The organism is Agromyces neolithicus, from assembly GCF_039529735.1.
Classification (GTDB): Bacteria; Actinomycetota; Actinomycetes; order Actinomycetales; family Microbacteriaceae; genus Agromyces; species Agromyces neolithicus.
In genome coordinates this window covers 1-113548 of sequence record NZ_BAAANJ010000016.1, presented here as the reverse complement: position 1 = coordinate 113548, position 113548 = coordinate 1, and the positions used below count along the sequence as shown (strand labels likewise).

Here is a 113548-nt window from a genome sequence, read left to right as displayed (position 1 = left end):
AAGACCTGCTCTACGCACTGCCCGGGTTCATCGATCTCGAACGCCCGGGTCTTCCGAAGGCCGATGCGGGTGCGCAGCTTCGGTTCGTCGACCAGTGCCGCCGGCTCATCGTCGCGCGCGGCCTCAGCGCCCACGGCGACTACAGCTGCGCCAGCTGGGAGGTCGACGGGGCGCTGCGTCGGGCTGGGCGCGAACAGCGGCTGCGCTGAACCGGGCTTCGTCGGCCTGCTACGCAGATGTGCCGTGGTCGGCGTTGTACCGGTCGAGCACCTCGTCGATGGGTGCATCGAGCACGAGAGCGCCCTTGTCGAGGTAGAGGCCGCGGGTGCAGAACCGCCGCAGGTCGCGCTCGTTGTGCGAGACGAAGAACAGGGTTCGGCCACCCGCGAGCATCTCGTCGATGCGCCGGTAGCATTTCTCACGGAACGCCTTGTCGCCCACTGCAAGTACCTCGTCGACGAGCAGAATGGGCTCCTCGAGCTGCGAGATCACCGCGAAGGCGATGCGCACCTTCATTCCGCTCGAGAGGTGCTTGTAGGGGGTGTCGAGAAAGTCGCCGATGTCGGCGAAGCCGATGATCTCGTCGAACTTCGCGTCGATCTGCGATCGGGTCATGCCATGCAGCCCCGCCGTGAGGTACACGTTGTCGCGCACCGTGAGGTCGTCGACGAAGCCGCCGGTGATCTCGATGAGCGGTGCCACGCCGCCCGAGACCTCGACCGTGCCCTCGTCGGCCAGCATGACGCCGGCGACCAGCTTCAGCAGTGTCGACTTGCCCTGCCCGTTGCGGCCCACGACGCCGATCGCCTCGCCGGGGCGAACCTCGATCGACACGTTGCGCAGTGCCCAGAACTCGCCGGGGCGCGTGCGCCGCCTGCGGCCCGACAACAGGTCCTTGAACGAACGGCGGCCTCGGCGGTTGCGCCGGAAACGCACGCCCAGCCCCTCGGTGCGGATCGCGTGGGTTGCCGGTGAGAGCGCGGTCGAGACATCCGTCATCAGATCTCCTTCAGCACCTGGCGCTCGGCCGAACGGAACACCCAGAGCCCGATTGCGAGCAGCGCGAGCGACATCGCGGCCGAGATGGCGACGTCGAACCAGTTGAGCTCGGTCGGAAAGAAGCCGGCGCGGTAGAGGCTGAACACGCCCGACAGCGGGTTGAACGCCGCCCAGAACTGCAAGCCGGCCGGCAGGTCGCTGACGCCGTAGATGACCGGCGACGCGTAGAAGAGAAACCGCAGCACGAGCTTCACGGCCCGCTCGAGGTCGCGGAAGAACACCACGAGCGGCGCGACGATGAGTGAGACTCCCGTCGTCAGCACCGCCTGCACGATCATTGCGAGCGGGAAGAAAACGAGCTCCCACGACACGGTTGCGCCGAAGACGATCGCGAACAGGGCGAGCACGGGCAGGGCCAGCGCGAACTCGATGCCCTTCGAGAGCACGATGCGCGTGACCCAGATGGTGCGAGGGATCTTGGTCGACCGCACGAGCTTCGCGTCTTTCAGGAACGCGCGCGTCGAGTCCGAGACCGCGCCGTTGAACCACATCCACGGAAGCAGAGCCGACAGCAGGAACACGATGTAGGGGACCTGGCCGACCGTGCGGTCGAAGACCTGTGTGAACACGAACCAGTAGATGCCCGCCATGACCAGGGGATCGAGCACCGACCACAGGTACCCGAGCGCCGAGGTCGAATATCGCACCTTGAGATCGCGGGTGGTGAGCAGCCAGAGCGCATGCCGGTAGCGCAGCCACGGCGTCCGCCGCAGCGGATGCGTGTCGCCCCCGACGGAAACCGCGCTCATCACGCCCCCCATCGTAGATGCCGCGCCGGGGTAGATTTGATCGTGACGGGTGGCGACCTGCCGAGCCCAGTCGAAAGGAGCGTCGTGCGCGCCACCAGCACCCGCGTGATCCTCAGCTGCGCGGCCATCGGTGTGGGCGGTGGGCTCTTCGCCGCCGGCGCCGGTTATTTCGCCGGTCTCATCGCGGGCATCGCGCCGATGCTCTACGGCATCACCATCGGCTCGCACTTCCTGCCGAGCGCGGTCGCCCTCGCGCTCTTGAAGCGCCCGGGCGTCGGAATCCTCACGGGATTCATCGCCGGTCTCGTCGGCGCGGCGTTCGCGCCGCAGTGGATCCTGCGCTTCCTCGCCACCGGACTGCTCGTCGGTGCCCTGCTCGAGCTTCCGTTCTTCCTCACCCGCTACAAGAACTGGTCGCCCTGGCTCTACTACATCGCGGCTGCCGGGTCGGGCATCGTGCTGGCGGCAGGCACGTTCATCGCTCTCGGCGCCGAGCACTACGCGCCGTGGTTCTGGGTGCTCTACCTCGCGCTCTTCGCACTCAGCCCGGTCGTCTTCACGTGGTTGGGGCGCGTGATCGCGGGGTCGCTCAGCCGGGCGGGCGTCGCCCGCACCCTCACCTGATCGGGCTGAGAACACGAGAAGAGCGGATGCCCCGGGGCATCCGCTCTTCTCGTGATCGGTGCTGTGTCGCTGTGGTGCAGGTCACACGAAGTGATTGGCCCGCTCGAGGTCTTCGGCGAAGTCGATCTCGACCGCGTAGAGGTCGGAGATGTCCATCGGCTCGATGAGCAGGCCGTTCTTCTCGATGGCGAGCTCGAGGCCGCGCTCGAAGTAGTCTTGGTCGCCGACTCGGTTGAGGTGCGCCAGGAAGGTCGCCTTGTCGCGGCTCGAGATGTAGTTGATGCCGACGGCCTCGCCGAGCCCGCCCTTGACGGTCTTCGAGAGCTCTTTGATGTAGCCCTCGGCGCTCGTGGTGTACTTCACCTCTTCGTCTGAGACCTTCGACGTGTTGACGGTGACGAACGACTGGTCGCGCGCGATGAAGGGGAGTGCCCGGTCGAGGATGCGCGGGTCGAACACGACATCGCCGTTCATCCACAGCACTCCGCCCGACTGCGAGGCCGCGAGGGCGCGCATGAGGCTCTTCGAGGTGTTCGTCTGGTCGTATTCCTCGTTGTAGACGAACGATGCCTGCGGGAACGCCTCGATGATGTGCTCGAGCTTGTAGCCGACGACGATGGTCACGTTGGCGTTCGCGCCGAACGCGTGCTCGATGTTGTCGAACTGCTGGCGCATGATGGTGCGGCCGTCGCTGAGTTCGGTGAGCGGCTTGGGGAGGGAACGCCCGAGCCGGCTCCCCATGCCGGCTGCGAGAATCACGATCTGGGTGGTCACTGCATCTCCTTCGGTGGTGCGGATGACCCGCCGCGTCACTCCCGATTGGCGAGAGTTCGCATGCAGTTCACCCGAAAGTTCACATGTGGACACGCCGTTATGCCGGGTCTCAGGATATCGGGCGAGCCCCGCGTGCCACGAGTGGGGGGCGATGTCGTAGTGGGATCGTGATACTTCGCACAGAGAATGCCCAGTCAACCGAGCCGTTCCCCCCGTCGTGGGAGGAGCGATTCCGGGCCGGTCATTGGTAGGTTGTCTTGGGTGACTTCCGATTCGCGCCCTGATCACGACGACGAGTCTGCCGAAGGCACTGGCATGGGGGTGTCCGACCAGCGGGAATCGCCGTCAGGGCAGGCCGGCAGCTCATCGTCGAGCCCGCGCACGGCCGCGGCGAAGTCGAGCGCCGCCAAACCGGCCGCCTCGAAGACCACGGGTGCGAAGTCGGCCGCCGCGAAGTCGGGGTCGAAGACAACCGCGGCGAAGCCGGGTTCGAAGACGACCGCGGCGAAGTCGACGGCGAAGCCGCGCACCACGAAGTCGGCCGCGGCGGCGAAGACCGCGGCGGCGAGGGCCGCGGCAACGAAGTCGGCGACGGCTACGCGCAAGAGCGCCGAGGAGTCCGACACGCCCGCCCCCGACGCACCCAAGCCGGCTTCGAAGCGCACCCCCGCATCCCGTTCGGCATCGGCAGGCGCCGCTGCGACCCGCGGTGAGGCGGCGAAGGCCGCCCGCACCACGCGCACGACGACGGCGAGGAGTGCCGCGAGCACGTCGGCGGCGCGCAGCAAGGCGACGACCGAGGCAGCGGCGCAGCGTCAGCAGCGTCAGGTGCAGCAGCGCACCGCTGCGGCACTCACGACCGAGACGACTGCCGCTGAGCGCCCCTCGAGGCGCCCGGCCGACCAGACGATCGCGGCAGCGGCCAACGAGCCGCCAGTGGTCGGGGGGCGGCCGGCCGCATCAGCCGCCTCGCAGATCGACGAGGTCACCACCGAACGCACCCCGCGACGTCAGACCGAGGCGCCGGCGCCCCCGCCGGGCGAACCCGACCCGGTGATCGAGACGGCAGCGGTCGAGCCGCCCGATGAGGCCGTCGCAACCGATTCGAGCGGCGATGCCACCGTCACCGCGCTTGCCGCGGCTGCAGCTGCCGAAGCCGCGCTCGCATCATCATCGGTCGATGCAGCACCGACCGAAGACACGGCGACCCCGGTCGACGCGGCGCCGCCCGTCGACGAGGCATCCCGAAGCGCCGCGCACGCGGTCGCCGTGATTCCCGCTCCGAAGCAGGCGGCGCCGCGCAAGAAGCGCACCCTGCGCGTCGCACGAGCAGCACCGTCGGCCGATGCTCCGACGGTGCTGTCGATCACCGGGCTGGTGAAACGGTTCGGCGAGAACACCGCCGTCGACGGCATCAGCCTCGACGTGCGTGCGGGCTCGTTCTACGGCATCGTCGGCCCGAACGGTGCCGGCAAGACGACGACCCTCTCGATGGTCACCGGCCTGCTGCGCCCCGATGCTGGCAGCGTCGGCATCAACGGCATCGACGCGTGGGCCGACCCGCAGGCTGCCAAGCGCGCCACCGGGGTGCTGCCCGACCGGCTTCGACTCTTCGACCGGCTCACGGGCGCGCAGCTGCTGTACTACTCGGGCGTGCTGCGCGGCCTCGACGCCCGCACCGTGCGCGAGCGCAGCACCGACCTGATCGCCGCGTTCGGACTCGAAGACGCCATCGACCGGCTCGTCGCCGACTACTCGGCCGGCATGACCAAGAAGATCGCGCTCGCGTGCGCGATGATCCACTCGCCGCGGCTGCTCGTGCTCGACGAGCCGTTCGAGTCGGTCGACCCCGTCTCGGCGGCGAACCTCACCGAGATCCTCGAACGGTACGTCGCCGGCGGCGGAACAGTCGTGCTGTCGAGCCACGGCATGGATCTCATCGAGCGGGTCTGCGACTCTGCGGCGATCATCGTCGGCGGGCGCGTGCTCGCCTCGGGCACCCTCGACGAGGTGCGTGCGGGCCAGACGCTCGAAGACCGGTTCGTCGAGCTCGCGGGCGGGCGCAAGGCTGCGGAAGGCATGGAATGGTTGCACAGTTTCTCCGACTGAAACTGCGCCTACTGGCGAACATCTTCCGTCGCAGCACCTGGCAGGTCGTCGGCATCGTCGTCGGCCTCGTCTACGGGCTGGGCCTCGCGTCGCTGCTGTTCGTCAGCCTGGTCGGTCTACGTCTGGTCGACGAAGTCTCGGTCGTGCGCGACGTGCTGATCGTCGCGGGTTCTGCGACGGTGGTCGGGTTCATCGTGGTTCCGCTCGTGTTCGGCAGTGAAGACACCATGGACCCGCGTCGATTCGCCTTCTTCGCCCTGCCCGATCGAACGCTCTCGCTCGGGCTCGCCGTGGCCGCGCTCGTCGGTGTTCCCGCGCTCGTGCTCGCGATCGTGCTGCTCGGCACGGTCGTCACGTGGTCGCGCGGCGTTCCCGAGACGATGCTCGCGATCCTCTCGGCGGCGCTCGCGTTCGCCACGTGCCTGCTCATCGCACGGGTGGCGACCGCGCTCGCGTCGTTCGTGCTCGCGACGCGCCGCGCGCGCGAGATCATGGGTGTCATCGGCGTGCTGCTCATCGTGATGGCCGCACCGGTGGTCGTCGCCTTGACCACGCTCGACTGGGCGAACTCCGGACTCCGCCTGCTCGGCCGCTTCGCCGACGTGCTCGGCTGGACGCCGCTCGGCGCCGCGTTCGCCGTGCCGGGCGACGCCGCCGAAGGGCAGTGGGGCGCGGCCATCCTGAAACTGCTCATCGCGGCGGGCACCCTGTGGGTCATCTGGCTCGCCTGGCGGGCGCTCGTCTCGAAGATGTTGGTGACGCCCGGGCGCGAAGCATCGGCCAAGAGCTACCGCGGACTCGGGTGGTTCGATCGGATGCCCCAGAGCGTGACCGGTGCGGTCGCGGCGCGCGGCATCACCTATTGGTTCCGCGACGCGCGCTACTGGGTGTCGTTCGTCATGGTGCCGATCGCCCCGCTGCTCGTCATCATCCCGCTCGCGCTCGCGGGCATTCCGCAGTTCTACCTCTGGCTCATCCCCGTGCCCCTCGTCTGCCTGTTCCTCGGCTGGAGCCTGCACAACGACGTCGCCTACGACTCGACCGCGATCTGGCTGCACGTGGCATCGGGAGTGCGCGGAACCTCCGACCGTGTCGGCCGGCTCATCCCGGTGCTCATCGCCGGAATCCTCGTGATCGGGCTCGGCGGCGCGGTGACCGTGTTCATCCTGAACGACTGGCGACTGCTGCCGTCGCTCCTGGGCATCAGCACGGCGCTGCTGCTCGGCGGGCTCGGCATCGGCTCGATCACCTCGGCACGACTGCCGTATCCCGTCGTCAAGCCGGGCGACAGCCCGTTCCTGCAACCGCAGTCGTCGGGCACCATCACCGCCCTCGTGCAGTCGCTGGCGATGTTCGGCGCGTTGCTCATCGCGCTGCCCGCAGGCGTGTTCGGGGCCCTGGGGCTCTTCGTCGACCCGGCCTGGCACGCGGCATCGTTCGCTGCCGGCGTCGGATTCGGCGTGCTCGTGCTCGCGTTCGGGGTCTGGTATGGCGGCAAGGTGTTCGATGCGCGCGGCCCCGAGATGCTCGCGGCGGCCCTGCGCGCTTGAGTCCCGCGTAGAATCGAGCGCATGATCCAGACCGTGCGAATGAGCATCGCCGACCCCGATTCGCCCGGCGGCGGCACGTCGGTTCTCGACCGCGAGCTCGAGAAACTCCTCGAAGACGAAGCGATCGAACCCGGTGACCACGAGCGCTTCTCGCACTACGTGAAGAAAGAGAAGATCCTCGAGTCGGCCATGACCGGCAAGCCCGTCAAGGCGCTCTGCGGCAAGAAGTGGACACCCGGTCGCGACCCCGAGAAGTTCCCGGTCTGCCCGACCTGCAAAGAGATCTACGAGCGACTGAAGGCCGAGTAGGTCTCGCTCGTGCGTCGCCGGCTGCCGCGTCAGCGGTAGGTCGTCGGAATCACAGGCTCGCCGCGGCCGAGCCGGAACGCCTCGATGGGCAGTTCCTGCATGACGTCGGCGCGGTGGGCGCGCGCCGCTTCGGTGCCGGCGCGCCCGAGGAACGCGGGGTCGGCCTCGCCCTTCGACATGAGCTGCACCATCAGCGGGCGCAGCTTGTCGCCCGCCTCGAACTCGGCCACGCCGTCGGGGCCGTCGCCCACGAACACCAGCTCTTCGCGGGCGGTGCGGGTCGAGTCGAGGCGGCGGGCGGCGTTCTTGCGCCCGCCCACGCTCGCCTTCGACGTCGACGACTTCGCGACCGACACCCATTCGCCGGCGTCGTCGCGGCGGGCGACGAGCTTGAACACCATGCCGGCGGCCGGGTGGCCCGAACCCGTGACGACCGCGGTGCCGACGCCGTAGGCATCGACCGGGGCGCCTGAGAGCCCGGCGATCGTGAACTCGTCGAGGTCGCTCGTGACCGTTATTCGCGTGTCGACTGCGCCCAGCGAGTCGAGCTGGTGGCGAACGGCGGCGACGACCGTGGGCAGGTCGCCCGAGTCGATGCGCACGGCGCCGAGCTCGGGCCCCGCCACGCGCACCGCCGTCTCGACGCCCTTGGCGATGTCGTACGTGTCGACGAGCAGCGTCGTCTTGGGGCCGAACGCCTCGACCTGGGCGCGGAACGCCGCCTCTTCACTGTCGTGCAGCAGTGTGAACGCGTGCGCAGCGGTGCCCATGGTCGGGATGCCCCAGCTGCGGCCGGCCTCGAGGTTCGAGGTCGCGTCGAACCCGGCGATATAGGCCGCGCGGGCCGCCGCGATCGCCGAGCGTTCGCCAGTGCGGCGCGAGCCCATCTCGGCTATGGGCCGGCCGAGCGCGACCGACACCATGCGTGCGGCGGCGCTCGCCACCGACGAGTCGTAGTTGAGCGTCGAGAGCACGATGGTCTCGAGCATCACGGCCTGGGCGAACGTGGCCTGGATGGTCAGCAACGGAGAGCCCGGAAAGTACGCCTCACCCTCGCGGTAGCCCCAGATGTCCCCGGTGAATCGGTAGTCGGCGAGCCAGTCGATCGTGGCAGGACGCACGACCTCGTGCTCGCGAAGCCACTCGAGCTCGGCCTCGTCGAAGCGGAACTGCCGGATGAGCTCGAGCAGGCGCCCGGTGCCCGCCACGACGCCGTAGCGCCGCCCGTCGGGCAGCCGTCTGGCGAACGCCTCGAAGAGGCTCTCACGGTGGGCGGCGCCGTCGAGCAGGGCGGCATCGACCATCGTCAATTCGTATCGGTCGGTGAAGAGCGCAGCAGACCCGGTCACGCAGAAGAGCCTAGTCATGCGGGCGACGCGAGCTGGGACATCCGCCGGTCTAAACTTGGATGTCGTGACGGACGCACCGATCGGGATCTTCGACTCCGGGGTCGGCGGGCTCACCGTCGCCCGGGCGGTGAAAGACCAGCTGCCCAATGAGTCGATCCTCTACGTCGGCGACCTCGAGCACTCGCCGTACGGCCCGAAGAAGATCGCCGACGTGCGCGGCTACGCGCTCGCGGTGCTCGACGACCTCGTCGCGCAGGGTGTGAAGATGCTCGTGATCGCCTGCAACACGGCGTCGGCGGCGATGCTGCGCGACGCACGCGAACGCTACGACGTGCCCGTCGTCGAGGTGATCCAGCCGGCCGTGCGCCGGGCCGTCGCGGCCACGAAGACCGGCCGAGTGGGTGTCATCGGCACCGCGGGCACCATCGGCTCGCGCGCGTACGACGACGCGTTCGCGGCGGCACCGCATCTCGAGCTCTTCTCGCAGGCGTGCCCGCGATTCGTGGAGTTCGTCGAGGCCGGCGTCACGACCGGCGACGAGCTGCTCGCGATCGCCGAGCAGTACCTCGCGCCGCTGAAGGCCGCCGACGTCGACACGCTGGTGCTCGGCTGCACGCACTACCCGTTCCTGAAGGGCGCGATCTCGTACGTCATGGGCGACGAGGTCACCCTCGTCTCGAGCGATGTCGAGACCGCGAACGACGTGTACCGCGTGCTCGTATCGACGGGGCTCGAGCGCCGGGCGTCGACGCCGCCGACCTACCGCTACGAGGCCACCGGCGACTCGACGAGCGCGTTCCTCGACCTCGCGCACCGGCTCATCGCCCCCGAGATCCCGAGCGTCGAACTCGTGCACACCGGCGCCGTCACCATCCCCGACCGCGAACAGCTTCGACGAGAGAGCGAAACCCCATGACCGAGGCATCCGAAACCCCCACGACCATCGTGCGCGCCGACGGCCGCACGCCCGACCAACTGCGCGAAGTCACGATCGAACGCGGCTGGAGCGCGCACGCCGAGGGCAGTGCGCTGATCTCGTTCGGCAACACGAAGGTGCTGTGCACCGCGTCGTTCACGAACGGCGTGCCGCGCTGGATGACCGGCAAGGGCAAGGGCTGGGTCACGGCCGAGTACGCGATGCTGCCACGTTCGACGAACACGCGCAACGACCGCGAATCGGTGAAGGGGCGCATCGGGGGCCGCACGCACGAGATCAGCCGGCTCATCGGCCGCAGCCTTCGCGCGGTGGTCGACATGAAGGGGCTCGGCGAGAACACGATCCAGATCGACTGCGACGTGCTGCAGGCCGACGGAGGCACCCGCACGGCCGCGATCACCGGGGCCTACATCGCACTCGCCGACGCCATCGAATGGGCTCGCGCACAGAAGTTCATCGGTCAGAAGGCCGCGCCGCTCATCGACACCGTCGCGGCCGTCTCGGTCGGCATCATCGACGGCACGCCCATGCTCGACCTCGCCTACACCGAAGACGTGCGCGCCGAGACCGACATGAACGTCGTCGCCACGGGCCGCGGGCTGTTCGTCGAGGTGCAGGGCACGGCCGAGGCCGCGCCGTTCGACCGGCGCGAACTCGACGCGCTGCTCGACCTGGCGCTGGCCGGCACCAGCGAGCTCACGCGCCTGCAGGTCGCGGCGCTCGCCGCGAGCGCCGAGGCGGCCGACGATGCACCGGCGGCCGGCGCATGAGCCTCGAGTTCGTGCTCGCGAGCCACAACGCGCACAAGGTCGCCGAATTCGGGCGCATCATCGGCGAACGGATGCCCCGGGCCTCGGTGCTCGCGTACGACGGCCCTGAGCCCGTCGAAGAGGGGCTGACGTTCGCCGAGAACGCATTCATCAAGGCGCGCACGGCGGCAGCGCACACCGGTCGCATCGCGCTCGCCGACGACTCGGGCATCGTGGTCGACGTCATGGGCGGTGCACCAGGCATCTTCTCGGCCAGGTGGGCCGGCTCGGGCGCCGGCGACGACGCGAACCTGCGACTGCTGCTCGCCCAGGTCGCCGACATCCGCCGCCCGCATCGCGGGGCCGAGTTCCGCTGCACCATCGCCCTCGTCGTGCCCGATACGGTGCTGCCCGGTGGTCACGAGTTCGTCGCCGAGGGCCGCTGGCGCGGCAGCCTCTCATACGAGCCGCGCGGCTCGCACGGATTCGGGTACGACCCGATCTTCGAACCCGATGGGCTCGAGATCACGGCCGCAGAGCTGCGGCCCGAACAGAAGAACCGGCGAAGCCACCGGGCGCTCGCGTTCGAGCAGCTGCTGCCCGAGCTCGAGCGCATCGCCGCGCAGCTCCCCGGCTGACCCCAAGACGGCACGGCAGGACTCCTTCTGCGGTACCACCGCGCGCCGATCACGGCACCGGGGGCTGACGACGGCATCGACGTCCTTTCCTAACTTCGAATCACGAACTCCCGCCCGGGACATCCTGGCGGGGCATCCGATTCGAAGGGAATCGTCGATCATCATGATCGAAGTCGAACACCTCACCAAGCGCTTCGGCGCCACCACCGCGGTCGACGACCTGTCGTTCACCGTACGCCCGGGGACGGTCACGGGCTTCCTCGGCCCGAACGGAGCCGGGAAGTCCACGGCGATGCGGGCCATCGCCGGCCTCGTCCTGCCCACGTCCGGAACCACCAGGGTCAACGGCCGGCCGATCGCCGACCACGCTGCTCCAATCACCGAGATCGGCACGCTCCTCGGGCCTGGCGCCGTCCATCCCGGTCGCACCGCCCGAGCCCACCTGCTCGCCCTCGCCACAACGCACGGCTTCGGCCGGGCGCGGGTCGAGGAGGTGCTGCGCCTCACGGGGATGGAGGGTGTCGCGAAGCGACGCGTCGGCTCCTACTCGATGGGGATGGCGCAACGCATCGGCCTCGCCGCCGCGCTGCTCGGCGACCCGCAGACGATCGTGCTCGACGAGCCGATCAACGGACTCGACCCCGACGGCATCGTGTGGGTGCGCCACTTCCTGCGCGCGCTCGCCGCCGAGGGCCGCACCGTCTTCCTCTCGTCGCACCTCATGAGCGAGATGGCGCAGACAGCGGACCATCTCATCGTGATCGGACGTGGCAGGCTCATCGCCGACGCGCCCATGCAGCAGGTGCTCGGAGCAGTCGGCGCGACGCGCGTCAGCGTGAAGTCACCCGACGCCGACCGACTGGCCGCCGCCATCGCCGGACCCGACGTCACGATCACGAGCGAGGCCGCCGGCGAACTCGAGATCACCGGGCTCGACGCCGCGGCGATCGCCGCAGTGGCCCGTGACCGCGGCGTGCTCCTGCACGAACTCACGACCCGCACCGCCTCCCTCGAGGAGGCCTACCTGTCGCTCACCGACGCCGCCCTGGAGTACCAGGCGGTCCCGGCAGCGATCCGATGATGCTCCGCACACCAGCACCGGAACCACGAGAACCAAGGAGATCCACCTTCATGTCCACCTCGATCGCGCCGCGCGTCACGTTCGCGCGAGTCGTCCGCGCCGAATGGGTCAAGACCGGGACCGTTCGCTCGTCCTACTGGACGGCCGCCTTCGCCCTGGGCTTCACCCTGCTCTTCGCAGCCGGCATCCTCTACCTGGTCCTGCTCGCGCCCGCGGCGGACATCCCCGACCCCGCCGCCATCGTCACCGAGAACTACGGTGCAACGCCGAGCGTCGGCGTGCTGGGACTCGCCTTCATGTTCGCGTACGCCCTCGTCGCGATCCTCGGCGTGCTCACCGTGAGTCCCGAGCGGGCAACGGGACTGCTCGCGACAACCCTGGCCGCCGTGCCCCGTCGAACGCCCGTCTATCTGTCGAAGCTCCTCGTTTCGGCGAGCATCGGTGTTGCCATCGCCCTCGTCCTCGGAACCGCCTCCGTGCTCATCGTGCAGCCGGCGCTCGCCGGTCTCGGGCTCGACTCGTCGTTCTTCGATCCCGAGGTGCTCCAGTCGCTTGCGGGCGGCATGGTGTTCCTCGGCCTCGTCGCCGCACTGTCGACGGCGATCGCCTCGCTGTTCCGCGGCACAGCGGCGGCGATGGGAGCCGTGCTCGGCCTGCTCGTGCTCGCCCCGGCGCTGGTTCCGATCATCCCGGGAATCGGCTCGAGCCTCGCCGCAGCGCTGCCGAGCTCCGCGGGTATGATGCTGTTCCAATCCGCAGCCCAGGTCGGCTGGCAGCCGATCGCCACCGGGGGACTCGTCCTGCTCGGGTGGACCGCAGGGGCGGCAGTGCTGGGCGCGGTGCCCTTCAAGAGACGAGACGTGTGATGGACGAGCGGGGTCCCTCGACCGGCCGGACGAGCGCCCCGGTGGTCGACGGGACTTCGCGCGCCGCAGGCGCCCCGCGTCGCTTCCTCCGAGCGAGACCGTGGCTCGTCGACGCCGCAGTCTCGCTCGTCTTCACGGCGATCGTCGTCGCGACGCTCGCCTCCGAGGTCGTCACCGGCCAGGCCACGGTCACCGTCTGGGACGTGGTCACGATCGCCGGCACGGCGATCGCGCTCCTGTTCCGCCGTCGTGCTCCGCTCACGGTGCTCGCCGTGGTGGTGGTGCTCACCACGGTCTTCACGTTCTCGGCGCAGTCGAACCTCATCCTCGCCGTGCCGATCGCGTTGTATGCGGTGGCGGCGTTCCGATCGCCGACGGTGGCATGGATCGCGGGAGCGGCGGCCTTCGCGGTGACGATCGTGAGCCTCCTCGTGCAGCTGCCGCGGCTCACCGCGGACCTCGGAGAGCCGAGCGCCTTCGACATCCCCGTGGCGCTCCTCACCATCGCGATGGCCGACACCGTCGGTGTGCTGCTCGGCACGAATACCTGGCAGCGCGCCGAGAGGGTACGGGCGCTCACCGAACGCGCCGAGCAGCTCGCCCGCGAGCGCGACAGCCAGGCGCAGATCGCGACCCTCGCTGAGCGCAGCCGCATCGCCGGGGAGATGCACGACATCGTGGCACACAGCCTCTCCGTCATGATCACACTCGCCGACGGGGCCGATGCGACCCTCGAGCGCGACCCAGAGGGCGCGCGCCGTGCGCTGGGGAAGCTCACCGAGACCGGACGATCGGCCCTGCAGGACATGCATCGGACGTTGTCGGTGCTGCGCGAGTCGACCGAGGCCGCGCAGCACCGCGAACCGGCGCCCGGACACGCCGACCTGGCGGGCCTGGTCGACCGGTTCCGTGCCGCCGGATTACCGGTCCGGTACTCGGTCGGTGGTGCTCCGATCGCGAATGCCGCGCTTGAGCTGGCTGTCTATCGTGTGGTGCAGGAGGCACTGACGAATGCACTGCGTTATGCGTCGCAGGCGGAACATGTGACCGTCACGATCGACTACGGACCGGCCACGACGACCATCACAGTCGCCGATGACGACACGGGCACGAACGCCACGGGCTCGGACGGGTCGGGTCGCGGCCTCATCGGCATGGCCGAGCGGGCGGCGGTCTTCGGGGGCACGGTCGAGGCCGGACCCGCGCCCGGGGGCGGATGGCTGGTCCACGCCGTCCTCCCGCACGGCGGGAGCGCCGCAGAAGATGCCGGCGGCGAGTCGGGAGGGTCAGGCGATGGCTGACGAGCGGCGGCAGGCGCGTGGCATCCAGGTGCTGCTCGTCGACGACCAGGCGCTCATCCGGCTGGGATTCCGCATGGTGCTCGAGAGCGAGCCCGACCTGGAGGTCGTGGGCGAAGCCGAAGACGGTGCGCAGGCAGTCGCGCTCGCGAACGAACTGGCGCCCGACGTCGTGATCATGGACGTTCGCATGCCTGGGATGGACGGGATCGCCGCGACGGAGCGAATCATCCGTCGACTCCCGGGCACCCGTGTGCTCATCGTCACCACGTTCGACCTCGACGAGTACGCGTTCGCGGGGCTCCGCGCCGGCGCGAGTGGATTCCTGCTCAAGAACGCGCCACCGGCCGAACTGGTCGGTGCGATCCGCACGGTTGCCGCCGGCGACGCGATCGTCGAGCCTCGGGTCACGCGTCGCCTGCTCGACCTGTTCGGAGCGCAGCTCCCAGTCGGGGGGAACGCGAGGTCCGTTCCGGCGGATCATCAGGTCGCGATCGACCCGAACTCTGCCCGCCTGGGCCACGACGACCCACGCCTCGCCTCGCTCACGGAACGGGAGGCCGACGTGTTCACAGCCGTCGCTCGCGGTCTGAGCAACACTGAGATCTCGTCGGCGCTCTACCTGGCAGAGTCGACGGTGAAGACCCACGTCAGTCGCATCCTCATGAAGCTCGGGCTGCGCGATCGCGTGCACGCCGTCATGCTCGGCTACGAGACGGGCGTGGTCACCCCTGGTGGCTCGGGTCCGGCGGGGCCTCCTGTGGAGCCGACATGAGCGCGTCGAGATCGCCGACGGGACCGAGGTGTCGCAGCTTCTCGGGGTTCAGCTGGTTACCGACGACCGACACCCGACCGCCGTCGACGTGCACCATGAGCACGCTCAGGGTGGCACCGTCGGGCGCGCTGACCCGCAGGGCGGCTTCACCGTTCGCCGAGGTGCGTTCGAGGTGCACGCCCATGCCCTCTCCGCGTCGCGCGAGCCCCGCGAGGAATCTCGCGGCGGCCACGGCTCCGAGCAGCGGATGTCGCACCGCGGGTGCCTTGTCGCCGCCATCGGCGTAGAAGACGACGTCGTCGGCGAGCACGCCCGCGAGGGAGTCGACGTCTCCGGCCTGGAGCGCCGCGAAGAACGAGTCGACGAGTGCGGCGTCGCGCGTGGCATCCGCCTCGAACCGCGGTCGGCCGTCGGCGATGCGTTCGCGTGCCCGATGCATGATCTGCCGGCACGCCGCCTCGTCGCGTTCGACGATCGTGGCGATCGCGGCGTAGTCGACATCGAAGACCTCGCGGAGCAGGAAGACAGCCCGTTCGACCGGCCCGAGGCGCTCGATCACGGCAAGGAAGGCGAACGAGAGGGTCTCGTCGCGTTCGATGCGGTGCGCGGGATCGGCGTCGTCGTCGGGGAGCGGTTCAGGCAGCCACGTACCCGTGTAGACCTCGCGTGAACGCTTCGCCGACCGGAGCGCGTCGATCGCGAGGCGAGTTGCGACGGTGGACGCGTACGCCTCCGGTCGTTCGATGACGTCGCCCGCGATCGCTCGCTCGTGCAGTCGCACGTAGGCGTCCTGCACGACGTCCTCGGCCTCGGTCACGCTGCCGAGCATGCGGTAGGCGATGGAGAACATGAGCGGACGGAGCTGGCCGAGCTCCGCGGTCGAAGCGGGCATGCTCAGAGCATGGCACAGGGCGATTCGCCCCGCGGCGGGCGCGCGCCGCGGCCACCCCGCGAGATGACGCGAATCGTCGCTCTCACCCCGTGATACCGACCATTCGCGTCATCTCGCGAGCGAGCTGGAGGTGCGGGGCTGTCACAAGACGCGCGGGTCATTCGTCGGAGGGGGTGAGGAGAGGAAGAGATCATGCGAGTATTCATCGCGGGCGCCACGGGCGCCACGGGCGCCGTGGGTTCCAGGTTGGTGCCGATGCTCGTGGCCTCGGGCCACGAGGTCGTCGGCAGTTCGCGCAGCACCGAGCGCCTCGCCGCGATCGAGGCGGCGGGGGCGCGGGGCGTCGTCATGGACGGCCTCGATGCGGATTCCGTGCGCAACGCGGTGCTCGACGCCCGGCCCGACGCGATCATCCACCAACTCACGGGTCTCCGAGAGCAGGTCGGCGACACGAAGCACTTCGATCAGGGCTTCGCGGCGACTAACGCGCTGCGCACGCGCGGCACCGACCACCTGCTCGCCGCCGCCGCCGAGGCGGGTGTCGGCCGGTTCGTCGCACAGAGTTATACGGGCTGGTCGAATGAGCGAACGGGCGGGCAGGTGAAGACCGAGGAGGACCCGCTCGACTCGAACCCGACGAAGGCGTCGCGCGAGACGCTCGCCGGGATCCGGTACGTAGAGCAGCAGACGACGGATGCCGGGGGGCTGGCGCTCCGCTACGGCAGCCTGTACGGTCCGGGCAACGACATCGGGCGTGGCGGCGAGATCGTCGAGATGGTCATGGCACGCAAGCTCCCGGTCGTGGGCGGCGGCACGGGAGTGTGGTCGTTCTGCCACATCGACGACGCGGCATCCGCAGCTGCTGCGGCCGTCACCCGCGGTGCACCTGGCGTGTACAACATCGTCGATGACGAGCCCGCGCCCGTGTCGGTGTGGCTGCCGGAGTTCGCTCACGCCATCGGCGCCAAGCCGCCCATGCGGATTCCCGCGTGGATGGCCCGCCCGCTCATCGGCGAGCACGGCGTCTCGATGATGACGCAGATCCGCGGCTCGTCGAATGCGAAGGCGAAGCGCGAACTCGGATGGACGCCCGCGTATCCGAGCTGGCGTGAGGGGTTCCGCACCGGGCTCGGCTGATCATCTGGTCACCCCCTGAGAACGCGTCTCATTCCCATCACGGCAGGGTTGCGGCATCCGCGCCTACGCTGGAAGGGACATGGCACACTCGCACGATCACGCCCACGCCCACGGGGCCACCAACCGCACCCGTCTCTGGGTCGCGATCGCGATCATCGGCGCGTTCCTGCTCGTGCAGGTCGTCGGCGGCATCCTGAGCGGCTCGCTTGCGCTGCTGGCCGACGCGGGTCACATGGCGAGCGACCTCATCGGACTCGTCGTCGCACTCGTCGCGGCGGTGGTCGCGGCGCGACCGGCGACCGACCGGCAGACCTACGGGTACCGGCGAGCCGAGGTGCTCGGGGCACTCGTGAACGGCGTCATCCTCGTCGTCGTCGCGGTGACGGTGGGCGTCTCGGCGATCGGACGCCTCATCACCGGAGCCGAGGGCGAGGCGCACGAGGTGCAGGGCGTGCCGATGCTCGTCGTCGCCGTGCTCGGGCTGCTCGCCAACGTGGCTGCGATGCTCGTGCTGCGCGGCGGCGCGAAGGACTCGATCAACCTTCGCGGCGCCTACCTCGAGGTGATGGGCGACCTCATCGGCTCGGCGTTCGTGATCGTCGCGGCGATCGTGATCGTCACGACCGGATTCGACGCCGCCGACCCGATCGCGTCGATCGCGATCGCGGTGCTCATCGTGCCGCGGGCGGTGACGTTGCTGCGCGACGTGATGCACGTGCTCTTCGAGTCGGCGCCCGCCGACACCGACGTCGCCGAGATCCGCGAGCACCTCCTCGGCACTGCCGGCGTCGTCGCGGTGCACGACGTGCACGTGTGGCAGATCACGTCGGGTTCACCGGTCTTCAGCGCTCACGTCGAGGTCGAGTCGTCGGTCTTCGAATCCGGCGGTACGGGTGCCCTGCTCGATGAGCTCGGCGGATGTCTCGCCGACCACTTCGACGTCGCGCACTCCACCTTCCAACTCGAGCCGGCGGGTCGTGCCGGGCGAGAACAGCCGCAGCATCCGTGACCGGAGTTACACGATGAGCAGGCGGGTGAAGAAGGCGCTGCTCAGCGCTCTTCGGGGCCGCGCTCGAACACCTCGGGGTCGAGCACGAGGTGCTCGGCCTCTTCATGGTCGGTGACCACGTCATCGCCGGCAGCGGCTGCCTTCTTCGCCTTGTGCCGCTCGCTGAAGTAGTGCCAGGCGGTGATGAGGGCGGTGCCGCCCACCGCGATGAGCAGGATGATGTCGATGTAGTCGCGCACCAGGGTGGCGACCGGGGGGATGAAGCTCACGAGGTACCCGAACATGGTGAGGCCGAAGCCCCACAGGACCGCGCCGATGAGGTTGTAGAGCGTATACTTGCCGCGCGGCATGTGACCGACGCCCGCGGCCACGGGAGCGAACGTGCGAACGATCGGCACGAATCGGGCGAGGATGATCGTGATGCCCCCGAACCGCTCGAAGAACGCGTTCGTGCGCTCGACGTTCTTGACGCTGAAGAGGCCGCTCTCTTTTCGCTCGAACACCTTCGGGCCGCCGCGATGTCCGATCTCGTAGCCGACCTCGCCACCGAGGAACGCGGCGAGGGCGATGAGCACCGCCACGATCCAGACCGACACCCCGAAGACGCCGTTCGGCGGTACCACGTCGGAATTCGACAGCAGGCCCGAGATGACCAGCAGAGTGTCGCCGGGGAGCAGGAAGCCCACGAGCAGGCCGGTCTCGGCGAACACGATGAAGCACACCACCAGCAGCGCCCATGGCCCGGCCGCGGCGATGATCGACTCGGGGTCGAGGAAGGGAATGAGTGAGGTGTGGATCATGCAGCGGGCTCCAGTCGTCGGACACGGCGGAACGCCGGGTCAACAAGCGGCGTGGTGTCGTTGCAGTCTACCGAGCAGTTGCTGGAACCGACCGGGATCCGCGAATGAAATCATCCGAGCGGATGAATCTTGCATTCGCCCGACGCGTGTCGGGTCATGGCCGCGACGTGATCGTGTCGGCGGTCCGCGATAGGGTCGCCCGCATGCGGCACGGCTTCATCTTCACCGGTACCGACCCCGAACTCGCAGTCGAGCTCGCGCCGCTCGCCGAGGCATCAGGGTGGAACGCCTTCTTCGTCTGGGAGGGCATCTGGGCCACCGATCCGTGGGCGACGCTCGCGGCGGTCGCGATGGTCACCGAGCGCATCCGGCTCGGCACGATGCTCACGCCCGTGCCACGGCGCCGCGCATGGGAGCTCGCCGGGCAGACCATGACCGTCGACCGGCTGTCGAAGGGTCGCGTCATCCTGTCGGCCGGGCTCGGCGTGCCGCAAGACTTCGAAGAGCGGTTCTGGATCTTCGAGGACGATCCCGGTCGCAAGGTGCGTGCCCAACTGCTCGACGAGGGGCTCGAGCTCATGCAGCACCTCTGGCAGGGTCATCCGTTCGAATACGAAGGCGACCACTACCGAGCGAAGCGCACCGATACGATGCTGCCGCCGGCGATCGTGCAGCAGCCGCGCATTCCCACGTGGGTCGTCGGCGTCTGGCCGCGCATGACCTCGATGCGGCGCGTCGCCCGGTACGACGGGTGGATCCCGAACTATGCCCCGCCGGGCGCCGCCGGCATCGACCCGATCGAGCAGCAGCGCACCTACACGCCCGAGATCGCCGCCGAGGCGATCGCCTGGATACTCGGCGAGCGCGAGCGCGCGGGTCTGGCCGACCGGCCGTTCGACATCACGCAGGAGGGCACCACGAGCGGCACCGACGCCGAAGCCGATGCCGCGGTCGTGCGGCCGTGGGCCGAGGCGGGTGTCACGTGGTGGCTCGAGGCCGACTGGAATGTGCCGGCCGAACGGGTCGCCGCGTACTCGCGTGAACGGGTGAAGGCGGGGCCGCCGCGGGTCGGCTGAACCACTCCCGCGAGTGCCCGACGAGCCTAGGCGGTCGTGTTCGCGTCGCCTCGTGCTTCGGGATCCGGCACGAGCGTCGTCGACAGCATGACGCGCTGCCTGCCGTCACCGCGGTCGTCGAGCAGCGGTGCGATCAGTTCCGACAATCCCTGCTGCAGAGTCGCGAGGTCGTCGGTCGTGACGTACAGGGGCACCTGCCCGAAGCCGAGGAAGCTGCGCAGCGCGGCTGCGTCCTCGGCGTCGGCGAACCGGTCGAAGTCGCGGCCCAGGTGGGCGAGGAAGGTCAGGAATGACCGGCGCAGTTCGCCGGTCTCCATGGCGTTGAGTTCTGGTGCGTCGACGTGCGCCATCCGGTCGCCGAGCGTGAGTGTGCGCTCGACCGCCCCTCGCACACGACGTTCCCCGGCGACGGCCACGATGCCCGCGTCGACGAGGGCGCCGACATGGCGGTACAGCGTCGCCTGCGAGACATCCGGCAACGCGGTTCGCAGTTCGGAGGTGGTGAGGTCGCGGCCACCGAGTTGCTGGACGATGCGCAGGCGCACGGGGTGAAGGATGACGTCGGCGAGATTCGACGGCTCGGGCATGGGGCATCCCTCATTATTCTCAGCGTGATAACGTTCTCAAACTGATTCCATTCTACGAGAGAGCAGGAACCATGCCCGGAATGTGCATCGACGACACGCGATCGTGCGTCGATACAGCAAAGAACGAGTCGAGATCGTCGCGCCCCGTCACCGAGCGGTCCGCCCGATGAGCGCCGTCGACATCGAGGTGGCCGGGCTCGCGAAGCGCTTCGGCCAGGTCGAGGCGGTGCATGACGTGACGTTCACGGCGAAAGCCGGGCAGGTGACCGGATTCATCGGCGCGAACGGCGCCGGTAAGTCGACCACGCTGCGGATGCTCGTCGGGCTCACGGCACCCGATCGGGGCTCGGCCGAATTCGGTGGAACGCCGTACCGCGACCTCGTCGACCCCTCGGGAACGGTCGGTGCCGTGCTCGACATCGCCGGTGCGCATCCGTCGATGACTGCGGTCGGGCACCTCCGTACGTACGCGGCGCTCGGCGGACACGCGCCCGCCCGTGTCGACGAGGTCATCACGCTGACCGGGCTCGAGCCCTATGCGCACCGGCGGATCCGTGGATTCTCGACGGGCATGCGACAGCGGCTCGCGCTCGCCACAGCGCTGCTCGGCGACCCCGACGTGCTCGTGCTCGACGAGCCCTCGAACGGCCTCGATCCGGCCGGGATCATGTGGCTCCGGCTCTTCATCCGCCGATTCGCGGATGCCGGTGGCACGGTGCTCATCTCCAGCCACGTGCTCGCCGAGCTCGAGCAGGTCGTCGACGGCGTCGTGCTCATCGAACGGGGGCGAGTGCTCTGGAGCGGTTCCCGAGCGCAGCTCGCCGAGCAGGGCGGTCTCGAGGCGATGTACTTCCAGCTCGCGACGATCGGAGAACTCGCATGAGCCGGCTCATCCGCGGCGAACTCACCAGACTCGCCTCCACCCGGCTTCCGCTGTGGACCGTGCTGCTCGCGGTGGCGTCGGGTGGAACGATGACGGCGCTGCTCGGGTTCATCGATCCAGATCAGTCCAACCCGCCGATGCCCGGCTTGGATACCGCCGAGGGTGTCGGGGTCGTGCTCGGCATCAATGCGATGCTGCTGTTCGTCCCCGCCCTCATCGGCACCATCGCCGTGACGAGCGAGTATCGGCACCGCACCATCGGCACGACTTTCCTCGCGGCGCCGCACCGGGGAGCGGTGCTGTCTGCCAAGCTCCTCGTCTACGGGCTGCTGGGCGTCGTCTACGGGGTGCTGACGAGCGGCGCCGCGGGGCTCGCGGTGTCGGGTGCCGCAGCCGCGCGCGGCATCCTGCTCGGCACGGGTCCCGCCGAACTCGCGATGCTCCTGGCCGGGCTCGCGGTCGCCGCGGCGGTGTACATGGTGATCGGCGTCGCGATCGGGGCCCTGGCCGGCAACCAGCTCATCGCCGTCGGGATCGTGCTCGGCTACTTCTATTTCCTCGAACCGCTGCTCATGATCGTGCCCGGAGTCAACGCAGTGCACCCGTTCCTCCCCGGGGGAGCGACATCCGCGCTCATGGGGTCGACGTTCCTCGCCGATGCGCTCGCGAGCGAGTTGTCGGGGCTCGCAGCGCCGACCATCTCGGCGGGACTCGGTGCCGGGCTGCTCCTCGCGTACGCCGTGGTCGCCGCTGTCGCGGCGGTCGCCGTGCCGCTTCGCCGCGACCTCAGGTGAGCGCCGCCGGGCGGATGCTTCAGGGCATCCGACCCGGAACTCCACCCTGACCAGCCCTTGACCGGCGTGAGACGATGGGCGGGGGATTGGGGGCGTCATGGGTGAGTATCCGAACATCGCCGACCACGGGCTGATCGGCGACCTGCAGACCGCCGCACTGGTCGACACGAACGCCACCATCGACTGGTTCTGCGCTCCGCGCTTCGACGCGCCGAGCGTGTTCGGCTCGCTGCTCGACGCCGAACGCGGCGGCTTCTGCAGCGTGCGGCCGACGACCGATGATTATGTGACCCGTCAGCTCTACCTGCCCAACACGGCGATCCTCATCACTCGCTTCATGAGCGAGGCGGGCGTCGGCGAAGTGATCGACTTCATGCCGGTCACCGACGGCGAGGCGACCGATCGCCACCGAATCGTGCGCATGGTTCGCGTCGTGCGGGGGTCGATGACCTTCGAGGCCGAGATCCAGCCGCGCTTCGATTACGGGCGTGCGACGCACACGATGGAGCCCGACGTGGGCGTCGGCGTGCGGTTCTCGTCCGGCGCCCAATCGCTCACAGTGCATCGGGTCGGCGAGCCGGTGCACCACGGTGGCCAGCAGGCCGGGCGCGTCGAAGTCGTCGGCGACGGGCTGCGCATCACCGGAACCCTCGAGGCCGGCGAGATCACGGGTGTCGTCCTGGAGTCGGGGGGAGCGCCGCCGACTCGGGTCACGCGCGACGAACTGATGACGATGTTCCTCGAGACGACCAGATACTGGCGCGACTGGAACAGCCAGTCGTCGTACCGGGGCCGCTGGCGCGAGGTGGTTGCCCGTTCGGCCATGACGCTCAAGCTCATGACCTATGCCCCGACCGGCGCACTCGTGGCCGCGCCGACAGCGGGCCTGCCCGAACAAGTCGGCGGCGAGCGCAACTGGGACTATCGCTACACGTGGATCCGAGACGCGTCGTTCTCGGTGTATTCCCTGCTCAGCCTCGGATACGTCGAAGAGGCCGAGGCCTTCGTCGAATGGCTGATGGCGCGCGTGCACGAGAGTGTCGGCGAGGGCTCGGGGCCGCTGAAGATCATGTATCGCGTCGACGGGACATCCGATCTCATCGAGGAGACCGTCGACGACCTCGCCGGGTATCGCGGATCGACGCCCGTGCGCATCGGCAACGGTGCCGCCGACCAGCTGCAGCTCGACATCTACGGCGAGGCCATGGACTCGATCCACCTCGCCGACACGCACGGGCTGCAGCTGCCGCACGCCGGGTGGGTCAAGCTCAGCGAGATGCTCGACTGGGTGTGCGACAACTGGAACACGCCTGAAGAGGGCATCTGGGAGACGCGCGGCGGAAGACAGAACTTCACGTACGGCCGGTTCATGAGCTGGATCGCGCTCGATCGCGGCATCAGGCTCGCCGTGCTGCGCGGCCGCCCGGCCCCCATTCTGCGCTGGCGCGAGCAGCGCGACGCGATCTACGAGCAGATCATGACGAACGGATGGCACGCCGAGCGCCGCGCGTTCGTGCAGCACGATGCGACCGACGTGCTCGACGCGTCGCTACTGCTGATGCCGCTCATGGGGTTCGTCGCGCCGCGCGACCCGATGTGGCTCGCGACGCTCGCAGCGATGGACACAGAGCTGGTGTCGGACAGTCTCGTCTACCGGTACAACCCGAGCGCATCGCCCGACGGCCTGCTCGGCTCCGAGGGCACCTTCACGCTGTGCTCGTTCTGGTATGTCGACGCGCTCGCGCGCTCGGGCTACCTCGAGGAGGCGCAGCTGGTCTTCGAGAAGATGCTCACCTACGCGAACCACCTCGGACTGTATGCCGAAGAGATCGGGCTCACCGGTGAGCAACTCGGCAACTTTCCGCAGGCGTTCAGTCACCTCTCACTGATCAACGCGGCCGTCAATCTCGACTACCAACTCGATCACGGTTCGGGGTTCGTCGATCCTGTGCTCGTCAGCGGGCGCCGCACCACGTGAGCCGTGGCGAATCGGCCGATCGGCCGCGACTCAGCGAACCGGCATGAGCGCCGAACCCAGGCGCCGGAACAACCGCGTCTTGCGCTCGATCACTTCGGCGTCGGTCGGCAGGTTCCAGAGGTACACGTGCTCGGCCGGCTCGTAGAAGTACGCCCGCGACGAGGTCACGACCTCGATGGCCTCACTCGACCGGCCGAAGAGGTCGGCACCGGTGCTCGCCGCGACCCGGTTGATGGAACCGAGCGACTCGCCGGACTCGGTCGAGAGCACGCGCCCCACGTGCGTTTCGCGCAGCCCCAGGGCTCGAAGCCTGCGCAGGGGTGCGGGATCGCGTCGGTGGATGTTCGGCCAGCAGATCTTGCACGCCCGCACCTCGCTGAGCTGCTGTGCTGCCTCGCGTGTGAGCAGGGTCGGCATCGCGAGCCGGTAGCGCCGATCTGCCGCCAGGCGGGTGCGACGCGCATCGGTCCAGATGGCCCGGCGGTCGAGCGCGGGTTCGAGCACGGTGCATTCGAGTCGGTGCAGCACTCGGTGACGCGGCGATTCCATGCGGGTGACCGCGAATTCCGCGCCCCCGGCGAACGACTCGTGAAGTGCCTCGGACTCCTCGGCGACGACCTGGTCGACCAGGGCATCCAATTCGAGCGGGCTCATGAGTCCGACCTCCTTCTCGCCGTGCGTTCGGCTTCGGTGCCGATGAGCCGAATGTACTGGCCGGCGCAGTCAGGAGCGGGAAGGGCGACGGCGACACGCGGGGCAGGACGTCGTCGAGTGCGGAAGGAGGGACTTGAACCCTCACGCCCGAAGGCACAGGAACCTAAATCCTGCGTGTCTGCCGATTTCACCACTCCCGCGAGTGCATCGATCAGTCTAGGCGCGCGCGGGTGCTGTGGATAACTTCGGGGCGAGTCATCCGCTGCACCGCATGATGGAGGCATGTCGGATCCCGTGCGCACCATCGCCGAGCGAGTGCGCACGCGCGTGCTCCGCGACGGCGTCGACGTGGCCGGCAACGACGCCGTCACCGCGCGCTACGCGCGCGAAGAGGTGCGGCGCTACAGCGAGCGTGCGCTCACCGGCGCTCACGCAGGCCTCGGCGACGAGCACGGCACCGCGCGCGAGGTCGTGGCGTCGCTCACCGGCTACGGCCCGCTGCAGCCGTTCTTCGACGATCCCGAGGTCGAGGAGATCTGGATCAACGGGCCGACGCGGGTCTTCATCGCCAAGGGCGGCGTCGCAGAACTGACGACCGTCATGCTCTCCGACCGTGAGGTGCGCGAACTCGTCGAGCGCATGCTGCAGCACTCCGGCCGCCGGGTCGACCTGTCGTCGCCATTCGTCGACGCGTCCCTGCCCGACGGCTCGCGGCTGCACGTCGCGATCCCCGACGTCGCGCGAGCGCACTGGGCGGTCAACATCCGCAAGTTCCAACAACGCATCCGCACGCTCGGCCGGCTCGTCGAGCTCGCGTCGCTCACGCCGGTCGCCAGCGAGTTCCTTCGCATGAGCGTGCTCGCCGGCGCGAACATCCTGGTCTCGGGCGCCACGCACACCGGCAAGACCACGATGCTGAACGCGCTCATGTCGAGCGCCCGCACTGCCGACCGGGTCGTGACCGTTGAAGAGACCTTCGAGCTCGACCTCGACGTGCGCGACATCGTCGCGCTGCAGTGTCGGCAGCCGAATCTCGAGGGGTCGGGCGAGATCACCCTGCGCCGGCTCATCAAAGAAGCGCTCCGCATGCGACCCGATCGGCTCATCGTCGGCGAGGTGCGCGAGGCCGAGAGCCTCGACCTGCTCATCGCGCTGAACTCGGGCCTTCCGGGCATGTGCACGATCCATGCCAACTCAGCGCGCGATGCGCTCACGAAGCTCTGCACGCTGCCGCTGCTCGCAGGTCGCAACATCGACTCGTCATTCGTCGTGCCGACCGTGGCGAGCTGCATCGACCTCGTCGTGCACCTCACCATCGATCGCACAGGAGCGCGGCGCGTCGCCGAGATCACAGCGCCGACGGGTCGTTGCACCGGCGCCTCGGTCGATGTCGACACGATCTTCGAGACCGTCGACGGCGTGCTCGTTCCGACCGATACTCGGCCTGCACGACTCGAGAAGTACGTTGCGCACGGATTCGATCCCGACATCGTGCTCGGCGGGACCGCCCGATGAGTCTGGTGTACGGGGCGCTGCTGGGGCTCGGCCTGCTGCTCGTCGCAGCGCCCTTCATGTGGCCGGCTCGTGAGAAGCCGCCATCGAACGCGAACCCTGGCGTCGTCATTCGCGGTGAACTCGCCCTCGCGGGCCTCGGCAGCGTGCCGATCCCGGTCGTCGTCGCAGTGTCGCTCGCCCTCGCCGTCGTCGCGGCGGCCGTCGCGCAGGCGGTCTTCGCGGTGCCGATCCTCACGATCGTGGCAGCGGTGCTGGGGTTCGCGGTCGTCCCGGCGCTCGTGCGTGCACGCGCCACACGACGGCGGGCGGCGAACCGCGCTGTCTGGCCCGATGTCGTCGACCACCTCGTCGCCTCGGTGCGGGCCGGAATGTCGCTCCCCGAGAGCGTGGGCGCACTCGCCGAACTCGGGCCGGCCGCGACGCGAAACGCGTTCGCCGCGTTCGACCGCGACTACCGACGCACCGGCAACTTCTCGGCCTGCCTCGACCGGCTGAAGGCCGACCTGGCAGACCCTGTCTCAGACCGCATCCTCGAGACCCTTCGCATGGCTCGCGAGGTCGGCGGCAGCGACGTCACTGCAGTACTCCGCGGCCTCGCCGGCTACCTCCGTGACGATGCGGCGTTGCGCGCCGAGGTCGTGGCCCGGCAGTCATGGATCCGCAACGCGGCACGACTGGGTGTGGCCGCACCGTGGTTATTGCTCGTCGTGCTCGCGAGTCGACGCGAGACCATGATCGCGTACGACTCGCCGGCCGGTACGGCGCTCATCGTCGTCGGGCTCGCGGTGACCCTCGTCGCCTACCGATCGATGATCGCGCTCGGCCGCCTTCCTGAGGAGCGTCGATGGTTCCGGTGAACGGCGTCGCAGCGCTCGGCGTACTGTGCGGGGTGGTGCTCGGGCTCGGGCTCTGGCTCGTGGTTTCGGCAGTGCCGCGCATCGGGCGGCCGCGACTGGCCGAGCGCGTCGCGCCGTTCCTCACCGACATCTCGGCCGAGGCGCGGGTCATGGTCGCACGTAGGTCGGCAGATCCATCGCCAGTGCTCGGGCTCATCGTCGCACCGTTCACGCACTCGCTGCGCAACATCCTCGCCGACTGGCTCGGCGGCAACGACATCATCGCGAAGCGACTTCGCCAGGCCGGTTCCACCGCGACCGTCGAACGTTTCAGGGGCGAGCAGCTCGCATGGGCCGCGGCGGCATTCGCGATCGCGGCAGCGGTCGCCGTGCTCGCGCCTTCGTTCGCGAGCATGCCCACGGTCGTGCGCATCGCCCTGCCCTTCCTCGCCGCAGCGCTGGGCGCCGTGCTGCGCGACTGGGTGCTCAGCCGCCGAGCGAAACGGCGCCTTGCCCGCATCTCATCCGAGCTGCCGACCGTGCTCGAGTTCCTGACGCTGAGCCTCACCGCGGGTGAAGGCATGCTCGACGCCATCCGTCGTGTCGCCGATGCCGGGGCGGGCGAGCTGCCTCGCGAGTTCGCGGGCGTCGTGGCGTCGGTCGGCACGGGCGTGCCGTTGGGTCAGGCCCTCGCCGGTCTTCGTGACGGGCTCGACCACGCCGCGCTCTCGCGCGCGCTCGACCAGGTGCTCGGCGCGCTCGAGCGAGGAGCCCCGCTTGCTGTCGTACTGCGATCGCAGGCCGGAGACGCACGTGAGGCGGCGAAGCGCACGATCATCGAGCTCGCCGGGCGCAAGGAGATCGCGATGCTGGTGCCCCTCATCTTCTTGATTCTTCCCGTGACCATCGCGTTCGCGTTGTTCCCGGGCTACCTCGTGCTGCAAGCGGGATTCTGATGGCCGAATCCGTGAGCGACGCCGGCCGCGAGCGGCCGTACCCCAACGAAAGGAATGCACATGCGTACGTCGATCCTGGAGCGCCTGCGCGACGAGCGAGGCGATGTCCCCGGCTGGGTGCTCATCACGCTCATGACCGCCGGACTCGTCATCGTGATCTGGGGGCTCGCGGGTCCGGCCCTGAGCGGCGTGTTCGACCAGGCGATCAGTCGCGTCCTGGGGTTCTGAGCGGCCCGGCGAAGGTCGTAGCGAGTCTGCGCAGGCTCTTCGCCGATGAACGCGGCTCGGCCGTTGCCGAGTTCACCCTCGTCGGAATCCTGCTCACCGTGCTCGCGCTCGCCGTCGTGCAACTCGCCCTCGCACTGCACGTTCGCAACACGGTGCTCGACGCCGCGGCCGAAGGAGCGCGTTATGCCGCGCTCGCGGGGTCGGGAGAGCAGGCAGGTGTCGCGCGCACACGCGATCTCATCGGTATGGCGATCTCGAGCGAGTTCGCCGGTGATGTCTCCGCCTACCGCACGTCGATCGGTGACGTTCCGGTCGTGGCGATCACGGTTCGAACGACCATGCCGGTGATCGGCCTGATCGGGCTCGAGCACGCACTGGAGGTGACCGGGCATGCAGCCGTCGAAACGGTCGATTGACGACGGTGGTTCGGCCGCGCACTCCGATTCGTCGTTGCGCGACGAGCGGGGATCTGCGTCGCTCGAGTTCCTCACCGTCGGCATGCTCCTTCTCGTGCCGATCGTCTATCTGGTGCTCGCCCTCGCTGCCATCCAGGGCGGTGCGCTGGCGGTCGAGGGCGCGGCTCGCCAGGCTGCGCGCATCGCGGTGCAATCCGGGGATCGCACGAGTGCCGAAAGCGCCGTCGACCGGGCCGTGCGGGTGACCCTCGCCGACTACGGGGTCGACGCCGACGCGACATCCGTCGTCATCGACTGCGAGAGCAGCGGCTGCGACGAGCCGGGCACGCGGGTGCGCATCTCGGTCGAGGCGCGGGTGCAACTGCCGCTGGTGCCCGACGTGCTCGACCTCGGAATGGTCGGCAGCGTGCCGGTCGAGGCGAGCGCCACTCAGACGGTCTCCCGCTTCGCGCGAGCTGGTTCCTGATGCGTCGACTGCGGGCACGCATGCGCGGCGATGAGCGGGGATCGACATTACTGCTGACGATCTTCTTCTCGTTCCTCGGGATCTCGCTCGTGCTCGTGGTCGCCGCCGCGACATCGCTCTACCTCGATCGCAAGCGCCTCTTCACCCTCGCCGATGGTGCGGCGCTCGCTGCAGCCGAGGCGTGGAGCCTCGACTCCATCCGCGTCTACGGTGACGACCTGTCGTTCGAACTCGACGACGCCGCAGTGCAACGCGTGGCTTCCGAGTACCTCGGCGACTCGACCTACGAACTCGACCAGGTCGAGCTCGTCGAAGCTTCATCGACCGACGGCCGCAGCGCCACGGTCACCCTGCGAGCGGTGTGGCACGCGCCCATCCACACCGAACTGCTGCCCGTCGCCGTACCCATCGAGGTCACGGCGACCGCGCGGTCGGTGTTCCACTGATTGAATGGTGTCATGACGCGAGCGATCGACGACCACTTCCTGCGCATTCTCTCGTCCCCGGTATTCGGCCACCTCGCCACCCTGCAGCCACGGGGCGACCTGCAGGTCAACCCGATGTGGTTCGAGTTCGACCCCGAGTCGACGACGGTCCAGTTCACGCACACCACGAAGCGCGCCAAGTACCGCAACCTGCGGGCCGACCCGCGGATGACGCTCTCTGCGATCGACCCCGAGAACCCGTTCAAGTACGTCGAGGTACGTGGCCGCCTGGCCGAAGTGATCCCCGACCCCGAGGGCTCGTTCTACGTGCGCCTCGGCCGGCGCTACGGCGATCCCGACACGACCGTGCCCGACGACAAGGCCGACCGAATCGTGCTCGTGATGCACGTCGAGAAGATCGTCGGTCGCTGAATCGCATTCGCCGGGCGGCGCGGCTTGCGCGCCGCCGCGCCCACCCGGCCCCGCTCTGCGCTCAGTGCTCGGGCCTCGGCACCACCGTGAGCACGCGTTCGATGAACATGTAGAACTCGTCCATGAAGTTGCGCAAGAAGGCAGCGGTGCCGTCGTTGGTCACTTCTCCGTCGTCGGTGATGAGCCCCGGCGTCATGTGGATGTACGCCTCGGGGGCATTCATCTGCGGCGAGTCGCAGAATGACAGCACGCTCTTCAGGTTCTGCTGGGCGACCGCGGTGCCGAGGTGACCCGGCGATGCGCCGATCACCGCCGACGGCTTACGGCTGAGCGAGTTCTGCCCCCACGGGCGGCTCGCCCAGTCGATCGCGTTCTTCAGGCCACCGGGAATCGAGCGGTTGTACTCGGGCGTCACGAACAGGATCGCGTCGGACGCCTTCACGGCCGCCTTGAACTCGCGCGCCACCGGCGGGTAGTCACCGTCGTAGTCGTAGCTGTAGAGCGGCAGGTCGCGGATCTCGATCTCGGTGAATTCGAGCCCGGCCGGTGCCAGGCGGATCAGCGCCTTCGACAGGGTTCGATTGATGGATGCCTTGGCGAGACTGCCGACGAAGTAGCCGACGGCATAGGGAGGCTCGTGCTCGATGATCTGGGCCATGTCACTACCCTTCTTCGTTGAAAAGCGCGACGCGCGATCCCGTTGAACGACGCGACGCGCAGTTCCAGTGTTCACCCGCCGAGGGCCGAAGTCACCCCCTACCCGCGCCGCCGGTGCCCCGGCACATAGCGCGGCACGTAGCGCCCGAGCAGACAGGCCCCGACGAGCCCGAGAACGCCCATCGTCGCGCTCGCCGCCGCGATCGACACGATGCTCGTGACCGCGGCGACCGCGAGCGGTGCGGCCGCCGCGCCCGCGTCGGCGATGGTGCGGTACGCACCGAGGAACGGCGCCGGGTTCGCCTTGGGCGCGAGATCGGCGCCGAGCGTGAGGATGACCCCGCTCGTGATGCCGTTGGCGACGCCGAAGAGCACCGCGACAGCGGTGAACCACACGTCGGCGGCCGGCACATCGTGGGTGAGCGCGAGCACCAGGTGGCCCGTTGCGAGCCCGATGAGCCCGGGGATCGCACCCCACAATCGCCCGAACCTGTCCATGATCTGACCGCTCGCGTAGAAGAGCGCGAAGTCGATGACTGCCGAGACGCCGATGACGATCGCCGCGACGTCGGCGGGCATGCCGATCGAGACGGCCCACAGCGGCAGTATCACGGTGCGGCTCGCCCGGATCGCCGACAGCACGCCCACGCCCGAACCCACGCGGGCCAGCACCCCGCGATGGGTCACGATCGCACGGAACACGCCGTGCGACGAGGCATCCGCTTCGGCCTCGCCGGCCGTCAGCGTCTCGGTGCCACGAGCGGATGTCTCGCGCGCGAGCCGCGCGGCACCGAAGACCCGGTCGGGGTCGGGCAGCAGCAGGAGCACCACCACGACGGCGAAACAGCTCGCGACGAGCACCCAGAACACGGGCTCGGACGAGCCGGTCCACGCGATGATCGCCGCCGCGACGAAGGGGCCGACCGCCCAGCCGGCGCGGAACACGCCCGCGAGGGTCGAGAGCGCTCGGGCACGGATGCGCGCCGGCACGTAGCTCGTCAGGAACGCATGCCGCGCGAGCCCGAACACGGCCGTCGCGAGCCCGAGCAGGAACACACCGATGCCGAGCGCAGCGGGCGTGGGGGAGGCGAGGGCGATGAGCACGCCGATGACGGCGAGCATCGCCGCCCCGATCATGGCGTTGCGTTCCCCGATGCGGGCCACGAGCCACCCGGCCGGAAGGTCGCCGGCCAGCTGGCCGACCATGAGCATCGCGGCAATCAGTCCCGCGAGAGCGAGCGACGCGCCGCGGTCGGTCGCGACGACGGGGATGACCGGGATGAGCGCGCCCTCGCCGAGCGCGAACAGCAGGGTCGGCAGGAATGCCGGGAGGATGATCGAGCGCCACGAGAACGTGGGAGTCGCGTCGGTCATCGATTCGACGCTACACCGTTCGGTCGTGGCGATCGGCGGGCGTCCGGGAGACCGCCACAGGATGACGGGTGCGATGGCGCTCGCGTGAGGCGCCCGGCGTGAGGCGACTCGCGTAGGCTGGAGGGCGCCATGTTGGAACTTGACCTTTCGCCCGAGATCGCCGCCCTTCGCGCCACCTTCCGCGACATCCGTGCTGTCGTCGACGTCGACGCCCTCGAAGCCGAGATCGCGCGACTCTCAGATCAGGCCGGCGCACCCGACCTGTGGGACGACACCGAGAACGCCCAGAAGGTGACGAGCGCGCTCAGCCACCGCCAGTCCGAGCTCGCCCGCGTGAAGAGCATCGACGCACGCCTCGACGACCTCGAGGTGCTCATCGAGCTCGCCAACGAGATGGGCGACGAAGACAGTGCCGCCGAGGCGCGCACCGAGCTCGAGTCCCTGCAGAAGGCGATCGGCGACCTCGAGGTGCAGACCCTGCTCGACGGTGAATGGGACGACCGCCCAGCCGTCATCACCATCCGCGCCGGCGCCGGCGGGGTCGACGCCGCCGACTTCGCCGAGATGCTCATGCGCATGTACCTGCGCTGGGCCGAGAAGCACAATTACTCGGCGACCGTCATGGACACGAGCTACGCCGAAGAGGCGGGGATCAAGTCCGCCACATTCGAGATCGACGCCCCGTATGCGTTCGGCACCCTGAGCGTCGAGGCCGGCACCCATCGCCTCGTGCGCATGAGCCCGTTCGGCGCGGCGGGCAAGCGGCAGACGAGCTTCGCCGCAGTCGAGGTCATCCCGCTCATGGAAGAGGCCGTCGAGGTCGAGATCCCCGAGAACGACATCCGCGTCGACGTGTTCCGCTCGAGCGGTCCCGGCGGCCAGTCGGTCAACACCACCGACTCCGCCGTGCGCCTCACCCACCTGCCGACGGGGCTCGTCGTCTCGATGCAGAACGAGAAGTCGCAGATCCAGAACCGTGCGGCCGCCATGCGCGTGCTGCAGTCGCGCCTGCTGTTGCTGCAGAAAGAGCAGGAGGCGGCGCAGAAGAAAGAACTGGCCGGCAACATCACCGCGAGCTGGGGCGACCAGATGCGCTCGTACGTGCTGGCGCCCTACCAGATGGTGAAAGACCTGCGCACCGACTACGAGGTCGGCAACCCGAGCCACGTCTTCGACGGCGACCTCGACGGGTTCATCGCCGCCGGCATCAAGTGGCGCAAGCAGAAGGCCGACGACTAGCGGCCATCGCATGGCCGAGCGACTGGCCGATGTCCTTGCGACAGTGGCAGGGCGTTAGGCTCGACCGTGCCATGACGAACCGATTCCCGAGCGCCCTGTATCGTCGCGGCTCAGAGCCCGACCCGCGATTCAGCCTCGCCAACGAGCGAACGTTCCTCGCCTGGGTGCGCACGTCCCTGGCGCTCCTCGCGGCGGGCGTGGCACTCGAGGCCCTCGTCGTGCCGATCTCGCCGGGGTTCCGCCTGGCCGCCGCGATCGTGTTCGTGCTGCTGGGGGTGGCCGCGGCGGTTCAGGCATGGGTCGGCTGGCTGCGCACCGAGCAGGCCCTGCGCGAGAGTGAACCCCTCCGCGGTCCGAGCGTGGGGTTGGTCATCGTCGTCGGAGTCGTCGTCGCCGTCGTGCTCATGACGCTCGGGTTCATCTGGTGACGCAGCCGTCGAGTGGCCCGTTCGATTCCGGACTGCAGCTCGAGCGCACGCTACTGGCCTGGCGGCGAACCTGCTTGGCGCTCGGGCTCGGGAGCGCGGTGATGGTGCGCTTCGCAGCCGAGGCGCTCGGAGCAACCGCGGTGGTGCTCGGCCTCGTCGGACTGGGGGCCGCCGCAGCCGGATACGCTCGCGCGGCCGTTCGTTACCGCCGCGCCCACCACGGTCTCACGGGGTCGGGTGAGCTGCCGATCGACGGGCTGGCCCTCGCGCTCGTGACCGTCACCCTCGTGCTCATCGGAGTGGGTGCCTTCTCGTACGTGGTCTGGAGCGGCATCGACCGACTGCTGCTGTGAGGCTCGGGGCTGCTGACGGTCTATGACGCCACCGCGTAGTTCGCCCCCGAGCGCGCGCCCGCCGCCGCCACGAACGCGCGGATGAGCGCGATGCCCTCGGGATCGAGTCGCTCCTCGGGATGCCATTGCACGCCGAGGCAGAATGCGCCGTCGGTGGCCTCGATCGCCTCGATCACGCCGTCGGGGGCGCTCGCGCAGACCACGAGGCCCTCGCCGAGCCGGTCGACCCCTTGGTGGTGGTGCGACGAGATCTCGAACTCGGCCTCGTGCGTGATGCTGCGCAGCAGCGTGTCGGAGTGGATCGACACCGGGTGCGACGTGTGCTCACCGTAGATGTGCCGGTGCGGGGTGAGGTCGACCCGGTCGCCGAGGTGCTGTTCGAGCGTGCCGCCCAGCGCGACGTTGAGCACTTGCATCCCGCGGCAGGCGCCGAGCACCGGGACGTCACGCTCACGGGCGAGGCGCGTGAGCGCGATCTCGAGCTCATCGCGCACCCGCAGCGGTGGATCGTTCGACGGATGCGCGACGCTGGCGTAGAGCTCGGCGTCGAGATCGCGCCCTCCGGGCAGGAACAGCCCGTCGACGAGGCCGATCAGGCGTTCGGGATCGTCGACGTGGACGTCGATGCTCGGGAACAGGATCGGTGCACCGCCGGCCTCCTGGATGGCGGACACGTACGTATGCGAGATCGCGTCGGTGGGAATGTCGACCCACGCTCCGTAGCTCGCGGACTTGCGATCGGCGACGATGCCGATGAGTGGAACCGTCATGCGTTCCTCCCCACGTTCTCGGGTGGACCCATCTCAAAGATACGACTCCGAGCAACGGTTCGCTGAGAGTTGGGCGAGTCGTTGGCGTCGAGGGCGCCTCGCCTGCTTAGGCTCGAATGCGATGATCCGCTTCGACCACGTCACCAAGACCTACCACGGCCAATCGAGGCCCGCCCTCAACGACATCGGGGTCGAGATCCTGCGCGGTGAGTTCGTGTTCCTCGTCGGCGCATCCGGCTCGGGCAAGTCGAGCTTTCTGCGCCTCATCCTGAAAGAAGAGAAGCCCACGCGCGGCAAGATCCACGTGCTCGGCCAAGACCTCGGCTCGATCTCGAGCCGCAAGGTGCCCTACTTCAGGCGCGATCTCGGTGTCGTGTTCCAGGACTTCCGACTGCTGCCGAACAAGTCGGTCTTCGAGAACGTCGCGTTCACCCTGCGGGTCATCGGCAAATCGCGTGGGTTCATCCAGTCGGCGGTTCCCGAGACGCTGAAACTCGTCGGGCTCGACGGCAAGGGCAAGCGCATGCCTCATGAGCTGTCCGGTGGCGAACAGCAACGCGTCGCCATCGCCAGGGCGATCGTGAACAAGCCGCAGATCCTGTTGGCCGACGAGCCGACGGGCAACCTCGACCCCGTTACGAGCGCGGGCATCATGACCCTGCTCGAACGCATCAACGCGGGCGGCACGACGGTTGTCATGGCTACCCACGAGGCGGGCATCGTCGACCAGATGCAACGCCGGGTCATCGAACTCTCGGCAGGCGACATCGTGCGCGACGAACGCAGCGCCGGCTATGGCGCCGAACTCGCCGATGCCGAGCCCGAGCTCGAGCCCGAGCTCGACTCCGACGCCGAGACGGCCTCCGCCGGCGTCGCCCAGGTGCTCGCCGATGTCGCCGAAACACCCGACACCGCTGAGATGGCGGGTGCCGCAGCGGTCGCCTCCACCGCGGCAGCCAAGAAGAAGCCCGTGAAGAAGCCCATGAAGAAGGCGGCGCCGAAGGTGACGACCGAGGTCATGCGCGAGGCGCAACCGCTCTACGTCGAGCCCGAGGAGCGCGACGAGGTCACCGACGCCGCCGCCGAGATCACGGCTGCCGCGACCGCAGCGGTGCCGGTCGCGGCAGGGGGCGGCGCGGCCGATGAGACGACGGCCGCAGAACCGAAACCTGCCGCGAAGATGGCCGCGCCCGCGGCATCCGATCACCTGACGCTCGCCGAGCGGCTGGGACTCAGGGCGCCCGGCGGTCCCCGCGATGGCGACGACAACCAAGAAGTGGGGCCGACGAAATGAGGATCGGTCTCGTGCTGGGCGAAGCGGCAAACGGCCTGCGCCGCAACGCCTCGATGGTGGTCTCGGTCGTGCTCGTCACGTTCATCTCGCTCACGTTCGTGGGCACGGCCGCGCTGCTGCAGCTGCAGATCGCCCAGATGAAGAACTTCTGGTACGACCGCGCGCAGGTCGCGGTATACCTCTGCACGACGTTCTCGGAGGCCGCCGGATGCACCGACGGCGAGGCCACCGAAGAGCAGAAAGCGGTCATCGAAGATCAGCTGAACTCACCGACGCTGCAGCAGTTCATCGACGAGTTCTACTTCGAAGACCACGCGCAGGCATACGCCAACTTCCAGGAGCAGTTCGAGGGAACGCCTGCGGCCGGCTACGTCACGCCCGAGGTACTCAACGAGACGTTCTGGGTGAACCTGATCGACCCGTCGGAGTCCGCCGTGATAGCCGAGAGCCTCGCGGGTCTCGCCGGCGTCGAGGAGGTGTTCGACCAGCGCAACTACCTCGACCAGATCTTCGACGTGCTGAACGCCGCGAGCTACACGGCCATCGCGGTCGCCGCGATCATGCTCGTCGCCGCGGCGCTGCTCATCGCCACCACCATTCGCCTCTCCGCGTTCTCGCGACGGCGCGAACTGGGCATCATGCGTCTCGTCGGGGCATCCAATCGCTTCATCCAGACGCCGTTCGTGCTCGAGGGCATCTTCGCCGGACTCATCGGATCGTTGCTCGCCGGTGGCGCGGTCGTGGCGATCGTGGTCTTCTTCGTGCAGGGATTCCTCGCCGAGAGCCTCTCGTTCACGTTCGTCGGGCTGAACGACGCGCTGCTCGTGGTGCCGCTGCTCGTCGTCGTCGGCGTGCTGCTCGCGGCCGTGTCGGCGGGCATCGCGATCACGAGGTACCTGCGCGTCTGATTCGGCTCATGTCCGAGTGGGCTAAAGTGAAAGGTCGTTCCCGGATGCCCCGGGGGCGATCATTCATCGAATCGAGGAGTCCGTCGTGCCCAGGGAACGCGGTCAGAAGGTCGTCGCGACCAACCGCAAGGCGCGGCACGACTACACGATCGAGGACACCTACGAGGCGGGCATCGTGCTCACCGGCACCGAGGTGAAGTCGCTGCGCGAGGGGCGCGCGTCGCTCGTCGACGGCTACGCGTTCATCGACGGCGGCGAGATGTGGCTCGACGCGGTGCACATCCCCGAGTACACCGAGGGTACGTGGAACAACCATGCGCCGCGTCGCAAGCGCAAGCTGCTGCTGCACAAGCACGAGATCGTGAAGATCAGCCACAAGACGAAAGAGGGCGGCTACACCCTCGTTCCGCTGCAGATCTACTTCACCGACGGGCGTGCCAAGGTCGAGATCGCCGTCGCGAAGGGCAAGCGCGAGTATGACAAGCGACAGGCGCTGCGCGAACGTCAAGACAAGCGCGAGGCCGATCGCGCCATGGCGAGCCGGCGCAACCTCGGCGACTAGCACTCGGCGACCTCTCAGCCGCGTCGTCGCCCGTGCCGAGTAGGCTCTTCGCGAGATGAAGACGTCAACGCGCATTCCGGTCCCCGGCACCTACAACTTCCGCGATGTGGGCGGCCTGCCGGCGGTCACGGGCACGGTGCGCAGCGGGGTGCTCTTCCGCTCCGACGGACTGCATCGCCTCGGCGAGGCCGGAAAAGCCGAGTTGCGCGAGCTGGGCGTCGGCATCGTCATCGACCTGCGCGACGAGAACGAATCGAGGTACATGCCCGACGATCTCGACGGACTCGACGTCGAGGTGCTGCAACTGCCGGTGTTCGAGGGCTCGGGCGCGTCGCAGGGGGCCGCGGGCATCTCGCTCGATGCACTGTACGCACGCATCGTCACCCAGCACGCTCCGGTGGTGGTCAGCGCCCTGCGCGAGATCGCCGGTGCGGGCGAGCGCTCGGTGGTGGTGCACTGCACCGCAGGCAAAGACCGCACGGGCGTCGTCGTCGCCCTGGCGCTGCGGGCTGTCGGCGTCGACCGCGAGGCGGTCATCGATGACTACGCCCGCACCGAGGCGAACCTGGCCGGCGACTGGCTCGAGCACATGGTGAGGCTCGTCGGAACGTACGGAGTGGCCGACACCCCGGCCCTTCGCACGCTCATGGGCGGAAGCCCGCGCGAGGCGATCGAGGGCATGCTCGACGAGGTCGAGCGTGCGCACGGCAGCGTCCGCGAGTACCTGCTCGCGGCGGGCCTGTCGCTCGGCGAGCTGGCAGCGCTCGAGGCGCTGCTGATCGACCCTTCCTGAGGGGCGCCGGGCGGCGTTGCCTACTGCGGCTCGGCCGCGAACCGCGCTTCGACGGATGCCTCGATCACGAGTTTCGCCGGAGCGAACTCGGTTGCGGCTCCGGCATCGCCGGCCATGTCGGCGGTGGCTCGCATGGCGAACATTCGCCCGCCGCCACTGGGTGGCACCGGCTGCGCCGTGAGCAACCCGGTGTCGGCGAGCTCGACGGGAGTCGGTGCGGCCAGACCGAGTGCTGCCGCGTAGACCCGTGCCTTCGCCACTGCGTCGGCGACGGCGGCGCGCTGGGCAAGCTCCTGCACGCGCCGGCGTGTCGCCTCGGTCAGCCGCCAGTCGATGCCGCCCATCGTCACCGCGTTGCCGATCGTGACCCGGCTCACCCATTCGCCGAGCTTCTCGAGATCGGAGAACACCACCTCGACGTCGGCACTCGTCTGGTGCACGAGCGGCAGCTGCTTGCCTTCGTTGTTCCACGGGCGGTGCGACCATACCCTGAGTTGGCCGGCCGACCACGTGTCGAGTGCACCCGATGTCTCGAGGTCGCGGATCGCGGCGACGAGGTGATCGTGGGCCTCCGAGGTTCGGGCCAGTGCGACGTCGCGCTCGGGTTCCGAGACTCCGATCGACAGCGAGACCGCGCCCAGCTCGGGATCGATGCGCTCTTCTGCGGTGCCGCGCACGGCGATGACGGTTGCCACAAGGACCTCCCGGGTCATCCGCTCGAAAGCTGGTGGGAATGGCGGAGCGGCCGCGCCTGTTCTAGACTGTAAGGTCGGGCGCTTCTCGACTCAACGAGAGGCTCCCGGGTCTTGAAAACTCCACAGTTGCGACAACGGCCCGCCAGGCGCTCGAGATGAGCGTTCGGCGTCACATGGGGATGATCGGTTTCGACATCGTCTGCGAACCCACGAGAAGCGGGCCGAGGATTCAGGGTTATCTCGTTAACGATCTCTGAAAAACAATAACTGCCAATAAGACGCAGTCTGACTTCGCCCTCGCTGCTTAAGCGAGCCCGATAGTCCGTCAGCCCGGGTTCGTTCCCGCCCCGGTTGCTGGCGTCATCTAGGGATCTTGCTGCACGTCGTCGCCTGAGCGACGTGTGGGACTTTTCTCAGGCTGGGCCTGTCGACTTAGGTGCCTGTGGCAAAGGTCGGGGCCGAGCAGAACGCTTGCACAGGATGCGCCCGGAGAAGGCGTGGAATCACAGCGATGGACGGGGGTTCAATTCCCCCCATCTCCACCATCGGCCGTTGTCGCAACTGCAGGGAGCACCTCGAGCACGGCCTCGTGAAGCGAGCCGTTGGTTGCGAGTGCACTGCCGTGCCACGGGCCCGGTTCGCCGGTGATCGAGGTGAAGCGACCACCGGCCTCTTCGACGATCGGCACGAGCGCCGCAAGGTCGTAGGGCTTCACGTCGAACTCGGCGACGATGTCGATTAGGCCCTCGGCGAGCAGCATGTACGACCAGAGGTCGCCGTAGGCGCGGTCGCGCCAGACACGCTGCGACAGCTGCAGCAGCTGATCGAGGTAGCCGGCATCGCGCCATTGGGCGATGCTCTGGAAACTCAACGCGGCGTCGGCCAGCTCGTTGACGCGCGACACCCGTATGCGTCGCGCGCCGGGCACTGCACCCCCCGCACCCTGCGTCTCGCCCTCGCTCGCGCCGAGTTCGGCGGTGGGCGCCTGGGTCCACGCGCCCATGCCTGTCGCCGCCCACCAACGCCGGCCCAGAGCAGGGGCCGAGGCGACACCGACGACCGGTGTGCGATCGACGGCGAGCGAGATGAGGCTGCCCCACACGGGCACCCCGCGAAGGAAGTTGGCGGTGCCGTCGATCGGGTCGATGATCCATTGGCGGGTCGCGTCGCCCTCGGTGCCGAACTCCTCGCCGAAGATGCCGTCGTCGGGCCGCGCTGCGGCGAGCCGATCGCGGATGGCCCGCTCGACGGCGAGATCGGCCTCGGTCACGAACGAGCGATCGGGTTTCGTGCTGACGTCGAGGTCGACGGCGCGGTACCTGGTGAGCGAGACGGCGTCGGCCAGGTCGGCGAGTTCGAGGGCGAGCGCGAGGTCTGGTGCGAGATCGGTCACGTCGTTCAGGCTATCCCGCTCAGTGCCGACCCCGATTCGCGCGCCGTCGGTTCTCCTGATAACGTGGTTCCTCGGTTCGGGTTGTCTGAAATCTCCTGAATCACGCACCTCTAGCTCAATCGGCAGAGCAACTGACTCTTAATCAGTGGGTTCAGGGTTCAAGTCCCTGGGGGTGCACGACGAAGCCTCGATCCTCTCGCCAGGATCGGGGCTTCTTCTCTTTCGAAGTCCAGCGAGGCCCCAGCCGGGTCAGTCGTCGAAGCCGCGCGCCATGAGCGCCTCGCCGAGCTCGTCGGCCGACTGCAGCGAACGCACGATCACCGGTACGGCCAAGGCGACGATCGAGCCCTGCGCGCCCCTCGCCCGCCGGGCGTCGATCACCTCGCGAACGATGTCGGCAGTCAGCGGCACGCACCTGATGGTGAGGGCGAGCAGCAGGCCGATGCGGTCGGCGTCGACCCACCGGCCGAACGGCCGCAGCAACGTCTCGCACGCCTCGAGCACCGCCGAGACCGTCGTCGTGAGCGTGAACAGGGCTGCGAGCGCGACGGATGCCGCGACCCGGCCGCCCATCATGATCGCCGCCGTCCAACCGCCGAAGAACGCCTGCACCGGCACCGCGATCGCGAGCAACCAGAGGATCGGCAGGATCTGTCGAGCGGCGTCCCGTGGAGGGATTCCGGCGACGACGAAGGCAACGACGATCACGCAGAAGGCGATCCCGAGCTGCCAGGGTTCGCGCAACAGCGTGATGGTGACGACCGCGGCTGCGAGCGCGCCGAGCTTCACGATCGCGGGGGTGCGATGCACGATCGTGCGGCCGGGAACGTAGAGCCCGATCATGCGATCAGGCTCCGATAGGCGCCGAGCGACTCGTCGGGGGAGCCGTCGGCGACGATGACCCCCTCATCGACGACGAGCACCCGGTCGAACCCCTCGATCAGCTCGAGCTGATGGGTCACGACGATGAGCTGCTGGTCGAGCGAGCCGAGCAGTTCGCCGATGCGGCGCGTGTTGCGCGCGTCGAGCAGCGTGGTCGGCTCGTCGGCGACCACGATCGCCGGTTCTGCGACGAGCACGGCGGCGAGGGCGAGCAACTGCTTCTGGCCACCCGAGAGGCGGTGCGCCGGATGGTCGGCGTGCCCGGCGAGCCCGAACCGTTCGAGGGCCGCTGCGACGCGCGTCGCGACATCCGCCTTCGAGAGGCCGCGTCGTCGCAGGGTGAAGGCGACGTCCTCGGCAACGGTCGGCATGACGATCTGGCTGTCGGGATTCGTGAAGACGAACCCGACGCGTCGCCGCACTTCGCGTCCGTTGCGTGCCACGTCGAGCCCGTCGACGGTGACTGTGCCGTTGTCGGGCCGTACGAGGCCGTTCACCATGCGGGCGAGTGTGGATTTGCCCGATCCGTTCGCGCCGACGATGCCGATGCGGCGTTCGGTCAGCACGAGGTCGATGCCCTTCAGCACCGAGCGGTCGCCGTAGCCGTGGCGCACGCCGCAGAATTCGATCATGCTCATGCGACCCGCTCCACGATCATCGCGATGCCCTGGCCGCCGCCGATCGAGCAGGCCGCGAGACCGAGGCGGGCGTCGTCGGCCGCATGCATGCGAGCGGCGAGACGCACGAGCAGCACCGCCCCCGACGCGCCCCAGGGATGGCCGAGCGCGATCGCGCCGCCGTCGCCCGAGATCGTCGTCTCATCGAGCCCGACGGCGTCGCTCACGGCGAGCACCTGCGCGGCGAACGCCTCGGTGAGCTCCACGAAGCCGAGATCGGCGACGGATGCCCCGGCCCGATCGATCGCGCGACGGATGGCGCCGGCCGCGCCCATGCCGGGCAGTGCCGGGTCGGAACCGGTGATCGCAGACGCGACGATGCGCAGCCCCGGAAGGCCCAGCTCGGCACGCACCGTCTCGCTCGTGACGGCCATTGCGGCGGCGCCGTCTGAGATGCCGCAAGAGTTTCCGGCGGTCACGGTGCCGTCGCCGCCGAACGCCGGCCGGAAGCGGCTGAGGGTTCGCGCGTCGAGGTTCGGTCGGGGACGATCGTCGGCGCCGATGCCGTCGACCGAGACGAGTTCGTCGTCGAATCGGCCGGCGGCGCTCGCCACCGTCGCGAGGTCGTGCGAGCGCACCGCCCAGGCGTCCTGTCGCTCTCGGCTGACGCCGAAGCGTACGGCTACGGCATCGGCGGCGGGCCCCATCTCGGGGTCGGGCATGCCGGCCGGGGCGAACGGCGCACGCTCGTAGCGTCGGGTGGGCGTGGTGGAACCTGCTTCAGGCGGCCAGAAGCGCCATGGCGCCGTCGAGGCCGACTCCGCGCCTCCGGCGATGACGAGCTTCGCGTCGCCCGCACGAACGCGCGAGGCGGCCTGCTGCACGGCGTCGAGCCCCGACCCGCACTGCCGGTCGACCGTTACGCCCGGCACGTCGAGCCCCAGACCGGCTCGCAGCGCCGAGACTCGTGCGACGTCGCCGCCCGGGCCAAGGCAGTTTCCGAGGATGACGTCGTCGATCGGGAGTCCCGCGGGCGCCACAGCGTCGGCGACGGCGGCGAGCACGGGGGCGGCGAGCGCGTCGACCGTGTGGCTCGCGAAGCCGCGGCCGATGCTGCCGATCGGCGTGCGTCGGGCACTGACGATGACGGGGGCGTCCCGGTGGATCTGACGTGTCATGCGCGATCGACTCGATCCGCGTCGAGCGCGCCGGCGGCGAGGGCGGTTGCGAGCAGCCCGCGCGCGACCTTGCCCGACGTGGTGCGGGGGAGCGTGTCGACGACGTACCAGGCGCGCGGGCGCTGCGGTGCCGCGAGACCGGCCCGGCCATCGTCGATGATGCGGGTGATCTCGCCCCCCGGCTCGAGTTCGAGCACCGCGACGGGAACGTGGCCATGCCGCGGATCGGGAGCGGCGAGCACGGCGACCGCGCTGACCCCGTCGAGCGCCGCGAGAGTCGCCTCGACGTCTTCGGCGAGCACCGTCGTGCCCGAAACGTTGATCGCGGCGTCGCCGCGTCCGCGCACGATGAGCCCGCCGTCTGCGGTGGCGTCTGCGCGATCGCCGACGGTCGCGAATCCCCCCTCGTCGGTGCGGAGCGGACCCGTCGAGCCCGAGTAGCCGATGGCGAGGTAGGGCGACCGCGCCCACAGTTCACCGTCACGCAGCTGCACCTCGACGCCCGGAAAGGGACGCAGCGTGCCCGCGCTATCGCGAGCATGGTCGACTGCGGCCACGAACGAGAGCTCGGCGGCGCCGTAGTATTCGGTCACCGCGATGGCCGCAGCGCCCGCCGCCGTGCGCACCTCGACCGGCAGTGCCGCGCCCGCGACCACGACCCGGCGCGGGCGAATACCCGTCGAGACGAGGCGGGCGAGCACCGTCGGCGTCGCATGCACGATGTCGGCGTGTGCGCGTTCGTCGACGAGCACGGCCCCGAGCCACAACGCGTGCAGCGCTGCGAAGAGCTGCATCGAGACGTGCAACGGCCCGGTGACGGCCACGGTGAGCGCCTCGTCGCGGCGTGCTCCGATGAGCTCGGCGAGCGGGGCGAACGACGAGGTCCAGGATGCGAGCGTGCGGGCGACCGGCCGCGCGGTGCCTGAGGAGCCGCTCGTCATGACCACGAGCTGCGCGCCCTCGGGAACGGAGGCGATCTCGGGCCGCGGCTGCTCAGAGTCGGCGATGACGATAGGGAGGCCCGACTCGATCGCCGCGAGCACGGTGACGAGCACTGCGACCTGATCGTGGTCACAGGCGAACACGGGGCCGGTGGCAGCTCCCAGGCGCGCCGCCTCGGCCTGGACGGCGGCTCGCAGCTCGGCGCGGCTGAGCCGGCGCCCGCCGAGGCGCAGCGCCTCGCCGTCGCCGACCAGCCGTTCGAGCATCGCGGATGCCCCTTACTCGGCGGTCGCGGCGCCGGTGTCGGCGGGGGCCGACGCAGCAGGTGCCGACTCGACCGGCACGCCGGGCGTGACCGACGTGCGCTGCCACGGCCAGCGCTTCGGCTCGATGAGTCCGGGCCACGCGCGGTGCACCTGCTTCGCCACGAGCACCGTGACGACGACCTTCAGGATGTCACCGGGAAGGAACACGAACGACCCGGTGAGCGATGCCCAGAGCGGAATGCCCGTCGCAACCGCGGCCCACGGCACGCCGATGGCGTAGACGGCGACGATACCGCCGAGCGCGGTGGCGCCGAGCGCGGGCAGCACCCGGTAGCGAGGAAGGAGGCGGGCGGTGAACCAGCCGATGACGACGACGCCGAGGAGCCAGCCGAGCAGGTATCCGGCCGACGGGCCGAAGAACACGCCGATTCCACCGCGTGCGCCCGACAGCAGCGGAAGCCCGGCGGCGACGAGCACCTCGAGCAGCAGCACGGCGAAGAACCCCTTTCGGGCGCCGAGAATCGCGCCCGCGAGCATCACGCCGAGCGTCTGGAACGTGATCGGCACCCCGGTGGTGCCGACCTGCAGCGCACCGGGCAAGCCCAGCGCGGCGATGAGGGCGGCGAAGACGGCGATCTGCGCGAGGTCGCGCGCGGAGGAGCGCGTTATGCGTCGTTCGGAAGTCTGGGCGGTCATGAGGATCCCCTCGGGAGTCGTGGCTTGCGGGCGGAAGCGCCTCACGAATCACGCTAGAAGCAAGGGGGAGCGCCGCGTCGCCGCAGCGTTACAAGAATGGCGTGCCGATTTTGGACGGCTCAGGCGGCGCGCGCCTCGAACTCCGACGCGGACCCGATCGACGGAAGCGACGCGGCATCGGCGTCGGTCTCGGGAACGATCACGGGATCGGCCCAGACGACGAGGGGAGCGGGCTGCCAGCTCAGGGCGAGCGGCTCGTTCTCTGCGGGTACGACCACGGCGACGGCGTCGCGCTCGTCGAGCACGCTGCGGGTGAGGTCTGCGGCGATCTGGTGGGTGAGCATCGCGTGGAAGATCTGGTCGGTGTCTTCGGGCGAGCGGCGCACCAGCGACCAAGTGCCGCCCGGGCCGATGAACTCCGAGAGCTTCGCATTGAGCAGTTCGAAGAGGTGCTCGCCGCGCAGGTCGGCCGAGGTCTGTCGCGGCGTGGGCGCAGCGTGGGCGGACGCCTGAGCGGCGAGTCGTGCACGGCGCCAGCGGCGGAACATCGGTGGCCCCTCTCGTGGTTCGTTTCTCGGAATCGGTTCGTTCGTCCCAGTTTCGGGCACGACCGCGAGGATCTCGCGAGACACGCCGCGCGAGGGCAGAGGTGTCGCCCTGCGATTCGCCGAGCTCACCCTGCTATTCGCCGAGCTCGCCCTGCTTCGTCTCTTCGGAGACCGTGCCGATCGCGATGGCGAGACTCGCGGCCCACGCCACCCAGGTGAGCAGCAGTCGCCAGTCGCGGGGACCCGAGATCGTGGCGCGCACGATGCCGATGCCGCTGAGGGCCGCGCCGATGACGGCCCCGCTGAAGAGGTACTTGCGCATGACGGCAACGCTACCGCGCGGTGAACATGCCCTGTGAGTCATCCGTGAATCTGACCGATCGGGCAGGAGCTGACCGATCGGTCAAGTACCGTCGAAGCATGCCCCCCGAAACCCCGGTCTCCCTTCGCGTGCGCGCCAGCGACGAGCTGCGCCAAGCGGCCCTCGAACAGTTCGCGACCGTCGGCTTCGCCGCCACGTCGCTGCAGCAGGTCGCCGACCATGCCGGCTACGCCAAGTCGAACGTGCTCTACCACTACGGCTCGAAAGAGGCGCTGCTCGAGGCCGCGATCGGGCCGGCCATCAACGAGTTCGAGGCCGTGCTCGAACAGTACCTCGCCGGCCCCGCGAGCGATCGGCGCACCGCGCTCGTCGGCAGCGTCGTCGACCTGCTCATCGACCACCGCCTGGCCGTGCACATCTTCATCCTGCAAGGGCCGAGCCTCAGCGAGGTGCCCATCATCGGCCGCGCCAACGCCGCCGTGCGCCGCCTCGCCGAGGCCGTCGGCCGCGAGCGCGAGAGCCTCGACGAGCACATCCGGTTCGGCATCGCCTTGGGCGGCGCCGCCTACCTGCTCACGGCGGGGCGGCTCTTCACCGACGACGAACCGCCCTCCGACGACGAACTCCGGGGAGTACTGCACCAGGTGCTCGGCGAGCTGCTGCTGCCCGCCGCCGGCCGCACGTCGACCACCACAACCACCGACTGAGAGAGATCGTGGCACTTCTTCTTCACCGCATCGGCCGTTTCGCCTACCGCCGGGCGTGGTTCGTCATCGTCGCCTGGGTGCTCACGCTCGGTGCCCTTGTAGGCCTCGGCCTCGGCCTCGGCGGCCAGCTGAAGGACTCGTTCGCCATTCCCGGCACCGAGTCGCAGACCGCCATCGACCAGCTCGCCGCGGTCTTTCCGCAGACCGCGGGCGCATCGGCGAAGGCTGTCGTCGAAGCCCCCGACGGGTCATCCGTCGACGACGCCCCCTACCGTGACGCGATCACCGACATGGAGTCGGCCCTCGAAGACGTCGACGGCGTGGTGAGCGTGCTCGGGCCGTTCGACGAGTACGCGGGCAAGCAGGTCTCCGACGACGGCCGCACCGCGTACATCCAGGTGCAGTTCGACGGCCCGACGACCGACGTGACGGTCGAGTCGAAAGACGCGGTCGTCGCGACCGGCGCCGTCGGTGAAGACGCCGGTCTGCGCGTCGCGTTCGGCGGCGAGGTCTTCCAGGACACGAGCTTCGGGCTCACGGTGACCGAGATGCTCGGCGTGGTGTTCGCGGGCGTCGTGCTCATCATCGCGTTCGGGTCGCTGCTGGCCGCCGGGATGCCGCTGCTCACCGCCCTCGTCGGCGTCGGCATCGCCTTCGGGGGCATCTCGATCGTGGCGGCGTTCGCCCCGGTCTCGTCGACCGCGCCGATGCTCGCGGTCATGATCGGCCTCGCGGTCGGCATCGACTACGCCCTCTTCATCCTGTCGCGCCACCGAACCCAGCTCGCGCGCGGGCACCAGCCCGAAGACAGCGCGGCCGAATCGGTCGCGACCGCCGGCGGTGCCGTGGTGTTCGCCGGGCTCACCGTCATCATCGCGCTGCTCGGCCTGCTCGTCGTCGGCATCCCGTTCCTCAGCGTCATGGGCGTCGCGGCCGCGTTCGCGGTGCTCGTCGCCGTGGCCGGCGCAGTCACGCTGCTGCCCGCCCTGCTCGGCGTGCTCGGGCATCGCCTGATCCCGAAGTCCGGCAGTCGCGCCCACCGCCGCGCCAATGCCGGCGACGACGGCGGCAAGCGCACGATGGGCCGCCGCTGGGTCGACCTCGTCCTCAAGGCTCCCGTCGTGTTCCTCGTGGTCGTCATCGGCCTGCTCGGCACCGCGGCCATCCCGGCGGCCAGCATCGACCTGAACCTGCCGAGCGGCGCCACCGCCGAAGCCGGCAGCCAGGAGCGCGAGGCCTACGACATGATCGCCGACGGGTTCGGGCCCGGGTACAACGGCCCGCTCATCGTGACGGTCGACATCACCCAGACCCTCGACATCTTCGACGACCTCGACGCGATCGGCGCGCGCCTCGCCGAGGTCGACGGAGTCGTGTACGTCGGCGACGGCCTGCCCAACGAGACGGTCGACACCGCGATCATCCAGGTGATTCCCGAGAGCGCGCCGAACGACCCCGAGACCAAGCAGATCGTGCAGGAGATCCGCGACCTGCAACCGCAGATCGAGAAGGACTTCGGCACGCCCATCGCGGTCACCGGCTACACGGCCGTGTCGATCGACATCTCGAACCGGCTGAACGACGCGCTCGTGCCGTTCGCCCTCATCGTCGTGGGGCTCTCGGTCATCCTGCTGCTGCTCGTGTTCCGCTCGGTCTTCGTGCCGATCAAGGCGGCACTCGGCTTCCTGCTCTCGGCGTTCGCCGCCATCGGCGTCAGCGTCGCGGTGTTCCAATGGGGCTGGGCGGCCGAGTTCCTGAACATCGAGCCGGGCCCGATCCTGAGCTTCCTGCCGATCCTGCTCATCGCGGTGCTCTTCGGCCTCGCGATGGACTACGAGGTCTTCCTCGTGTCGGGCATGCGCGAGGAGTTCGTGAAGACGCGCGAACCCCGCGGCTCGGTCGTGCACGGCTTCCAGCACGCCGCCCGCGTGGTCACCGCCGCGGCGCTCATCATGTTCTTCGTCTTCTTCGCGTTCGTTCCCGAGGGCTCGGGTGCGATCAAGGCGATCGCCTTCGCCCTCGCGATCGGCGTCGCGTTCGATGCCTTCCTCGTGCGCATGACGCTCGTGCCTGCGGCCATGGTGCTCGCGGGCAGGGCCGCCTGGTGGCTGCCGAAGTGGCTCGAGAAGCGCCTGCCGAACGTCGACATCGAGGGTGAGGGCCTGCGTGCCCACCTCGAGCACGCGCAGTGGGCTGCCGCGCGACCGGGCGCGATCATCGCCGACTCTGCGGTGTTCGGCCTCACCGATCGGCCGATCGGACCGATGACGTTCGACGTGCCCGCGGGCGGGGTGCTCGTCGTGCGCGGCGAGACCGTCGACCGCCGAGTGGTCGCCGCGACGCTCGCGGGGCGACTCGCGCTCGTCGACGGCCGCCTCGCGGTGCAGGGATCGCCGCTGCCGACCGGCGCGGGCGAGGTCATGCGCCGCGTCGCGATCGCCGAGGGGGCGACGGATGCAACGACCGGCGGCACCGTCGGCGAACTCATCGCCGCACGACTCGACGCGACCCGCGCGTGGTATCGCGTGCGCCCGTCGTCGGCGCTGGTCGACGAGTGGGTGACCCGGGCCGCCGACGCGTTCGAGCGCACTCCCGATGGCCCGCGATTCGGCGTCGACACGCCGATCACCGCACTCGGTGCCGAAACACGCGCGGTCGTCGCGATCGCGGCTGCGCTCGCCGAACGTCCGAGGGTCGTCGTGATCGACCTCGACGACGACCCGAGTGAGGCTGACACGACCCTGTGGCAGGCGCTCGCCCGACTCGTCCCCGCATCCGTCAGCCTCGTGGTGGGCCTCGGCGCTTCGGCCACCGCGCCCGATGTCTCGCCCGAACTCGCGGCACGGGGCATCCGCACCATCGAACCCGACTCGGCACCCGAGCCGGTCGGCGCACTTCAGGAGGCACTGCGATGAGACTGCGCGCGTCAACCAGCACACGACTCTCCCGACTCTTCGGAACGACGCCCGCGCAGCGCCGCACCCGGTTCGGCGTGCTCGTCGCCGCCGTGATCGCCGTGCCGCTCGCGGTCGCAGGACTCATGTCGGGCGCCCTCGGCGGCGCCGGCGACAACCTCGAGCAGATCCCGGCCGTCGTCGTGAACAACGACGAGATGGTCACCATGACGCTGCCCGACGGCACCGAACAGCCGGTGCTCGCCGGCCGCCAGCTCGTCACCGAGCTCACCGGTGCCGACACCGCCGGGTTCGCATGGACGATCTCGAACGACGACGAGGCGGCCGAGCTGCTCGCCTCGGGCGACGCCTATGCCGTGCTCACCATTCCCGCCGACTTCTCGGAGTCCGTCACATCGATCTCGGGTGAAGAGCCGACGCAGGCGAACCTCGACATCCGCACCGATGATGCGCACGGCTACCTCGCCGGCTCGGTCGCAGGGTCGGTCGGCGACGCGATGTCGGCCGCATTCGGCCGCGAGCTGACGGCGCAGTACCTCGAGGGCTTCTACGCCAACCTCGCCGCAATGGCCGGTGGGCTCGGCGACGCCGCCGACGGCGCGACGCAGCTGTCGTCGGGCGTCGGCTCGCTCGCAAACGGGCTCGGCACGCTGTCCGACGGAGTCGCTTCGGCCGCGTCAGGGGCATCGGATGCCGCGAACGGAGCCACCCTCTACGCCGACGGCGTCGACCAGTACACCGACGGTGTCGACGGCATCGCGAGCGGGATGACGAGCTATTCCGCAGGGGTGACGAAGTACACGCAGGGCGTCGACGGCATCGCCGCGGGGCTCGGGCAGCTCGACGCGAACGCCGCACAGCTCGATGCGCTCAGCGACGGCTGGGACAAGTACGTCGGCGGCATCAGCGCGGGTGTCGACCAGGTCGAGCAGGTGGCGACACCTCTGATCGCCGAGCTCGAGCAGCTCGCGATCGATCGGCCCGAGCTCGCTCCGCAGATCGACGAGGCGATCGCCGGCATCGAGCAGACGCTCGGCGGCCTCACGACCCTCTCGACCTCGGGCCAGCAGCTCGCCGCCGGTACCCGCACGGGCATCGATGGAATCCAGGGCGGGATCACGCAGCTCTCGGGCGGTGCCGCACAGCTTGCTGCGGGTTCGTCGGGCCTGCGCGACGGCGCCTCGGGGCTCGCCTCGGGTGCCACGCAGCTCGCCGCGGGTTCGTCGGGCCTGCGCGACGGCGCCTCGGGGCTCGCCTCGGGCGTCGGCGAACTGGCCGGTGGGCTCGATTCGCTGCACGCCGGCACCGCCGACGCCGCGACCGGCGCGACGAAGCTGGCCACGGGCGCCGGCACACTCGCGGACGGGCTCACCACCGGCGCCGAAGAGGCGAGTGCATTCACCGACATCGACGCGGCGAGCACCGCCGACGTCGTCGCCGAGCCAGTCACGGTCGACGCGACGCGCGCCCACGAGATCGATTCGACCAGCGAGGTGGTCGGCATGCTCTTCGTGCCGATCGGCCTGTGGCTCGGTGCGATGGCGATGTTCCTCGTCTTCCGGCCGTTCGGCCGCGACGCACTGCGCAGCACCGCGTCGACGGGCGGGCTCGTGTGGCGTACGCTCGCCCGCGCCGGACTCCTCGCCCTCGCGCAGGCGGTCACCGTGGTGCTGTTGCTGCACGGCGCCCTCGGCGTCGACTGGAGCCTGCTGCCGCAGACCCTCGGGTTCGCCGCACTGCTCGCGCTCACGTTCACGGCGTTGCACGCGTTCCTCACGGTGTGGCTCGGCCGGGCCGGACTGCTCGTCTCGCTCGTGCTCGTCGCCCTGCAACTCGCGGCCTCGGGCGGGCTCTACCCGATCGAGATCCTGAGCGGTCCGTTCCAGGTGATCAGCCCGTTCCTCCCGCTCACCTGGGCCGTGCAGGGCATGCAACTGATCGTCGCGGGCGCCGCTGGGGGAGCCGTCGCCGCCGCTGCCGGTGTGATCGTGATCTTCGGGCTCATCGGCGTCGTCGGCACGCTCTTCGTCGTGAGCCGTCGTCGCGGCATCCGCTCGATCGGATTCGCGGCCGCCGCGCTCGGCTGACCGCTCCCGGCGGCCGCCGGGTCGGATCAGGAGCCGGGTGGCTCGTCGGGGGGCGGCATCGCGCCGACCTCGACGGCCACCCGCTCCTCGTGGCTGTGCACGAGCTTGAGGCCGATCACGCACGCGATGATGCCGGCGAGGAACAGCACCTTGAGCACGCTCGACGACTCGCCGCCGAAGGTGATCGCGTAGGTCACCGTGAGTGCTGCGCCGAGGCCGGTCCAGACGGCGTAGGCCGTGCCGATCGGGATGCCGCGCATCGCGTAGGCGAGCCCGGCCATGCTCCCGGCGAGCGCGAGGAAGAACACGACCGTCGGCACGACCAGCGAGAAGCCCTCGGAGTACCCCAGCGCCGTCGCCCACACCGCCTCGAGCACCGCGCTCACGATCAGGATCGGCCAGTACATCTCACGCCTCCCCGACGATCTTCAAGCCGATGACGCATCCGATGATGCCGAGCAGGAGCAGGATCTTCACGATGCTCGCCTTCTCGCCGCCGAAGATCATCGCGTAGGCGACGGTCAGCACGGCGCCGATGCCCACCCAGACGGCATACGCGGTGCCCACAGGGATCGTGGTCATCGCGTAGGCGAGCCCGGCCATGCTGAGCGCGAGGGCGACCACGAAGATCACCGACGGCCACACTCGCCGGAAGTTGTTCGACGCGCCGAGCGCCGTCGCCCACACCGCCTCGAGCACACCCGACGCGATCAGGATCACCCAGTCCATGGCACCGCCCCCTTGTGTTCGCCACCGCGCCTCCATGCTCCCACCCGTCAGGCCCGAGCGTGAGGGCCGACTGTTAGCCTGATCGAAGCGCGAGGAGGGACATCCGCTTCATGAACGCCCCTGAACCGTCACGCGGCGACCTGTACGTCGACGCCGCATACGACATGATCGTGGTCTCGAACCGGCTGCCCGTCGACTACCAAGAGGGGCCTGAGGGCGAGACGCAGTGGAAGAGCTCGCCCGGCGGGCTCGTCACCGCGCTCGAGCCGGTGATGCGCGCCGCCGACGGTGCGTGGATCGGGTGGGCCGGAGTCGCCGATCGCGACTTCGACCCGTTCGAGCACGACGGCATCTCGATCATCCCCGTGCCGCTTTCGGCGCAAGAGCTCGAGGACTACTACGAGGGCTTCTCGAACGACACTCTCTGGCCGCTCTACCACGACGTGATCGCGCCGCCCTCGTTCCACCGGGAATGGTGGGACGCGTATGTGCGCGTCAACCGCCGATTCGCCGAGGCGGCGGCCCGAGCCGCATCGCCAGGTGCGGTGGTCTGGGTGCAGGACTACCAATTGCAGCTCGTCCCGAAGATGCTGCGCGAGAACCGGCCCGACCTCGTCATCGGGTTCTTCAACCACATTCCGTTCCCGGCATACGGCATCTACTCGCAGTTGCCGTGGCGGCGGCAGGTCATCGACGGGCTGCTCGGGGCAGACGTCATCGGGTTCCAGCGCGCCGCCGACGCCGGCAACTTCTCTCGAGCCGTTCGCCGCTTGTACGGGTACACGACGCGCGGCTCGCTCATCGAGGTGCCGACCGGCGACGGCGACGTGCGACGCGTCGTCGCCCGCCACTTCCCGATCTCGATAGACGCGGCCGGGTTCGAGGAGATCGCTCGCCGGCCCGAGGTGCAGGCGCGGGCCCGCGAGATCCGTTCGAGCCTCGGCGACCCCGAGGTGATCATGCTCGGCGTCGACCGGCTCGACTATACGAAGGGCATCCGGCACCGGCTCAAGGCGTTCGGCGAACTGCTGCGCGACGACCGGCTGTCGGTCGAGCGCGCCACGCTCGTGCAGGTCGCGAGCCCGTCGCGCGAACGCGTCGCGACCTATCGGCAACTGCGCGACGAGATCGAGCTCATGGTCGGGCGGCTCAACGGCGACTACTCGACCCTCGGGCACCAGGCGATCGCCTACCTGCACCACGGCTACCCGCGCGAAGAGATGGTGGCGCTCTACCTCGCCGCCGACGTCATGCTCGTCACCGCACTTCGCGACGGCATGAACCTCGTGGCGAAGGAGTACGTCGCGTGCCGGTTCGACCACGACGGCGTGCTCGTGCTCAGCGAGTTCACCGGCGCATCCGACGAGCTGCGGCAGGCCGTGCTCGTCAACCCGCACGACATCGAGGGCCTGAAAGACGCGATGGTCGAGGCCGTCGAGATGCCCGAACGCGAGCGGGCACGACGCATGCGAGCACTGCGCAAGCGGGTGGGCGAGAACGACGTCGCCCGTTGGTCGGCGAGCTTCCTGAAGACGCTCACCGGCGCGGGCATCATCGCCCCGGGCGTCCCCGACGCACTCGACGCCGCCGTGTCGATGATCGCGACGACCGAGCGCCTGCTCGTCGCCCTCGACTTCGACGGCACGCTCGCGCCCCTCGTCGACCGTCCCGAAGACGCACGCGCGACCAAGCGGGCGCGCGCCGCGATCGAGCGGCTCACGGCGGCCGACGACACCCGCGTCGCCATCGTGTCGGGTCGCGCGCTCGAGAGCCTGCGCGACGTGGCCGATCCGCCGCACGGCACGCTGCTCAGCGGATCGCACGGGGTCGAGCTGCGGCTCGACGGGGGTGAGGTCACGATCGACCTGCGCGACGGTGAGCTCGACGCACTCGAACGGCTCACCCGCATCCTCGACGAGGTCGTCGCGGGGGCCGACGGTGCCTGGGTCGAGCACAAGCCCGCCGGGCGGGCACTGCACACCCGCAAGGTCGCGGCGAAGGTCGCCACCGAGGTGGCGCGCGTCGCCCGCGAGCGCGTCGAACGCGAGGTGCCCGAGCTCGCGATCCGCACCGGCAAGGGCGTGCTCGAGTTCGCCGTGCGGTCGACCGACAAGGGCGAGGCGCTCACCCGCCTGCGGCAGCACGCGGGCGCGAGCGCGGTCATCTACGTGGGCGACGACGTCACCGACGAAGACGCGTTCGCCGCCCTCGAGACCGACGACATCGGCGTCAAGGTGGGCCAGGGCAAGTCGGTCGCGGCCTACCGGCTGCGAAGTCCCGAAGATGTCGCGATTCTGCTCGAGCGCCTCGCGGCAGCGCGTGACACAGAAGGCGGCGGGTCGTCGCGCTGGCCATAGACTCGACCCATGCCCGAGTTCGATCCCAAGCCTCGTAGTCGCACCGTCACCGACGGCATCGAAGCCATGACGAGCCGGGGCATGCTCCGCGCCGTCGGCATGGGCGATGCCGATTGGCAGAAGCCCCAGATCGGCATCGCGAGCTCGTGGAACGAGATCACGCCGTGCAACCTCTCGCTGGGCCGCCTCGCGCAGGCCGCGAAAGAGGGCGTGCACGGCGGCGGCGGCTACCCGCTGCAGTTCGGCACGGTCTCAGTCTCAGACGGCATCTCGATGGGCCACGAGGGCATGCACTTCTCCCTGGTCTCGCGCGAGGTCATCGCCGACTCCGTCGAGGTCGTCATGCAGGCCGAGCGCCTCGACGGCTCGGTGCTGCTCGCGGGCTGCGATAAGTCGATCCCCGGCATGCTCATGGCGGCGGCCCGACTCGACCTGGCGAGCGTATTCCTCTACGCCGGCTCGATCGCGCCCGGCTGGGTGCGCCTGAGCGACGGCACCGAGAAAGACATCACGATCATCGACTCGTTCGAGGCGGTCGGCGCCGTCAAGGCCGGCACCATGAGCGAGGCCGATGCCAAGGCCATCGAGTGCGCGTTCGCACCCGGCGAGGGCGCGTGCGGCGGCATGTACACCGCCAACACCATGGCCTCGGTCGCCGAGGCGCTCGGGCTCTCGCTGCCCGGCTCGGCGTCGCCGGCCTCGGCCGATCGCCGCCGCGACTATTACGCGCACCGGTCGGGCGAGGCGGTCGTCAACCTGCTGAATCACGGCATCACCGCACGGCAGATCCTCACCAAGCAGGCGTTCGAGAACGCCATCGCCGTCGGCATGGCACTCGGCGGCTCCACGAACATCGTGCTGCACCTGCTCGCCATCGCCCGCGAGGCCGAGGTCGAACTCACCCTCGACGACTTCAACCGCATCGGCGCGAAGGTGCCGCACATCGGCGACCTCAAGCCCTTCGGCAAGTACGTCATGAACGATGTCGACCGTCGCGGCGGCCTGCCGGTGCTCATGAAGGCGCTGCTCGACGCCGGGCTCATGCACGGCGACGCGCTCACGGTCACCGGCAAGACGCTCGCCGAGAACCTCGCCGAGATGCAGATCGCCCCGCTCGACGGCGAGGTGCTGCGCACGCTCGACAACCCCATCCACGAGACCGGTGGCCTCACGATCCTGCACGGCTCGCTGGCCCCCGAGGGCGCGGTCGTCAAGACGGCCGGCTTCGACGCCGCCACGTTCGAGGGCCCCGCTCGCGTGTTCGAGCGCGAGCGTGCCGCGATGGACGCGCTCACGGCAGGTGAGATCAAGCACGGCGACGTCGTCGTGATCCGCTACGAAGGACCCAAGGGCGGTCCCGGCATGCGTGAGATGCTCGCGATCACCGCCGCCATCAAGGGCGCTGGCCTCGGAAAAGATGTACTACTGTTGACTGACGGTCGATTCTCAGGCGGCACAACCGGCCTGTGCATCGGCCATCTGGCACCCGAAGCAGTAGACGCAGGTCCTATTGCCTTGGTGCGCGATGGTGATCTGATTCGGGTCGATATCGCGGCCCGGTCCATCGACCTACTGGTCGACGAGGCCGAGCTGGCAGCCCGCCGTGACGGCTGGGCTCCGCTTCCTCCGCGCTATACCCGAGGCGTTCTCGCGAAGTACTCCAAGCTCGTGCGTTCCGCCGCCGAAGGCGCCACGACGGGCTGAGTGCTGCGCTTCCCGCACACACACCGTCCACCAGAACAGGAATCGAATGACCACGGAATCCAGCCCCGTGCCATCGCCCGCTGCACTGCCACCAGGCACGCCCGTGGAAATGACGGGTGCCGAAGGCGTCGTCCGCTCGCTCGAGATGCTCGGCATCACCGACGTCTTCGGTCTTCCGGGCGGCGCGATCCTCCCGGTCTACGACCCGCTGCTCGACAGTCGCAAGCTGCGCCACATCCTCGTGCGTCACGAGCAGGGCGCGGGCCACGCCGCTGAGGGGTACGCGTCGTCGAGCGGCAAGCTCGGCGTCGCGATCGCCACGTCGGGCCCCGGTGCCACCAACCTCGTCACCGCCATCGCCGACGCCCACATGGACTCGGTGCCGATGCTCGCCATCACCGGCCAGGTGTTCTCGAACCTCATGGGCACCGATGCGTTCCAAGAGGCCGACATCGTCGGCATCACGATGCCCGTCACCAAGCACTCCTTCCTCGTGAAGCGTGCCGACGAGATCCCGGCGACCATCGCTGCGGCGGCGCACATCGCCACCACCGGTCGCCCGGGGCCCGTGCTCGTCGACATCACCAAAGACGCGCAGCAGGCCAAGTTCATCTTCCGCTGGCCGCCGAAGGTCGACCTGCCGGGCTACCGGCCGATCACGAAGGCGCACGGCAAGCAGGTCGCCGCGGCCGCACAGCTGTTCGCCGAGGCCAAGCGTCCCGTGCTCTACGTGGGCGGTGGGGTCATCCGATCGCACGCGTCAGACGAATTGCTCGCGCTCGCCGAACTGACGAACGCACCCGTGGTCACCACGCTCATGGCTCGTGGTGCGTTCCCCGACTCGCATCAGCAGCACCTCGGCATGCCCGGCATGCACGGCACCGTTCCCGCCGTGCTGGCCCTGCAGGAGGCCGACCTGCTGGTCGTGCTCGGCGCCCGCTTCGACGACCGCGTGACCGGCAAGGCCGCGCTGTTCGCGCCGAACTCGAAGGTCGTGCACGTCGACATCGACCCCGCCGAGATCTCGAAGATCCGCACGGCCGACGTGCCGATCGTCGGCGACCTGAAAGACGTGCTCGTCGACCTCGCCGCCGCCTACCGCGACGCGACCGCGGGCGAGAAGCCCGACCTCGACGAGTGGTGGGCCACGCTCGACGGGCTGCGCAGCGAGTTCCCGCTCGGCTACTCCGAGCCCAGCGACGGGCTGCTCGCACCGCAGTACGTCATCGAGCGCATCGGCGAGCTCACCGGCCCCGAGGGCGTGTACGCCGCGGGCGTCGGGCAGCACCAGATGTGGGCCGCGCAGTTCATCAAGTACGAGCGTCCCAACTCCTGGCTGAACTCCGGCGGAGCCGGCACCATGGGCTACGCCGTGCCCGCGGCCATGGGCGCCAAGGTCGCCCAACCCGACCGTGTGGTCTGGGCGATCGACGGCGACGGCTGCTTCCAGATGACGAACCAAGAGCTCGCGACCTGCACGCTGAACAAGATCCCCATCAAGGTCGCGGTCATCAACAACTCGTCGCTCGGCATGGTGCGCCAGTGGCAGACCCTGTTCTACGACGGCCGCTACTCGAACACCGACCTCAACACGGGCCACGACACGGTGCGCATCCCCGACTTCGTGACGCTCGCCGAGGCATATGGAGCTCTCGGCATCCGCGTCACCAAGAAAGAAGAGGTCGACGCGGCGATCAAGCTCGCGCTCGAGACGAACGACCGGCCCGTGGTCATCGACTTCGTGGTCTCGGCCGACGCCATGGTGTGGCCGATGGTGCCGCAGGGCGTGTCGAACAGCTACATCCAGTACGCCCGCGATCATTCGCCGGCATTCAGCGAGGAGGACTGACCATGTCGACACACGTGCTCTCGCTCCTCGTCGAAGACAAGCCGGGCCTGCTCACCCGCGTCGCCGGGCTCTTCGCCCGTCGCGGGTTCAACATCGAGTCACTTGCAGTGGGCCACTCCGAGCTCGAGGGGCTTTCGCGCATCACGGTCGTCGTCGATGTCGAAGACCTGCCCCTCGAGCAGGTCACGAAGCAGCTCAACAAGCTCGTGAACGTGATCAAGATCGTCGAGCTCGACCCCAACCAGTCGGTGCACCGCGAGCACATGCTCATCAAGGTGCGGGTCGACAACACCACGCGTTCGCAGGTGCTCGAGGCCGTGACCCTCTTCCGCGCCAGAGTGGTCGACGTGTCGACCGAGGCACTCGTGATCGAGGTCACGGGCGACTCGGGCAAGACCACCGCGTTCCTCAAGGTGCTCGAGCCCTACGGCATCAAAGAGATCGCCCAGTCGGGCCTGCTCGCGATCGGCCGCGGCGGCAAGTCCATCACCGAACGCGTCTTCAAGAACTGACCCGACGGATGCCGCGGCACGGCGTCGCGGCATCCGTCATCTGAACCACAACGAGGAGAAAGAACAGCACATGGCTGAGATCTACTACGACAAGGATGCCGACCTCGCCCTCATCCAGGGCAAGAAGGTCGCCGTCATCGGCTACGGCTCGCAGGGCCACGCACACGCGCAGAACCTGCGCGACTCGGGCGTCGAGGTCGTCATCGGCCTCAAAGACGACTCGAAGTCGAAGCCGAAGGCCGAAGAGGCCGGCTTCCAGGTGCTGAGCGTCGCCGACGCGGCCGCCGGCGCCGACGTCATCGTCATCCTCGCGCCCGACCAGTACCAGCGCCACATCTACGCCGAGTCGATCAAAGACAACTTGACCGCGGGAAAGACCCTCGTCTTCGGGCACGGCTTCAACATCCGGTTCGGCTACATCGAGGCGCCCGAGGGCGTCGACGTCGTGATGGTCGCCCCCAAGGGCCCGGGCCACACCGTGCGCCGCGAGTACGAGGCCGGACGCGGCGTACCTGTGATCGTCGCCGTCGAGAAGGACGCCTCGGGCAACGCGTGGCCGCTCACGCTGTCGTACGCGAAGGCGATCGGCGGACTGCGCGCCGGCGGCATCAAGACCACGTTCACCGAAGAGACCGAGACCGACCTGTTCGGCGAGCAGGCGGTGCTCTGCGGCGGAGTCTCGCAGCTCGTGCAGTACGGCTTCGAGACCCTCACCGAGGCGGGCTACCAGCCGCAGGTCGCGTACTTCGAGGTGCTGCACGAGCTGAAGCTCATCGTCGACCTCATGTGGGAGGGCGGCATCGCCAAGCAGCGCTGGTCGGTCTCCGACACCGCTGAGTACGGCGACTACGTCTCGGGTCCGCGCGTCATCGACCCGCGCGTCAAAGAGAACATGCAGGCCGTGCTCGGCGATATCCAGAGCGGTGCGTTCGCGAAGCGCTTCATCGACGACCAGGACAACGGGGCGAAGGAGTTCCTCGAGCTGCGCGCCAAGGGCGAGGCGCACCCCATCGAGGCCACCGGCCGCGAGCTGCGCAAGCTCTTCGCGTGGAACGCGTCGAACGATGACGACTATGTCGACGGCGAAGTGGCGCGCTAGGTTCGTCTCGAGACCAGAACGGCCCGCTCCGGATGCTCCGGGGCGGGCCGTTCGGCGTCGCGCGTGGCCGCTTCGTCGGCTCACTGCTCGCCGAAGCCGCACGTGCTCTGCGGCTCCCCGAGCGCCGCGAGGTAGGTTCGCCACTCGTTCTCGCTGAGATCGCGGCCGGCGATCCGGCAGGCGAATTCGAACTGATGCTCGGGATCGATGTCCCAGACCATGACGCCCTCGGGCGTCGAGAGAGCTACTTCGAGGCCATCGGGGCGGACGATACCGTCGGGCATCGGGAGGTCCAGCTCGATGGTGGCGTCGGAATCACGAAAGATGCCCGGAGCGACGGCCCGGTCGTCGGTCCGGAGCGGCTCGCCGATCCGGATTCCCGTCGCCGTGTCGTAGAGCAACGCGGTTCCATCGTCAGTCGTCACGAGCAGGGTCCGAGAGTCACGACTCAGCGACGGCAGCTCGAGTCCACCGGCTGCGCCGGGGACCGACCCCAACCGAGCGAGCGGATCCGTATCGTACCGACCCATGCGCGTGCCCTCCATGCCGAGGAGCTCGCCGTCCGCGAGCATGACGTGGGCTTCGATCTCCGCAGGCTCGTCGTAGAGGATGCGATGATCTTGTGCGGAGAGTATCGCCAGCCGGATCTTCGACGTGTCTACGGTCTCCCGCGGTGAGCCATCGATCGAGTACGTCACGGCGATCCGGTCACCCTCGGGTGCAACCGAGATCCAAAGCGGGTACCCCTTGACTCGCCACGGCTCGCCTACCATGTCACCGGTCCGCGGATCGCGCTCCTGGATGAGCCCTCCCCGAGCTCCATGGAGTCTCGTGCCGTCTGTAGAAGACCAGAACGTTTCGATAAACAGGTCGAACGTCGTCCGCACCTCTTCTCCCGTGTCCGCCTCGATGATGCGGAACAACCCGTCCGCTTCCGAACGCGCATACAGCCGTCCGTCCCGTGCCCAGCCGACATCGCTCACCGCCCCGTCGAACCGATACGTCACGTCGCCGGTCGCGGTGTCCACGACGACGGCACCCTCGAGGACACCCTCGACGATCCGTCCGATCTCGACGCCGGGGGTCGGGGCGTCGACCTGGGGTGCCGTAGCGACGGAGGAGCCCTCGTACGAGTACGGTCCCGCCAGCAAGTGGCCGGGAGCGACGAGCCGGCGGCCGAGGCCGATCCCCTCGAGGTGCCATCGGGAGATGATCGGCTGACCGACACTGATGACCGTGAGGGTGGCGCCGTCGGCACTCACATCGATCGTCCCGATGTCCTCGTACAGCGGAGCGATCTCCTCGGCGGGAATCGGCGCACCGTCGGCGAGATCGAAGACGCTGATCCGCCCGAATCTGCTTGCGCAATACACGCGTTCCATCGACTCCGACATGGCAATCCAATTGCACTGATCCGGTGAGGGGCTGAGGTCTGTCGACCAACGCACCTGGTGATTGTCGGGTTCGAGGGCGATCAGCTCGAAGATGCCCGACGCGATCACGATTCCGGAATCGCCGACCGCCACGGCGGAATGCGCAGACCATTGGGGCACTGCCGTGCTCGCCGAGATCGTCGCCGATGCCGGATCGATCACGTTCAAACGGTGGTCGGCGCGTCCGACGAGGAGCCGGCCCCGTCCGTCGAACGCGAGGGCGGCGACGGGCGGGTCAGCGGCAGACCCTCGATCGGGGTGCGCCAGGGGAGCCTCATTGGCGACGCCGCGCATCTGCCAGTCCGAAGTCGACACGAGCGTTACGGCGCCATCGCGGAAATCGGCGACCGCGATGGTCGAGCCGTCGGCATTCACCGCGAGCGCACCCGTTCCCACATCGATCCGGGTCGGACCTCCGATGCGCTCGGCGCGTTCGAGATCGAACACCACGAGCTCGGACTGCGTGGATGTTCCTGACGAGGGCCTGTCAAGCTGTGTGTCAACGGACCACAGCACAGCGCCGACCCGGCCATCGCCGCTCACCTCGACGAGCGGAGAGGGACTGGCCGGACCGGTATCGAACCCGAGGTCCAACTCCTGGATCACGTCTCCGGTCCCGGCATCCCGGATACCGGCATCCCCGGCGGTCGTGACGATGAGGACGTCGTCTGTGCCTGGGATGATGCTTCCGTACGCGTGCCCGCTCGACGCCAGGACAGCCGTACCGAGGAAGCCGTCCGTCCCTTGGAGCACACTCATGAGTCCCGAGCGCGTGCGCGGGTCGTCGGGCCACCGTCGGTACGCCTCGGCGGCGAGGAGGGCGGAGACGTCGCGCTCCGACGTCCGCAGCGTCAGCGACGTGGCGACGAGCGCCTCGAGCGTGGCACTGTCCCGCTGCGCGTTCGCCTCCTGGGAGGACACCACCGCCACCGATCCGGCGCCGGCGAGCAGCACGATCAGGCCGGCCGCGACCCCGAGCAGTACGCGCAGGCGCCGGTTCTGTCGCCGGTCCTGCCGCGTACGCTCCTCGAGCTGTTCCCTCTCCACGGTGGCGCGGGCGGCGGACGCGTCGAGGAAGGCCCGCTCGACGTCTGTCAGGTCCCGGGGCGCCGCGTCGCGCCATTCGATGGCGGACTGCAGGCGTGGGCCGCGCAGGAGGTCGTCTTCGGGACGACCCGCGGCGCTCCACGCTTCCGCAGTCGCGGCTATGGCCGTGAGGATGCGCGCACCCTCGGCGTCCTCCTCGAGCCACGCCTTGAGGCGCGGCCACGCCGACGCAAGCGACTCGTGGGCAACCTCGACCGAGTCGGCCTCCGCAGTGACGAGCCTCGCTCGCGCCAGCATCGAGAGCACCTGCTCCCGCGAGGCCTCCGTTCGCAGGGGCTTGGAGGGCACCCTGCGGCGCACGGGGCTGCCGTCGGGCCCGAGGGCCACCAGTCGCAGGAGGAGCCAGCGGCATGTCACCCGCTGGGCGGGGTCCATCGACTGGTAGAGGCGGTCGGCCGACTGGGCGATCGCGCCCGAGATGCCGCCGGATGCCTCATAGCCGGCGACCGTCAGCGTCGCGCCCTCTCGTCGCAGCCACGTCTCGACGAGCGCGTGCGACAGGTGGGGGAGTGCGCCGGCCTCACCCGCGGCATCCCGAAGGATGATCTCGACGAGCCCCGGCTCGAGGCGCAGGCCTGCGCGCCGGGCGGGCTCCTCGATGGCCTCGCGCAGTGCGGCGGGCGCCATCGGGCTGACGAGATGCACGCCCTCGGCGACGAGGGGCGCCAGATCAGGGTGCGCGGCGCAGTCACCGAGGTAGTCGGCGCGCACGACGAGAACGACGGTGGCGCCCGTCACCGTCGCCTCGGCGATCGCGCGGGTGGCCGCGTCGACGTCGGCCTCACCGGCGTGGAACACCTCCTCGAACTGGTCCACGATCACCACGTCGGCTCGCCCCGACCACACGGCCTCGCGGATGCGCGCGTCGAGGTCGTGCTCGGGCGTCAGGATCACGACGCGGTCGCCGCGGCGTTGCAGGGCGGGAACCACGCCGGCGCATACGAGCGAGGACTTGCCACTGCCCGAGGCACCCGACACGGCGAGGAAGCGCGACGTGCCGAGTCGGGTCAGCGCGGCCTCGATGTCGGCGCCACGTCCGAAGAAGTCGTCCTCGTTCTCGACGCCGAACGGCTGCAGCCCGCGATAGGGGCAGGCGGCGCTCGGACTCGCGGGCGCGTCGCCCAGGTCGAGGGCCACGTCGTGGCGGAGGATGCGCAGCTCGAGTTCCGCCAGCTGGGCGCCCGGTTCCGCGCCGAGCTCGTCGGCGAGTCGCTCGCGGGCAGCGCGGATGGCCGCGAGCGCGTCGGCCTGGCGGCCGCTTCGATAGAGCGCGGTGGCGAGCAGCACCCACCGTCGCTCCCGCAGCGGTGCCACGCGCACCAGTCGCTCCGCATCGGCGACGAACGCCGCATCCTCGCCGAGCCTGAGGTGCGCGTCGACCCGCGCCTCCTCGAGCTCCATCCGCACCTCGTCGAGGCGCTCCGCCTCGACGACGGCAGGCGTCCATGACGCGAGGTCGGCATAGGGTGCGCCGCGCCAGAGCTCCAGCGCGCGTTCCGCTGCATCGAGCGCGCGTGCAGGGTCATCGTCGAGGTGACTGCGAGCGGATGCCGCGAGCCGCTCGAAGCTCTCGACGTCGACGGATTCGGGGTCGATGCGGAGGGTGTACGCGCTCGGCGACGTCGCGATCGCGTTATGTCCGATCGCAGCCCGCACCCGGCCGATCGACGCTTGCAGTTGTTTGTGCCAAGTGGCGGGCGGCTCGTCGCCCCAGAGTGCATCGGCGAGTTCGTCGATAGTTACCGGTCGATCCGCGCGAAGCACCAGCGCCGACAGCACTGAACGCTCTCTCGGGCTGAGCGTCACCCCCGTGAGAGTGAGCGGGCCGAACACCACCACGCTCATGCTCCGCATTGTTCGCCGTTCCGCGCCCCCCGTCAATGGCTCGCGCATACCGCGCATACCAGCTGCATACCGTCCGCGGGCGGTCGCATACCCGGTCGGCGCAGCGTGGAACCATGAACACCACAACCACACCCCCTCGCCTCACCGCCGCGTTCGCGGCCGCCGCGCTCATCGCCTCGCTCGCCGGCTGTGCCGGCACGGCCGACGTGGCCGACCCACCCCAGAAAGCAAGCACCGGATTCACGGATGTCGCGGAGCGTCGTCTCTGGATGCGCACGGTAGCGCCGAAGAGCGTTGCCGACGAACCGGACCTTCCCGCGGATGCGGTCGAACGCCGCCTGCTCGTCGGCGAGGTAGAGCCATCGCCGAGCACCGGATTCACGGATGTCGCTGAGCGTCGTCTGTGGATGCGGTGAGCCGCTGAACGCCTCCGCTCGTCACCTCGAGTCACCCGCCCTTTTGCCCACCTTTAGCCCGGCGTCGCCGCCGATCTCCTCGGTCCGGCGAAGCGGCGCTGCTGCAGGGAGCAACTTCCGCTCCCCGCGACCGTGACTCGGGTCGCAGTCCCGACCGGGATCTTGCTGTCGTGCAGATCGGCGTAGGCCTGCAGGGCATCGGTGATCGGGTAGATCTTCGTCTCGATCCTGATTTCGCCGCGGTGGGCCATCTCGACCAGTTCGAGCAGCGACGGGCGCGTCCCCCACAGCGAGGTGCGCACCTCGATGTCGTAGGGCGCGGCGGCAGCCCGACCTTCGCGACACCGCCCCCGGCGCCCACGACCACGACGGCGCCCGCGACCTTCACGGCACTCGTCGCGGTCGCCCGGTCGGGTCGATGCCGACGAAGTCGAACACGACGTCAGCGCCGACGTCGCCCGTGAGTTCCTTGATCTTTCCGGCAGCATCGGCGTTCGACTCGAGCGTTTCGTGCGCGCCCATCTGCTTGGCGAAGGCGAGCTTCTCTTCGCCGACGTCGAGCGCGATGATGCGCGCTGACATGAGCACGCGCAGGAGCTGTATGGCGACATGGCCATGGCCGCCGGCGCCGATGACGACGGCGGTCGAGCCGCCGGTGAGGTGCGGCAGCACCTGCTTGATGGCCTCGTAGGGCGTGAGCGCCGCATCGGTCAGCGACGCTGCCCGAACGGGGTCGAGGTCGCCGATCGGCGCGAGGTGGCGCGGTGTATCGACGACCATGTACTCGGCCATGGCGCCGTCGCGGCCCAGGCCCGGTGAGACCATGCCTCGCAGGCACAGTTGCTCGCGGCCGTCGGCGCACATCGTGCACACGACGCAGCCCCAGCACCCGTAGACGATGACGCTGTCGCCGACCTCGACGCCCGTCGCCGCTTCGCCGAGCTCGTCGACGACGCCGGCCGGCTCGTGGCCGGGTGTCATCGGCATCGGGTACGGGTAACCCTCTTCGGGGAACGACATCACCACCTCATCCGAGTGGCACAGGCCCGACGCGGAGATCTTCAGCAGCACCTCGCCGGGGCCAGGGGCGGGCTTCTCGATCTCGACAGTTCGGGCCGGTGCCCGAACGCCCTGTACCGGACTGCCTGCATGATGCTCCTCACGTCGCGCAAGGCGGCGGTGATCGGTTGATGCGCCGGGTCCTCGCTCTGCCTCCAGCTCGGGAGGCGGCCTCTCGCCTGCCATCGGTACCCGAGCGGCCGAGAGTGCCGTACACCGCATTGGCCGAACGATGCCGGTAGCGTTCTGGGAATGACCGCAGCAGCACTTTCCGTCGAGATCGCCGTTCAGGATGTCGCGGGCGCACGCATCGCGCTCGATGCCGGCGCCGCGCGCGTCGAGCTGTGCCAGGCGCTCGGGCTCGGCGGGCTCACCCCATCGACGGGCCTCATCGAGACGACCGTCGGCGCGGCCGCTGAGGCGGGAGCAGCCGGCTTCGTGCACGTACTGGTGCGGCCGCGAGGCGGCGGATTCGTCTACGCGGCCGACGAGCTCGACACGATCACGCGCGACATCCGCGCAGCGGTGGCGCTGGGCGCCGACGGCGTGGTCGTCGGTGCCCTGACCGACGAGGGTGCCCTTGACCTCGAGGCGATCGCACGGTTCATCGATGCGGCGGGCGATGCCGATGTCACGGTCCACCGCGCGGTCGACGCGTCGGCTGGGCCGGTCGAGGCCGTCGCCGCGCTCGCGGCGCTCGGCGTGCGGCGGGTGCTCACTTCGGGCGGAGCCGCCGACTGCCGCGCCGGCCTTTCGACACTTCAGACGATGGTCGAGGCATCCGGCATGCTCGAGGTCATGGCCGGCGGCGGCGTGCGCATTCCTGACATCGCCGACCTCGCGGCAGCGGGTGTCGATGCCGTGCACCTCTCGGCGCGCGGCACGACGACCCGCGGCGGCCCGAGTGGTCCCGGCGGGGGAGTCGCGGGATTCGACGTGACCGACCCTGGGCTCGTTCGTGCCGCGGTCGCTGCGGCCCGGCTCAGCCGCTGATTCGGATCTGCCGTTCCGCGTCAGCCGTTGCCGAACCCGCAGGTCGAGCGGTACGGCCCGAGGTCCGCGAGGTACGAGGCCCACTCCTCGCGCGTCAGGTCGCGGCCGGCCATGCGGCACGCGGCATCTGCGTGGGTCTCTGGCCGCAGGTCCCAGACCGCGACCCCGCCGGCGGCGTTCACCGCGATCTCCTCGCCGTCCGCTCGGAACATGCCGGAGGCCGCCGCGAACGGGGTCGCCACGGGGATCGGGTCGCCGAGTCGGAGCCCCTCCTCGAGGTCGTAGATCGAAACCGTGCCGTCGGGCGAGAACGCGCTGAGGAGCCGTCCGTCGGCGTCGATGCTCACGGCGGTGAGGCGGCCGGGAACCGCCGGCAGCACGTCGATCCGGTCGAAGGTCGCGCTGTCGTGACGCACGAGGCGGTTGTCGTCCCACCGGGTGAGGATCTCGCCCGGCGACGTGAACATGGTCCCGGAGGCGCGGTGGAGGCCCTTGCGCAGCTGCTCGCCACTGGCTCCGTCGAAGACCACACTCCAGTACTCGTCGGGCTCACCGTCTTCACCCTCCTGCCAGACGGTGACGAGCACCTCGCCGCCATCTGTCGTCGTCGACACATTGAGCGCGAAGCCGTCGGCGTCGAACGTCGGGTCGATGCGCTCGCCGGTCGCGGCGTCGATCGTCCAGATCTCGCCGCCCTCCCGGACCGCGAACATCCTGTCGCCCGACGCGTCGGGGAACGTGCCGGCGAGGTCGTCGGGGAGCTCGGAGCCCGAGACGAGGGTGCCCGAGCGGGTGTCGTAGTACCCGTCGTGTCCGGCGCCCTCGCCGCCGAACTCCCCGTAGAGCATGCCGCCGCCAGCCCATGACACGCGGTACGACGGGATCGGGAGTCGGGTGACGATCTCTCCCGAGGACGTGTCGAGCACCGCGAACTCGGTGTAGCCGGCGTCCGGGCTCGCGGCCTCCGGCCGGCGGGCGACGATGACCTGCGGGTCCGTGCGAGAGTACGGCCCGATCACCGACCAGCCCGGCAGGAGGAGCTCGGACGCGAGCCCCGAGCCGTCGAGCATCCAGCGTGTGATCGCCGGGGCTCCGCGGCCGACGGCGACCAGCTCGCGCCCCGCGGAGGTCACGGCGATCGGTCCGACGAACCCGAGCCGCGGTGCCAGCACGACGCCGGTCGGGGCGCCGGTGCGCAGGCTGCGCTCCTCGATGGTGGCCGCGAGCCCGCCGCAGTAGACGGTCTCGAGCTCGGCCGAGGTGGCCACCCACAAGCAGGACTCATTCCGCTCCGCCACGAACTCCTGCGACCAAACGACCACGCCCGTGCCGGGATCCACGAGCGCGATGCCGCGGTCGCCCGTGGTCACGACCTGCGAGTCCGATACGACGGCCATCGAGATGTTCGCCGCCGCGGCGGGCATGGCGATCTCCGCCTCGATGGCGGCGGTCACCGGGTCGACGACGAGCAGCGGACCCTCGAGGGTGCCGTAGAGCAGTCGCCCGTCGGGAGTGAAGCGGATGACCCCGCCGCGATCCGTGCTCCCCTCCGGTTCGTGCGTCGGGACGCCGGAGACGATGCGTACGCCGCCCGTCGCCACATCGACGATTCGGAGGCTCCCCACCTCGTCGACGGTCGCGACGATGCTGCCGTCGGCGCTGAGTGCAAGCGTGCTCACCAGGAAGTCGAGGTCCAAGGGTTCGAGCACGGCCGCCCCGGATGCCACGTCGGCGACGCTGAGACGCCCGCCCGACCGTTCGAGGAAGTCGGTGAGGTCCTGCTCGACGGTGGCGACCCTCGTCCCGTCCCCACTCAGCGTCGGCCCGAGCCGGCTGTCCAGGAACGCGCTCGCCCGAGGGATTTCGAGCGTGCGGAGCGTCTCGCCCGAGTCGACGTCGACGACGCGGAGGTCGGGAATGTCGGTAGCCACCACTGCGGTGCGCGTGCCGGGGACGAGGACGCCCGAGATCTCTCCCACGTCCGCGACGTGGATCGTGGCGAGCCGCCCGAGTGAACCCGTCATCGCCCCGAGCAGGGCGGAACGGGAGCGCGAATCGTCGGGCCAACGATCGTACGCCTCGGCGGCGAGCAGGTTCGCAACATCCGGCTGGGTCGCCCGCAGTGAGAGCGAGGTGCTCGTGAGCGCCTCGATGCGGGCGGTCTCCCGCTGGCGCTCCGTTTCGATCGAGCCGGCAGCGACGAGTCCTCCCGCCGTGACGGCCACGGCGAAAAGCGCGACCGAGGTGCCGAGCGCCACCCGCAGTCGGCGGTTCTGCGTGCGGTCTCGCGCGGCACGGCGCTCGAGGTCGGCCCGGGCCGCCTGCTCTTGCGCATCGGATGCCTGGAGGAACGCCGATTCCGCGGGCGTGAGCTCCGGTGAGGCTGCATCGCGCCAGGCGAGTGCCGCAGCGAGGCGCGCACCGCGGTAGAGGTCCTCGTCGGGCCGCCCATCGGCGTCCCACGTGTCGGCGGCGGTCGCGAGCGCCCGCATGGTGCGCAGGCCCTCGGCGTCGTCCTCGAGCCAGTTCCGGAGCCTCGGCCATGCGGTGGCGAGCGACTCGTGGGCGACGACGAGCGAGTCCTCCTCGGCGCTCACCAGGCGCGCGCTCGCGAGGCTCGCCAGCACTCGCTCGTGGGCGGCATCCTGCCGCATCGGGCGGATCGGGATGCGTCGCCGCATTGGCACCCCGTCGGCCCCGATCTCCACGAGCCGCAGGAAGGTGGAGCGGCAGGTCGATCGGGCCTCGGGGTCGAGCGACAGGTAGATGTGGTCGGCCGACTTGGCGATGGCGCCCGAGATGCCGCCGGAGTCCTCGTAGCCCCCGACCGTCAGGGTCGAGCCCTCACGGCGCGACCAGGTTTCGACGAGAGCGTGCGAGACGTGCGGAAGGACTCCCGGCGCGCCCGCGGCATCCCGGAGGATCAGCTCGACCAGCCCGGGTTCGAGGCGCAGGCCTGCAAGGGCGGCGGGCTGCTCGATCGCCTCCCGGAGGCCGGCGGGCGTCAGAGGCCCGACGAGGTGCACCCCCGCCGCGAACAGCGCACCGATGCCCGGTTCCCCGGCGCACGTGCTCAGGAAGTCGGCGCGGACCGCGACGATGACATGCCGCCCACCCGCGACCGCGGCGGCGATGAGCCGGCCCGCCTCCTCGACGTGCGCGTCTGACAGGCCGGAGTGGAAGAGTTCCTCGAACTGGTCGATGACCACAACGCCGTCGGAGTGCCCGGCGAGCGCCTCGCGAAGCCGTGGGAGTGACGTCGCCCCAGTGGCTACCACCACGACCTGCTCGCCTCGCGCCCGGAGCGCGGGAACGATGCCGGCCAGCAGGAGCGACGACTTGCCGCTCCCCGATGCGCCCGAGATGGCCAGGAACTGCGAGACGGCGAGGCGGTCCAGCGCCGCGCGGACGTCGGCATCGCGTCCGAAGAACTCGTCCGCGTCCTCGGTGCCGAACGGCTGGAGGCCGCGATACGGGCAATCGGCGCTTCCGAGGGGTGGCTTCCCAGGCGCGTCGAGCGCGGCGTCCTGCCGGAGGATCGCGGACTCGAGCGCCGTCAGCTCCGCACCGGGCGAGATACCGAGCTCGTCCGCCAGCCGCTCGCGGGCGGCCCGCAAGGCGGCGAGCGCGTCGGCTTGGCGCCCGCTGCGGTACAGCGCGGTCGCGAGGATCGCCCATCGGCGCTCCCGCAGGGGGTCGTTCCGAACCAAGCGCTCCGCGTCGGCGACCACCGCCCGGTGTTCGCCGCTCTCGAGCCGCGCCATGAGCCGGTCCTCCTCGGCGGTGGCGCGGATCTCCTGGAGTCGCTCGGCCTCGGCAAGGGCCGGCGGCCATTCCCCGAGGTCCGCGTACGGCGGCCCACTCCAGAGCGAGAGGGCACGCTCGATCAGGTCGACCGCGCGGACGGGGTCGCCGCCGGCCCGGTGCATCGCTGCGTCGTCGAGGAGGCGTTCGAAGCGAGCGGCGTCGATCGAGTCTGGATCGACGCGAAGCCGGTACCCCGTGTGCACCGTCGCGACGGACGTGGATCCCAGCGTCCTTCGCACGTGCCCCACGAAGGCCTGGAGCTGCTTGCGCCAGGTCTCGGGCACGGCGTCGCCCCACACCGCGTCGGCCAGCTCGGAGGGTGCGACGACATTCCCGGTTCGAAGGACGAGGGCGGCGAGCAGCGAACGCTCCTTGGGGCTGAGCCGACCGCCGTCGATCGTGAGGTCACCGAGTACTCGGATCTCCACACCTGCATTGTCGGCCCGGGCGGACGGGCTGTCAACGAAGACCCGCGTCGGTCCATACCCATCCCATACCGCTCCGTCGACGGAACCATACCCGTGTGCGCGAGCGTGCAGACATGAACACCACGAAGCACACCCGCCCGACCGGCGCCGCCACCGCGATCCTGCTCGGGTTCGCCATCGCCGTTACGCCGGTCACCGCTCACGCAACCCAGGCCGGCGCCACGCCGGCGATGGTGCCGACCGGGCCCGACATCGTGCTCGCGGCGACCGAGAACCTACGGCAGTTGGTGGAGGCCGACCGCGTTCCCGCGGTGCTGGTCCGCCCGGCGGACAAGACGCTGCGTCAGTTGGTGGAGGCCGACCGCGTTCCCGCGGTGCTGGTCCGCCCGGCGGACAAGACGCTGCGGCAGTTGATGGAGGAAGACCGCGCAGCCGGGGTGTCGACCCGACCGTTCGGCGAACCGGCACCGCAGTTGACGGAGGAGGACCGTCCCCCCATCGTGGCTCCCAGACCGTCGCACACGCCGGCGCCGCAGATGACCGAAGAGGATCGTCCCCCTCTCGTCTCATCCGAGGTACCGCAGCCGACGGTGCGGCCACTGCCGAAGGGCGACCGCCGGTGACGGCGATGCGGACTCGGGGGTCATGCGACTGGCTAGGCTGTTCGCATGGCCCCCGATCCCGACGACGACGCACTGCGCTGGGACGGCGACGACGACCCCACGCTCGCTCCCGGCTGGAAGACGGTCGGCAAGCCGGTACCCCTCGCGGGTGCGTCCGATGAGACGACGGATGCCGCAACCGGGGTGGTCGACGAAGATACCGGTGTCGCGACATCCGATGCCGACGAAGGCAGCAGAGCGCAGACCGGTTCGGTCGAACTCGTCGTGCTCGGCATCCTCGGCGGCATCTACCTGCTGTACACGATCGGGTGGTTCATCACCGCGCTGCGCACGACGGCTCCCGGCCTCGGCATCGTCGACGATGCGATGTACTCGCTCGGGCTGTGGCTCGCGGTGCTCGCGCCGGCGCTCTGGCTGGGGCTGTCGTTCTGGCTCCCGGGCAGCCGGCGGTCGCGGTTGCTGTGGCTCATCGGCGGGGCGATCGTGCTCGTTCCCGTGCCGTTCGTGCTGGGGGTGACCGCGTGAGCGCCGAATCCGCTGAATCTGCCGAGGCCACCGTGCCGACGGCTGCAGCAGCGCGCACGCCACTCTGGCTCGACGTCGCGCTCGCCGTGCTGTTCGGGCTCTTCTTCGCCTACGACGTGTGGGAGGTCGTGGGTTCGATCGTGCAGCTCACCGGCCTCGGGCTCGCCTTCTCGGCCATCGGCTGGGTGCTGCTCGTCGCGGCCCTGCTCGCGCCGATCGCGTCGTTCGTCGCGGCATTCGCGCTCGGCCGCCGGCGCGGCGTCGTCGCGAAGGCGGCGCTGTACCTCGCGGGCCTCGCCGTCTCGGCGGCGTTGTTCCTGACGCTCACGGTGCTGCTCGGCGTCACCGGAGGTATCGTCGTCCCCTGACGTCACGAAGTCGGCTCCGGGCGGCGTCTCCCGTAAAGTGGTGCCGGTATCGGCGCCGCCAAAGGCGGGGGCGCTCTCGTTGGCGCGTGAGTCGCGCACCGTCCCGAAGGAACCGTTCGTGTCAAAGCCGGTCGTGCTGATCGCCGAAGAACTCTCGCCCGCCACCGTCGACGCCCTGGGGCCCGACTTCGAGATCCGCAACGTCGACGGCACCGACCGCCCGGCGCTGCTCGCCGCGCTGTCCGACGCGAACGCCATTCTCGTGCGCTCGGCGACGAAGGTCGACGCCGAGGCGATCGCGGCGGCACCGAAGCTGCAGGTCATCGCGCGTGCGGGCGTCGGGCTCGACAACGTCGACATCAAGGCCGCGACGACCGCGGGCGTCATGGTCGTGAACGCGCCGACCTCGAACATCATCTCGGCGGCCGAGCTCACCGTCGGGCACATCCTGAGCCTCGCCCGCCACATCCCCGCGGCGCATGCGGCGCTTGCGCAGGGCGAGTGGAAGCGGTCGCACTACACGGGCACCGAGCTCTACGAGAAGACCATCGGCATCATCGGCCTCGGCCGCATCGGCGCGCTCATCGCCGCGCGCCTGCAGGCGTTCGGCACCGAGATCATCGCCTACGACCCCTACATCACGGCGGCGCGGGCGCAGCAGCTCGGCGTGCAGACCGTGAGCCTCGACGAGCTGCTCGAGCGCAGTGACTTCATCACGATCCACATGCCGAAGACCCCCGAGACCACGGGCATGATCTCGACCGAGCAGCTCGCGAAGATGAAGCCCACGGCGTTCATCGTCAACGTCGCTCGCGGCGGCCTCATCGATGAAGACGCCCTGCACGACGCGCTCGTCGCGAAGACCATCGGCGGCGCCGGCCTCGACGTCTTCGTCTCGGAGCCGCCGCGCGAGTCGCCGCTGCTCGGGCTGCCGAACGTCATCGTCACTCCGCACCTCGGTGCCTCGACCGACGAGGCGCAAGAGAAGGCCGGTGTATCGGTCGCGAAGTCGGTGCGCCTCGCCCTGGCGGGCGAGCTCGTCCCCGATGCCGTCAACGTCGCGGGCGGCGTCATCGACCCCTACGTGCGACCGGGCATACCGCTCGTCGAGAAGCTCGGGCAGCTGTTCGCGGGGCTCGCGCACGGCCGCCTCACGAGCATCGACATCGAGGTGCGCGGCGAGCTGGTCGACTACGACGTGAGCGTGCTCAAGCTGGCCGCCCTCAAGGGCCTGTTCACGAACATCGTGAGCGAGACGGTGTCGTACGTGAACGCACCCCTGCTCGCCGAACAGCGCGGAATCGAGGTGCGCCTGATCACCTCGCCCGATTCACCCGAGTACCGCAACGTCATCACCCTGACCGGCGCGCTCGCCGAGGGCACGCAGGTCTCGGTCGCCGGCACGCTCACCGGGCCGAAGCAGATCGAGAAGCTCGTCGGGGTCAACGGCTTCGAGATCGAGGTGCCGATCGCGACGACGCACATCATCATGGAGTACACCGACCGCCCTGGCATCGTCGCCGTCTACGGCCAGGAGTTCGGCGACGCCGGCATCAACATCGCCGGCATGCAGATCGCGCGCCGCGCGGCCGGCGGCTCGGCGCTGAGCGTGCTCACGGTCGACTCGCCCGTGCCGACCGACGTACTCGACCGCGTGCGCGAGGCGATCGACGCCGACCTGTTCGTCGAGGTCGACATCACCGAATAACCTCCGCCGGTCGAGTAGGCGCGCCAGCGCCGTATCGAGACCCGTGCCGAGGAGGTCTCGATACGCGCTTCGCGCTACTCGACCGGCGGGGCGCTTCGCGCTACTCGACCGGCGGGGCGCTTCGCGTTACTCGACCGGCGATTCGCCGGCGATGCGCTCGAGCAGCGCGACGAGGGCATCCATCTCGGGACGGCCGATGTCGTCGCTCGCCTCGTCGGCCCCGAGGTCGACCTCGGCGCGTAGTGCCGAGTGGTAGTAGAGCCCGTCGCCGATGAGCGTGATCGCCAGGGCCAGCGACGGGTCGTCGACATGGCGTCCGATCTCGACGAGCCAACGCGACCGCACGGCACCGATCGCCTCGGCCGCCTGGCGGTCGCCGCCCTGGGCGAGCCGAACCGTCGCGACGAAGCTGTGATCGAGCGCCGACTCCAGGTCGACCGATGACCGCACGAAGTACGAGATGGGCCCGTCTTGAGCCGAGTGGATGAGGTCGACGTCTGCGTCGACCAGCCGATGCAGCCGCTCGATGAGCCCGGCGATGAGCGCGTGCCGTGAACCGAAATGGTAGAGCAGGCCGCCCTTCGAGACACCGGCGGCTTTGGCCGTGGCGTCGAGGGTAGCGGCCCGCTCGCCCTCGGCGATGATGATGCGCTCGAATGCGTCGAGCACCGCCTCGCGGGCGGCTGGGGGGCGGCTCATGACCCCATTGTGGTCGACGTCGCGGTACTCATCCTGTTACTATACCAACCGGACGGTACAGTAATCGATCCACGATGAACGAGCAGAACATGACAGACCTCACCCAGACGACTCGCCCCGCCACCGAGCCGGCACCGCACGCCGCAGCGCGAACCCGAGCACCCCGCCGAGCCTGGCTCGCCCTCGCGGTGCTCATGCTGCCGACCCTGCTCGTCTCGGTCGACAACACGGTGCTGAGCTTCGCGCTGCCCGCGATCTCGCGCGACCTGGCGCCGACGGCCGCGCAGCAGCTCTGGATCATCGATGCCTACCCGCTCGTGCTCGCCGGATTGCTCGTCGCGATGGGCAGCGCGGGGGACCGCTACGGCCGCCGTCGCATGCTGCTGATCGGATCGATCGGCTTCACCGTGGTCTCGGTCGCCGCGGCGTTCGCGCCGACCGCCGAGGCGCTCATCGCGGCCCGGGCGGCGCTCGGCTTCTTCGGCGCGATGCTGATGCCGTCGACCCTCTCGCTGCTGCGCACCGTCTTCACCGACCGTGAGCAGCGTCGACTCGCGATCGCCATCTGGGCATCGGGTTTCGCCGCGGGATCGGCGCTCGGCCCGATCGTCGGTGGCGTCCTCCTCGAGCACTTCCACTGGGGTTCGGTGTTCCTGCTCGCCGTGCCCGTGCTGGTGCCGATGCTCATCCTCGTGCCGCTGCTCATCCCCGAGAGCCGCGATCCGGCACCAGGGCGCATCGACCTCGTGAGCACGCTGCTCTCGCTCGCGGCGATGGGCCCGGTCGTCTACGGCATCAAGTCGCTCGCGACCGAGGGCTTCGGCGGTGGCGGCGTCGTCATGATCGCGCTCGGCGTGGCGGCTGGCGCATGGTTCGTGCGCCGTCAGCTGCGCAGCAGCTCGCCGATGCTCGACGTGCGGCTGTTCCGCCAGGGCTCGTTCGGCGGTGCGGTGCTCATCAACCTGTTCAGCGTCATCGCGCTCGTCGGATTCCTCTTCTTCGTGTCGCAGCACCTGCAGCTGATCGCCGGACTCACGCCCGTCGCCGCGGGCATCGCGCTGCTGCCCGGGCTCGTGGCGATGATCATCGCGGGGCTCGTCGTCGTGCCGATCGCCCGGCGGGTGCGACCCCGCGTGCTCGTTCCCGTCGCTCTGGCATTGTCGGCCGCGGGGTATGTCGTCATCGCCGTCAATGCGACGGCCGATTCGATCGCCCCAGTCGTCGTCGCGTTCGTGCTGCTCGGGGTCGGCATCGGCGCGGCAGAGACCGTCTCGAACGAGCTCATCCTCTCGAGCGCCCCACCGGCGAAGGCGGGCGCCGCGTCAGCAGTCTCCGAGACGGCGTACGAGCTCGGCGCGGTGCTCGGCACCGCCGCCCTCGGGTCGATCCTCGCAGCGCACTATCGGGCGGCGATCGAACTGCCGGCCGCATTGACCGCAGCCCAGGCCGACACGGCGCGCGAGACCCTCGCCGGGGCGGTCACCGTCGCCGAGCAGCTTCCCGCTTCGATCGCTGACCAGCTCGCGACATCCGCAGCGCTCGCCTTCGACGAAGGCGTCGTCGTGACCTCGCTCATCGGGGTCGCGCTCATGCTCGCAGCCGCGATCATCGGCGCGGTCACGCTGCGCAACCCCGCCTCCGCGCGCGCCGACTGACCGCGCACGTGGCGCAGTTCGAAGTAGCGGATTCGTTGTCCTGAGGGCCGAGTGTGTCGATGTGCCGGAGCTCGTGGACAGTACGCTGGAGGGGTTGACTTTCGAAGGAGCATTCATGGGTGAAGCTGTTCGGCTCGCGGTGATTCCCGGCGACGGCATCGGTCCAGAGGTCGTCGACGAGGCACTCCGGGTGCTCGCCGCGGTCTCAGACGGCACCGATCTGGAATTCGAGCAGACTCGCTTCTCACTCGGCGCCCAGCGGTACCTCGACACCGGTGACGTGCTCACCGACGACGACCTCGTCGCCATCAAGGGCCACGACGCGATCCTGCTCGGCGCCGTCGGCGGCGTGCCCGGCGACCCCCGCCTCGCGGGCGCCAACATCGAGCGCGGGCTGCTGCTCAAGCTTCGCTTCGAGCTCGACCACTACGTCAACTTACGGCCGTCGGTGCTGTACCCGGGTGTCGCGAGCCCGCTCGCGAACCCTGGCCACGTCGACTTCGTCGTCGTCCGCGAGGGAACAGAGGGGCCCTATGTCGGCAACGGGGGCACGATCCGCGCGGGCACACCGCATGAGGTCGCCAACGAGGTCTCGGTCAACACCGGCTACGGGGTCGAGCGTGTCGTGCGATATGCCTTCGCTGCGGCATCCGCTCGGCCGCGCAAGCGGCTCACCCTCGTGCACAAGACCAACGTGCTCGTTTTCGCCGGCTCGCTCTGGAAGCGCACCGTCGACGCCGTGGGTGCCGAATATCCCGATGTGACGGTCGATTACCTGCACGTCGACGCCGCGACGATCTTCCTCGTGACCGATCCTGCTAGATTCGATGTCATCGTCACAGACAACCTCTTCGGCGACATCCTCACCGATCTGGCCGGCGCGATCAGCGGCGGCATCGGCCTCGCAGCCTCGGGCAACATCAACCCCGACGGCCGATTCCCCAGCATGTTCGAGCCGGTACACGGCTCGGCTCCCGACATCGCCGGCAAGGGCATCGCCGACCCCACCGCTGCGATCCTCTCGATCGCACTCCTGCTCGACCACCTCGGCCGGGCAGGCGACGCGGCGAAGGTCCGCGACGCGGTCGCCGCCGATGTCGCCGAACGTGGCGACGCGAAACGATCGACCTCCGAGGTGGGCGACGCGATCGTCGCCCGAATCGGCGCACTCGACTGACCAGCGCACGAAAGAAGACCATCATGACGATCAACCTCCCGCTCCAGGCTCCGTCGGCCGCAGGCCTCATCTGGCAGGTCACCCGCAACGAGCAGGCGAAGACGCCTGCCGAGCGCGACGCGATCCTCGCCGACCCGGGCTTCGGCAACCACTTCACCGACCACATGGTCGACGTCTGCTGGAGCGAGAAGGGCGGATGGCACCGTCCGCGCGTGTCGCCGTATGGCCCGATCGCGCTCGAGCCGTCGGCCGCGGTGCTGCACTATGCCCAAGAGATCTTCGAGGGCATGAAGGCCTACCGTCACGCCGACGGATCGATCTGGACGTTCCGGCCATACGAGAACGCGGCCCGCATGCAGCGCTCGGCGGCGCGGCTCGCGCTGCCCGAGCTGCCGAGCGAGATCTTCATCGAGTCGCTGCAGCAGCTCATCGCGGTCGACGCCGACTGGGTCCCCAGCGCGCCCGAGACGAGCCTGTACCTGCGCCCGTTCATGTTCGCGAAAGAGGCGTTCCTCGGCGTGCGGCCCGCGAAGAAGGTCGCCTACTACGTGATCGCGAGCCCGGCCGGCGCGTACTTCCACGGCGGCGTGCAGCCGGTGTCGATCTGGTTGTCGACCAAGTACGCGCGGGCCGGCAAGGGCGGCACGGGCGCGGCGAAGACCGGCGGCAACTACGCGTCTTCGCTGTTGCCGCAGGCCGAGGCGGCCGAGCACGGCTGCCAGCAGGTGCTGTTCCTCGACGAGGGCACGTATCTCGAAGAGCTCGGCGGCATGAACCTCGTGCTGGTGTACAAAGACGGCACGCTCGTGACCCCCGAGTCGGACTCGATCCTCGAGGGCATCACCCGCGACTCGGTGCTGCAGCTCGCGAAAGACCGTGGACACGCGGTCGAGAGCCGCAAGGTCACGCTCGACGAGTGGCGCGAGAGCGCGGCATCCGGCGACATCGTCGGCGCGTTCGCGTGCGGAACGGCCGCCGTGATCACGCCGATCGGGCGCCTGCTCGCCGAAGACTTCGAGATCGTGCACGCCGGCGAGGCTGCGTCCGAGCTCGCGCTCTCGCTGCGCGAGGAGCTCACGGGCATCCAGTACGGTCGCGTCGAAGACCGCCACGGGTGGCTGACGCGCCTCGACGCGTGATGCAGGCCGCGGTGATCGGCTGATCGCCGACGCATTGCGCCGCCATGTCGCGCAAACTGCTTGCATTCCACGCCCGACGAGCAGTTCGCGCGACATCGCGAAGCGACGTGCGTGCGCGCCCACCCCTAGGCTTGAGCCCATGAAGATCGCGCGGTTCAGCCACGGTGAGACCATCTCGTTCGGCATCGTCGACGAAGAAGAAGACGAGCTCGTCGTACTGAAGGCCGACCCGATGTTCGCGGGCTTCGAACCCACGGGCGAGCGGGTGGCGCTCGGCGACGTGAAGCTGCTCGCGCCTGTGATCCCACGGTCGAAGGTCGTCGCGGTGGGCAAGAACTATCACGAGCACGCCGCCGAGATGGGCGGCGAGGCGCCCGACGAGCCGCTGCTGTTCCTGAAGCCGAACACCTCGGTGATCGGTCCCGACGACGCCATCGTGCTGCCGAAGCAGAGCGAGCGGGTCGAGCATGAGGGCGAGCTCGCCGTCGTCATCGGGCGCATCGCGAAGAACGTGAGCGAGGCCGACGCCGACCAGGTGATCTTCGGCTACACGATCGCCAACGACATCACCGCCCGCGACCTGCAGCGCAGCGACGGGCAGTGGACCCGGGCGAAGGGCTTCGACTCGTTCTGCCCGCTCGGCCCGGTGATCGACACCGAGGTCGACTTCGTCGACGGCACGATCGAGACGAGCGTCAACGGCGTGCGCAAGCAAGACGGCAGGCTCGCCGACCTGGTGCACTCGGTGCCGGCGATCGTCGCCTACGCCTCGAGCGTGTTCACCCTGCTTCCGGGCGACGTGATCCTCACGGGAACCCCGGCCGGCGTCGGCCCCATCGTCGATGGCGACACGGTCGAGGTCACGGTCTCGGGGCTCGGCACGCTGTCGAACCCCGTGCGCTCCGCCTGAGCCGCACCGGGCGGGCTCGCCCTGCGCCACTTCGACGTGCGCTGCGCCAGTTGAACGGGCGCAGAAGCGGCCGAATCGGCGCGGAGGGGCTCGCCGAGAGCGGGGGCCTACGAGACGAGCGCACGCCCGAGAGCGCCGACCGCGAGTTCGACGTCGTGACCGTCGTTCCACAGGTGGAACGCGACGCGCGCGCGGCCCGCGCGTCCCGATGCGACGACGCCCGAGGCGGTGAGCGCGGCGAGGTCGCTGCCGTCGGCGTCGGGCCAGGTCACGATCGCACTGTCGGATGCCTCGAGCCCGAGCCGCGCGCGGAACGCGTTCGCGAGCCCGACATCGTGCCGCTGCACCACTGCCATGTCGAGCGATGCCGCGAACCCGAGCGCTGCCTCGGCTCCGGCCCAGGCGTGCCATGCGGGGGAGACCTCGAAGCGGCGCGCGCCTTCGGCGAGGTGCAGCTCTGGGCCGTAGCACGACGCCCACGGGTCGTCGCCCGAGTACCATCCTGCGGTGTGCGGTACGAACTCCGCGACGGCACGGTCGCTGACGGCGGCGAACGCTGCGCCACGTGGTGCGCCGAGCCACTTGTAGGCGTGGCAGACCGTGAGGTCGGCGTCGAGGTCGGTCGTCGGCATCCACCCGGTCGCCTGCGTGGTGTCGAGCATGATGAGCGCGCCGGCCTCGCGGGCGGCCGCGGTGACGGATGACGCGTCGGCGAGCTCGCCCGTGGCGGATTGCACGAGCGAAAACGAGACGAGCCAGGTCGACGGGGTAATCGCATCGGCGAGGGCGTCGAGCGGCACGTGCCGCACGCGCAGGTCGCGGCGGGCGAGGAACGGCGCGACGACCGACGAGAAGTCGCCGTCGACGCAGAGCACCTCGGCGCCGGCCGGGGCTGACGCAGCCGCGAGGCCGGCGAAGACCGACACCTGCGAACCGGTCGCGATGCGATCGGCACCCGTGCCGAGCAGCGCAGCTGCATGACCACGGGCGCGTTCGAGTGCCGCCGAGTAGTCGGCGGCTGTCGCGTCGCCGACCGACCATCGCTCGAGGTCGCGGCGCACGGCGTCGCGAGTGACGTCGGCGGGCAGACCGAGGGTGCATGCCGCGAGATAGCCGCGACCGGCGGCGAAACGATCACGTGAAGGGTGCATGGCGTCCAGTCTTCGCGTGCGGGATTCATTCGACAACCACCAGTGTTCGATCACACGCATGCTGCTGAGTTATGATTCAGGCCATGACGGATGCCTCGTCCGAAGCGCTCGCCGCGACGCTCGACCTGCAGACGGTGCGCGTCGTGCGGCAGATCGCCGAGCACGGCTCGCTCACCGGTGCCGCCGAGGCGCTCGGCTACAGCCAGCCGGCAGTGAGCCAGCAGCTGCGGCGCTTCGAGGAGCGCACGGGCATCGCGCTCGTCGAACGCGTGGGCCGGGGCATCCGTCTCACTGAATCAGGACGCGTGCTCGCGCGACACGCGAACGCCGTCGCGACCGCACTCGAAGCGGCGGCCGGCGAACTCGACGAGATCCGGGGCCTGCGCACCGGGCGGGTGCGGCTCGTCGCGTTCCCGTCGGCGTCGGCGACGCTCGTGCCGCGCCTGATCGCGACGCTCGCGGCCTCGCATCCCGGCCTCGATCTCACCTATGTCGAGGCCGAGCCGCCCGAGGCGGTCGCGGCCGTGCGGTCCGACCGTGCCGACCTCGCGATCACGTTCAGCTACCCGGGCGACCGCGACGATCCCCATCGCGCGAGCGCCCGCGGCCTCGAGGTGCGCCCCTTCGGCGATGAGCCGATGCGGCTGGTGCTATCGGCGGGCCACCCGGCCGCCGGCGACGAGGTCGTCGACCTCGAGCGACTGCGTGGCGAACCCTGGATCGCCGGCTGTCCGCGCTGCCGCGGCCACCTGCTCGAGCTGGCCGGCGCTGCGGGTTTCGCTCCGCGCATCGCGTTCGAGACCGACAACTTCGTCGCCGTCGAGGGCATGGTCGCTCAGGGACTCGGGGTCGCGCTGCTGCCGGCCCTCGCCCTCGCAGCCTCGCCGCGCCATCCCGAAGTCGTCGTGAGGCCCACGGCGCGTGCCGACGTGCGGTCGCTGCATCTCGTCACCGCGAAGGGCGCCGAACGGGTGCCGGCCGTGGGCGTCGCGATCGCCGCGCTCGAGAGCCTCGCCGGTCGATAGCATTGAGGGGTATGTCTGAGACAGCCCACCCCTTCACCCAGGCCACCGGTAGCGACATCCGTGTGCGTTTCTGCCCCTCACCCACCGGCACGCCGCACGTCGGCCTGGTGCGCACCGCCCTCTTCAACTGGGCCTACGCACGTCACACCGGTGGCACATTCGTGTTCCGCATCGAAGACACCGATGCCGCGCGCGACAGCGAAGAGAGCTACGAGCAGATCCTCGACGCGCTCACCTGGCTCGGCCTCAACTGGGACGAGGGCATCGGCGTTGGCGGTCCCCACGGCCCCTACCGGCAGTCGCAGCGCGGCGAGATCTACGCCGACATCATCGAGCGGCTGAAGGCGGCCGGCCACCTCTACGAGAGCTACTCGACCGCCGAAGAGATCGACGCCCGCAATGAGGCTGCCGGCCGGCCCAAACAGCACGGCTACGACAACTTCGACCGCGACCTCACCGACGAGCAGCGGGCGGCGTTCCGCGCCGAAGGGCGCGAGCCTGCGCTTCGCATGCGCGTACCCGACGTCGAGCTCGCGTTCGACGACCTCGTGCGCGGCCGCATCGACTTCCCGGCCGGATCGACGACCGACTTCGTGGCCGTGCGCCCCAACGGCGTGCCGCTGTACACGTTCGTGAACCCCGTCGACGACGCGCTCATGGGCATCACGCACGTGCTGCGCGGCGAAGACCTGCTCTCGTCGACGCCGCGCCAGATCGCGCTGTACCACGCGCTCATCGACATCGGCGTGACCTCGTTCATCCCCCGCTTCGGGCACCTGCCCTACGTCATGGGCGAGGGCAACAAGAAGCTCTCGAAGCGCGACCCCGAGTCGAACCTGTTCCACCACCGCGACCGCGGCTTCATCCCCGAGGGCCTGCTCAACTACCTCGCCCTGCTCGGCTGGGGTTACTCGGCCGACCGCGACGTGTTCAGCCGCGACGAGCTCGTCGCCGCCTTCGACGTCGTGAACGTCAACCCGAACCCGGCCCGCTTCGACCTGAAGAAGGCCGAGGCGATCAACGGCGACCACCTACGTCAGCTCGAGGTCGGCGACTTCGCCGCGCGCACCGTGCCCTACCTGCAGTCGGCCGGCTCGGTGTCGTCGCCGATCACGCCCGGCGAAGAGGCGATCCTCGCTGAGGCCGCACCCCTCGTGCAGGAGCGCATCGGCCTGCTCGGCGAGGCTCCTGGCATGCTCGGTTTTCTGTTCACGGATGCCGCATCGCTCGAGTTCGAAGAGGCCGCGGTCGGTGCGCTCCCGGCAGACGCCGGTGCCGTGCTCGCCGCGGCCCGCGATGCGCTCGACCGGCTGCCCGCCGAGTCGTGGACCCACACTGAGATCGAAGAGGCCCTGCGCGGCGCCCTCATCGACGGCCTCGGGCTCAAGCCGCGTGTGGCCTTCGGCCCGGTGCGCACTGCGGTCTCGGGCAGGCGCGTGTCGCCGCCGCTGTTCGAGTCGATGCAGATCCTCGGCAAGGTCGATTCGCTGGCGCGCATCGACCGGCTCGCGGCCCTCATCGGTTGAGCGAACGATTCGGATGCCCCGGGGTCCGGCCCCGAGGCATCCGAATGCGTCAGCTGGGCCGAGCCGTGCTCAGTTTTGACGGGGCTGCTCTGTAGGCTAGAGTTACATGTCGGCCCGGGGCTTCGGTTTCAGGCCATTGGGGTATGGTGTAATTGGCAACACGGCGGTTTCTGGTACCGTTGTTCTTGGTTCGAGTCCAGGTACCCCAGCACTGACCGGCGCAGGATTCCGCGGCAATATCACCCATTGCCCATCCTGTGCCTTCACTGTTTTCCGGGCGCATCTACCAGAAACGACACCAGAAACTCGCTCAGCGGCGCTCTGGTCCTTCCGCTGCACGGTGCAATACGGGCCGGTCACGAGCGAGTCGGGCTGACCACGACATCGGCCGTGCACCTGCCGTGTATGGACGAGACAATCCAGACTGCGGTGCCGTTCCTCACGCAGCATGAGCTCGCCGAGCTGCTCAGGGTTCCGGAGCGGACCCTGGAGGACTGGCGCCTCACGCGCTCGGGCCCGCCGTACCTGAAGCTCGGCCGGCATGTGCGCTACGACGTCGACGACGTGCTCGTCTGGGCCAGGGAGCACCGGCATGGCTAGGCCGCAGATCCCAGCCGGCGAGCTGGGCACGATCGACGTCAAGCCCCTCCCGAGTGGCCGCTATCGAGCCCGCGCCAACGCCCGCGATGACAGCGGCGCCCTGCATCGCCTCGCCGCGACTGCCGCGACTGAGGAGGGTGCGCGGTCGGAGCTTCACCGGCAGGCGATGAAGATCGGCACCGGCGGCGGCGGAGCGCTCTCACCTTCGAGCACGATCGCAATAGCCGTCGACCTCTGGCTGGAGCAGATCCGCACGCGTGCGAAGGCGGGCAGCCTTGCGTTCTCGACCTACGAGTCGTACGAGACGACCGCGCGAGTGATTATCATCCCGCGGTGCGGGGGAGTCCGACTCGATCAATTGACCGTCGGACGCTGCGATCGGATCATCCAACGGATCCTCGACGAGGAGACCATCTCGAAGGCCCGACGTGCTCGGGCTGTGCTCAGCCTCGTGTGTGGTTACGCCGTGCGCGACGACGCGATTCCACGGAATCCGGTGCGCGACGTGCAACGGCTGCCCACCTCACCCAAGAAGGAGTCGGTGCTCACTCCCACGCAGATCAACGGCATCCGCGAGCTCATGCAGCGGTGGCGGGCCGACGCGGGATTTGGTCCGAGGCCCGACTACCGCGCCCTGATCGACGGCATGGACATCATGTTGGGCACGTCGATCCGCGTCGGGGAGTGCCTCGGCCTTCGGCGTTGCGACGTCGACATCACGACTCTGCCACCGGCGCTGAGTGTGAACGGCACGATTGTCAGCAACAAGACCGAGGGCACTCACCGAAAGAACTCGCCGAAACGCTCCCGGCAGCGGCGGACCATCGCGCTCCCGTCGATGGCCGCGGCGGCAGTGCGTGACCGACTCGCGATCGCAAATACTGACCCCGATGCCTTCCTGTTTCCGACGAAGACTGGCCACTCTCTGAGCGTCAGCAACTACGAGCGGCTCCTGCGCACCTTCGTGGCAGACGAGCGCGATGCGCTCACGGCGCTCGGAGTGGATGTGGAGGAGTACTCGACGCACATCTATCGGCGGACAGCCGCGACGCTGATCGAACGAGCTGCAGGCATCACGCTCGCGTCGAGGCTCTTGGGGCATGCGAACGAACAGATCACGCGTACCAGCTACGTCGTCACGGCCGAGCAGGTCGATCCCATTACCGCGGAGATCCTCGACGAGGTGCTGGGGTCGTGAACATGTGGGTGAGCTACACGCGGAATCGCATCCTGTCGATTGGAGGGCGGCGCTGATGGCCGGGCGACCCCCGCTTCCGCTCGGAACCGTCGGCAACATTGCGATCAGGAAGCTCGATAACGGAGGGTTCCGAGCGTCGGCGCGCTTCCGCAGCAGGGACGGGCAGCTGCATCGGGTCACGGCCACAGGCCGGACAGCAGCCTCAGCCCGCAGCGAACTCAAGGAGCGGATGACCCCGCTTCTCCGGGCTCCTCAAGCGTTGGGAGAGCTCGGCTCCACGTCGCGTTTCGGTGATCTGGCCGATGCCTGGCTGGACGAGCTCATGGCGGACGCGAACACATCGGAGGCCACCAGGGCGGACTACGAGCGGATGCTGCGCACGCTCGTTCTGCCGACCTTCAGGACACTGGTCGTCCGGGAGGTGACGGTGCGCCGCATCGAGCGGTTCCTCGCACTGCGGCAGACCGCGTCCTCCGGTCAGGCTAGGGCAGCCCACACCATCCTCACCATGGTCATGGGTTTCGCCGTCAGGAGGGGAGTGGCGGCCGCGAGCCCGGTGCCTGAGGCGCTGCCATTGCCGGCATGGAGCCCACCGCGGGCTGCGGAAATCGACGCGATTCGCGCAGCCGCCCGCGATTGGCGAACCGCGCAGGGCGTGCGGGGACCGCGGCCCGACGGTCAAGTGCGCGACCTGATCGACGTGTTGCTGGGTACGTCGATGACTATTGGTGAGGTGCTCGCATTGCGCGTCTGCGATGTGGACGCAAACGTCGAGTCACTCACCATCAGAGTGGCTGGACGGATCCTCGTTCGCACGGGGGTCGGTGTCGTTCGTAAGCCTTACACTGGGGTCGATCCGCGGGCCAAGCGAGAGCAGCTTTCGGGTTTCGCGGCACAGGCGGTTGCGCGGCGCACGGAAGGCGGGGGAGACGATGTCGAGCGGCTGTTGTTCGTGACTAGGAACGGCACACCGCTCGTGCCACACAATGTGCGCCGGGCCATCAGAGAGATCTTGCAATTGGCGGGCGCGGATCGGCTCGACCTTGGCCGCGTTCCTGAGCCTCGCATCCAAGACGAAACCCCGGCGATTTGGCAGAGCCAGTGATCGTTCCGGGGTCTTCATCAAACAGCCTACGACAGGGTGCCTGAGTGTCAACCGAATCGAGTGAATTCGATCCTCGAAAGTACGACGAACTCCTTCCGCTCGTCACGGGCGAGCGCCTCGGTTCGTATCTGCGCGCCAGTGGCGGTGGCGTGGTCGATGCCTTTCACCTCTACGAGTGGAACATGCATACCTCTGCCAGCGTCATGGAGCTGACATCCATGGTCGAGGTTCTCGTGCGCAACGCGCTCGATCATGAGCTCCGAGAATGGGCGCACGCCCGCCGCGGCGGAGCATCCTGGCTCGATGCGGCGCCCCTCGACCAGCACGGTCGCGAGGACATCCGGAAGGCTCGCGCCCGGGCAACCCGGCGCGGCAAGCGGGCAGAGGTTCACGGGCGGGTCATCGCCGAGTTGCCGCTCGGATTCTGGCGCTACCTCGTGGAGTCCCGGTATCTGACAGCGTTGTGGATACCGGCGACACAGGCCGCTTTCCCCAACGGCGCGCGTGACTTGCGGACGAGGCAGAAGGAAGTCGCCTTTCAACTGCAACAGCTGAACTTCGTCCGCAACCGAGCTGCCCACCACGAGCCGATTCATCAGCGTGACCTCGCCCGGGACCTCGGGTCGGCGCTCGATCTCGCGGGATGGATATCCGACGCGGCGAGGGAATGGGTGGCGGCGAAGACGACCCTCCCGAGACTGATCGAGGAGAAGCCTCGCCGGAGCGAGTAGCCGCTGTGGCGGTGATCGGAATTGTCGACGTGGTGTCGCGGGTTCGAGTCCCGCCCTCGCTACTGGAAATCATCGGTTGACCAGGGGTTTCTTGTCCTAGATAAAGGACAGGACTCGATGAGTTCAACGTTTATTCAACGCTTTTCCGTCGGCGCCCGCGTTTTGTGGGCCTTCACGGAGCAGGTGTTCGACCCGTCCCGGGTGTTCTGGAACGGCCTGGAACACCTCAGTGCATGGACACTGAGCGATTCTCCGGGCTCGGCCTCGAGCCAATTCTCACGACGAGCGAGCTCGCCGACTACCTCGGCGTGCATGTGCAGGCGATCTACGACCTGCGCGCGGCAGGCAGGGGCCCTGCCGGCATCCATGTCGGGCGCGAGATTCGCTATCGAGTCTCCGAGGTGCTCAGCTGGATGGACGAGTTGCACGATCCCATTCCTGCCGGTCGCGGGCGGTGAGCGCTGATGGCCGGCCGGCCGCGGCTGCCCATTGGCACGTTCGGCGACATCAAGACGAACCAAGTCGCTCCCGGACGGTTCCGGGCGTACGCTCGGTTCCGCGACTGGGACGGCGAGACGCGACAGGTCTCAGCGACCGGTGCGAGTCGGGGTGCCGCGCAGTCCGCACTCAAGGCCCAGCTCGCGACACGGATGCGACTCGGTGACGGTGACGCGCTGACGGCCGATTCCCCGTTCACGGCGCTCGCCGACGCATGGATCGAGGATGTCCGGCGCGACGTCGATCGTTCCGACGGAACGAAGGAGACCTACGCCCGCGAACTACGGACGCTCATCCTGCCCCACTTCGGGCACTTCACCGTGCGAGAGGTCACGGTCAGCCGCGTCGATCGGTATCTCAAGGATCAGCGCGACAAGTCGTTCGCACGAGCGAAGCACTCCCGCACCCTCCTTGGCATGATCATGGCGTTCGCCGTGCGGCAGGAGATCATCCAGCGCAACCCGGTCAAGGACGCTTCGCGGATGAGGGCGCCCAAGCACACTCCGAAGGCTCTCACTCCCGAGCAGATCGCTGCGATTCGTATCGCCGCACGCGACTGGCGTACGGGGGATGACGTCAAGGGACCCAAACCCGACGGCCAGGTGCGAGACCTTATCGAAGTCATGCTCGGAACGGCCACCCGGATCGGGGAGACGCTGGCTCTACGCAAGTGCGACGTCGACATGACCGCCGATCCGCCCCGGGTGAGCATCACCGGGACCATTGTCGTCCGAACGGGCCTCGGCGCGTTCCGGCAGGAGCACCCGAAAACGCACGAATCAGTTCGCACGGTTGCCGTACCCGCGTTTGCCGCCGAGGTCATCAGGCGCCGGCTCGCCCTAATCGCGGGAGCGGGCGCCGAGCACCTGCTCTACTTCACGAAGCACGGAACTCCGCTCGCACCGCACAATGCCCGGCGCACGTTTCGCGAGATCCTCAAGGACGCGGGACTTGAAGGCATGAACATCTCGCCGCACGCGTTCCGCCGCACCGGCGCGACCCTGTTGGCCAACGAGCTCGATATGCAGGCAGCGGCTGACGTGCTCGGGCACGCTTCGACGTCGACGACGAAGAAGCACTATGCGGAGCCCGACAAGTCAGTGAGGCCGAAGTCGGCGGAGGTGTTGCAGCGGCTCGCGCCCGACACCGGGAGTGGATGAGCAAAGCACGAAGCGCAACATTGTACAGCCGGTCATCCGGTGCCGCACCGGGTGCGGCACCGGCGGTGTCAAGTGGTTCGTGCTTTGCTGACCCCTGTCGGGCCGTGCGTCGTCGCGGCATTCTTCAAAGCATGAGCACTGGGGCGATTCATGATTAGCAGGTGCGCACGTGCTCCCCTGAGCACGCAAGTGTGCTTCTGCTGTTCGGTCCCTCAGCCCGTCGGCGCTGCCGAGATTTCCATCTCGGACTGGCCTTCTCGTGATCCGATCAAGCTCTTGTCGCGGCGCGCTTGGATTGATCCCGTCATCGACGACGTACTGGTCGCCCTTATCACACGGCCGCGGCCATGACGCGATGTTCTCCCGCCGGGCCTTCCCGCCGTCGTGGCGGGCGAACTGCACATAGGGTTGACCGCGGCACCATGCCACCAACCGCCTCGAGCTCGTCGCGCACGTCGGTGGAAAGGAACCGATAGCTCTGAGGCGGTTCAACGTCGAATTGGCGGAGATCAGCCAGGGGGACCGTGTGCGTGAACCTGCGCTGTTCGGCCACCTCGATAAGAACCCCATGCTGAAGCCCCGCCAGATAGGTGTGGATCTCCTCGGAGGTCAGTGTTGTCGCTAGTCGTCGTGTGCGAGCGACCAACCACCGTGGTCGTCGTTCCACCGAGGCGATGCGGAACGAGCCGATGACTGCTCGCGTCGGCGTGGAGGCGTACACGTAGACGGTCGCTCCGGTGAGCGATCCAGGGAACCTGCGTCTCAGCTCATGGGTCTTCTCGCCGCGGAGGATGGCCTCGGCGAATCGAGGCTGAATCGACATGAGTACGTAGGTCATCGCACGCGACCTGCCTTGTTGAACTCCTCCATGAGCTCCCGGAAGAAGGCGGGCGGGATCGTTCGCGGCGCTTGGAACTCAGCCCGCACGCCGTGCGGTGCCGCCCGAGCGCGGAAAGCGTCGAGCGTGATCGGTCGGGTAAGAATCTCGGTGTCCTCCACTACCAGCACGTTGACGTTGCCCTGCTTGGCTGCCGCATTGACGTTCTTCCGACGGTACACGCCGAGCGAGCTGAACCGCTCGTGCGCTTCCTCAGCGGGAAGCAAACGACTTTCCACGCCGAGCGACAGGGCGAAGAACTCCTGCACGTCGTGGTCCTTGTGCGTGGACGCGTACCAAAGGATCCGGGCCGGAAGCTCACGGAACGGGTTGCTGTGACCGCTTCGGAAGTACACGTGACGCCGCGACAGACCGAGGGCTCGCCGCTGGGGAAAAAGGTTGAATGGATAACCGAACAGGTCCATCGCGAAGTTCGGTCTGATTGGCACGACGTAGCAGGGGGAGTCATCCCACAGCTTCAACGGCCAGAACCTCCACTCGAGGTCGCGCGACAATGCCGGGCTCGGCTCAGCCGACTCGGGAGCGTGCTCGCCGAGAACGGTGGACAGGTCCGCTGCGGTGGTGATGGTGGTGGCCACATCCAACGGCGTCGCAGTGAGCTCGCCGTCTCGAAGACGAGCGAACCCGTCCTCGCGGAGTGCACCGAGGAGTCGGCGATGCAGCCACGGATCCGAGACGATGACGCTGCGGTGGCCGCCTTGGAGCACGTCGACCCGGAGCTGGCGCGCCAGTTGCAGGGCAATCGAGGTCGCGTTCGGGTCTTTCGCTACACGGAGAAGCGGTACCCGGAGGTCGGCCTTGCTGTCGAGGTCTGTGACGCTGAGAGCGAGTGGGGTGTTCCGGTCATCGAGAAGTACTCGGGCCGTGCCGTGAGCGCGCGCCGCGCGCAACGTGGCTCGAAACGCCCGGCCCTGCTCATGGTCGTCATAGTTCATGAACGCCCGTTCGAGGTCTGCCTCCCGCAGTTCGCTCGCAGGTGACCATCGAAGGTTGATCCGCTCGAACACGCCTGCTGCATACGGCTGATACGCGCCCGACTCGTCGAGGACGTCACGGATGAGCTCGTTCGGTCGAACAACCGTGAGGCTGTGCTCCTCGCGAAGCCACGAGTTGGCTGCGAGTACACCAGCGTCGTTGGTCACGAAGTAACGTGCGTTCGCACGGATCGCGTCCGCCAGGTGCCGCACATCCTTTCGCAGGCTCCGGTCGCGCGCTTCCGCCTGCGTCCCGAACCGGGTCAGTAGTTTCTGTTCGAGGCGCTGGTCCTCGGGCCAACTGGTCGGTAGCCGGGGAAGATCCTGCGACCCTTGCACCTGCAATACTCGCTCGGTGGCATCATCGTTGTCGTCGAGCTCGTGGTTGAGTTGAATCGACACGGCGAATGTCACCTCGTCGGCGAGCCAGTCAGCCATTAGCGCCTGTGATTCCACCCGGTTCGGCCGGTGCACCTTCGGTGATGCGTTCAGGTCTATGACCACGTTCGAGTCCAAGACAGCCAACGGCAGGTTGGAATCGAGGACAGCGAATGACAGCAGATCCGGAGTCCCAAGCTCGCGCCGCCAGAGGGTGAGCGGCAGCCCCTTCGCGTTGCGGCCGGCGATCTCGGCAGATGGAGACAACCCCGCCGCGGTCCAGAACGAATTCAGACCGTAGTCCCGACGGCATCGCGCGGAGATGGCCCGCGCGCCAGGATGGGCAGCGATCACATGCGAAATCAGTGCCTGCCCGAGCTTCTGCCCGCGCGCCGCGGTATCCACGCACACGTGCGTCAGCTTGATCGTCGACCTCGTCACTCGATACAGCGAGTACCCGATGAGGACGGCATCCTGCTGGGCAAGGACCAGGTTCCCGGCCTCCGCGGCGCCGGTGAACGCCGCGTCGGGCAGGAAACCCAGCGTCTGCTTGTGCTTCTTTGCCAGGGCCATCATCGCCGCCATCTGGGCACCTGATTCCGGCAGCCCCGGCACCCAATGCGCGATGACCAGAGAGGGCCCGGCCGAGATCGAGGTCACCTCGACATCATCACCGAAAGGAGTGACTCCTCCGCGGAGGCGCACCGGGCGAGCGACACGGTGCCGCGGACCTGCTGAGCGAGGCGCTCCTGAGCGCCTGGTGCAAAGCCTGCCCGCCGAGGGAGCCGCAGACCCCCATTGAGAACCTGCGGGAATCCCGCCCCGGACGACTTCAAGATGGCTCGTCCCGCCGCCCGGGCATTGCCACCACGCCTCTTGCAGATCGAGGCGGTGCACCTTCCTCGCGATGAGGTGAGGTGCCCGGGTGACGGTTTCGATGCGGGTGATGAGTGCGGGAGACGGGTACAAGTACTTCCTGCGGTCGATCGCCGCGGCGGATGGCGAGCGGTCGCTGTCGACGCCCCTGACCCGCTACTACGCGGCGAAGGGAACGCCGCCGGGGCGGTGGATTGGCAGCGGGGTCCGAGAGCTCGGTAACGGTCGCATAGCCGCAGGCGACGAGGTGACTGAGCCGCAGCTCCAGCTGCTGATCGGCATGGGACGCGATCCCGTGAACGGTGCGCCGCTTGGCCGGGCGTATCCGACCTACGGGGGTACTGACGCGACATCTATGGATGCGGCAAGCGATGGCGGGCGAGAAGAGCGGGTGCCCGCGAGCCACGGAGTAGTTGACGGCGCCGACACTTCCCGGCGCCGAGCCGTCGCAGGCTACGACTTCACCTTCTCGATCCCGAAATCGGCGAGCGTGCTGTGGGGGATCTCGGATGCGCGCACCCAGGCGATCATCGCGCGCGCTCACCACACGGCGATCGCAGTGGTGCTCGCGTTCATGGAGCGAGAGGTCGCAGCCACGCGCACGGGTGCAACAGCGGTCGACGGTGCAGTTGCGCAGGTCGATGTCGCTGGCCTCATCGCGATGGCCTTCGATCACTTCGACTCGCGTGCGGGTGATCCGCATCTGCACACCCACGTCGTGATCAGCAACAAGGTGCAGACCGTGCTCGACGGCAAGTGGCGGTCACTCGACGGGCGGCCGATGCACGCCGCGGTCGTTGCGCTGTCCGAGCTGCACGAGACGCTGTTCGCGGATCAGCTGACTCGCTACCTCGGCTGCTCTTGGGAGCCACGCACTCGGGGGAGTGATCGCAACCCGGCGTGGGCGATAGTCGGCGTGCCGGACAGCCTCGTCGCCGAGTTCTCGACGCGTGCACGGCACATTGACGTCGAGACAGACCGCCTGATTGCAGAGTTCATCGCGGCGCACGGCCGTCGCCCGAGCGCCGTCACGATTATGAAGCTGCGAGCGCAGGCAACACTGGCGACGCGGCCGGCGAAGGAGGTGCACTCGCTCGCGGAGCTCACGGCAAGCTGGCGCAATCGTGCGCAGCGCGTACTCGGTGAGGATGCAACGACGTGGTCGCGCAAGGCCGTTGCACGAGGGCGTGCAACCCCGCTGCACGCAGAAGACGTGTCGCTTGAGACGATCGCTGCACTCGCCGCGAGCGTGGTGCGTGCGGTCGGTGAGCGGCGTGCAACTTGGCGGCACTGGAATCTCGTCGCCGAGGCGGCGCGGCAGACGATGGAGTACCGCTTTGCTGCGGCATTCGACCGTGAGGCCGTCGTCGGCCGCGTGGTGGACGCAGCCGAACATGCATCGCTGCGACTCACACCGCCCGAGCTCGCCTCGAGCCCGATCACATTTCGGCGGTCCGATGGGGCATCGGTGTTCCGTCCGCGACACACGGTGGTGTACACCTCGACCGACCTCATCGACGCCGAGGCTCGACTCCTTGAGCGGGCCGGCGACAGGAGCGGCCCACAGCTCAGGACCGCGAAGCTTCGGCGCGTGGCGGTCAACACTCGCCCGAGGCATCCGCTCACTGATGACCAGATCGCCGCGTTGACGGCGATCGTGACGTCGGGCCGAGTCGTCGACGTTCTCGTCGGACCAGCCGGAGCTGGCAAGACCACCGCGATGAGCGCGCTGCGCCGCGCATGGGAGGCGGAGTATGGCGCCGACTCGGTTGTCGGGCTCGCGCCGTCGGCGGCGGCCGCGCACGTGCTCGCCGAGGATCTCGGCATCGCGACCGAGAACCTCGCCAAGTGGTGGCAGGACCACACGGTGCACGGCACCGCGTTTCGTCACGGGCAACTCGTGATCATCGACGAGGCATCGCTCGCGGGCACCCTGCAGCTCGATCGCGTCACCGCGCTCGCCGCGAGCGTGGGAGCAAAGGTGCTGCTCGTCGGCGACTACGCGCAACTCCAATCCGTCGACGCTGGCGGCGCGTTCGCTCTGCTCGTGCACAATCGGAGCGACGCGCCCGAGCTCGGCGACGTGCACCGCTTCAGCGAGGAGTGGGAGAAGCGCGCCTCGCTCGAACTCCGCGACGGCAAGCCAGACGCGATTGATCGCTACTTGGCTCACGATCGCGTGCGCGACGGCAGTACCGATGAAATGGCGGATGCCGCGTACCGCGCCTGGCGCGCGGATGCCAGAGCCGGCCGGTCGACCGTACTGATCAGCGACTCGAACGAGGCAGTCGCGACGCTGAACATGCGCGCCCGCATGGACGGGATCCTCGACGGGCGCGTGGACGCAATTCACGAGGCCGGGCTGCACGACGGCACGGCGGCCGCAGTCGGCGACACGATCATCACGCGGCGGAACGATCGCCGACTGCGCTCGGCCCGCTCCTGGGTGCGCAACGGCGACCGCTGGACCGTGATCGCGGTGCACCACAGCGGAAAGCTCGAGGTGCGACGGCACGGTCAACGACGAGGAACCGCCGTCGTGCTGCCGCACGAGTATGTGAAGCAGCACGTCGAGCTCGGCTACGCCGTGACCTCGCATCGCGCGCAGGGCCTTACGACCGATACCGCGCACGTCGTCGTCGCCCCGGGTATGACGCGCGAGAACCTCTATGTTGCGATGACCCGCGGCCGTGAGTCGAATCGCGCGTACGTCGCGGTCGACCGCCCCGATGTAGCCCATGTTGAGTCGCACCCGGGCGAGAGCGAGGAGTGACGACGATGCGCTGACCGTACTCGGGGTCGGGCAGGCCGATGGCCGCGGCATCCTCGACGTCTTCGGCGTCGCGCACGACGCGCTCGATCTCGGCGGGCGCCACGTTGGCGCCGCCGCGGATGATCATGCCCGACAGGCGCCCGAGCACGCGCACGAGGCCGTCGGGTCGCAACTCGACGAGGTCACCGGTGCGGTACCAGCCGTCGGCGGTGAGCGCGGCGCTCGTCGTCTCGGCATCGCCGAGGTAGCCGCTGAAGAACGCCGCCCCGCGGACGAACGCCTCGCCGGTGCCGGGCCCGTCGATCCACGACTCGGTCGCGTCGTCCCAGAGGCGCAGCTGGGAGCCGGGCGCGACGCGCCCCGCGAATCCCGCGGTCGGTTCCGGATCGCGGACGGGATCGTACGTGACGACCGGGAAGCACTCGGACGCGGCGTAGACGTCGTGCACCGGGATGCCGGTACGCGCGCGCCACTCGTCGAACACGAGCTCGTTGCGGGGCTCGCCACCCGAGATGCAGAGGCGGATGCGGTGGCCGTCGACGGATGTCCCGGCGCGGAGCCCTTCGACCATCTTGGCGAAGATCGTGGTCACGCCGGCCACGAACGTGACCTGGTCGTCGCGGATCGCGGGCAGTAGGACGTCGGCGCGCGCACGGCGCACCGAACGCACCCGGCCGCCGCTGAGCAGCGCCGCCATCGACGTGGTGACGAGCCCGAACGCCCAAGCCATCGGCAGGGCCACCAGCGTGGTGTCGTCTGGGCCGAGGTGCCAGACACCGGCGTAGGCCCGAGCGCCGCCGAGGACGCTGCGGTGGCTGTGCACGACCGCCTTGGGGCGCTGCGTCGAACCCGACGTGTAGCAGATGAGCGCTTCGGCGTCGGCCGCCACCTCGATTCGGTACTCGCCGCTCGGGGCCAGCGCTCGCTCGAGCGGTCGAACGCTCCAGCCCTCAGGCACCCGTGCGGCCGACTCATCGTCGGCGAACACCAGCCCGACCTCGGCGTGCGCGAGCGCGTACTCGATCTCGGCGGTCGGGGACGATGGGTAGATGGTGACGAGGGAACGGCCGGCACGCCAGATGCCGAACGCGTGCGCGAGGAAGCTCGTCGAGTTGCTCGCGATGACCGCCACGCGAGCGGCGCCCGACTCTGCTACCTCGTGGGCGACGGCGTCGGCGGCGAGGTCGAGCTCTGCGTTCGTCGTCACGCCGGTCTCGTCGACGACGGCGACCCCCTCGGGGCTCTCCGTCGCGCGTCGCCGAAGGGCGTCCGAGAAGACATCCGTCATTTTCCTCGCTCCGTTCAGTTCGAACGCTGGAACATGACCAGCCACTGGCCGTCCTGGCACACGACGCCCTCTTGGTTGAGCACCTGCACGTCGAAGGTGACGATGCCACGATCAGGCTTCGAAGACGAGGCCTTGACTGCGGCGACCTGCTGCTCGACGTGGATGGTGTCACCGATCTTGACCGGCGCCTTGAGATTCCAGGTCATGCCGAGAAAGGCGATCGCGGTGCCCTCCTTGAGGCCGAGCCGCGACTCGAGGCCGGTCGCGATGGCGAACACGCCCGGGCCGTGGAAGATCCGGCCGCCGAACGCCGTGGTCTTCGCGAACTCCTCGTCGGTGTGGAGCGGGTTGTAGTCGCCGGAGAGGCCGGCGAACAGCGAGACGTCGGCCTCGGTGATCGTGCGGGCTGGAGTCGTCCATCGCTGGTCGACCTCGAAGTCATCGAAGTAGAGCGCGGTCCCGTCGGGCATGGTCAGTCCTCTCGTGGAAAGCCGGTGGAGCAATCGCGGTCTACCCGCGTGCCGTCAACCTTCCCCCGCTCGCCGGGGCTCACCAATTGGAACTTCGCCAATAGATGACTCCCTCCTACGTGAGTGCTACCAATGGCGACCCGAGATGCACAGAACCTACAGTCGTCTGCAGCAATGAGCACGGCCGAATCCGTGAGCACTTCCCTGTTCCACCACGAGTTCCCTGTTCGACCCCCCGAGTTCAAGGATGAACCAATGACCACCCAGCGTGAAGAAGTCGTACCGCCAAATCAGCTCGCCTACGTCCCCGAGACCGGAGCCGTCGTCACGACCGAGGGCGGCACCAAGCTCGTCGGCCGGCTGCACACCTACGATCTCGTGCTGGCCGCGCTCGCCTTCGCGGGCCCGCTCGCCGCAACGATTGGATACATCTCCCTGCTCATCGGCTACGGCAACGGGCTCGGCACCCCGATGATGTTCCTTCTGGTGATGGGCATCCTGCTCGTTTTCGGCCTGACCTACGGCGCGATGACGCGTCACGTCGACCGGCCCGGTGCGTTCTACTCGTACATCACGGCCGGCCTAGGTCGGCACGTCGGCCTCGGCTCTTCCTTCCTGATCCTCGCCTCGTACATAACGATCGGCATCGGATTCTACGGATTCGCCGGCCTCTCGATGCAGGAGTTTGTCGTCCGCGCCGGCGGACCGGACATCGTGTGGTGGGTGTACGCGCTGGCGTTCTGGGCGCTGGTCGGGACGCTCGCCTACTTCCGCGTCGACATCTCCGCGAAGGTCCTCGGGGCGCTGCTCATCCTCGAAGTCATCGTCGTCGTCGTGTTCGACATCGTCTCCTTCGCGGGCGGTGCCACCGGCATCTCGCTCGAGCCGTTCAATCCAACCGAGTTCTTCGTGGGCAACGTCGGCTTCGCGCTGGCATTCGCCGTCGCCCTGTTCACCGGCTTCGAGTCGACTGCGATCTACCGCGAGGAGACGGTTCGCCCGAACAAGACCATCCCGCGGGCCACCATCATCGTGGTGCTCGTCATCGGCCTCTTCTACTCGATCACCTCGTGGGCGTTCATCACGGGTCTCGGCGCCGAGACCGCGGTCGAACAGGCGGCAGCCGACCCCGCCGGTGTGTTCTTCGTCGTCGCATCGCAGTACGGCGGGCAGATCCTCGTCGACGTCGCCTCGGTGCTGCTCATCTCGAGCGTGTTCGCGGCGCACCTTGCGATCCAGAATGTGTCGACCCGCTACGTCTACTCGCTGTCGATCGACGGCATCCTGCCCCGTGCCCTCGGCGTCGCACACAAGCGGTTCGGATCGCCCGCCCGTGCATCGGTCACGGTGAGCCTCACGTACCTGATCCTCACCGGCGCACTCACCATCATCGGCCTCACCGCGCTCGAGATCTACGCGTGGTTCGCCGGGCTCGCCTCATTCACCTTGATCCTTGCCATGGTGCTCGTGAGCATCAGCGCGGTCGCATACTACTTCTTCGGCACGGGCCGGAATCAGCGCAAGACGTTCAGCACCACACTCGCGCCGATCCTCTCGGTCATCGGCCTCGGCATCGTGGCGGTGCTCGTGCAGCTCAACTTCGGTGACATCACCGGCGGCGACCCGCTGCTGAACACCGTCATGATCATCTGCTCCTACGTGACCTTCATCGTCGGCATCATGGTCGCCGAGGTCCTCAGACGCCGCTCGCCGGCGAAGTACGCACGCATCGGCCGACAGTAAGAACCACCCAGGAGAGAACCACCATGCCCAATGACCGCTACAACTACGTGATCATCGGCGGAGGGAGTGCCGGCGCCACGCTGGCCAGGCGCCTCGCCGACGACCCCGAGGTGCGCGTGCTCCTCATCGAGGGCGGACCTGCCTACGAGGACGACCCGAAAGTGCGGTACCTGAAGGAGTCGCTGGGGCTCGTTGGTGACGCTCGGTACGACTACGACTACCCGTTGGTCGAACAGGAGCGGGGGAACTCCCTGCTCCGCATCAGCCGTGCGAAGATGCTCGGCGGCTGCAGCGCCCACAACGACTCGTGGGCCTTGCGCGCTCCCGACGCCGACATGGACCGCTGGCAGCAGCAGGGTGCCGTGGGATGGAGCGCCAAGGGCACAGCCCCATACTTCGACGCGATTCTGCGGGAGATGAAGGTTCACCCAGTCACCAAGGAAGCCGAGCTCTCGCAGGCGTGGATCGCTGCGTCGGCTGAACTCAGCATGCCCGAAATCGACAACACGAAGGGAGAGTACGGTGAGGGCATCTCGTGGGTCTCCCTGAATGAGCACGAGGGGTTGCGGTACTCCACCGCGATGGCCTACCTGTTCCCGCTCGCCGACCTGCCTGAGAACCTCACGCTGCAGCTGGAGACCCTCGCGACCCGAATCATCTTCGACGGAACGCGCGCCGTGGGCGTCGAGACCGATCGGGGCACGTTCTTCGCCGACCGCGAGGTCATCGTCAGCGCCGGCGCGGTCGACACGCCCAAGTTGCTCATGCTCTCGGGTGTGGGCCCGTCCGATCACCTGCAGGAGCACGGCATCGACGTCGTCGTGGACCTGCCGGGCGTCGGCTCGAATCTGCAGGACCACATCGAGTCCCCCGTGACGTGGGAATCGAGTAGGCCTGCTGGGGCAAGCATAAACGGGCTCGACCTCGGCCTGTATGCGGCGCTCGGTCACAGCGACGAGGACTTCGACACCCAGGTGACGATCGGGCACTTCAACTACTGGCTGGATGCGCCGCCGTTCGACGAGCTCGAGCACACCGAACTCGCGTTCACCTTCGCACCGAACGTCGCTCGCCCCGCGTCGAAGGGTAGGATTCGGCTCGCGTCGTCCGACTGGCGCGACAAGCCCTTGCTCGACCCGCGATACTTCACGGACGCGGGGAACGAGGACGAGGCCAAGCTCGTGGCCGGGATCCGGCTGGCCCGGGAGTTCGCGAAGACCGACGCGCTTCGTGATTGGATCGTCCGCGAGATCACCCCGGGCCCGTCGCTGCAGACCGATGAGGAACTCGGCGAATACGCCAGGCGCTACTCGAACACCGTCTACCACCCGATGTGCACCGCGAAGATGGGCGACCCGGCCGACCCGATGACGGTGGTCGACCCGCGTCTGCGGGTCAAGGGCGTGGAGAACCTGCGGGTCGTCGACGGTTCGGTCATGCCCGAGATCGTGCGCGTCAACCCCAACATGACCATCATCATGATCGGCGCGAAGGCTGCCGATCTCATCAAGGAGGACCACCGATGAGCACCGTCAGCACTCCAACCATCCCGGCGCTGCGGCATCTGATCGCCGGTGAGTCGGTCGCCGGAAGCGGTGAGTACGCCGTGGTCGACCCGAGCACCGGCGCCCAGATCGCGGTGCAGCCGGTCGCCACATCGGCCGAGGTCGATGCCGCCGTCGCGGCGGCGAAGGGCGCGTTCGTGTCATGGCGTCGCACCACTGCGGCCGAGCGTTCCGGATACCTTCTCTCACTCGCCGACGCGATCGACGCGTCGGCCGAGGAGTTCTCCGCGCTCGAGTCGCTCGACGTCGGCAAGCCGATCAGCACAGCCAGGGCGGAGCTTCCGGGTATCTCTGACACGCTCCGCTACTACGCGGGCGCCGCACGCGTGCCGCACGGCACCTCGTCGGGTTCGTACGCGTCGGGCATGCACTCGCGGGTCGAACGCGAGCCGGTCGGCGTGGTCGGCCTGATCACGCCGTGGAACTACCCGCTGCTCGAAGCTGTCTGGAAGATCGCCCCGGCCCTCGCCGCCGGCAACACGCTCGTGCTGAAGCCGTCGGAACTGACGCCGCTCACGACGGTTCGGCTGTTCGAACTCGCGTCGGGGATCCTGCCGACCGGGGTCGTCAATGTGGTGCTCGGCGACGCATCGACCGGCCGCGAGCTGGTCGCGCATACCGAAGTCAGCATGATCTCGATCACGGGCGACGTTGGCACGGGCAAGGCGGTGGCCGCGTCGGCCGCGCAGACGTTGAAGCGCGTGCACCTCGAGCTCGGAGGGAAGGCCCCGGTGCTGGTCCTGCCCGACACCGACCTGTCGACGACCGTCGAGTTCCTCGTTTCGGCGGGACTGGTCAACAGCGGCCAGGACTGCACCGCCGCGTGCCGAGTCATCGTGCACGATGCGATTTACGACGAGTTCGTCGACCGGTACGTCGCCGCGGCCGCTGCCGTCGTCCCGGGGATCGGCCTGGACGAGGCGACGACGATGGGGCCCTTGGTCTCCGAGCGTCAGCGCGAGCGGGTGCTGGGCTTCATCGACCGCGCCCGGTCGGCCGGCGCGCAGGTTGCCGTCGGCGGCGATGCGCCGTCGCAGCCCGGATCATTCGTGAACCCCACGGTCATCCTCGGCGCCGAGCAGGGCTCGGAGATCATCCAGAGCGAGGTGTTCGGCCCGGTCACCACCATCCAGCGCGGCGCCTCGGAAGCGGCCATGGTCGAGTGGGCGAACGACACCCGGTACGGCCTGTCGGCGGGCGTCTGGACCGACGACCTCAACGCCTCGCAGCGGGTCACCCGCGCCCTGAACTTCGGCACGGTCTGGATCAACACGCACCTCTGGACGTTCCCCGAGACGCCGTTCGGCGGCTTCGACGGATCAGGCTACGGCAAGGAGCTCTCGCCGATGTCGATCGACGACTACTCGCGGTTCAAGCACGTACTCCTGCAGGAGCGGTAGGCGAGCTCGGCGACGACTCGAGGGTGGCGCCGCGGTGCGGTCTCACCCCTCGTTCGTGAGCGCGAGCAGCGCCGATCGCAGCGACTCCCAGATCGGCGTGCGCCAGAACAGGCCCGAGCCGGCATCGCGCTCGCAGGCGACGTGCTTGGTCGAGACCGTCGCGACCACGCGACCGCTCGCGGCGTCCCGCCAGGTCGTCTCGAAGACGAAATCGGTCTCGGTCAGTTCGGCGATGCTTCGAGTCACCCTGACGTCGTCTCCGAGGCGCGCGGCCGACGGATAGTCCGCCCAACTCGTGCGCACCGGCAGCCCCCGCCCCGAAGACAGGATCTGCTCGAGCGGAATCCCGTGCTCCGCGAGCCAGTTCGTGAAGGTCGACTCGTGCCAGCGGTACACAGTCGCGAAGTACAGCACTCCTGCGGCGTCGACATCTCCGAGCACGACCAGCACGCGCACCTCCGGGTATTTGAGCGTGCCTCGAACGTATCGCCGCTCAGAACGCCCCGATTTCGGCAGAACACCAATCGCCGCGCGAATGCTTCAGACATGTTCCCATCGCCCGCAGGGGGATGACGCCCGTAGTGTCCTGCACAATCACTTCCCGATCAGCTGTGCAAGGAGTCTCCAATGGCGACAGACGACGACCGCTCGGCCGTCCCCGACCCGCTGACGCCGACCGCGGCCATTCGCAGCATCCCCGAGGGCGCTCAGATCCTCGAGGCACGCGACATCAAGGTCGACTTCTCGGGCCACCAGGTGCTCAACGGCGTCTCGCTCGCGGTCAACCGCGGCGAGGTGATCGCGATCATCGGCCCGAGCGGGTCGGGGAAGAGCACGTTCCTGCGCTGCTTCAACCTGCTGCAGTCGCCGAGCGCGGGTCACCTCACCATCGGCGACACCGAGGTGTTCTCGGGCTCGTCCTCGAACATCCGCAGCCGCGACCTGCTGCTCCTACGCCGCAAGGTGGGCATGTGCTTCCAGTCGTTCAACCTCTTCCCGCACCTCACCGCCCTCGAGAACGTGGTGCTGGCCCAGGTGCGCGCACTCGGCCGCTCGAAGCGCGACGCGCGCACCCGCGGCATGCAGCTGCTCGACCGGGTCGGATTGAGCGACCGCGCCGACATGAAGCCGTCACAACTGTCGGGCGGGCAGCAGCAGCGCGTCGCCATCGCTCGCGCCCTCGCGCTCGACCCCGAGATCATGCTCTTCGACGAGCCGACTTCGGCGCTCGACCCCGAGCTCGGCGTCGAGGTGCTCGCGGTGATGCGCGAGCTCGCGGATGAGGGCATGACGATGATCATCGTCACGCACGAGATGCACTTCGCCGAGGATGTCGCCGACCGTGTCATCTTCATGGCCGACGGCAACATCGTCGAAGAGGGCACTCCGAAAAAGGTGATCCGGAACCCGGAGCACGCCCGCACCCGCAAATTCCTCTCGGCGGTCATCGACCGATGAACTTCCTCGAGTACATCCCCACACTTGCGTCGGGTATCGCCACGACGCTCGCGTTGACCGCGCTGAGCTTCGCGTTCGGCGCCGTGTTCGCCCTTCCCGTCGCCATGGCGCGAAGCTCGCGGTTCCGCAGCCTGCGCCTGCTGGCCGGCGGATACATCGAGCTCGTGCGCGGCATCCCGCCGATCGCATGGCTGTTCGTCCTGTTTTTCGGCCTCAACCAGTTCGGGATCCGGCTGAACAGCTTCACCGCTGCGGTGATCGGCCTCGCGATCATCTCGGCTGGGTACCTCGCGGAGATCTATCGCGCCGGCTTCAACGCCGTGCCCGCCGGGCAGCACGAGGCGGCCTCGGCCCTCTCGCTCTCCTCGCGGACGACCTTCAGCTCGGTCGTCGCGCCGCAGGCGATCATCACCGTGCTCCCGCTCGCCATCGCGTTCTTCATCGGCCTGCTCAAGGACAGCGCGGTCGCCTCGGTAATCGGCGTGCAGGACATCACCACGATCGCGGTGAGCCTCAGCAAGCGCTCGCTCGACAGCCTCACCATCTTCCTCGCTGCCGGCGCGGTCTACCTGCTCATCAGCATTCCGATCGCGATCTTCGGCAGCTGGCTCGGAAATCGCATCGCACAGAAGTGGGGAGCACGCCATGCCCGCTGACACCTGGCTCATCTGGTTCGCAGACCTGATGCCCGGCCTTCTGCTGAGCCTGCAGCTCACCGCAGTGCTCCTCGTCATCGGCCTGCCACTCGGCACGGTCTTCGCCACCGGACTGGGAAGCCGCAACCGCGCCATCCGCTACGTGACGGTGACGGTCGTCGAGATCTCCCGCGGTATTCCGGCGCTGGTGCTGCTCTACATCGTGTACTTCGGACTGCCGCAGGTTAGCCTCTCACTTGACGCCTTCTTCTCGGCTTCGGTCGCGCTCGGCCTCAGCTTCGGCGCGTACTCGTCCGCGGCGATCCGATCCGGCATCGACGCCGTGCACCCCGGCCAGCGCGAAGCCTCACGAGCGCTCGGCCTCCGGCACGGTGACGAGTTCTTCCGGGTCGTGCTCCCGCAGGCAATGAAGATCGTGACGCCGCCGCTCCTGGGCTGGGCCATCATCTACTTCCAGGCGACGTCGCTCGCCTTCGCGATCGCTGTTCCCGAACTACTCAGCCGCGCCTACACGCTCGCCACGCAGAACTTCCAGTACTTCACGATCCTCTCGATGGCCGCCGTGATCTACGCAGCGATCTCGATCCCGGCCTCGCTCTTCGCCGACTACCTCGCCAATCGCCGCAGCCGACCCGCGACCTGACCGGCGCCTCCAGCTCCACACCCCAAACCGCACCTCCATCCCCAACCCAACCCATTGGAGAGAACCATGAAGCACCACGCCCCAGCACGTACCGCTCTCGTCCTCCTCGCCGTCGGCGCGAGCATGGCGCTCGTCGGCTGCAGCACCGGCACCGGCGCCGGCGCCGGCGCAGCAGCCGATCCCGACTGCACGCCGCAGAGTGAGTTCTCGACGATCTCCGACGGCGAACTGCTCGTCGTCGGCCCCGACTACCCGCCCCTGTTCATGTACGACGGCGACGAGATGTCGGGCGTCGACGGCGCGATCATCGCCGACTTCGCCGAGGCGAACTGCCTCAGCCCCGCCGTGACGGTGCTGCCTGCGGCGAGCGTCATCGAGGCGATCAAGGGTGGCCAGGCGGATGTCGCAGCCGGTGGTTGGTACCCCACCGACGAACGTGCCGAGGTCATCGGCCAGACCGTGCCCGCCTACGGCGACCCGGCGGTGCTCGTCGGCGTCGACCCGACGAACAGCATCGAGGACTACGAGGGCAAGCTCATCGGCACCACCCAGGGCTACCTCTGGTCTGACGACCTGCAGCGCTGGGGCGGCGACAACGTGAAGCTCTACCAGTCGCCCGATGCCGTCTTCCAGGACCTGCTCAACGGCCGCATCGACGTTGCGCTCATGGCCGTCAACGAGGCCGCGTACCGGCTCGACCAGAACCCCGGCACCGACCTCACGTACGTGACCATCGAGCCGTTCGAAGAGGTTCCCGCAACCCTCTACCCGTCGGTGACGAACCTGCCGTTCACGAAGGACAACGCGGAGCTCGGCGAGGCCCTCGACACCTTCCTCGAAGAGATCCGCTCGAGCGGAAGGCTCGCCGAGATCCTGAAGGAGTACGGCATCGACGAGAGCGCCGCGACTCCTGAGACGGAGTGATCCGCGACGTCCCTTGCTCAGCAACGAGACCGGCCGGTCGCCGTATGGCGGCCGGCCGTGCCACGCCCGATGTTCGATGGGCGGAAGAGCGCCGACGCGGTAGGCGCCCTTCGGCGTGACCAGAAACGACGCCAGATTGCGGTTTCGCGGCCCCGAATCAGCCCGCCCGCGTCCGTAACAGTAGGTACAATGAACCCATGAACACCGCGGAAATCCGCGGAATTCTGCCCCTCCAAGGTGCGGGCGCCGTGGCCAAGATCGCTTACCGTTGTTCTTGGTTCGAGTCCAGGTACCCCAGCACTGAGAAACCCCCGGTCATCCGGGGGTTTTGTCGTTTCGGCGGTTCGTCGGCGCGGCCGTCGCATGAGCCGGTCCGGCGGTGCGGGTCGAGCGGCTCCTGGGGTTGAGGCGTCGGCTCGTGCGGTGTCAGGGTGGAGTGAGTCCATCGACGACGAGACGAGGATGTGCCGATGCTGAACACGAACGCCGCGGCACCCGAGACCGGATACGCGCCGGTCAACGGGCTGCAGATGTACTACGAGTTGCACGGCGACGGCGGCACCCCGCTGGTGCTGCTGCATGGCGGGCTCTTCGACATCGAACAGCAGTTCGGCGCCCTGATCCCGAGCCTGTCGGCCGGCCGCCGGGTGATCGCCACCGACTTCCAAGGGCATGGCCGCACCAACGATATCGATCGGCCGTTGGGCACCGCCGCGCTGGCGTCCGATGTCGTCGCGTTGCTCGAGCATCTCGGTGTCGACCGGGTCGACGTGTTCGGATTCAGCGTCGGCGGTGCCGTCGCCCTGCACCTCGCGGTGCATCATCCCGAGCTCGTGCGCAAGCTGATCGTGTCGTCGGTGTCGTTCCGGCCCGACGGCGACCGCGGCGGCAACGCCGAGGCCGTCGCCGAGATGACCGTCGACATGATCGCCGGCACGCCCATGCAACAGCGCTACCTCGCTGTCTCGCCGCACCCCGACCTCGAGCACCTGCAGGGCCTGCTCGACAAGATCTCACGGTACGGCGCGGGCGAGAGCGGATGGACCGACGACGAGATCCGCGGAATCGCCGCGCCCACCCTCATCACGGTCGGCGACTGCGACATGGTCAGGCTCGACCACGCCGTGAGGTTCCTGCAGTTGCGCGGGGGAGACGTGAACGGCGACCTCGAGGGCGTGCCCGCCTCGCAACTCGCGGTGTTCCCGGGGACGACGCACTTCTTCGGGCTCGCCCGCACCGACCTCGTCCGCGACGTCGTCACGACGTTCCTCGACTCGCCCGTGGGCGCCGGGTGGCAGGACGTGGCTCCCGAGGGCTGAGCCGAAGCAGCACCCCGCGATGCCCTTCGCTGAGCATGCGAGTTTCCGTGACATCCGGGTTTGCATCGCGCAGCCGCGTTTGTCACGCTGTGAGGCGTGCCGTCATCCTCGCGCTCCGCGTTCTTCGCGGGCCTCTCCGTGAAGCGCCTCCTCCTGGTCGCGGGCGGCGCCGTGCTGCTGCTCGGCATCGCGGTGCTCGTCGCGCGCGGGCTGCGCACGCTTCCCGAGGTGCAGGCGTTCATCGCCGAGTACCCGGGGCACAGCGACCTGCCCGAGGGCGCGCCGGTCGGCATTCCGGCCTGGCTGGCATGGCAGCACTTCTTCAACGCGTTCCTGCTCGTGATGATCGTGCGAACCGGGCTCATCGTGCGTTCGAAGACCCGCCCGCCCGCGTTCTGGACCCGCGACAACACCCGCTGGCCGCGCACCGACGGCGCCCCGCGGCGTCTCGGCATCTCGGTGTGGCTGCACCTCGTGGTCGACGCGTTCTGGGTGCTGAACGGCGTCGTCTACGTCGTGCTGCTCTTCGCCACAGGCCAGTGGGTGCGCATCGTGCCGACCGACTGGTCGGTCGTTCCCAACTCGATCTCGGTCGTGCTGCAGTACGCGTCGCTCGCGTGGCCCGTCGAGAACTCGTGGGTCTCGTACAACGACGCGCAGGTGCTGTCGTACTTCGCGGTCGTGTTCATCGCCTCACCCCTCGCGATCATCACCGGGCTGCGACTCTCGCCGGGCTGGCCGATGCGCGGCGCACTCTCGAAGGCGCCGCCCGAGCGATTCGCGCGCGCCCTGCATTACCCGGTGATGCTGTTCTTCCTGCTGTTCACGTTCGTGCACGTCGTGCTCGTGCTCACGACGAGTGCACTGCGCAACCTCAATCACATGTACGCATCGCGCGAAGGCGACGACTGGGTGGGGTTCGTGATCTTCGCGGTGTCGATCGTCGCGATGGTCGGCGGGTGGGTGCTCGCGCGGCCGCTGCTGCTGGTGCCGGTCGCCGAGCGGTTCGGTACGGTGCGACGGATGCCTCAGCCGCAGCGACCTCCGGCGCAGAAGCCGCCGGCGGCGCAGCGGTGAAGCGACTCTGCCGGTGTATCGGCGGCGACTCGCGTCGATCGCTGCTGGACAGCGAGCCCGTGCTGAGGTTCGATTGAAGCGCACAGAGAACGAACACTCACCGCGGGGGACCCTGCCCATGGTCGAACGAAGCAAACGCAACCGGGATTTCGCCGAGACGAGGACCCCGGTGGGCGTCGTCGGAGGGATCGTCGGTCTCATCGCCGCGAGCACGGCGCTTGCGGCCCTCGTCGTGGCCGCCGCGACGCCGGCGATCGCGATGGTCGGGCTCGCGGCATCCGGAACGATCGGAATGTTCGACAACCTGCCGGGCTACCTCGAGATCGACGAACTGTCTGAGAAGAGCAACATCTACGCCACCGGTAAAGACGGAAAGCCGGTGCTGCTCGCCTCGTTCTACGACCAGAACCGCGTCGAGGTCGCATGGAACCAGATCGACCAAGATGTGAAAGACGCCACGATCGCGAGTGAAGACCCGCGGTTCTACGACCATGGCGGCGTCGACATCCAGGGCACCCTGCGCGCGGCGGTCACGACCGCGAGCGGGCGCGAGACGCAGGGCGGTTCGTCGCTCGCGCAGCAGTATGTGAAGAACGTGCGCGTGCAGGAGTGCGAGCTGAACCCCGATGAGGCCGTGCAGGCCGACTGCTACGACGCGGTCACCGAGACGACCATCGACCGCAAGATCAAAGAGATGCGGCTCGCGATCGGCGTCGAGAAGCGCTACAGCAAAGACGAGATCCTGCTCGGCTACCTCAACATCGCGGGCTTCGGCGGCACGGTCTACGGCATCGAGGCGGCCGCGAACTACTACTACGGTGCGTCGGCGTCGAACCTCACGCTCGCGCAGGCGGCGTCGCTCGTGGCGATCGTGAACAATCCCGTGAAGTTCCAGCTCGACAAGCCGAACAGCGAGACGAACGGTGCGGCGAACGGCTACGCGCAGAACCTCGGCCGACGCAACTACATCCTCGGGCGCATGCTCGCCCTCGGCAAGGTCACCCGAGCCCAGTACGACGAGGCCGTCGCCACGCCGGTCGAGCCGAAGATCGTCGAGCCGAGTACCGGATGCCACACCGCAGGCCCGAGCGCGTACTTCTGCGACTACGTGAAGAACATCCTGCAGACCGACCCGATCTTCGGCGAAGATGCCGAGACGCGCATGCTGAACTTCCGCCGCGGCGGCTATGACGTGTACACGACCCTCGACGTCGACCTGCAGGCCGCTGCCGACTCGGCGATGAAGCAGAACGTGCCGATGACCTACCCCGGCTGGGACGTCGGGGGAGTGATCTCGAGCGTGCAGGTCGGCACCGGACGTGTGCTCGCCATGGTGCAGAACAAGGTCTACAGCCAAGATCCGCTCGTGCTGCAGAAGGGTCCGCAGTACACGAGCATCAACTACAACACCGATTACGTGAACGGGGGGTCGAGCGGGTTCCAGCCGGGTTCGACGTACAAGGTCTTCACCCTCGCCCAGTGGCTGAAGGAGGGGCATTCCCTCAATGAACGAGTCGACTCGGCAGTGAAGTCGAACTGGGGAACCTTCCGAGACAGCTGTCTCGGCGACTGGAACACCAACGCCGAGGGGTGGAACCCCAGGAACGATGCGAACGAGTCCGGCGGAAACTACTCGGCCCTCGAATCGACGATCGGCTCGATCAACACCGGGTTCGTCGGCATGGCGAAGAGGCTCGATCTCTGCGGCATCCGAAAGACCGCCGAGGCGTTCGACATGCACCGTGCCGACGGCAACCAACTCGAGCAGAGTCCCTCGACCGTGATCGGCACGAACGAGATCGCGCCGCTGAGCCTCGCGGTCGCGTTCGCGGGCATCGCCAACAACGGCGTGACGTGCAGCCCCATCGCGATCGACCGCATCGTCGGCCGCGATGGCGAAGAGGTCGCACCACCGAAGTCGACCTGCACCCAGTCGGTCTCGCCCGAGGTCGCCGCCGGCATGCATTATGCGCTGCGCCGGGTCATGACGAACGGCACGGCCCAGCAGTCGAACCAGAACACGGTGCCGCAGGTGCCGCTCATCGGCAAGACGGGAACGACCGACTTCGCGAAGGACACCTGGATGGCGGGCGCGAGCACGAAGGTCGCCACGGTGGCCGCCGTCGTGAGCGTCACGGGGGAACAGAATCAGCGCAACACCTCGTTCGACAGCGGCGAGGCTGCGACCGCCCGGCACCGCATGTGGCCGATCGTGATGTCGGTCGCGGCGGCGAAGTACGGCGGCGGCGCCTTCACCGAGGCAGCGCCCGGACCGGTCGGATCGACCGGCGGCGACGACGCAGACGGCGGTGACGACAGCGCCGGCGATGGACCCGGGAACAACGGCAACGGCAATGGCAATGGCAATGGCCCCGGCGGTGGCGGCCCCGGCGGAGACGACTGACGGGTGACGCACGCAATGGGGCGGTCGATGATCATCGACCGCCCCATTCCTCACTCGCGGCTACGTCGTCGCGGCTTCCGCATTGCGGAATCGCACCCGGTGCACGATCCACGCGGCAACCGCGGCGGCCGCCGCACCGAACAGCACGAGCAGCCAGGGGAGCAACGTCGTCGGAGACACCGTCGACGTGCCGGCTGCCAGGGTCTCGGTGCCGGTCGACAGCTGGCCGTTGCCGTCGCTGACGGCCGCGGCGCCTTCGGCGAGCTCGTCGGCGCCCGTTGCGAGGGTCGCGCTTCCGTCGGCGAGCTGTTGCGTGCCGTCGGCGAGCTCGGCTGCGCCGCTCGAGAGCGTGCTCGTGCCGGCAGCCAGGTTGCCCGCACCCGCGCTCAGCGCGCTCACGCCGACCGACAGGTCTCCCGCCCCGGTCGAGAGCCGCTGCGTGCCGTCGGCGAGTCGCCCGGCGCCGGCTGCGAGCTCGCCCGACTTCGTCACGAGGCGCCCGGTGCCGGCGGCGAGTTCGCCTGACTTGGTGAAGAGGGTGTTGGTGCCGGCGGCGAGTTCGCCTGACTTGGTGAAGAGGGTGTTGGTGCCGGCGGCGAGTTCGCCTGACTTGGTGAAGAGGGTGTTGGTGCCGGCGGCGAGTTCGCCGGCCTTCGTGCCGAGCAACTGCGCCCCCGCGGCGAGTCGGCCGGTGCCATCTGCGAGCAGACCGGCCTTCTCGGCGAGCTCAGCAGACCCCGTCGCCACGGTGTCGCTGCCGGCCGAGAGACGTCCGAGCGCGCCCGCCAGTGTCGCCGCGCCCGTTTCCAGGGAGTCGACGGCACCCTTCGTCGCCGCGATGCCTTCACTCAGCTGCCCCACACCTGACGCGACGCCCTCGGCGCCGTCGGCGACACCGGACGCGCCGTTCCGGGCGGCGATCGATCCGTCGCGCAACGCCGCGACCTGGGCGACGAACGCTGCATCGGCACCCGAGGCGACGAGTGCGTCGTGCAGGGTCGAAAGGCCTGCGGCGAGCTTCGTGTTCGCTGCTTCCACCTGCTGGGCCCCGTCCTGCACCGCCACTGCGCCTGTCGAGAGCGCCGAGGCGCCGGTCTGCAGTGTTTCCGCGCCGGACTTGAGCGAGGTGAGACCGCTCGCGAGCGCGCCGGAGCCCGCCCTGGCCTGGGCCGCACCGGTGGCGATCTGGGCCACACCAGCCGAAAGATCCGCAGCACCCGATGCGAGCGCCGTCGTTCCGGCGGCCACCGATCCGGTCGACGTGGCGATTTCGGCGCTGCCGGCCGCGATGAGGCCCGCGCCGGTGTTGGCGGTGCCGATGCCGGCGGAGAGTTGCTTGGCGCCGGTGTTCGCGGTTCCGATGCCGGCCCACAGCAGGCCCGCGCCGGCGTTCGCGGTGCCGATGCCGGCCCACAACTGCCCGGCCCCCGATCTCGCGGTGCCGATGCCGGTGTTCAGTCGCTGTGCCCCACTGTTCAGGTCGCCAGCGCCGGTGACGAGCCTGCCGGCGCCGTCGCTGACCTCGGATGCGCCGTTCGCACTCGTCGCGGCTCCGTCGGCGAGGGAGTATGCGCCCGCTGCGGATTTGTCGGCCCCGGCCTTGAGCTTCGCGGCGCCGGCGGCGGCCGTCGTCGCACCGGCGGCGACCTTGTCTGCCCCGCTGTCGGCTTTTGCTGCGCCGTCTTCGAGGTCGACGGCGCCCGAAGAGAGCTGCGTGGCGCCGTCTGAGAGCTGCGCTGCGCCGTCGTCGACCTGACTGGCGCCCGAGGCGAGCCGCTCGGCTCCGCCGTCGAGCTTGCCGGTGGTGAGCAGGAAGAAGGCCGCGAGTGCGATCAGTGCGATCGCGAGGATCACCGCGGTGATCTTCACCCCCGCACCGTGCTCGTGCGCAGTGGAATCGATTCTCGTCATTGAGGGCTCCTGTGGTCGCTCGGGCGTGACGGCGCGCGTCATCGTCCGGAGGGTGGGTGCAAGACGATGACGGTGCGGGTCATCGGGTGCGCATCACGCGATCGGCGGGATGCGATCCGTCAGGAGGGCCGACATACGGATCGGGCGACACCTTCGTTGGCGCCGCCCGGTACCGAAGTCCCTGAGGGTTCGTTGAATGTAACAGTGCAGGAGGATGTCACAGCGGATGCCCCTGAAGATGTGTGCGGAACTCCAAACGATCGCCGGTCAGGCATGCCATTCCTTGTCGATCGGCGACAGGGACGGTGCGCGGGCGCGTGCGACGCGACCGCCCGTGGCGACTCGCGGGTCAGAAGTCGATCGTGTCGCCCGGCTCGAGGGGAAGGAACTCGCCGCCGCCCTGTTCGGTCGCCCAGGCGAGTCGCGCGTTCGAAAGTGTCTTGCCGAATCGTGAGAGCAGCATCTCGTGCGTGGGGAAGGCGCGGCGTGGCGCGACCGCCTCGACGTAGTCCATGGCCTCGCTGATCTTCATCCACGGTGCGGCCGCCGGCGCCGCGAGCACCTCGACCGCGACCCCCTCGGGCACGGTGAACGAGTCGCCCGCGTAGTACAGTGCGTCGTTGACGAGCACGCCGACGTTGTCGATGACGGGGATCGAGCGGTGGATGATCGCGTGCTGCCCCCCGAAGAAGCGCAACCGGAACGGGCCGGCCTCGACCTCATCACCGGCGGCGACCACTTCGATGTCGAAGTCGGCTGCGGCGGCCGCGACACCGGCCGGACCGAAGAGCCGAACGTCGGTGTTCGCTTCAGTGATGCGTCGCAGTTGGTCGGGTGTCCAGTGGTCGTCGTGCTGGTGGGTGATCACGACGGCAACGGCGCCGGCCGCCTCGGTGATGGGCGTCGTGAACTTGCCCGGGTCGACGAAGAGCCGGTCACCGGAGTCCTCGATCACGAGGGCGGCATGCTCGAGTTTCGTGAGGCGCATGTCTTGAGCCAACACCCGGCGCGTGACGCGGCGCAACCCGTTGCGCCGCGGCGCCTGCCGCGCCTGCCAGAATCGCAGCATGTCGCACTCGCCCAAGCGTCTCGTCGTCGCCGTGAACCCCACGGCCTCGTTCGGGCGCAACCGGTGGGTCGGCGCTGCCGTCGTCGAGCGCCTTCTGGCAGAGGGCTTCGAGGTCTCGATGCTTCGCGAGGCGAACATCGAACTCCTGCGTCGCGAGGTCGAGTCGGCGGTCGCGCGGGGCACCGACGGCCTCGTGGTCGTCGGTGGCGATGGCATGGCGTCACTCGGCGTCAACATCGTCGCCCAGACCGACCTTCCGCTCGGTCTTGTCGCGACCGGCACCGGCAACGACCTCGCGCGGGGCCTCGGGCTGCCGTTCGACGACCCTGCGGCGGCCATCGACGCGCTCGTCGATCGTCTTCGGCGGCCGCCGCGCCGCATCGATGCGGGACTCATCCGCCACGGCGTCCTCTCGACGTGGTTCGCGTGCGTGGTGTCGGCCGGCTTCGACGCGGTCGTCAACGAGCGCGCGAATCGCATGTCGCGGCCGCGTGGGAGCAGCCGCTACACCATCGCGATGCTCCGCGAACTCGCGACCTTCCGCCCCCGGCGGTACACGCTCACGGTCGACGGCCGGCGTCGTGAGCAGCGGGCGATGCTCGTGTCCGTCGCCAACAACTCGTCGCTCGGCGGCGGCATGCGCATCGTGCCGCAGGCCGACCTCGCCGACGGGCTGCTCGACGTGTTCATCGTGCACCCGCTGTCGCGGGCGGGCCTCATCGCCGTGTTCCCGAAGGTGTTCGCCGGCACGCATGTCGACCACCCCGCGGTCGAGTTCCTCACCGGCAGGCACATCGTGATCGAGGCCGACGACGCCGTCGCCTACGCCGACGGCGAGCGCATCGGCTCACTTCCGATCGAGATCGAGGTGGTTCCCGGCGCGCTCTCGGTGTTCGCCTGACCGCTGCGGATGACCCGGGCGCGTCGATTTGCAGGGCCTTCTAAAGTCGGGGCGTCTGTGACTGTTGTCCGGCGTGGCTGCTGCTAACGAGGGGAACTCCTGTTAATC

General features: G+C 69.0%; 106 protein-coding genes, 3 tRNA genes, 1 other RNA gene and 1 pseudogene (1 of these 111 cut by a window edge). 74 read left to right on the top strand and 37 right to left on the bottom strand.

Annotation, left to right across the window (positions count from 1 at the left end; all coding sequences use genetic code 11):
• Window positions 1–209, top strand: the final stretch of a protein-coding gene (locus tag ABD164_RS15635; protein ID WP_344297222.1) for a hypothetical protein. It extends 235 nt beyond the left edge of the window; the window shows 209 of its 444 coding nt (coding positions 236–444); its start codon lies beyond the left edge, outside the window; its stop codon occupies window positions 207–209.
• A gap of 19 nt (window positions 210–228) precedes the next feature.
• Here ABD164_RS15635 and ABD164_RS15630 read toward each other — a convergent pair whose 3' ends face one another.
• Together ABD164_RS15630 and ABD164_RS15625 are read right to left on the bottom strand one after the other, a co-directional pair.
• Window positions 229–999 carry an ABC transporter ATP-binding protein gene (locus tag ABD164_RS15630; RefSeq protein ID WP_344297221.1) on the bottom strand — a complete coding sequence of 257 codons (771 nt, stop codon included), beginning with the start codon at window positions 997–999 and terminating at the stop codon, window positions 229–231.
• Window positions 999–1808, bottom strand: coding sequence for an ABC transporter permease (locus ABD164_RS15625; RefSeq protein WP_344297220.1), 810 nt, complete (start codon window positions 1806–1808; stop codon window positions 999–1001). The genes ABD164_RS15630 and ABD164_RS15625 overlap by 1 nt, the downstream gene beginning before the upstream one ends.
• Before the next feature lie 84 nt (window positions 1809–1892).
• Here ABD164_RS15625 and ABD164_RS15620 point away from each other — a divergent pair, with 84 nt between their 5' ends.
• Window positions 1893–2432 (top strand): ECF transporter S component, encoded by a 540-nt coding sequence (locus ABD164_RS15620; protein WP_344297219.1) that lies wholly within the window; start codon window positions 1893–1895, stop codon window positions 2430–2432.
• A gap of 81 nt (window positions 2433–2513) precedes the next feature.
• On the opposite strand, the gene ABD164_RS15615 is transcribed toward ABD164_RS15620, so the two are convergent.
• Together ABD164_RS15615 and ABD164_RS15610 are read right to left on the bottom strand one after the other, a co-directional pair.
• Window positions 2514–3206, bottom strand: coding sequence for a phosphocholine cytidylyltransferase family protein (locus tag ABD164_RS15615; protein ID WP_344297218.1), 693 nt, complete (start codon window positions 3204–3206; stop codon window positions 2514–2516).
• A gap of 284 nt (window positions 3207–3490) precedes the next feature.
• The gene (locus ABD164_RS15610) at window positions 3491–3994 is read right to left on the bottom strand and encodes a hypothetical protein (RefSeq protein WP_344297217.1); all 504 of its coding nucleotides are present in this window, start codon (window positions 3992–3994) and stop codon (window positions 3491–3493) included.
• A 40-nt stretch (window positions 3995–4034) separates the two neighbouring features.
• On the opposite strand from ABD164_RS15610, the gene ABD164_RS15605 reads away from it, so the two are divergent.
• Genes ABD164_RS15605 through ABD164_RS15595 form a run of 3 tightly spaced genes read left to right on the top strand, consistent with a single transcriptional unit; the run spans window position 4035 to window position 7174 of the window.
• The gene (locus ABD164_RS15605; protein ID WP_344297216.1) at window positions 4035–5315 is read left to right on the top strand and encodes an ABC transporter ATP-binding protein; all 1281 of its coding nucleotides are present in this window, start codon (window positions 4035–4037) and stop codon (window positions 5313–5315) included.
• Window positions 5291–6865: a hypothetical protein gene (locus tag ABD164_RS15600; protein WP_344297215.1), complete on the top strand. Its 1575-nt coding sequence runs from the start codon at window positions 5291–5293 to the stop codon at window positions 6863–6865. Before ABD164_RS15605 ends, ABD164_RS15600 begins: the two co-directional genes overlap by 25 nt.
• 21 nt (window positions 6866–6886) lie before the next feature.
• Window positions 6887–7174 (top strand): DUF3039 domain-containing protein, encoded by a 288-nt coding sequence (locus ABD164_RS15595; RefSeq protein ID WP_425545956.1) that lies wholly within the window; start codon window positions 6887–6889, stop codon window positions 7172–7174.
• A 29-nt stretch (window positions 7175–7203) separates the two neighbouring features.
• Here ABD164_RS15595 and ABD164_RS15590 read toward each other — a convergent pair whose 3' ends face one another.
• Window positions 7204–8523, bottom strand: coding sequence for a nicotinate phosphoribosyltransferase (locus ABD164_RS15590; RefSeq protein ID WP_344297214.1), 1320 nt, complete (start codon window positions 8521–8523; stop codon window positions 7204–7206).
• Window positions 8524–8587: 64 nt separating this feature from the next.
• Here ABD164_RS15590 and murI point away from each other — a divergent pair, with 64 nt between their 5' ends.
• The 7 genes from murI (at window position 8588) to ABD164_RS15555 (ending at window position 14867) form a co-directional block, all read left to right on the top strand.
• Complete coding sequence (murI, locus tag ABD164_RS15585) at window positions 8588–9439, top strand: glutamate racemase (RefSeq protein ID WP_344297213.1); 852 nt, start codon at window positions 8588–8590, stop codon at window positions 9437–9439.
• A complete protein-coding gene (rph, locus tag ABD164_RS15580) occupies window positions 9436–10230 on the top strand; it encodes a ribonuclease PH (protein WP_344297212.1) in 795 nt (264 codons plus the stop codon). The genes murI and rph overlap by 4 nt, the downstream gene beginning before the upstream one ends.
• Entirely contained in the window at window positions 10227–10847 is a 621-nt protein-coding gene (locus ABD164_RS15575; protein WP_344297211.1) for a non-canonical purine NTP pyrophosphatase, read from the top strand. Before rph ends, ABD164_RS15575 begins: the two co-directional genes overlap by 4 nt.
• A 163-nt stretch (window positions 10848–11010) precedes the next feature.
• Window positions 11011–11928 (top strand): ABC transporter ATP-binding protein, encoded by a 918-nt coding sequence (locus ABD164_RS15570; RefSeq protein ID WP_344297210.1) that lies wholly within the window; start codon window positions 11011–11013, stop codon window positions 11926–11928.
• 50 nt (window positions 11929–11978) lie between these two features.
• Entirely contained in the window at window positions 11979–12794 is an 816-nt protein-coding gene (locus ABD164_RS15565; protein ID WP_344297209.1) for an ABC transporter permease subunit, read from the top strand.
• A 41-nt stretch (window positions 12795–12835) separates the two neighbouring features.
• The gene (locus ABD164_RS15560; protein WP_344297208.1) at window positions 12836–14095 is read left to right on the top strand and encodes a sensor histidine kinase; all 1260 of its coding nucleotides are present in this window, start codon (window positions 12836–12838) and stop codon (window positions 14093–14095) included.
• A complete protein-coding gene (locus ABD164_RS15555) occupies window positions 14088–14867 on the top strand; it encodes a response regulator (RefSeq protein ID WP_344297207.1) in 780 nt (259 codons plus the stop codon). The genes ABD164_RS15560 and ABD164_RS15555 overlap by 8 nt, the downstream gene beginning before the upstream one ends.
• On the opposite strand, the gene sigJ is transcribed toward ABD164_RS15555, so the two are convergent.
• Window positions 14818–15759 (bottom strand): RNA polymerase sigma factor SigJ, encoded by a 942-nt coding sequence (gene sigJ / locus ABD164_RS15550; protein WP_344297206.1) that lies wholly within the window; start codon window positions 15757–15759, stop codon window positions 14818–14820. The genes ABD164_RS15555 and sigJ overlap by 50 nt on opposite strands.
• 192 nt (window positions 15760–15951) lie before the next feature.
• On the opposite strand from sigJ, the gene ABD164_RS15545 reads away from it, so the two are divergent.
• A complete protein-coding gene (locus ABD164_RS15545) occupies window positions 15952–16896 on the top strand; it encodes an NAD-dependent epimerase/dehydratase family protein (protein WP_344297205.1) in 945 nt (314 codons plus the stop codon).
• Between the two features lie 79 nt (window positions 16897–16975).
• A complete protein-coding gene (locus ABD164_RS15540) occupies window positions 16976–17905 on the top strand; it encodes a cation diffusion facilitator family transporter (protein WP_344297204.1) in 930 nt (309 codons plus the stop codon).
• A gap of 41 nt (window positions 17906–17946) precedes the next feature.
• Here the strand turns inward: ABD164_RS15540 and ABD164_RS15535 are convergent, their stop codons facing one another.
• Window positions 17947–18705 carry a DedA family protein gene (locus tag ABD164_RS15535; protein ID WP_344297203.1) on the bottom strand — a complete coding sequence of 253 codons (759 nt, stop codon included), beginning with the start codon at window positions 18703–18705 and terminating at the stop codon, window positions 17947–17949.
• Window positions 18706–18908: 203 nt separating this feature from the next.
• Here ABD164_RS15535 and ABD164_RS15530 point away from each other — a divergent pair, with 203 nt between their 5' ends.
• Window positions 18909–19781 carry an LLM class flavin-dependent oxidoreductase gene (locus tag ABD164_RS15530; protein WP_344297202.1) on the top strand — a complete coding sequence of 291 codons (873 nt, stop codon included), beginning with the start codon at window positions 18909–18911 and terminating at the stop codon, window positions 19779–19781.
• A 26-nt stretch (window positions 19782–19807) separates the two neighbouring features.
• On the opposite strand, the gene ABD164_RS15525 is transcribed toward ABD164_RS15530, so the two are convergent.
• Window positions 19808–20368 (bottom strand): helix-turn-helix domain-containing protein, encoded by a 561-nt coding sequence (locus ABD164_RS15525; protein ID WP_344297201.1) that lies wholly within the window; start codon window positions 20366–20368, stop codon window positions 19808–19810.
• A 166-nt stretch (window positions 20369–20534) separates the two neighbouring features.
• On the opposite strand from ABD164_RS15525, the gene ABD164_RS15520 reads away from it, so the two are divergent.
• The 3 genes from ABD164_RS15520 to ABD164_RS15510 all read left to right on the top strand — a co-directional run bounded on the left by ABD164_RS15520 (window position 20535) and on the right by ABD164_RS15510 (window position 24023).
• Window positions 20535–21251, top strand: a complete 717-nt coding sequence (locus ABD164_RS15520; RefSeq protein WP_344297200.1) for an ABC transporter ATP-binding protein — start codon at window positions 20535–20537, stop codon at window positions 21249–21251.
• Window positions 21248–22045, top strand: coding sequence for an ABC transporter permease (locus ABD164_RS15515; protein WP_344297199.1), 798 nt, complete (start codon window positions 21248–21250; stop codon window positions 22043–22045). Before ABD164_RS15520 ends, ABD164_RS15515 begins: the two co-directional genes overlap by 4 nt.
• Window positions 22046–22142: 97 nt before the next feature.
• Window positions 22143–24023, top strand: coding sequence for a glycoside hydrolase family 15 protein (locus ABD164_RS15510; protein WP_344297198.1), 1881 nt, complete (start codon window positions 22143–22145; stop codon window positions 24021–24023).
• 30 nt (window positions 24024–24053) lie between these two features.
• On the opposite strand, the gene ABD164_RS15505 is transcribed toward ABD164_RS15510, so the two are convergent.
• Window positions 24054–24677 (bottom strand): hypothetical protein, encoded by a 624-nt coding sequence (locus tag ABD164_RS15505; protein WP_344297197.1) that lies wholly within the window; start codon window positions 24675–24677, stop codon window positions 24054–24056.
• Window positions 24678–24795: 118 nt separating this feature from the next.
• Window positions 24796–24877 (bottom strand) — tRNA-Leu (locus ABD164_RS15500).
• An 82-nt stretch (window positions 24878–24959) separates the two neighbouring features.
• Between ABD164_RS15500 and ABD164_RS15495 the strand changes: the two genes are divergently transcribed.
• The 8 genes from ABD164_RS15495 (at window position 24960) to ABD164_RS15460 (ending at window position 29951) form a co-directional block, all read left to right on the top strand.
• The gene (locus ABD164_RS15495; RefSeq protein WP_344297196.1) at window positions 24960–26192 is read left to right on the top strand and encodes a TadA family conjugal transfer-associated ATPase; all 1233 of its coding nucleotides are present in this window, start codon (window positions 24960–24962) and stop codon (window positions 26190–26192) included.
• Window positions 26189–27049, top strand: a complete 861-nt coding sequence (locus tag ABD164_RS15490; protein ID WP_344297195.1) for a type II secretion system F family protein — start codon at window positions 26189–26191, stop codon at window positions 27047–27049. Before ABD164_RS15495 ends, ABD164_RS15490 begins: the two co-directional genes overlap by 4 nt.
• Window positions 27037–27984, top strand: coding sequence for a type II secretion system F family protein (locus ABD164_RS15485; protein WP_344297194.1), 948 nt, complete (start codon window positions 27037–27039; stop codon window positions 27982–27984). The genes ABD164_RS15490 and ABD164_RS15485 overlap by 13 nt, the downstream gene beginning before the upstream one ends.
• Window positions 27985–28044: 60 nt before the next feature.
• Window positions 28045–28212 carry a hypothetical protein gene (locus tag ABD164_RS15480; RefSeq protein WP_344297193.1) on the top strand — a complete coding sequence of 56 codons (168 nt, stop codon included), beginning with the start codon at window positions 28045–28047 and terminating at the stop codon, window positions 28210–28212.
• A 98-nt stretch (window positions 28213–28310) separates the two neighbouring features.
• Window positions 28311–28628, top strand: coding sequence for a TadE/TadG family type IV pilus assembly protein (locus ABD164_RS15475; RefSeq protein WP_425545955.1), 318 nt, complete (start codon window positions 28311–28313; stop codon window positions 28626–28628).
• Window positions 28603–29094 carry a TadE/TadG family type IV pilus assembly protein gene (locus ABD164_RS15470; protein ID WP_344297192.1) on the top strand — a complete coding sequence of 164 codons (492 nt, stop codon included), beginning with the start codon at window positions 28603–28605 and terminating at the stop codon, window positions 29092–29094. The genes ABD164_RS15475 and ABD164_RS15470 overlap by 26 nt, the downstream gene beginning before the upstream one ends.
• On the top strand, window positions 29094–29540 hold the full coding sequence (locus ABD164_RS15465) for a pilus assembly protein TadG-related protein (RefSeq protein ID WP_344297191.1): 447 nt from the start codon (window positions 29094–29096) through the stop codon (window positions 29538–29540). The genes ABD164_RS15470 and ABD164_RS15465 overlap by 1 nt, the downstream gene beginning before the upstream one ends.
• A gap of 12 nt (window positions 29541–29552) precedes the next feature.
• Window positions 29553–29951: a PPOX class F420-dependent oxidoreductase gene (locus ABD164_RS15460; protein ID WP_344297190.1), complete on the top strand. Its 399-nt coding sequence runs from the start codon at window positions 29553–29555 to the stop codon at window positions 29949–29951.
• Window positions 29952–30012: 61 nt separating this feature from the next.
• Here ABD164_RS15460 and ABD164_RS15455 read toward each other — a convergent pair whose 3' ends face one another.
• Both ABD164_RS15455 and ABD164_RS15450 read right to left on the bottom strand, forming a co-directional pair.
• On the bottom strand, window positions 30013–30609 hold the full coding sequence (locus tag ABD164_RS15455; protein ID WP_344297189.1) for an NADPH-dependent FMN reductase: 597 nt from the start codon (window positions 30607–30609) through the stop codon (window positions 30013–30015).
• Between the two features lie 98 nt (window positions 30610–30707).
• A complete protein-coding gene (locus ABD164_RS15450) occupies window positions 30708–31982 on the bottom strand; it encodes an MFS transporter (protein ID WP_344297188.1) in 1275 nt (424 codons plus the stop codon).
• Window positions 31983–32111: 129 nt separating this feature from the next.
• Between ABD164_RS15450 and prfB the strand changes: the two genes are divergently transcribed.
• From prfB to ABD164_RS15435, 3 genes are all read left to right on the top strand, one after another.
• Window positions 32112–33221 (top strand): peptide chain release factor 2, encoded by a 1110-nt coding sequence (gene prfB / locus ABD164_RS15445; protein WP_344297187.1) that lies wholly within the window; start codon window positions 32112–32114, stop codon window positions 33219–33221.
• 71 nt (window positions 33222–33292) lie between these two features.
• Window positions 33293–33649: a YidH family protein gene (locus ABD164_RS15440; protein ID WP_344297186.1), complete on the top strand. Its 357-nt coding sequence runs from the start codon at window positions 33293–33295 to the stop codon at window positions 33647–33649.
• Entirely contained in the window at window positions 33646–34002 is a 357-nt protein-coding gene (locus tag ABD164_RS15435; RefSeq protein WP_344297185.1) for a DUF202 domain-containing protein, read from the top strand. Before ABD164_RS15440 ends, ABD164_RS15435 begins: the two co-directional genes overlap by 4 nt.
• 20 nt (window positions 34003–34022) lie before the next feature.
• Here ABD164_RS15435 and ABD164_RS15430 read toward each other — a convergent pair whose 3' ends face one another.
• Window positions 34023–34772, bottom strand: a complete 750-nt coding sequence (locus tag ABD164_RS15430) for a gamma-glutamyl-gamma-aminobutyrate hydrolase family protein (protein ID WP_344297184.1) — start codon at window positions 34770–34772, stop codon at window positions 34023–34025.
• Window positions 34773–34893: 121 nt separating this feature from the next.
• On the opposite strand from ABD164_RS15430, the gene ftsE reads away from it, so the two are divergent.
• The 4 genes from ftsE (at window position 34894) to ABD164_RS15410 (ending at window position 38329) form a co-directional block, all read left to right on the top strand.
• A complete protein-coding gene (gene ftsE / locus ABD164_RS15425; protein ID WP_344297183.1) occupies window positions 34894–36066 on the top strand; it encodes a cell division ATP-binding protein FtsE in 1173 nt (390 codons plus the stop codon).
• Window positions 36063–36974, top strand: coding sequence for a permease-like cell division protein FtsX (ftsX, locus tag ABD164_RS15420; protein ID WP_344297182.1), 912 nt, complete (start codon window positions 36063–36065; stop codon window positions 36972–36974). Before ftsE ends, ftsX begins: the two co-directional genes overlap by 4 nt.
• Before the next feature lie 85 nt (window positions 36975–37059).
• Window positions 37060–37536: an SsrA-binding protein SmpB gene (gene smpB, locus ABD164_RS15415; protein ID WP_344297181.1), complete on the top strand. Its 477-nt coding sequence runs from the start codon at window positions 37060–37062 to the stop codon at window positions 37534–37536.
• A 55-nt stretch (window positions 37537–37591) separates the two neighbouring features.
• Window positions 37592–38329, top strand: coding sequence for a tyrosine-protein phosphatase (locus ABD164_RS15410; protein WP_344297180.1), 738 nt, complete (start codon window positions 37592–37594; stop codon window positions 38327–38329).
• Window positions 38330–38349: 20 nt separating this feature from the next.
• Here the strand turns inward: ABD164_RS15410 and ABD164_RS15405 are convergent, their stop codons facing one another.
• Complete coding sequence (locus ABD164_RS15405) at window positions 38350–39042, bottom strand: SIMPL domain-containing protein (protein ID WP_344297179.1); 693 nt, start codon at window positions 39040–39042, stop codon at window positions 38350–38352.
• Between the two features lie 157 nt (window positions 39043–39199).
• On the opposite strand from ABD164_RS15405, the gene ssrA reads away from it, so the two are divergent.
• Window positions 39200–39569, top strand: a transfer-messenger RNA (tmRNA) gene (ssrA, locus tag ABD164_RS15400).
• Here the strand turns inward: ssrA and ABD164_RS15395 are convergent.
• Entirely contained in the window at window positions 39548–40426 is an 879-nt protein-coding gene (locus ABD164_RS15395; RefSeq protein WP_344297247.1) for an inositol monophosphatase family protein, read from the bottom strand. The two genes, ssrA and ABD164_RS15395, sit on opposite strands and share 22 nt — an antisense overlap.
• Before the next feature lie 95 nt (window positions 40427–40521).
• On the opposite strand from ABD164_RS15395, the gene ABD164_RS15390 reads away from it, so the two are divergent.
• Window positions 40522–40594, top strand: a tRNA-Lys gene (locus ABD164_RS15390).
• Window positions 40595–40666: 72 nt separating this feature from the next.
• Here the strand turns inward: ABD164_RS15390 and ABD164_RS15385 are convergent.
• The 7 genes from ABD164_RS15385 to ABD164_RS15355 all read right to left on the bottom strand — a co-directional run bounded on the left by ABD164_RS15385 (window position 40667) and on the right by ABD164_RS15355 (window position 45868).
• Window positions 40667–41260, bottom strand: coding sequence for an energy-coupling factor transporter transmembrane component T family protein (locus tag ABD164_RS15385; RefSeq protein ID WP_344297178.1), 594 nt, complete (start codon window positions 41258–41260; stop codon window positions 40667–40669).
• On the bottom strand, window positions 41257–41931 hold the full coding sequence (locus ABD164_RS15380; protein WP_425545958.1) for an energy-coupling factor ABC transporter ATP-binding protein: 675 nt from the start codon (window positions 41929–41931) through the stop codon (window positions 41257–41259). The genes ABD164_RS15385 and ABD164_RS15380 overlap by 4 nt, the downstream gene beginning before the upstream one ends.
• Before the next feature lie 2 nt (window positions 41932–41933).
• Window positions 41934–43094 (bottom strand): thiolase family protein, encoded by a 1161-nt coding sequence (locus ABD164_RS15375; RefSeq protein ID WP_344297176.1) that lies wholly within the window; start codon window positions 43092–43094, stop codon window positions 41934–41936.
• Entirely contained in the window at window positions 43091–44302 is a 1212-nt protein-coding gene (locus tag ABD164_RS15370; RefSeq protein ID WP_344297175.1) for a class I adenylate-forming enzyme family protein, read from the bottom strand. Before ABD164_RS15370 ends, ABD164_RS15375 begins: the two co-directional genes overlap by 4 nt.
• Before the next feature lie 12 nt (window positions 44303–44314).
• Window positions 44315–44998: a biotin transporter BioY gene (locus ABD164_RS15365; RefSeq protein WP_344297174.1), complete on the bottom strand. Its 684-nt coding sequence runs from the start codon at window positions 44996–44998 to the stop codon at window positions 44315–44317.
• Between the two features lie 119 nt (window positions 44999–45117).
• A complete protein-coding gene (locus ABD164_RS15360) occupies window positions 45118–45546 on the bottom strand; it encodes a hypothetical protein (RefSeq protein ID WP_344297173.1) in 429 nt (142 codons plus the stop codon).
• Window positions 45547–45679: 133 nt separating this feature from the next.
• Window positions 45680–45868: a hypothetical protein gene (locus ABD164_RS15355; RefSeq protein ID WP_344297172.1), complete on the bottom strand. Its 189-nt coding sequence runs from the start codon at window positions 45866–45868 to the stop codon at window positions 45680–45682.
• Between the two features lie 98 nt (window positions 45869–45966).
• Here ABD164_RS15355 and ABD164_RS15350 point away from each other — a divergent pair, with 98 nt between their 5' ends.
• Genes ABD164_RS15350 through ABD164_RS15340 form a run of 3 tightly spaced genes read left to right on the top strand, consistent with a single transcriptional unit; the run spans window position 45967 to window position 51577 of the window.
• The gene (locus ABD164_RS15350; protein ID WP_344297171.1) at window positions 45967–46575 is read left to right on the top strand and encodes a TetR/AcrR family transcriptional regulator; all 609 of its coding nucleotides are present in this window, start codon (window positions 45967–45969) and stop codon (window positions 46573–46575) included.
• Between the two features lie 8 nt (window positions 46576–46583).
• Window positions 46584–49490: an MMPL family transporter gene (locus ABD164_RS15345; protein ID WP_344297170.1), complete on the top strand. Its 2907-nt coding sequence runs from the start codon at window positions 46584–46586 to the stop codon at window positions 49488–49490.
• On the top strand, window positions 49487–51577 hold the full coding sequence (locus ABD164_RS15340) for a YhgE/Pip family protein (RefSeq protein WP_344297169.1): 2091 nt from the start codon (window positions 49487–49489) through the stop codon (window positions 51575–51577). The genes ABD164_RS15345 and ABD164_RS15340 overlap by 4 nt, the downstream gene beginning before the upstream one ends.
• A 26-nt stretch (window positions 51578–51603) precedes the next feature.
• Here the strand turns inward: ABD164_RS15340 and ABD164_RS15335 are convergent, their stop codons facing one another.
• Both ABD164_RS15335 and ABD164_RS15330 read right to left on the bottom strand, forming a co-directional pair.
• The gene (locus ABD164_RS15335; protein ID WP_344297168.1) at window positions 51604–51984 is read right to left on the bottom strand and encodes a DMT family transporter; all 381 of its coding nucleotides are present in this window, start codon (window positions 51982–51984) and stop codon (window positions 51604–51606) included.
• 1 nt (window position 51985) lies between these two features.
• On the bottom strand, window positions 51986–52306 hold the full coding sequence (locus ABD164_RS15330; RefSeq protein ID WP_344297167.1) for a DMT family transporter: 321 nt from the start codon (window positions 52304–52306) through the stop codon (window positions 51986–51988).
• A gap of 110 nt (window positions 52307–52416) precedes the next feature.
• Here ABD164_RS15330 and ABD164_RS15325 point away from each other — a divergent pair, with 110 nt between their 5' ends.
• From ABD164_RS15325 to ilvC, 5 genes are all read left to right on the top strand, one after another.
• Complete coding sequence (locus ABD164_RS15325; protein ID WP_344297166.1) at window positions 52417–54663, top strand: bifunctional alpha,alpha-trehalose-phosphate synthase (UDP-forming)/trehalose-phosphatase; 2247 nt, start codon at window positions 52417–52419, stop codon at window positions 54661–54663.
• 9 nt (window positions 54664–54672) lie between these two features.
• The gene (gene ilvD / locus ABD164_RS15320; protein ID WP_344297165.1) at window positions 54673–56367 is read left to right on the top strand and encodes a dihydroxy-acid dehydratase; all 1695 of its coding nucleotides are present in this window, start codon (window positions 54673–54675) and stop codon (window positions 56365–56367) included.
• Window positions 56368–56413: 46 nt separating this feature from the next.
• Window positions 56414–58216, top strand: a complete 1803-nt coding sequence (locus tag ABD164_RS15315; RefSeq protein ID WP_344297164.1) for an acetolactate synthase large subunit — start codon at window positions 56414–56416, stop codon at window positions 58214–58216.
• Between the two features lie 2 nt (window positions 58217–58218).
• A complete protein-coding gene (ilvN, locus tag ABD164_RS15310) occupies window positions 58219–58728 on the top strand; it encodes an acetolactate synthase small subunit (RefSeq protein ID WP_344297163.1) in 510 nt (169 codons plus the stop codon).
• A 70-nt stretch (window positions 58729–58798) separates the two neighbouring features.
• Window positions 58799–59827: a ketol-acid reductoisomerase gene (gene ilvC / locus ABD164_RS15305; RefSeq protein WP_344297162.1), complete on the top strand. Its 1029-nt coding sequence runs from the start codon at window positions 58799–58801 to the stop codon at window positions 59825–59827.
• An 80-nt stretch (window positions 59828–59907) separates the two neighbouring features.
• Here ilvC and ABD164_RS15300 read toward each other — a convergent pair whose 3' ends face one another.
• Window positions 59908–64212 (bottom strand): nSTAND1 domain-containing NTPase, encoded by a 4305-nt coding sequence (locus tag ABD164_RS15300; protein WP_344297161.1) that lies wholly within the window; start codon window positions 64210–64212, stop codon window positions 59908–59910.
• 113 nt (window positions 64213–64325) lie between these two features.
• Here ABD164_RS15300 and ABD164_RS15295 point away from each other — a divergent pair, with 113 nt between their 5' ends.
• Window positions 64326–64628: a hypothetical protein gene (locus ABD164_RS15295; protein WP_344297160.1), complete on the top strand. Its 303-nt coding sequence runs from the start codon at window positions 64326–64328 to the stop codon at window positions 64626–64628.
• A 53-nt stretch (window positions 64629–64681) separates the two neighbouring features.
• Here ABD164_RS15295 and ABD164_RS15290 read toward each other — a convergent pair whose 3' ends face one another.
• Together ABD164_RS15290 and ABD164_RS15285 are read right to left on the bottom strand one after the other, a co-directional pair.
• Window positions 64682–64930: a hypothetical protein gene (locus tag ABD164_RS15290; protein ID WP_344297159.1), complete on the bottom strand. Its 249-nt coding sequence runs from the start codon at window positions 64928–64930 to the stop codon at window positions 64682–64684.
• Window positions 64931–65012: 82 nt separating this feature from the next.
• Window positions 65013–65873: an alcohol dehydrogenase catalytic domain-containing protein gene (locus ABD164_RS15285; protein WP_425545954.1), complete on the bottom strand. Its 861-nt coding sequence runs from the start codon at window positions 65871–65873 to the stop codon at window positions 65013–65015.
• A 66-nt stretch (window positions 65874–65939) separates the two neighbouring features.
• On the opposite strand from ABD164_RS15285, the gene ABD164_RS15280 reads away from it, so the two are divergent.
• Window positions 65940–66680: a copper homeostasis protein CutC gene (locus ABD164_RS15280; RefSeq protein WP_344297157.1), complete on the top strand. Its 741-nt coding sequence runs from the start codon at window positions 65940–65942 to the stop codon at window positions 66678–66680.
• Between the two features lie 20 nt (window positions 66681–66700).
• Here ABD164_RS15280 and ABD164_RS15275 read toward each other — a convergent pair whose 3' ends face one another.
• A complete protein-coding gene (locus ABD164_RS15275; RefSeq protein ID WP_344297156.1) occupies window positions 66701–70915 on the bottom strand; it encodes an nSTAND1 domain-containing NTPase in 4215 nt (1404 codons plus the stop codon).
• A gap of 113 nt (window positions 70916–71028) precedes the next feature.
• On the opposite strand from ABD164_RS15275, the gene ABD164_RS15270 reads away from it, so the two are divergent.
• From ABD164_RS15270 to serA, 4 genes are all read left to right on the top strand, one after another.
• Window positions 71029–71538 (top strand): hypothetical protein, encoded by a 510-nt coding sequence (locus ABD164_RS15270; RefSeq protein ID WP_344297155.1) that lies wholly within the window; start codon window positions 71029–71031, stop codon window positions 71536–71538.
• A gap of 45 nt (window positions 71539–71583) precedes the next feature.
• Complete coding sequence (locus ABD164_RS15265) at window positions 71584–72063, top strand: DNA polymerase III subunit gamma/tau (RefSeq protein WP_344297154.1); 480 nt, start codon at window positions 71584–71586, stop codon at window positions 72061–72063.
• Window positions 72060–72431, top strand: coding sequence for a hypothetical protein (locus ABD164_RS15260; RefSeq protein ID WP_344297153.1), 372 nt, complete (start codon window positions 72060–72062; stop codon window positions 72429–72431). The genes ABD164_RS15265 and ABD164_RS15260 overlap by 4 nt, the downstream gene beginning before the upstream one ends.
• 118 nt (window positions 72432–72549) lie before the next feature.
• Window positions 72550–74139, top strand: coding sequence for a phosphoglycerate dehydrogenase (gene serA / locus ABD164_RS15255; RefSeq protein WP_344297152.1), 1590 nt, complete (start codon window positions 72550–72552; stop codon window positions 74137–74139).
• Between the two features lie 126 nt (window positions 74140–74265).
• Here serA and ABD164_RS15250 read toward each other — a convergent pair whose 3' ends face one another.
• The gene (locus tag ABD164_RS15250; RefSeq protein ID WP_344297151.1) at window positions 74266–74838 is read right to left on the bottom strand and encodes a TetR/AcrR family transcriptional regulator; all 573 of its coding nucleotides are present in this window, start codon (window positions 74836–74838) and stop codon (window positions 74266–74268) included.
• 89 nt (window positions 74839–74927) lie between these two features.
• On the opposite strand from ABD164_RS15250, the gene ABD164_RS15245 reads away from it, so the two are divergent.
• From ABD164_RS15245 to ABD164_RS15230, 4 genes are all read left to right on the top strand, one after another.
• Window positions 74928–76493 (top strand): MFS transporter, encoded by a 1566-nt coding sequence (locus ABD164_RS15245; protein ID WP_344297150.1) that lies wholly within the window; start codon window positions 74928–74930, stop codon window positions 76491–76493.
• Between the two features lie 115 nt (window positions 76494–76608).
• Window positions 76609–77670, top strand: a complete 1062-nt coding sequence (locus ABD164_RS15240) for a 3-isopropylmalate dehydrogenase (protein ID WP_344297149.1) — start codon at window positions 76609–76611, stop codon at window positions 77668–77670.
• 23 nt (window positions 77671–77693) lie between these two features.
• On the top strand, window positions 77694–78809 hold the full coding sequence (locus ABD164_RS15235) for a branched-chain amino acid aminotransferase (RefSeq protein ID WP_344297148.1): 1116 nt from the start codon (window positions 77694–77696) through the stop codon (window positions 78807–78809).
• 139 nt (window positions 78810–78948) lie between these two features.
• The gene (locus ABD164_RS15230) at window positions 78949–79719 is read left to right on the top strand and encodes a fumarylacetoacetate hydrolase family protein (protein ID WP_344297147.1); all 771 of its coding nucleotides are present in this window, start codon (window positions 78949–78951) and stop codon (window positions 79717–79719) included.
• Window positions 79720–79826: 107 nt separating this feature from the next.
• Here the strand turns inward: ABD164_RS15230 and ABD164_RS15225 are convergent, their stop codons facing one another.
• Window positions 79827–80870: an aminotransferase class V-fold PLP-dependent enzyme gene (locus tag ABD164_RS15225; protein WP_344297146.1), complete on the bottom strand. Its 1044-nt coding sequence runs from the start codon at window positions 80868–80870 to the stop codon at window positions 79827–79829.
• A gap of 83 nt (window positions 80871–80953) precedes the next feature.
• On the opposite strand from ABD164_RS15225, the gene ABD164_RS15220 reads away from it, so the two are divergent.
• From ABD164_RS15220 to ABD164_RS15180, 9 genes are all read left to right on the top strand, one after another.
• Window positions 80954–81895, top strand: a complete 942-nt coding sequence (locus tag ABD164_RS15220; protein ID WP_344297145.1) for a LysR family transcriptional regulator — start codon at window positions 80954–80956, stop codon at window positions 81893–81895.
• An 11-nt stretch (window positions 81896–81906) separates the two neighbouring features.
• Window positions 81907–83421 carry a glutamate--tRNA ligase gene (gene gltX, locus ABD164_RS15215; protein ID WP_344297144.1) on the top strand — a complete coding sequence of 505 codons (1515 nt, stop codon included), beginning with the start codon at window positions 81907–81909 and terminating at the stop codon, window positions 83419–83421.
• Between the two features lie 137 nt (window positions 83422–83558).
• Window positions 83559–83630: transfer RNA gene (locus ABD164_RS15210), tRNA-Gln, on the top strand.
• A 196-nt stretch (window positions 83631–83826) separates the two neighbouring features.
• Window positions 83827–84021 carry a helix-turn-helix transcriptional regulator gene (locus ABD164_RS15205; RefSeq protein ID WP_344297143.1) on the top strand — a complete coding sequence of 65 codons (195 nt, stop codon included), beginning with the start codon at window positions 83827–83829 and terminating at the stop codon, window positions 84019–84021.
• Entirely contained in the window at window positions 84014–85219 is a 1206-nt protein-coding gene (locus tag ABD164_RS15200) for a tyrosine-type recombinase/integrase (protein WP_344297142.1), read from the top strand. The genes ABD164_RS15205 and ABD164_RS15200 overlap by 8 nt, the downstream gene beginning before the upstream one ends.
• 55 nt (window positions 85220–85274) lie before the next feature.
• Window positions 85275–86324 carry a tyrosine-type recombinase/integrase gene (locus tag ABD164_RS15195; protein ID WP_344297141.1) on the top strand — a complete coding sequence of 350 codons (1050 nt, stop codon included), beginning with the start codon at window positions 85275–85277 and terminating at the stop codon, window positions 86322–86324.
• 44 nt (window positions 86325–86368) lie between these two features.
• Complete coding sequence (locus ABD164_RS15190; RefSeq protein WP_344297140.1) at window positions 86369–87055, top strand: hypothetical protein; 687 nt, start codon at window positions 86369–86371, stop codon at window positions 87053–87055.
• 233 nt (window positions 87056–87288) lie between these two features.
• Window positions 87289–87513, top strand: coding sequence for a helix-turn-helix transcriptional regulator (locus ABD164_RS15185; RefSeq protein ID WP_344297139.1), 225 nt, complete (start codon window positions 87289–87291; stop codon window positions 87511–87513).
• A 192-nt stretch (window positions 87514–87705) separates the two neighbouring features.
• Complete coding sequence (locus tag ABD164_RS15180; RefSeq protein WP_344297138.1) at window positions 87706–88713, top strand: tyrosine-type recombinase/integrase; 1008 nt, start codon at window positions 87706–87708, stop codon at window positions 88711–88713.
• A gap of 331 nt (window positions 88714–89044) precedes the next feature.
• On the opposite strand, the gene ABD164_RS15175 is transcribed toward ABD164_RS15180, so the two are convergent.
• Window positions 89045–89551 (bottom strand): ASCH domain-containing protein, encoded by a 507-nt coding sequence (locus ABD164_RS15175; protein WP_344297137.1) that lies wholly within the window; start codon window positions 89549–89551, stop codon window positions 89045–89047.
• Entirely contained in the window at window positions 89548–91623 is a 2076-nt protein-coding gene (locus tag ABD164_RS15170) for a GNAT family N-acetyltransferase (RefSeq protein WP_344297136.1), read from the bottom strand. The genes ABD164_RS15175 and ABD164_RS15170 overlap by 4 nt, the downstream gene beginning before the upstream one ends.
• A gap of 277 nt (window positions 91624–91900) precedes the next feature.
• Here ABD164_RS15170 and mobF point away from each other — a divergent pair, with 277 nt between their 5' ends.
• Complete coding sequence (mobF, locus tag ABD164_RS15165) at window positions 91901–94612, top strand: MobF family relaxase (RefSeq protein ID WP_425545957.1); 2712 nt, start codon at window positions 91901–91903, stop codon at window positions 94610–94612.
• A 253-nt stretch (window positions 94613–94865) separates the two neighbouring features.
• Here mobF and ABD164_RS15160 read toward each other — a convergent pair.
• Both ABD164_RS15160 and ABD164_RS15155 read right to left on the bottom strand, forming a co-directional pair.
• Window positions 94866–95900: pseudogene (locus ABD164_RS15160) on the bottom strand (class I adenylate-forming enzyme family protein); the annotation flags it as partial.
• A gap of 14 nt (window positions 95901–95914) precedes the next feature.
• Window positions 95915–96370, bottom strand: a complete 456-nt coding sequence (locus tag ABD164_RS15155; RefSeq protein ID WP_344297134.1) for a MaoC/PaaZ C-terminal domain-containing protein — start codon at window positions 96368–96370, stop codon at window positions 95915–95917.
• A 255-nt stretch (window positions 96371–96625) separates the two neighbouring features.
• On the opposite strand from ABD164_RS15155, the gene ABD164_RS15150 reads away from it, so the two are divergent.
• Genes ABD164_RS15150 through ABD164_RS15140 form a run of 3 tightly spaced genes read left to right on the top strand, consistent with a single transcriptional unit; the run spans window position 96626 to window position 101078 of the window.
• A complete protein-coding gene (locus tag ABD164_RS15150; RefSeq protein ID WP_344297133.1) occupies window positions 96626–98113 on the top strand; it encodes an APC family permease in 1488 nt (495 codons plus the stop codon).
• Between the two features lie 23 nt (window positions 98114–98136).
• Window positions 98137–99639, top strand: a complete 1503-nt coding sequence (locus tag ABD164_RS15145) for a GMC family oxidoreductase (protein WP_344297132.1) — start codon at window positions 98137–98139, stop codon at window positions 99637–99639.
• Entirely contained in the window at window positions 99636–101078 is a 1443-nt protein-coding gene (locus ABD164_RS15140) for an aldehyde dehydrogenase family protein (RefSeq protein ID WP_344297131.1), read from the top strand. The genes ABD164_RS15145 and ABD164_RS15140 overlap by 4 nt, the downstream gene beginning before the upstream one ends.
• A gap of 42 nt (window positions 101079–101120) precedes the next feature.
• Here the strand turns inward: ABD164_RS15140 and ABD164_RS15135 are convergent, their stop codons facing one another.
• Window positions 101121–101534, bottom strand: coding sequence for an acyl-CoA thioesterase (locus ABD164_RS15135; protein ID WP_344297130.1), 414 nt, complete (start codon window positions 101532–101534; stop codon window positions 101121–101123).
• A gap of 171 nt (window positions 101535–101705) precedes the next feature.
• Here ABD164_RS15135 and ABD164_RS15130 point away from each other — a divergent pair, with 171 nt between their 5' ends.
• The 7 genes from ABD164_RS15130 to ABD164_RS15100 all read left to right on the top strand — a co-directional run bounded on the left by ABD164_RS15130 (window position 101706) and on the right by ABD164_RS15100 (window position 109559).
• A complete protein-coding gene (locus tag ABD164_RS15130; RefSeq protein ID WP_344297129.1) occupies window positions 101706–102536 on the top strand; it encodes an amino acid ABC transporter ATP-binding protein in 831 nt (276 codons plus the stop codon).
• Window positions 102533–103192 carry an amino acid ABC transporter permease gene (locus ABD164_RS15125; RefSeq protein WP_344297128.1) on the top strand — a complete coding sequence of 220 codons (660 nt, stop codon included), beginning with the start codon at window positions 102533–102535 and terminating at the stop codon, window positions 103190–103192. Before ABD164_RS15130 ends, ABD164_RS15125 begins: the two co-directional genes overlap by 4 nt.
• Complete coding sequence (locus ABD164_RS15120) at window positions 103182–103835, top strand: amino acid ABC transporter permease (protein WP_344297127.1); 654 nt, start codon at window positions 103182–103184, stop codon at window positions 103833–103835. The genes ABD164_RS15125 and ABD164_RS15120 overlap by 11 nt, the downstream gene beginning before the upstream one ends.
• 66 nt (window positions 103836–103901) lie before the next feature.
• Window positions 103902–104759, top strand: a complete 858-nt coding sequence (locus ABD164_RS15115; RefSeq protein WP_344297126.1) for a substrate-binding periplasmic protein — start codon at window positions 103902–103904, stop codon at window positions 104757–104759.
• Between the two features lie 470 nt (window positions 104760–105229).
• On the top strand, window positions 105230–106078 hold the full coding sequence (locus ABD164_RS15110) for an alpha/beta fold hydrolase (protein ID WP_344297125.1): 849 nt from the start codon (window positions 105230–105232) through the stop codon (window positions 106076–106078).
• Window positions 106079–106174: 96 nt separating this feature from the next.
• Window positions 106175–107155 carry a cytochrome b/b6 domain-containing protein gene (locus ABD164_RS15105; RefSeq protein WP_344297124.1) on the top strand — a complete coding sequence of 327 codons (981 nt, stop codon included), beginning with the start codon at window positions 106175–106177 and terminating at the stop codon, window positions 107153–107155.
• A gap of 118 nt (window positions 107156–107273) precedes the next feature.
• A complete protein-coding gene (locus ABD164_RS15100) occupies window positions 107274–109559 on the top strand; it encodes a transglycosylase domain-containing protein (protein ID WP_344297123.1) in 2286 nt (761 codons plus the stop codon).
• Between the two features lie 60 nt (window positions 109560–109619).
• Here ABD164_RS15100 and ABD164_RS15095 read toward each other — a convergent pair whose 3' ends face one another.
• Window positions 109620–111470: a hypothetical protein gene (locus tag ABD164_RS15095; RefSeq protein WP_344297122.1), complete on the bottom strand. Its 1851-nt coding sequence runs from the start codon at window positions 111468–111470 to the stop codon at window positions 109620–109622.
• A 349-nt stretch (window positions 111471–111819) separates the two neighbouring features.
• Window positions 111820–112458, bottom strand: a complete 639-nt coding sequence (locus tag ABD164_RS15090) for an MBL fold metallo-hydrolase (RefSeq protein ID WP_344297246.1) — start codon at window positions 112456–112458, stop codon at window positions 111820–111822.
• A gap of 79 nt (window positions 112459–112537) precedes the next feature.
• Between ABD164_RS15090 and ABD164_RS15085 the strand changes: the two genes are divergently transcribed.
• Window positions 112538–113440: a diacylglycerol/lipid kinase family protein gene (locus ABD164_RS15085; RefSeq protein ID WP_344297121.1), complete on the top strand. Its 903-nt coding sequence runs from the start codon at window positions 112538–112540 to the stop codon at window positions 113438–113440.
• Window positions 113441–113548 lie beyond the last annotated feature (108 nt).

Coding starts and splice junctions, on each gene's coding strand:
- ABD164_RS15430 (WP_344297184.1), bottom strand. CDS start 34,772: ATGACGGTTCCACTCATCGGCATCGTCGCCGATCGCAAGTCCGCGAGC.
- ABD164_RS15115 (WP_344297126.1), top strand. CDS start 103,902: ATGAAGCACCACGCCCCAGCACGTACCGCTCTCGTCCTCCTCGCCGTC.
- ABD164_RS15480 (WP_344297193.1), top strand. CDS start 28,045: ATGCGTACGTCGATCCTGGAGCGCCTGCGCGACGAGCGAGGCGATGTC.
- ABD164_RS15150 (WP_344297133.1), top strand. CDS start 96,626: ATGACCACCCAGCGTGAAGAAGTCGTACCGCCAAATCAGCTCGCCTAC.
- ABD164_RS15340 (WP_344297169.1), top strand. CDS start 49,487: ATGAGACTGCGCGCGTCAACCAGCACACGACTCTCCCGACTCTTCGGA.
- ilvN (WP_344297163.1), top strand. CDS start 58,219: ATGTCGACACACGTGCTCTCGCTCCTCGTCGAAGACAAGCCGGGCCTG.
- gltX (WP_344297144.1), top strand. CDS start 81,907: ATGTCTGAGACAGCCCACCCCTTCACCCAGGCCACCGGTAGCGACATC.
- ABD164_RS15335 (WP_344297168.1), bottom strand. CDS start 51,984: ATGTACTGGCCGATCCTGATCGTGAGCGCGGTGCTCGAGGCGGTGTGG.
- ABD164_RS15545 (WP_344297205.1), top strand. CDS start 15,952: ATGCGAGTATTCATCGCGGGCGCCACGGGCGCCACGGGCGCCGTGGGT.
- ABD164_RS15625 (WP_344297220.1), bottom strand. CDS start 1,808: ATGAGCGCGGTTTCCGTCGGGGGCGACACGCATCCGCTGCGGCGGACG.
- ABD164_RS15365 (WP_344297174.1), bottom strand. CDS start 44,998: ATGACCGCCCAGACTTCCGAACGACGCATAACGCGCTCCTCCGCGCGC.
- ABD164_RS15565 (WP_344297209.1), top strand. CDS start 11,979: ATGTCCACCTCGATCGCGCCGCGCGTCACGTTCGCGCGAGTCGTCCGC.
- ftsE (WP_344297183.1), top strand. CDS start 34,894: ATGATCCGCTTCGACCACGTCACCAAGACCTACCACGGCCAATCGAGG.
- ABD164_RS15140 (WP_344297131.1), top strand. CDS start 99,636: ATGAGCACCGTCAGCACTCCAACCATCCCGGCGCTGCGGCATCTGATC.
- ABD164_RS15540 (WP_344297204.1), top strand. CDS start 16,976: ATGGCACACTCGCACGATCACGCCCACGCCCACGGGGCCACCAACCGC.
- ABD164_RS15440 (WP_344297186.1), top strand. CDS start 33,293: ATGACGAACCGATTCCCGAGCGCCCTGTATCGTCGCGGCTCAGAGCCC.
- ABD164_RS15600 (WP_344297215.1), top strand. CDS start 5,291: ATGGTTGCACAGTTTCTCCGACTGAAACTGCGCCTACTGGCGAACATC.
- ABD164_RS15555 (WP_344297207.1), top strand. CDS start 14,088: ATGGCTGACGAGCGGCGGCAGGCGCGTGGCATCCAGGTGCTGCTCGTC.
- ftsX (WP_344297182.1), top strand. CDS start 36,063: ATGAGGATCGGTCTCGTGCTGGGCGAAGCGGCAAACGGCCTGCGCCGC.
- rph (WP_344297212.1), top strand. CDS start 9,436: ATGACCGAGGCATCCGAAACCCCCACGACCATCGTGCGCGCCGACGGC.
- ABD164_RS15180 (WP_344297138.1), top strand. CDS start 87,706: ATGCGACTCGGTGACGGTGACGCGCTGACGGCCGATTCCCCGTTCACG.
- ABD164_RS15525 (WP_344297201.1), bottom strand. CDS start 20,368: ATGCCCGAGCCGTCGAATCTCGCCGACGTCATCCTTCACCCCGTGCGC.
- ABD164_RS15465 (WP_344297191.1), top strand. CDS start 29,094: ATGCGTCGACTGCGGGCACGCATGCGCGGCGATGAGCGGGGATCGACA.
- ABD164_RS15145 (WP_344297132.1), top strand. CDS start 98,137: ATGCCCAATGACCGCTACAACTACGTGATCATCGGCGGAGGGAGTGCC.
- ABD164_RS15110 (WP_344297125.1), top strand. CDS start 105,230: ATGCTGAACACGAACGCCGCGGCACCCGAGACCGGATACGCGCCGGTC.
- ABD164_RS15485 (WP_344297194.1), top strand. CDS start 27,037: ATGGTTCCGGTGAACGGCGTCGCAGCGCTCGGCGTACTGTGCGGGGTG.
- ABD164_RS15385 (WP_344297178.1), bottom strand. CDS start 41,260: ATGATCGGGCTCTACGTTCCCGGCCGCACGATCGTGCATCGCACCCCC.
- ABD164_RS15185 (WP_344297139.1), top strand. CDS start 87,289: ATGGACACTGAGCGATTCTCCGGGCTCGGCCTCGAGCCAATTCTCACG.
- ABD164_RS15155 (WP_344297134.1), bottom strand. CDS start 96,370: ATGCCCGACGGGACCGCGCTCTACTTCGATGACTTCGAGGTCGACCAG.
- ABD164_RS15205 (WP_344297143.1), top strand. CDS start 83,827: ATGGACGAGACAATCCAGACTGCGGTGCCGTTCCTCACGCAGCATGAG.
- ABD164_RS15470 (WP_344297192.1), top strand. CDS start 28,603: ATGCAGCCGTCGAAACGGTCGATTGACGACGGTGGTTCGGCCGCGCAC.
- ABD164_RS15250 (WP_344297151.1), bottom strand. CDS start 74,838: ATGAGCCGCCCCCCAGCCGCCCGCGAGGCGGTGCTCGACGCATTCGAG.
- ABD164_RS15450 (WP_344297188.1), bottom strand. CDS start 31,982: ATGACCGACGCGACTCCCACGTTCTCGTGGCGCTCGATCATCCTCCCG.
- ABD164_RS15300 (WP_344297161.1), bottom strand. CDS start 64,212: ATGAGCGTGGTGGTGTTCGGCCCGCTCACTCTCACGGGGGTGACGCTC.
- ABD164_RS15120 (WP_344297127.1), top strand. CDS start 103,182: ATGCCCGCTGACACCTGGCTCATCTGGTTCGCAGACCTGATGCCCGGC.
- ABD164_RS15130 (WP_344297129.1), top strand. CDS start 101,706: ATGGCGACAGACGACGACCGCTCGGCCGTCCCCGACCCGCTGACGCCG.
- ABD164_RS15505 (WP_344297197.1), bottom strand. CDS start 24,677: ATGAGCCCGCTCGAATTGGATGCCCTGGTCGACCAGGTCGTCGCCGAG.
- sigJ (WP_344297206.1), bottom strand. CDS start 15,759: ATGCCCGCTTCGACCGCGGAGCTCGGCCAGCTCCGTCCGCTCATGTTC.
- ABD164_RS15570 (WP_344297210.1), top strand. CDS start 11,011: ATGATCGAAGTCGAACACCTCACCAAGCGCTTCGGCGCCACCACCGCG.
- ABD164_RS15630 (WP_344297221.1), bottom strand. CDS start 999: ATGACGGATGTCTCGACCGCGCTCTCACCGGCAACCCACGCGATCCGC.
- ABD164_RS15235 (WP_344297148.1), top strand. CDS start 77,694: ATGACGATCAACCTCCCGCTCCAGGCTCCGTCGGCCGCAGGCCTCATC.
- ABD164_RS15265 (WP_344297154.1), top strand. CDS start 71,584: ATGGCCCCCGATCCCGACGACGACGCACTGCGCTGGGACGGCGACGAC.
- ABD164_RS15285 (WP_425545954.1), bottom strand. CDS start 65,873: ATGGCAGGCGAGAGGCCGCCTCCCGAGCTGGAGGCAGAGCGAGGACCC.
- ABD164_RS15460 (WP_344297190.1), top strand. CDS start 29,553: ATGACGCGAGCGATCGACGACCACTTCCTGCGCATTCTCTCGTCCCCG.
- ABD164_RS15270 (WP_344297155.1), top strand. CDS start 71,029: ATGAACACCACGAAGCACACCCGCCCGACCGGCGCCGCCACCGCGATC.
- ABD164_RS15515 (WP_344297199.1), top strand. CDS start 21,248: ATGAGCCGGCTCATCCGCGGCGAACTCACCAGACTCGCCTCCACCCGG.
- ABD164_RS15100 (WP_344297123.1), top strand. CDS start 107,274: ATGGTCGAACGAAGCAAACGCAACCGGGATTTCGCCGAGACGAGGACC.
- ABD164_RS15355 (WP_344297172.1), bottom strand. CDS start 45,868: ATGCGCAAGTACCTCTTCAGCGGGGCCGTCATCGGCGCGGCCCTCAGC.
- ABD164_RS15330 (WP_344297167.1), bottom strand. CDS start 52,306: ATGGACTGGGTGATCCTGATCGCGTCGGGTGTGCTCGAGGCGGTGTGG.
- ABD164_RS15230 (WP_344297147.1), top strand. CDS start 78,949: ATGAAGATCGCGCGGTTCAGCCACGGTGAGACCATCTCGTTCGGCATC.
- ABD164_RS15405 (WP_344297179.1), bottom strand. CDS start 39,042: ATGACCCGGGAGGTCCTTGTGGCAACCGTCATCGCCGTGCGCGGCACC.
- ABD164_RS15350 (WP_344297171.1), top strand. CDS start 45,967: ATGCCCCCCGAAACCCCGGTCTCCCTTCGCGTGCGCGCCAGCGACGAG.
- ABD164_RS15315 (WP_344297164.1), top strand. CDS start 56,414: ATGACCACGGAATCCAGCCCCGTGCCATCGCCCGCTGCACTGCCACCA.
- ABD164_RS15575 (WP_344297211.1), top strand. CDS start 10,227: ATGAGCCTCGAGTTCGTGCTCGCGAGCCACAACGCGCACAAGGTCGCC.
- ABD164_RS15495 (WP_344297196.1), top strand. CDS start 24,960: ATGTCGGATCCCGTGCGCACCATCGCCGAGCGAGTGCGCACGCGCGTG.
- mobF (WP_425545957.1), top strand. CDS start 91,901: ATGCGGGTGATGAGTGCGGGAGACGGGTACAAGTACTTCCTGCGGTCG.
- prfB (WP_344297187.1), top strand. CDS start 32,112: ATGTTGGAACTTGACCTTTCGCCCGAGATCGCCGCCCTTCGCGCCACC.
- ABD164_RS15380 (WP_425545958.1), bottom strand. CDS start 41,931: ATGATCGAATTCTGCGGCGTGCGCCACGGCTACGGCGACCGCTCGGTG.
- ABD164_RS15375 (WP_344297176.1), bottom strand. CDS start 43,094: ATGACACGTCAGATCCACCGGGACGCCCCCGTCATCGTCAGTGCCCGA.
- ABD164_RS15410 (WP_344297180.1), top strand. CDS start 37,592: ATGAAGACGTCAACGCGCATTCCGGTCCCCGGCACCTACAACTTCCGC.
- ABD164_RS15125 (WP_344297128.1), top strand. CDS start 102,533: ATGAACTTCCTCGAGTACATCCCCACACTTGCGTCGGGTATCGCCACG.
- ilvC (WP_344297162.1), top strand. CDS start 58,799: ATGGCTGAGATCTACTACGACAAGGATGCCGACCTCGCCCTCATCCAG.
- ABD164_RS15510 (WP_344297198.1), top strand. CDS start 22,143: ATGGGTGAGTATCCGAACATCGCCGACCACGGGCTGATCGGCGACCTG.
- ABD164_RS15090 (WP_344297246.1), bottom strand. CDS start 112,458: ATGCGCCTCACGAAACTCGAGCATGCCGCCCTCGTGATCGAGGACTCC.
- ilvD (WP_344297165.1), top strand. CDS start 54,673: ATGCCCGAGTTCGATCCCAAGCCTCGTAGTCGCACCGTCACCGACGGC.
- ABD164_RS15085 (WP_344297121.1), top strand. CDS start 112,538: ATGTCGCACTCGCCCAAGCGTCTCGTCGTCGCCGTGAACCCCACGGCC.
- ABD164_RS15535 (WP_344297203.1), bottom strand. CDS start 18,705: ATGATCCACACCTCACTCATTCCCTTCCTCGACCCCGAGTCGATCATC.
- ABD164_RS15175 (WP_344297137.1), bottom strand. CDS start 89,551: ATGACCTACGTACTCATGTCGATTCAGCCTCGATTCGCCGAGGCCATC.
- ABD164_RS15240 (WP_344297149.1), top strand. CDS start 76,609: ATGGGTGAAGCTGTTCGGCTCGCGGTGATTCCCGGCGACGGCATCGGT.
- ABD164_RS15200 (WP_344297142.1), top strand. CDS start 84,014: ATGGCTAGGCCGCAGATCCCAGCCGGCGAGCTGGGCACGATCGACGTC.
- ABD164_RS15530 (WP_344297202.1), top strand. CDS start 18,909: ATGCGGCACGGCTTCATCTTCACCGGTACCGACCCCGAACTCGCAGTC.
- ABD164_RS15455 (WP_344297189.1), bottom strand. CDS start 30,609: ATGGCCCAGATCATCGAGCACGAGCCTCCCTATGCCGTCGGCTACTTC.
- ABD164_RS15595 (WP_425545956.1), top strand. CDS start 6,887: ATGATCCAGACCGTGCGAATGAGCATCGCCGACCCCGATTCGCCCGGC.
- ABD164_RS15370 (WP_344297175.1), bottom strand. CDS start 44,302: ATGCTCGAACGGCTGGTCGGCGACGGCGAGGCGCTGCGCCTCGGCGGG.
- ABD164_RS15220 (WP_344297145.1), top strand. CDS start 80,954: ATGACGGATGCCTCGTCCGAAGCGCTCGCCGCGACGCTCGACCTGCAG.
- ABD164_RS15245 (WP_344297150.1), top strand. CDS start 74,928: ATGACAGACCTCACCCAGACGACTCGCCCCGCCACCGAGCCGGCACCG.
- ABD164_RS15325 (WP_344297166.1), top strand. CDS start 52,417: ATGAACGCCCCTGAACCGTCACGCGGCGACCTGTACGTCGACGCCGCA.
- ABD164_RS15360 (WP_344297173.1), bottom strand. CDS start 45,546: ATGTTCCGCCGCTGGCGCCGTGCACGACTCGCCGCTCAGGCGTCCGCC.
- ABD164_RS15490 (WP_344297195.1), top strand. CDS start 26,189: ATGAGTCTGGTGTACGGGGCGCTGCTGGGGCTCGGCCTGCTGCTCGTC.
- ABD164_RS15280 (WP_344297157.1), top strand. CDS start 65,940: ATGACCGCAGCAGCACTTTCCGTCGAGATCGCCGTTCAGGATGTCGCG.
- ABD164_RS15520 (WP_344297200.1), top strand. CDS start 20,535: ATGAGCGCCGTCGACATCGAGGTGGCCGGGCTCGCGAAGCGCTTCGGC.
- ABD164_RS15095 (WP_344297122.1), bottom strand. CDS start 111,470: ATGACGAGAATCGATTCCACTGCGCACGAGCACGGTGCGGGGGTGAAG.
- ABD164_RS15195 (WP_344297141.1), top strand. CDS start 85,275: ATGGCCGGGCGACCCCCGCTTCCGCTCGGAACCGTCGGCAACATTGCG.
- ABD164_RS15225 (WP_344297146.1), bottom strand. CDS start 80,870: ATGCACCCTTCACGTGATCGTTTCGCCGCCGGTCGCGGCTATCTCGCG.
- ABD164_RS15295 (WP_344297160.1), top strand. CDS start 64,326: ATGAACACCACAACCACACCCCCTCGCCTCACCGCCGCGTTCGCGGCC.